Origin of the sequence: Pseudomonas sp. 14P_8.1_Bac3 (assembly GCF_025466085.1) — a bacterium.
Classification (GTDB): Bacteria; Pseudomonadota; Gammaproteobacteria; order Pseudomonadales; family Pseudomonadaceae; genus Aquipseudomonas.
Genome location: NZ_JANLOD010000007.1, coordinates 1 through 97,833, shown reverse-complemented (window position 1 = coordinate 97,833; position 97,833 = coordinate 1). Strand labels below are relative to the sequence as shown.

The following is a 97,833-nucleotide window of genomic DNA, read 5'->3' as shown; positions in this document are numbered from 1 at the left end:
CCCCCCCCCCCCCCCCCCGCTCCCACAGGTTCCGTGTTGGTTGAAGATGAGGTGTTCGACACCCGGCCCCTTTGCGGGGGTTAGCGCCAGTCGGCGACGATGCCGTGTTCCAGCGCAAACGGCTGCGCGGCGATGGTTCGGCGCTGGAAGTCCGGCGCCTGTTCGGCGGTGGCCAGCCACAGCATCACCGCCGCCGGGACATGCGGCGGTGCACTGCCGGCGCGCAAGGCGATCAGGCCTTTATCGCCGATGGTGGCCTTGAGTGCTTCAGTGGTGACAACGCCCGGATTGAGGGTATACGCGCGAACACCGGCCTCGCCCAGTTCTGTCGTCAGCACCCCGGACAGGCGCGACACCGCCGCCTTGCCCGCCCCATAGGCATAACCCCAGCCGCCTTTGCCCGCCGGCAATGGCGGGTCGGTTTCGCCGGCACCGGAGGTGACATTGATCACCACCCCGCTGCCACGCGTCACCATGTGTTGCGCCACTGCCCGGGTCAACAGGAACGGGGTGAGGATGTAACCCTGGAACATCCGCTCCAGGGTCTCGGCCTGCAGGGCCATGAACCCGGCGTTGAGGTCACTGCCCTGGTAGATGGCATTGTTGATCAATACATCAATGCGTCCGTACTCGGCCAGCACGGCTTGGCACGCAGCCAGGGCCGAGTCGCTGTCGAGCAGGTCCATCGGCACCACGAGCACCCGGCAACCGAGCGCGCGCAACGCGTCGGCGCTGCCGTTGAGGCTGCCGGCCAGCGGCGCTCCGGCGGCGTCACGCAGGGCATGTTCATGCTGTTCGCCCTCATTGAGGGTGCGGGCGCTGATGGCCAGGTCGAAGCCGGCGCGGGCGAATGCCAGTGCCGCCTCGCGGCCAATGCCTCGGCTGGCGCCGGTGATGAATGCCACCTTGTTCATGCAGATTCCTTTTAGAAGCGGGAAGCGCGGACCATGGCGTCCATCCCGCCATCGACGAAGATGACGCTGCCATGAATAAACGATGCCTGCGGCGATTGCATGAACGCTACCACCGCGGCGATTTCCGAAGGTTGCCCGGCGCGGCCCAGGGGCGCGACAAAATCGCGGGTCGATTGGCCGAAGCGTGCATCGTCCAACGAAGCCTGGTGCAGCGGGGTTTGTACCGCGCCCGGTGCCACCACGTTCAAGCGCAAGCCCTGTTTGCCCCAGCTCACGGCCAGGCTGCGAGCGTGCTGGCTGATGGCCGATTTGGAAGCGGCATAAGCGACATGCGGCTGGCCGAGCGACTCGGCCAATGCCAGCGCCCGGGCCTCATCGCCTGCGATCATCGCGTCGATCATCGGCAGGCCATCGGGCCCAGAATGAGTCGCCGCCACCGAGCCGATCACCAGCGCCGCCGCTTGCTGCCCCTTGGCCAGCGCCCCTTGCAAGCCGTCGAGCAACTGGCTGACACCAAAGTAGTTGACCGCCAGGATCAGACCGCAGCTCGGCGCGGTGACACCCACCCCGGCGCAGCAGATCAGCCCGTCGAGCACCCCGCCACTGAGTTCAAGAACTTGCGCGATGGCGGCGTCGCGTCCCTGGGGAGTGGACAGATCGGCGATCACTTCGGCGTTGTTGCGATCGATACCGATGACCTGGTGCCCGGCGGCGCGCAGGGCGGTGGAGACGGCGGCGCCGATGCCAGAGGCGCTCCCAGTGATGGCGGTAATAGGCATGGTGGTTCTCCGTGATAAGTCCGCCCAGTATCGACAGGGCGATCACGAGACGGCATCGTCCGTGCGGACTAAAAAAGCGACGGGACAGTGACCGCGGCGCCAGGCAGCCGATCGCGGCCTGGCGATGGTCTTTGAGGCTCAGGCGTGGCGATACATTGGCACGGCCAGTTGCGGTGGCGGCACCTTGATTTTCTCAGCCATTTTCAACGCAAGCCTGGGTTTCCCCAGGGCCACCACGCTGTTGAGCATGATCCGCACCAGTTCGGTCTGACGTCGCACGCCGGTCTTGGAGAAGATCGAGCGCAGGTGCGCCCGCGCGGTGTTGCGCCGGATATTCAGGACCTCGGCCGCTTCTTCCAGGGACAAGCCGTTGGCCAGTTCCATGGCCAGGGCGGTTTCAGCCTTGGTGAGGTTGAACAGCTGCTTGGTTACCACTTCGCTGGCCAGGGATTTGCTCGACGCATCGCGGATGTACACCAGCGCCGCGGGCTGCCCCTTCTCTTCAGCCCAGTCCAGGGAGGGAATCGATTCCACCACCACGCCCAGGTTGACCAGCCCGGAGGGCCGCGTCACGGACATGGCCTCGGCGCTTTTCGGGGTATCAGGTACGAAGGCGGCGCGAATCAAGCGTTGCAGCTCACGGTTATCGCTGGGGTACGTCGCCTCGAGCCGTCCGCCCACCAGTTTCAGGCCGTCGGAACGCGCAAGGATTTCCTGGGCCACCGCGTTGACCCGCAACACGCTGCCGCTCTCATCGAGCACCAGAGTGGCCACCGACAACCGGCTGATGGCCTGGGAATACAACTCACTCAGCGACTCGCTGCGGTCCAGCAGGTTGTGCAATTGCAAGGCCCGACGCAGATGCGGCAGGAACATCGCGCACAGCGCCCGGTCGTTAGCGGAAAAATTCGGAGAGCGTTTCGGCCGGGTGATGCGAAAGCGCAGCTTGCCGCCGTCCGGCGTGGAGATGTCGGCGCCCATCACGTGGTACACGTCATTGGGGCCACAGAATGCCTTGAAGTAGGCGCTATGCTCCCACTCCGTGGACGTCATGATGTCATCGACGGCGAACACCTGATCCAGCGGCTGGTTGACGAACGGCGTGTTGGTCTGCGGATAGGTCATGTAGCTGACATCGCCGGCGCCTTCGATATCACCGGCGATGATCATCACGCCCATGTCGGGTTGGTCCGGCACGCGCAGGATCAGGGTGACGTAGTTGGCGTCGTAAACCTTCAGGAAGCTCTTGAGTGCGTTGGCCATCAGTTTCGGGTCAAGGGCGCCTTCGTAGACTTCGCCCACCAACTGGCTGAAGCGTGTGAGGTCCAGGCCAAGGCCCGCCAGGGCTTCAGGGGTCAAGACAACATCTTGCATAGTCTTCTCCTAGCTCGGGTAAGGACGGCGCCCTTCCCTTGTTATTTTTATAATTTCGGCCAAGGAGAACCGAAGTTCTCCCGCTTGACTGCGACTTGCCTGCGGGGCCCTGCAATGGCACCCGCGTTTTCAGTTTCGCCATCGCCCGCACACTCCACAATAGGCGCGGCAGGTTTATTTTTGGCTACCGTGAATCACGCGCCGCCGGGCTGTTTTTCAGCCGGAACTGACCTTGCGCAGGCACCTGCTGGCGGACCCGCTCGGTGACCAGCGGTCGCCCACGGTTGAACCAGGCAGCCAGTGCCGGTAGGAGGAAAATCGCCCCGAGCACATTGACCAGGAACATGAACGACAGCAACACGCCCATATCGGCCTGGAACTTCAGCGGGGCGAACGCCCAGGTGCAAACGCCGATGGCCATGGTCACGGCCGTGAACACGGCGGCAGTACCGCGTTGGCACATGGCCTGGTAGAACGCTTCGCGCAGATTGGCACCACGGAGCATTTCGTGCTGGATGCGCTCATACAGATAGATACCGTAATCGACCCCCACCCCCACGCCCAACGCCATCACCGGCAGCGTCGCGACCTTCAGGCCGATGCCGAGCAGGGTCATCAGTGCATTGCACAGGATCGCGACAATCGCCAGTGGCACCAGGATGCACAGCACCGCGCGGATCGACTGGAAAGTCAGCCAGCAGAACAGCGCCACCGAACCGAACAGCGCGCCCAGCATGATGATTTCGGCGCGCTTGACCGCCTCGTTGGAGGCCGCCATCACCCCGACGTTGCCACCCGCCAGGAGGAACTCGACCTGGGGCGAGCTGACCTCGGCAATGATCCGCTTGGCTTCAGTGATCGCATGGCTGACGGTGCTGCCCTCGTGGTCGGCCAGGAACACCAGGATTTGCATTTGCTGGCAGCCATCGGTGACCAGTCCATCATCCGGCATATAAGCCCGCGCGCCCTGGCTCAAGCCCCGGGGCGAACCTGGAATCGCTGCCCAGCGCGGGTTGCCTTCGTTATTACCGGCGATCACCCGTTTGCCCATGTCCGCCACGCTCTGGATCGACTGCACGCCCGTCACGGTGCGCATGCGAAAATCGAACGCCTCCACGGCCCGCATCACGGCAGGCGACAGGCAGCCTTCTTCGACCCCCTTGACCTGCACGAACACCGACATCACGTCGAGCCCGATGGAGTAGCTGTTGATGATCTTTTCGTTGTCCTGGTTGTAGCGCGAATCGGCCCGCAGCTCCGGGGCGCCCGCGCCGATATCGCCCACCGCCAGGTCACGGGCCTTGTAGGCCCCGGCCAACAGCAGCAACAGGCTGATAGCAAACACCCCGAGGGCCGGCCCCGGTTCGGCCAGTGCCGACAGCCGCCACCACAGGCGATGCTTGCCCGTCGTCCGGGATTGCGCGCGACGCAGCAGCGCGGGTTCCAGGCGCAGGTAGGAAATGATGATCGGCAGCATCAGTTTGTTGGTGATGATCATCAGCATCACGCCGATGCAGGCCGTCACCCCCAGTTCATGAACGATCGGAATGTCGATCAGCATGATCACCGCGAAGCCCAGGGCGTTCATCAGCAAGGCCAGGGAACCAGGGATGAAAATCTTGCAGAACGCCGAGCGCGCCGCGTCCTTCGAAGTGTTGCCGGCCAGCACGTCCTGTTTCCAGGCGTTGGTCATCTGGACCGCATGGGACACGCCGATGGAGAAGATCAGGAACGGCACCAGGATCGACATTGGATCGATGCCCAGGCCCAGCAACGGCAACAGCCCCAACAGCCAGACCACCGGCAGTAATGCGACCAGCAGCGCCACCACGGTCAGGCGCAGGGAACGGGAATACAGCCACAGGAGCAACCCGGTGATCAGGAAGGCCACGACAAAAAAGCCGATCACGGTGTTCAGCCCTTCAACGACGTCGCCCACCAGCTTGGCGAAGCCGACGATGTTGATCTCGATGTCGGGGCTGTTGTATTTGCCGCGGATTTCTTCAAGGCGCGTCGCGATGTCGACATACGACACCGGCTGACCGGTCTTGGGATCCGTGTCCTGCAAGTCGGCGCGGACCATGGCCGATTTCAGGTCGTTGGCCACCAGCCGCCCGACCTGACCGGAGGCCGCCGTGTTGCTGCGCACCTGCGCCAGGTCCTCGGCGGTGCCGCTGAAGCGCGGCGGCACCACCACATCGCCAAAGAACCCTTCCTCGGTAATTTCGATGTAGCGCACATTGGCGGTGAACAGCGAGGTCACGCTGGGGCGACTGACCCCGGAGATGAAAAATACGTCGTCGGTGACTTTGCGCAGCGTCTCCAGGTACTCGGCGTTGTAAATGTCACCCTCGCCTTTCCAGCGCACGCTGACCAGAAAGCGGTTGGCGCCGGTGAAATATCGGCTGAACTTGAGGAAATTGATCATGTATTCATGACGCACCGGAATCTGTTTATTGAACCCCGGATCCAGTTGCGTGTGGGTGGCGCTGTAGCCCAGGCCCAGCGTTACCAGGACGAACAGCAACAGCAATCCCTTGCGCCAGGCCATCAGGTGGTCAGCACACGTTTCGACGCCGCGCGTCACCCAGTGTTTACCTTGATTCATTGCCCGCCTCTCTTTTACCGGGTGGCCGGTGTGGCCACTAGGGCAGCGACGCTGCCACCTGAACCTTGCAATACCCCGCGCTCACCACCGACCAGCAGGCGTGAGCCGACCACCGTCGCCGAGGTCAACGTGCCGAGTCCGGAAAGGCGCGTCACGCCGACCAGCGCGCCCTGTGCATCAAGCCGTACCACCGAGCTGCCGGCACCGACGATCACCAGGCCCGAGTGATCGGGCAACAGCACATGGCCGTACAGCGGCAGTTGGTTGCCGACATTGATCTGGGTCCAGGTATCGCCGAAGTCGTGGCTGACGAACACATGCCCGCGCATGCCGTAGGTCACCCAGTTGTCCGCGCTCAGGCGCACGATGCCGAACAGCGAGCCGCTGTAGAACGCCGGCAAGGTCTGCCAGTGCTGGCCGGCATCGGCCGTGCGCAGCACCAGGCCCTGCTCGCCGACCAACATACGCCGGCCATCCTTGCCGCCCGCCATGCTGTTGAGGTGTGCGCTGTCGATGTCCAGGGACCGCGGCGTCCAGGTTTGCCCGGCGTCGAGGGATTGATAGAACTTGCCGAAACTGCCGAAGGCCATGACGTTGTCGCCACCACCGCTCCAGATCCCCAGCAGCGGTTCGCCCAGGTCGGCGTCGTAGCGAATTTCCTGCCAATGGCTGCCGGCGTCCTGCGAACGCAGGATCCAGCCGTCATGCCCGACAGACAGCAAGCGCTGGTCATCCAGAGCCACCACCGCCGTCAGCGTGGCATTGCGTTGCGTGTCGACGCTGGCGGGCTGCCAGCTGACACCCTGGTCGTCGCTGAGCAGGATGCTGCCACGCTCGCCCACGGCGACCACGCGCGAGCCCAGATTGAGCAGGCCATTGATCTGCACCCGGTCCGGGCGCGTGGCAAACAATTCTTCTTGTGGGGGCGTTTTTGGTGAAAAGGTGTAGCCGATGGTCAGGGCGACCACCAGGCAGACCGCGTAGCCGATTACAGAGCGCATGACGCACACTCCTGTCTGAGGCACGCGTGCATAGGGCAAGTCATAGGGCCAATCCTCTTGTTCTTGTCAGGCGCCGGAGCATGCGAGGCAATCGAGATGGGCATTGCCTCTGGAGGGATAGTCGGCGCAAGGCCTGGGAGACACATCGTCCAAATGGCTTATGCAATGGCGTAAATGGCACAGAGCCGGAAGAAGCGATGCCATTCACGCCCGGTCGGAGCGAGCATGCTCGCGATGGTCGTCAACGATGACGCGTGCCGCCAGAATGAACGCGGCGCACTCGCGTCCATCGCCAGCAGGCTGGCTCCTACAGAGGAATGCGTGATCCTCGATCTTGAGTACGACCCAAAACCTGTAGGAGCGAGCTTGCTCGCGATGGTCGTCAACGATGACGCGTGCTACCTGAATGAACGCGGCGCCCTCGCGTCCATCGCCAGCAGGCTGGCTCCTACAGAGGAATGCGTGATCCTCGATCTTGAGTACGACCCAAAACCTGTAGGAGCGAGCTTGCTCGCGATGGTCGTCAACGATGACGCGTGTTACCTGAATGAACGCGGCGCCCTCGAGTCATCTCCAGCAAGCCTGGCCCCGACAGAATCAGGCGATGTACAGAATCACCAGGTCGTTGATCACCGACGGTCGGTCCTGGCCGACCACGTGGGTGGTGAGTTCCAGGGTCAACTGGGTGCCACGGGCCGACAGGTCGACTTTTTTCACCCGGGCCCGGGAATGGATGCGCGAACCGGCCGGCACCGGCGCCGGGAACCGCAGGCGGTCCGAGCCGTAGTTGATCTGGGTACTGAAACCACTGATCTCGAAGCCCAGCGCCAGTTTCATCCGCGACTGCAGCACCTGCACCAGCGCACCGTGGGCGATGGTGCCGCCGAACGGACTTTGCAGGCGTGCGCGCTCCGGATCGGTGTGAATCCAGTAATCGTCGCCGGACAACCGGGCAAAGTCATCGATCAGTGCCTGGTCGACCACCACCACATTGCTCCAGCCACTGAATTCCTCGCTGACCAGGGCCTGCAAGGCCGGCCCGTCATTGAGGTCGATTTGCCGAACGTCTGGCTGCGCCGCTGTCGCCGGTGCCGGCTCACTGTCCTGCGCGGGCAGCGATTCAAGGCTCGCGACATCCTTGTCCACCCCGGTGAAACGCAGCAGGCGATTGCCCTTGGCGTCGACTTCGGCGAACACCGGCTGCAACGGCATGCCGATTTCGATTTCATCTTCCTCGAGGCCGACCAGGTTGGTGTTGATGCGCACGCCTTCCGCCAGCTCGACCACCGCCAGTTTCTGCGGCATTTCATCGATGAAGTCGGGCAACGTGGCAATCCGCGTCACCGTGAAGCTGTAAAGCGTCGCGGCGCCATCCACTTCGCGCCATGCCAGGTCATGCTCAAGGCACACCGGACAATGGCGGCGGGGGTAGAAGTTCCAGTGCGCGCAGGCGTTGCATTGCTGGATCAACAGGCGGCGGGCCTTCAGCCCCTCCCAGAACGGCGCGGAGATCTGCGTCGCGACCGGCATCGGTTTGTTGTTGGACATGTGCTTATGCTCCCTGAAGTATCAATGCGCCCTGCTCACTCATCACGCCACCGGTGCCGGAGACGTAGACGCTGTCGCAGCGCCCCAACTGGCGCTCGCCAGCGGTGCCGGCGATCTGCGTCACCGCCTCGATCACCTGGCTCATGCCACCGGCCGAAGCCGACTGGCCGAAACTGAGTTGACCGCCGTGGGTGTTCATCGGGAAATCGCCACGCCAGGTCAGGTCGTGTTCGCGCACGAACGCCATGCCCTCGCCCTTGCCACAGAACCCGGCATCTTCCAGGGTCAGCAACGTGGTGATGGTGTAGCAGTCGTAGATCTGCGCGGCGTCGACGTCCTTGGGCTTGATTCCGGCCATGGCGAAGGCTTTCCGGGAAGCAGGGCCAATCGGCGTGTTGAGCATGTCTTCGGCATAGGACGGCGACTTGAATGCCAGGTGCTCACCAAAGCCGGTGATGAAGGCCGGGCGTTTGCGCGACCGCGCCGCCACTTCCTTGTTGGTGATGATCATTGCCGCGCCACCGGCCACCGGCATGACGATCTCCAGCACGTGCAACGGATCGGCGACCATTTTGCTGGCCAGGACCTGCTCGATGGTCAACGGTTGGCCGTAGAACATCGCTTGCGGGTTGGCCAGGGCGTTGGTGCGCTGGTCGACGGCGATCTTCGCCATGGCCCGCTGGTCGTAGGCGTATTGCGCGGCATAACGCTGGGCGATCATCGCGTAGCCGGTGTTCTGCCCCATGTGTCCGTAAGGCAGATCGAACTCGGCTTCGGGGGCGCCGAATGCCGTGCTGTGTCCACCAAAGCGCATGGACCGGGCCATCCAGCCAGGGTCTTCATCCGGGCCCAACGGCGCCATGCGCGCGGGAATCACGCACAACACGGCCTGGCACAGCCCCAGTTCGATCGCAGCGGCGGCGCGCCAGACCATGCCCACCGATGTGCAGCCGCCCAGGTCCACCACTTCGGCGAAGTTCAGGCGCAAGCCGAGGTACTCGGCAGCCATCGCCGGTACAAAGACCGACGCCTCATGAAAATGCGGGCCGTTGATCACCAGGCCATCGAGGTCCGAGGCTTTGAGTCCGGCGTCGCGCAGTGCCTGGGCCGCCAGGTCGGCGACCTGCTCAAGGTGGAACATCCGCGGCGCGGTCGCGTATTTTTCCGGTTTGTATTGCGCGGTGCCAACAATGGCCGCATGCCCTTTGAGCCCCATAGTGCCTCCATGCCGAAGCGTCGGGCTTCGGCCAGTTCAAGGTTGTGTTCAAGCCCGTAAGTCACGGACACCGAGTGATGGATCAGAAGGTGTATTTCATCGAGAACGTGGCGTAGTCACGGTCCGCGAACGGACGATCGATCGGGTCGGGCTCGCCCAGGTAGGCGATGTATTTCAGGCCGACTTCCAGATTGCTCAGGTATTTGAACGTGGTGCCCATGCTTAGACGTCGGTCGCCTGCGACTCCGGAGATGCTCCCGGCCATGGGCGTGGAGCCGCTGAAGACGTTGGAGAAGCTGAAGGGGACTTCCAGATCCCAGCCTTGGAAAACTCCCGGATAACTGAACGATGCGCCCACGGTGTAGGCGCTGGAAGACTTGGTGCGGTAACCGCCGCTGGTGCTGTAGGTGTAGTCATCGGATGGGGCCACTAGAGTTGCCACGGCGGGCACGAGGTTGAGACCTTGCAGGTTGGGCGCAGCCGACGTGGATTCGACGCTGTCGACCTGCACGCGGATGACTTCGGCGGTCAGCGTGGTCTGGTTGGCCCACGGACGGTCCCCCAGGATACGCATCGCCGACAACTGCATTTGCTGGCCCTTGCCCTTGGCCGGCACGGCGCCAAGTCCGGTATTGACCATCACCGGCGCACCGTCGCGGTACGACCATTCGCCGCCAATCTGGTATTCGCCAATCTTGGTCGAGGCACTGATGCCGGTCAGCTTGATGTCTTCGAAATACTTGATCCGGTAACCATTAGGGCCGGTCATGGCATACAACCCGCCACCCAGCGCCCGCGGGTCGTAGCCGACCAGGGCGCTGGCCGGGTTCTTGTCGTGATAGTTGACGTGGAACAGCGACAGTTCGATGGCCGGCACCGGGCGGTAGCGCACTTGCACGCCCCACTGGCCGCCATCGCGCGGTTCGTCGGTGCCGCGATAGGCGACCTTCTGGCCGTTGGCATAGAGGAACTCACGACCCGGCCCCACCACATCGCTGCTCGACAGGTAGCTGCCCACGGGCGGAAGTTCGGTGCCTTTCCATTCGTATTGCACATAGGCGCCGAAGGTGATGCTGGGGTTGAGCCGGTACGAACCGGAGAACTGCCCTACCGGCAGCAGCACTTCCTTGACTTCAACCCCCGGCTGCGAAGCTTTCACCGCGTCAGACGGGTTCTGGACGCCGTTCACCCCCGGGTAGTACAGGCTCTCGCCCCAGGACTCGATGTGTCGCCCGGCCTTGACGTCGAGCATGGTGTCGTTGTCAAAGCGCCAGCCGCTGAATACGTAGGCATCGAGCAGGCGGGTACGACCGCCGCTGTAATAGCGGGTGTCGCTGGTGAACTCGTCGTTGCTGCCGTTCTTGTTCACGGTGGCCGGCGAATCGTTATCGTTTTTCTGGTGGTAGACGTCGTCGTAGAAGGTACTGCCGCGCACCACGGCACCGTAGTTGTCCTTGCGCAGGATAAGTTCTCCCAGCGCCCCCACGCGGTTGGTCGTCAGGCTGCCGCGATCGAAGTTGCGGTTGGCATCGTCGGCGTTGATCGTCTTCAAGCGATCGCTCTGGCTACCGGTGCGCACACCGATGCCATAACTGGTGGTCACCGACCAGTCCATGGTCGCGCCGTTGTCGAACTCGACCGTGTCACCGGCCCATACCGGTGTCGACGCCAGCGCGATGGCTGCCGCCAGGCCCGTGACCTGAAACGTGCTCGAACCCATGACCGTAGAGTTATTGTTGTTTTTGTTGATCACACTGACTCTCCTGAAGGGCAGCCGGCTGGCTGCCTGGAATGTTCAACACGGCTGCCGTGTCGCCCGCTCAGAACACCCTGAGCGGTGTAACAGCGCACGCTCCCCTTACAGCACTCCGGTAGCGATAGCGCCCCCGGTCCTCTTCCCGCTCGAGCGCACCTTCAGCCACCAGGTAGTTGGCATGGGCCAACGTTTCGCCGAGCGCCATCAGTTCGTCGAAACGACCCGACAACTTGGGAAACAACACGGCCATCAGTTCGAGCGCGGTGCGCGGCTCGTCACAGCTGGCCAGCAGCAGCGCCAGATGCCCGCGGTGATGGGCTTCCAACTGATCCAGGCGCGTGTGCAAATTGAAAAACGGTCGCTCATGGGCCGGCAGCACCAGCACGCTGTCGGGCAAGGCACGCAGATGTTCGATGGAGTCAAGCCAGTCGCGCAGCGGGTCGGCCAACGGTTCGGTAGCGTGCACGCCGACGGTCGAGGTGATGCGCGGCAAGACCTGGTCGCCGGAGATCAGCAGGCCGTCTTCGGCGGCATACAGGCAGGCGTGTTCCGGTGAGTGACCGCGACCGATGACCACCTGCCAGGTACGACCGCCGATGTGCAACTGGCTGCCTTCGCGCAAACGGCGGTAATGGTTCAGTGGCGCGGGGAGGAAGTGAGCGTTGCTCATCACCGCGAACATCTCGGCACTTCGCTCGTCATCGACACCCGCCTTGCGGTAAAAATCGAGCAAGTCCCAGCCCGGTGGACGATCACCGGGAAACCTGAGGTGCAGCGCGTGGAATTCGCTGAAGGTCATGTACACCGGGCAGTGAAAGCGTTCCGAAAGCCACGCGGCCACCCCGGCGTGATCGGAGTGAAAGTGGGTGCAGACCACCGCCAGCAGCGGCAGGCCGTCGCACACCTGGGTCAGTACCTGATCCCAGACTTCGCGGGTCTGCTCGGTGTTCATGCCGGTGTCCACCACGACCCAGCCATCGGTATGGCGCAGCAGATAGAGGTTGATGTGATCCAGGCGGAACGGCAGCGGCATGCGCAGCCACCACACCCCAGGCGCCACCTCGCGCACCTGACCGGCGTCGGGCGCCTGCGGCCAGGGATAACGCAGGCCGCCGCGCAGTTCGTGACCGTTGTCGTCGAGATCAGCCATGGTCAGCCACCGCGAAAGGTGCCAGCCCGGCGCGCGTCAGCGCCTCGACCGAGTAAGGCACATACGTGCGGGCCTGATCGTCGCGAATGAACAGCGGATCGTGGCACAGATCCGGGCAATAACCCTGGCGCTGCAGGTCGACCTTGCGCAGCTTGAAGCTGGCGGTCAGGTCTGCCGACCGGGTGACCCGAATGAACACCGGGGCCGCATAGCGCGGCAGGCGCGCTTCGGTCAGGGCATACAGGGCCTGCGGATCGAATGCGCGATCAGCCTGCATCAGCACCGCGGCCATCCCGGCACGGCCTTCATGCCCCGGCACCTGGACACCGTAAACGTTGATCAGCTCGAGGCCTGACAGATCGCTCAGGGCGTCGGCCACTTCCTGGGTCGACACGTTCTCGCTTTTCCAGCGATAGGTGTCGCCGATGCGGTCGACGAAATAGCAGTAGCCATCGGCGTCCTCGCGCAGCAGGTCACCGGAACTCCAATAGGCATCGCCCTCGCGCAGCACATTGCGGCGGATCTTGCTCTCGGTGGCTTCGCTCGAGGTGTAACCCTCGAAACGGCCGCCGCCGATCTCCGGGTGATCGACGATGAAGCCCATGGCCTCACCGATTTCGCCGACGTTGCACAGCTGGTAGAAACCGTTTTCGTCCCGTGGATGGCAGTCGTTTTCAATGTCGTAACGCACCAGACGCAGGTTGGTCTTGTTCCAGTCCGGCACCCGTCCGCAGGAACCGAAATAGTTATCGACGTTGATCAGCGCGGCATTCGCCTCGGTAGCGCCCCACCCCTCGAACACCTGGATCGGGCCAAAGCGTTCCAGCCAGCGCTGCCAGGAATCCGGCGACAGGCCGGCACCGAGCATGCAGCGCAGGCTGTGCTCGCGTTCGCCCGGTCGCGGTGGCTGGTTGAGCAGGTAGCGGCAGATTTCGCCGATGTACTGAAAAATGCTGATCTGATGGCGCGCGACGTCATTCCAGAATTCACGCACGCTGAACTTGCGCCGCACCACGATGGCCGCACCGGCCCGTAGCGCCGTCGATGTCACCGACGTGGCAGCGGCGCCGTGGTACAGCGGCAGGCAGCAATAGAACACGTCCTCGCACGTGACATTCAACGTGGCCTGCATCACATCCCCCGAAGACATCCAGCGCATGTGGCTGTAGCGCGCCGCCTTGGGCAGGCCGGTGGTGCCGGAGGTGAAGATCAGTAGCGTCGGGGTCTGCGCATCGATGTGCGCGCGGATATCGCGGGGAAACGGTGTGCGCGGGGCCTTCTCCAGGCGCGCATCGAAATGCCCGTCGACGCCTTTAGGCAACACATCCGCCCACGGGTTTTCCGGGTCACGTATCAGCCAGCACGGCAAATCCGGAAACCCTTGCGTCGCCTGCACGTTGGCCAGGCATTCCTCGCCGACCACCAGCGCTTTGGCTTCGGTGGTCTGCAAGGCGTGCAACAGCGGGCGGCCGTTGACCTGGGTGTTGATGAACGCCACTACCACGCCGAGCTTGACCAGGCCGAACCAGGTGCAGAAAAACGCCGGACGGTTTTCCATGGCCAGGGCGCAGACATCGCCTGCGCGCAGGCCGTTGGCATAAAAGGTATGGGCCATCTGGTTGGCCCGCGCATCGACCTCGAAGTAGCTGAGGCGCTGTTCGCCATAGATCAGAAACGTCCGCTCGCCCTGCTCGCGCGCCTGATGCTCCAGGCGGTCGGCCAGGGTGAAGAGGTCGCGGGGCTTGATCAGCCCGGCAGCCGCCGAACGCTGGTCAAGCAGGGCCTGGGTCTGCTCCCGTGGCACCGGGCGGTTCGGCAACAGGCGGGTCACGTCATTCAGGTTCATGGCGTCACCTCCTGGGCAGCTGCTTGATAGGCGGGGTAATCCGAGTAGCCGGTCGAGCCCGGTGTGTAGAGGGTCTTGCGGTCGAAGCGACTCAGCGGCAGGCCGTGCTTCAAGCGCTCGACCAGATCGGGGTTGGCAATAAAATGACGACCGAACGACACAGCAGCACCCTCGCCCGACGCGAGCGCTGCGCTGGCCGAAGAGCCGTCGAAACCATCGTTGAGAATCAACGCGTGAGGGCTGTGTTTGCGTGCCAGAGCAAAGGCATCGAGGTCGAGCAACGGCGAACGCATGATGTGCAGGTAAGCCAGGCGCAGCGGCGCGACGGCTTCGCACAGGGCCGCCGCAGTGGCCGCCGGATCGATGTCTTCAATGTCGTTGTAGGGGTTGCCGGGACACAGGCGAAATCCGACGCGTCCGGCGCCAATCGCATGGACCATGGCCTCGATCACTTCCTTGGCAAAGCGCACGCGGCCGCGCGCATCGCCACCGTAGGCATCGCTGCGCCGATTGCTGCCGCTGGCCATGAACTGCATCGGCAGATAGCCGCTGGTGCAGTGCAGCTCGACGCCGTCGAACCCGGCCTGACGTGCATTGATTGCGGCCTGGCGATAGTCTTCGATGACGTCAGCGATGCCTTGTAGCGTCAGGGCCTGGGGCTCGTCGGTGTCCACCAGCCCCGCGCTGTCACTGAACACCTGGGTGCGTGCACGCAGTGCCGAAGGCGCCACCGTGGCAGCCCCTGCCGGCTTGTTGTGCTGACTGGCGGCGCGACCGACGTGCATCAGCTGCAGGACGATGCGCCCACCCTCGGCATGCACCGCGTCGGTGACCTGCCGCCAACCGTCGATCTGCTCGCGACTGTAGATGGCCGGCGTGCGGCAATAACCCAGGCCGCTGGCGGAAGGCGCCGTGCCCTCGGCTACAATCAGCCCGGCACCGGCGCGCTGGCGGTAGTACTCGACCATGTCGCTGCCGGGTATCGCGTCGACCAGGGCGCGGCTACGCGTCATCGGCGCCATGACAATGCGGTTGGCCAGTTGCAGCTCGCCCAGGGTAACCGGCTCGAACAGGACGCTCATTTCAATTCCTCAGCTTCTTATTGTTTTCGGGTGGCCGCCGGGCCTGCCGCTAACGGGGCAAGTGCCGACTGACCAGCGAAGATGGGCTGAATGATTGATCCTGAGCGCGAGCGAAACATCGTCCGACAAGACTAGGTTTGCCCGGGTGCACGGCGGTTTGTCCGCGGGTGAAAAATGGTCTGAACGGACGATGAGAAAAAACCGCGGCGAGCCGAGCATCGCGATAACCAGAACAAAACCGGGAGCACCCGCAGTGAACCATCCTCCACTCGTGACATGGCGAACGCACTACGCGCTTTTCGTGCTCGCCAGCATCTACGTGTTCAACTACATCGACCGCCAGTTGATGGCGATCCTGATCGAGCCGGTGAAGCTCGAATTCGGCATTTCCGACACCGGGATCGGCCTGCTCTCGGGCGTCACCTTCGCCGTGTTCTACACCGTGTTCGGCTTCCCGCTGGGGCGCCTGTCGGACCGCATCGGGCGCAAGCCGGTCATCGCTTTCAGCTGCATCGCCTGGAGCCTGATGACCATGCTCTGCGGCGTGGCCGGCAACTTCCTGACCCTCGTGCTGGCGCGGGTCGGGGTGGCCGTGGGTGAGGCCGGCGGCACGGCACCGTCGGTGGCCATGGTTTCGGACCTGTACCCGGCTAACCGTCGCTCAACGGCCCTGGCATTCCTGATGCTCGGCTCGAGCCTGGGGGCGATAGTCGGGCTCGGCCTGGGCGGCTGGATCGCCCAGCACCATGGCTGGCGCTACGCCTTTTTGTTGATCGGTGCGCCGGGAATTCTCCTTGGCCTGCTGCTGCTTTTGACCGTGCGCGCGCCCAAGCGGGTAACGCCACTGAGGAACGTCGCGGCACTGCAGGACGGCTGGTTCAAGACCCTCGTCGAGCTGTTTCGCATGCCCTCGTTTCTGTGGCTGGTCCTCACCGGTGGCGCCGCGGCGATTGCCGGCTACGCCATCGGCACCTGGAGCCCGAGCTTCCTGATCCGCTCCCACGGCCTGAACATGCAGGAGGCCGGTTTTCTGGTGGGGGTGGTGGGTGGCACCGGGTCGACCGTCGGGACGCTGGTCTGTGGCGTGCTCACCGACCGCATGGCGCGCCGCGATGTCGGCTGGCAGATCGGCGTGCCGCTGCTGGGCACACTGCTCAGCATCCCCCTCGCGCTGGCGTATTTTCTCTGGCCGCAAGGCACGGCCTTTCACATCGGAAGCATCGCCGTGCCACAAGCCTTCCTGTTCTACAGCGCCTTCGGCTTCTTTGGCGTGTGGTGGGCAACGCCTTGCCTGAGCGCCATCACCCACCTCTTCCCGGCCACGCGACTGGCCCAGGCCACGGCGATTTTCGTCATGTCCATGACCCTGCTGGGCGTGGGCGTCGGGCCGCTGCTGGTCGGGATGCTCAGCGACTTCTTCGTGCCACGCCTGGGCAGTGAATCCCTGCGTTATGCCCTGGCTGCGTCCGTGTCGATGCTGGCGCTGGCCAGCGTGTTCCTGACGTTGGCGCTGCCACGTTACCGCCAACAGATGAACAACCCCGCTCCGCTTGCCGCACCGGTCCAGGCCGTGACGGCCTGAACCCGGTTCTGTCACACGACACAGAACCTGTAGGAGCGAGCATGCTCGTGATGGTCGTCAACGATAATGTGGGCAGCCAGACACCCCGAGGCGCGCTCGGGTTTTTCGCGAGCAAGCTCGCTCCTACAGTGTTTGGTGTGATCCGGATTCCATCACACGACGCAGAACCTGTAGGAGCGAGCATGCTCGCGATGGTCGTTAACGATGACGCGGGCTGCCTGAATGAACGCAGCGCTCTGGTGTTCATCGCCAGCAGGCTGGCTCCTACAGGGTTTGGTGTTGATTCCGCGCGCAAGTCTGGGATCTATAGACCCTGAGCATAGAAATGCGGGTTATCCAAACCAGGCTTGCCGTAACACAGCACATCCCCGTCCAGTGTGCGGATCTGGCCACCGGCCGCGACCAGCACGGCATGGCCCGCGGCGATGTCCCATTCCATGGTGCGCCCCAGGCGCGGATACAGGTCTGCCTCGCCGGCCGCCACCAGGCAAATCTTCAGCGATGAGCCGGCGCTTTTCAGTGATCGCACCGGGCGTCCGTCGAGGAATTTCTCCAGCGCCTGAGCATCGCCATGGGAGCGGCTGGCAACCACGTCCAGGCCCTCTGGCGCCACGGCACGGCAGTGGATGGGCTGGCGTTGCCCAGCCTGTTCGATAAAGGCGCCACCACCAAGGGCACCGGCAAACAGGCGCTCCAGCGCGGGCGCGAGGACCACGCCGAGCACCGGCTCACCGTGATCGATCAGCGCGATGTTGACGGTGAATTCGCCGTTACGATTGATGAATTCCCTGGTGCCATCCAATGGGTCCACCAGCCAGAAGCGTTCGCCCACCTCGGGCACCTGGCCGGCTGCGGCGGCCTCTTCCGAAATCACTGGAATCTGCGGCGTACGCGCGGCCAGGGCCTGCAGAATCAAGGCCTCGGCGCGCTCGTCCGCTTCGGTCACCGGCGAGGCATCGTCTTTGCCACGCACCTCGAAATCCGAGCGATACACCTCCAGCACCACCTCGCCCGCTGCGCGAACGATAGCGATGACATCTTCCAGCAGAACAACCATTGACTCGTTCATGAGACCTCTCCTGTTTTTATTCTTCGTGTAGTCCATACAGCCTATGCGCCGTTTTTCGGATCCGGGAACAGTACAGACATCCACACCTTGGCCAATCAGCGAATGGATGTTTAACAGGAGTTCCTGTGTCCCGCGGCAATCAGCTCTCCGTTCCACAGATCAACCAGCTGCGCCTGCGCGCCGTGAAGTTGCGCATCGCCGGCAGCACGCTCAAAGCCATCAGCCAGGACACCGGCTTGTCGTCGCCGACCATCATCTCCGCCTACAAGGCGTGGCAAGCCGGTGGCTGGAAGGCCGTGCCCGTACGCGAACGCGGGCGCAAACCAGGTGAAGGTCGCAGCCTCTCTGCAGAGCAGGAACAGACTATCTATCGCTTGCTGGTCAGCACGCCGCCGGAACGGCACCAGTTACCGTTCCTGCTCTGGCACCTGGAAGCGATGCAGGCACTGGTCAAGCGCCTGCACGATATCGAGTTGCCGGAACGCACCGCCGCCCATTATCTGCAACGCTGGCAGCTCAATGCCGAGCGCCCGGCAAAGCGCATCGCGAATGCGTCGCTGGCGGTGCAGCGCTGGTACCGCAGCACCTACCGGGACATTCTCGAGCAGGCTCGTCAACAGAACGGCGAAATCCACTGGATCGACGACTACGGGGCGCGCAGCGACCAGGGCAAGCTCAGTCACGGGGTACTGCGCGCGGTCAGCAATCGCGGCAAGGTGCTCTGGCTGCCCTACGAAGACGGGTTACGCGCGCCCCACCTGGAAGCGTTCTTCGAGCGCCTGCATCGCTCCACCGAACGCACCGTGTTCGCCCTGCTCTCGGGGATGCACTGGCAGCGCGCGGCCACCTTTATCACCTGGGCCGGCGAACACGCCGAACGGCTGCATCTGTTCCATCTGCCTGAAGCCAGCGCAATGCTCAGCGGCGCCCGCGAACTGGCGTCGCAGATCAGTCGGCAAGCCGCGCGTGTCAGCCCTGACGATGCACCTGCCAGGGTCGCCAATCCCCTGCCCCGCGACCCTATGCTGCAGATGTTGCACCGTATGTTAAAACATCAAGTCGCGCATAAGTCCGAATCGCAGCGGTTGTACGTTGAAAAACGACAACAACAAAAAGCGAGAGGAAAATCGATGACGCTTACCCACCTGCAACGACTGGAAGCCGAGAGCATCCAGGCCATGCGCGAGGTTGTCGCCGAAGCGGACAACCCGGTCATGCTCTATTCCATCGGCAAGGACAGCGCGGTCATGCTGCACCTGGCGATGAAAGCCTTTTACCCCGCCAAACCGCCCTTTCCGTTACTGCACGTCGACACCACCTGGAAGTTCCAGGAGATGTATCGCTTCCGCGACCAGATGGTGGCCAAGCTGGATGTCGACCTGCTGACCCACACCAACCCCGAAGGCATAGAAATGGGCATCAGCCCGTTCAAGCACGGCTCGCAGATCCACACCGACATCATGAAGACCGAGGGTCTGAAGCAGGCGCTGGATCACTACGGTTTCGATGCGGCGTTTGGTGGCGCTCGTCGCGATGAAGAAAAATCGCGGGCCAAGGAACGGATATTTTCCTTTCGCTCCGATCGGCATCGCTGGGACCCGAAGAACCAGCGACCGGAACTGTGGCACCTGTACAACACGCGCAAACACAAAGGTGAGTCGATCCGCGTGTTCCCCCTGTCCAACTGGACCGAGCTGGACATCTGGCAATACATCTATCTGGAAAACATCCCGATCGTGCCGCTGTATTTCGCTGCACCGCGCCCGGTGGTGGAGCGTGACGGCATGTTGATCATGGTCGACGACGAGCGCATGCCGCTCAATCCGGGCGAAGTGCCGATGATGCGCAACGTGCGTTTCCGCACGCTGGGTTGCTACCCCCTGACCGGTGCCGTCGAATCCGATGCGGACACCCTGCCCAAGATCATTCAGGAAATGCTGTTGACCCGCACCTCCGAGCGTCAGGGGCGAATGATCGACCACGACGCGTCCGCATCGATGGAGAAGAAAAAACAAGAGGGGTATTTCTGATGGCACACGTATCTGACCTGATTGCCGAGGACATCGGCCAATACCTCAAGGCCCACGAGCACAAGAGCCTGCTGCGTTTCATTACCTGCGGCAGTGTCGACGATGGCAAGAGCACCCTGATCGGGCGCCTGCTCTACGATTCGAAAATGCTCTTCGAAGACCAGATGGAAGCGCTGGAGGCCGACTCGAAAAAAGACGGCACACAAGGCGGCGAACTGGACTTTGCCCTGTTGGTGGACGGCCTGGCTGCCGAGCGCGAACAAGGCATCACCATCGATGTGGCCTACCGCTTTTTCTCCACCGACCTGCGCAAGTTCATCGTCGCCGACACCCCCGGTCACGAGCAGTACACCCGCAACATGGTGACCGGTGCGTCCACGGCGGACGTGGCCGTGGTGATGATCGATGCCCGCCGCGGTGTGCTGACCCAGTCCCGGCGCCACAGCTTTCTGGCCTCGCTGCTGGGCATTCGCAAAGTGGTCCTGGCCGTCAACAAGATGGACCTGATGGACTACTCGGAGAAGGTCTTCAACGCCATCGTCGATGACTATCGCCCGTTCGCCCGGCAGATCAATCTGGAGGATTTCACCGCCATTCCGATGTCTGCGCTGCGGGGTGAAAACATCACCGAACAAAGCGAGCACATGCCGTGGTATCGCGGCACCACGTTGATGGGCTACCTGGAAACCGTCGAGATCGACGAAGCACGCCAGCAGAAGCTGTCGTTCCGCATGCCGGTGCAGTGGGTCAACCGCCCCAACCTGGATTTCCGCGGGTTCGCGGGCACCATCGCCAGTGGCGTGATCCGTCCCGGCGACCGCGTGCGGGTGCTGCCGGGCGGACAGGAGAGCCGCATCTCACGCATCGTCACCCTCGACGGTGACTTGCAACAAGCGCTGGCCGGACAGTCCATCACCCTGACCCTGAGCGACGAAGTCGATTGCAGTCGCGGCGATGTCCTGTCGACTGCCGAAGACCCGACCAGCGTGGCCGACCAGTTCCAGGTCAACCTGATCTGGATGCACGAGCAACCCATGCTCGCCGGGCGCCCGTACCTGATGAAGATCGGCGGCAAGACCGTGCCAGTGACCTTGTCGGTGCCCAAGTACAAGATCAACGTCAACACCATGGAGCACCTGGCGGCCAAGGAACTGGCGCTGAACGAGATCGGTGTGTGCAACCTGTTCACCAGCCAGCCGATCGCTTTCGATGCCTACAAGGACAATCGCGAGACCGGCAGCTTCATCCTTATCGACCGCCTGAGCAACGCCACGATCGGCGCAGGCCTGATCGATTTCTCCCTGCGTCGCTCGCAGAACATTCACATGCAGCACGTGGACGTGAACAAGAAAGCCCGCGCCGAACAGATCGGCCAGCAACCGGTGTTGCTCTGGTTCACCGGTTTGTCCGGCGCCGGCAAGTCGGCCATCGCCAACCTGCTGGAAACCCGTCTCTACGCTCGCGGCCGCAGCACTTACCTGCTCGACGGCGACAACGTGCGCCACGGCCTCAACCGCGACCTGGGCTTCACCGATGCCGACCGTGTGGAAAACATCCGCCGGGTGGCCGAGGTGTCGAAGCTGTTCGTGGATGCCGGCCTGATCGTGTTGACCGCGTTCATCTCGCCGTTCCGTTCCGAACGCGAAATGGCGCGCGGCCTGCTGCAGGAGGGTGAATTCATCGAGATCTTCGTCGACACGCCGCTGTCCGTGGCCGAGGAGCGCGATCCGAAGGGTCTGTACAAGAAAGTCCGGCGTGGCGAACTGAAGAACTTCACCGGCATCGACTCGCCGTACGAAGTGCCGGACAAGCCGGACATCCATATCGAAACCAGCAAGCTGACGCCCGAGGGTGCAGTGGATCGCATCATCGCGGTGCTGGTCGAGCGCGGCATCATCGCTAAAGAGATCTAGTCCCGACGCCCGGTTCGCCGGGCGTTCAACTCAAGAGAGTCTAACAATGACAATCAGCTCTATTGACGAACAACGGCTCGTGACTGGCCAGACCTGGGCCACGTTCTGCGATCACCTCAAACGCTGCGGCGAGCAGATCCTGCGCCCCGAAGCACCCGCCGATGCCGCCACCCGCGCCGAAGGTTTTCGCTACCTCACGCGCCTGTTGCGCATTGGCCTGGAGATGCACATCGAGTTTGCCGACCCGGCCTTCCCCAGCTTCTTCAAGACCTCCCACGAGAGCGCGAAGATCGGTGCCGACAACCCGGACAATCTCTACGAATATTCGCGCCTGGACGGCACGCTGCAATACCGCATCAAAGGCCAGCGCGGCAGTGTCGCGTACCTGAGTTTCGGCACCCAGAAAGGCGGCTATGAAACCGACGGCACCTTGACCCAGACCGGTTTTATCGACGCCAGCCAGCTACAGGTCGATGCCCAGGGCAACTTTGAAATCATCCTCAGCGGCGAAGCGCAACCGGGTAACTGGTTGAAGATGGAAGACGCCACCAACGCGCTGATCGTGCGCCAGACGTTTCTTGATCGTGGGACCGAAGTGCCGGCCAAACTCAGCATCGAACGTATCGGCACCGATGCCAAGCCGCCGGCCCTCGACCCGGCCACCTTTCAGCAAGGCCTGGCGCGGGTGTCGAGCTTCGTCGAGAACACCGCCAGATTGTTCGCCGACTGGAGCGAGAGTTACCTGCCCCACAGCAATCAACTGCCACCGGCCAACCAGGCGCTGTGCCAGTCGGTGGGCGGCGACCCGAACATTTTCTACTACCACTCGCACTGGGCGCTGGCCGCCGATGAAGCGCTGGTGATCCACATCGACAAGGTGCCGGAGTGCGACTTCTGGAACCTGCAGATCAACAACTACTGGATGGAGTCGCTGGACTACCGCTACCACCGGATCTGCGTCAACAAACACCAGGCGCGCTACGACGAAAACGGTGGCGTCACCCTGGTCCTCAGTGAGCTGGACCCTGGCGTGAACAACTGGCTGCAAACCGCTGGCGTGCGCCAGGGCACGATGTGCCTGCGCTGGGTCGGCGCCCAGGAGCAGTGCCATCCCACCACCCGGGTCGTCAACGTATCTGCTGTCGCGGAGGCCCTATGAACACGATCACCCTGATGGAAGATTTGACCGTCGAAGGCCTCTTGGCCAGCGCCATCGCGCGCAGCAACGGGCTGAGTTATTTCGGCGACGACAACTATCGCGAGTCTTTGCAGGCCTTGCTCGATGCACTGGCTACCGAGGCGCAGCTGTCGCCGACCGGCCTGCAAGTGCTCGAGGAAAGGCTGGTGGGACAATTGGTCAACCGCCTGGTGATGGAGGACTACCTCAAGCGCTATCCGCAAATCACCGAAACGCCGATCGACGACCCGTTAGTGATCGTCGGACTGCCGCGCACCGGCACGACTATGCTCCAGCGCACCCTGGCGGTTGACCCGCGTTTCTACTCGGCGGCCTGGTGGGAAACCCGCTATCCGTCACCGCTGGCAAACGAAACCCTGGCCGCACCGACCCAGCGCATTGCCCAGGCCAAGGCCGAGGTCGAGCTGATGGCCCAGGTCATCCCGCAGATCCTCGCCATCCACCCACTGGACGCCATGCTCTGCGACGAGGAGTTCATGCTCATGGAGCATTCCTTCATGTGCGCGATGGACGCCTACGTCAACGTCCCCAGCTACACCCGCTGGCTCGATCAGCAAGATCAGCGGCCGGTCTACACCCAGCTGAGAAAAATGCTGCAGTTCCTGCAGTGGCAGAAAACACAACGGGGTGAACCGGCGGGCCAGCGTTGGCTGCTCAAAGCGCCGCAACACCTGCATACCCTGCATTTGCTGCTGGATGTCTTCCCCAAGGCGCAGGTGATTCTGACCCACCGCGAACCCGCCCAGACCATCCCTTCCATGGCCAGCATGGCCCACACCCTGTGGCAGATGTACAGCGACAACCCGGATCCGAAAGCCGTGGGCGAACAGTGGAACAGCCGCATGGCGCGTGGCATTCGTCACACGCTGCAGGTTCGCGAACAACACGCGGCCGAGCGTTTCCTGGACGTCAACTTCGCCGACACGGTGACCCAGCCGATGCTCGTGCTGGAACGGGTCTACGCCTTTGCCAACCTGCCGTTCACCGACCAGGCCCGAGCCGACGCCCAGCGCTGGCTGTCGCAAAACAGCCGGGAAAAACGCGCCAGCCACGACTACAGCCTGGAACGCTTCGGGCTGACAGAAACACAGATGAGCCAGGACTACAGCGAATATCGCGCCCGTCATCTGAGCGTCAATCACTGAGCGAACACGCGAGGTTTCCCATGTTGGATCTGCAAGCAATCGAGCTGATCAAACAGCTCAAGGCACGCTATTTCCGCGCCATCGACACCGGCAATATCGAGATGCTCCAGGGCATGCTCACTGACGATGTCGCCCTGTCGTTCAAGAGCCCGGCCTATGAATTTCGGGTCAACGGCCTGGACGATGCGCTGGAGTTCTACCGCACCTCGTTCACCAAGACCCGCCTGGCCACCCACAACGGCCACACCCCGGAAATCGAGGTCGACGGCGACCACGCCACGGCCCTCTGGTACCTGAGCTACGTGTTCATCAACCTCGAGGACAACACCCATATGCACGGCAGCGCGATCTACCAGGATCGCTACGTCAAGCGCGACGGGCGCTGGATGATCGCCGAGACGGGTTACCAGACCCTGCTCGAGACGGTCGAGCCCTTGAGCGAACACCTGCAGATCACCTCCCGCCCCATCAACTGATCACCCAACAGGAGACCGTCATGGCCAGAGCCGAAAACATCGTGACCTCCCTCACCGTGGAAATTAACGCCCCCGCCCGCGTGGTCTGGGACGTGCTGATTGATCTGGACAACTACCACCAGTGGAACAGCTTCTGTCCCCACATCCAGTGCGGCCTGCAAATCGGTGACGAGGTGCACATGCAGGTACGCAACCCCGCTACCGGCGAAACCGTTCCGGTGTTCGAATACCTCGTGGCCTGCGACCCCGAGCGACTGTTGTCCTGGGAGCAGCGTCCGGTTCCGGAAAACATGGACGCCGCCCGTCGTGACCAATACATCGAGGCCATCGACGCCAACCGCTGCCGCTATTTCACCACGGATATTTTCCTCGGACTGAACCAGGACACGATCATGCGCGAGCACGGTGCGTGGGTAAAAACCGCCTTCGATCAGGTGGCCCTGGACCTCAAGCGCCGTGCTGAAGCGCTGCACGCAAACGGCGCGTGAGCCGCCGATTTCCCCTCATAAAAACAAGAAGGTAATTGCCATGTTGCTGAAGGATAAAGTGGTCATCATTTCCGGGATCGGTCCTGGGCTGGGCATCAAGCTGGCCGTACGGGCGGCGGAGTATCAGGCCAAAGCCGTGGTGTTGGCCACGCGAACCCCCGCCAAGCTCGATCTGGCCGAAAAAGCAGTTCGTGACGCTGGCTACAGCACGCCGATCCTTAAAGTCCCGACCGACATCACCCAGGCCGAACAATGCCGGACGCTCGCCGACCTGACCCTCGAGCACTTCGGCCGCATAGACGCGCTGATCAATTCCGCCTACGCCCATGGTGCCTGGGGCAGCGCTTCCGAGTCGGTGATGGACGACTGGCGCAACGCGATGGACGTCAATCTGTTCGGCACCCTGCACATGACCCAGGCCGTGCTGCCGCAGATGAAAAAGCAGCAGTCGGGCAGCATCGTCATGATCAACACCATGGCCACACGCACCCCCAACCAGCTGGAGTCCGGCTATGCCGTCTCCAAGGGCGCATTGAAAACCGCCGTGCAGTATTTGGCCCAGGATCTGGGCCGGTTCGGCATCCGCGTCAACTCTACGTTCATGGGCTGGATGTGGGGCGCGCCGGTCATCGGTTACTTCAAGAGCGAAGCCCAGCGACTGGGCGTGCCGATGGAGTCGCTGGTCGATCAGGTCGCCCAGCAAATCGCGTTGCGCAAGATCCCCGACGACAGCGACTGCGCGATGGCCGCCCTGTACCTGGCCAGCGATTACGCCAAGGTCATTACCGGCGCGCAACTGGACGTCAATGGTGGTCACTTCCTGCCCTGCTGATTAGCCAGGGGCGACAGCGATGTCGCCTCCTTCAGCCCTCACACAATGGTCATGTGACCATCACCGCTTCCCTGGAGATTACCGACATGTTGGATCTCGTTGCCATCGAGCAGATCAAACAGCTCAAGGCCCGCTATTTTCGTGGTATCGACACCTGCAACCTCGACCTGCTGCGCAACATCCTGGCACCTGATGTGAAGATCAGTTTCGACAGCCCGACCTATCAGTTCGAACTCAACGGGATAGACGAAGCCATCTCGTTCTACCGCGCCAACTTCACCCACCGTCGTTTTGGCATGCACCACGGCCACACCCCGGAAATCGAAGTCAACGGTGACGAGGCGACGGGGCTCTGGTACCTGAACGACGTGTTCATCAACCTCGATGCGCAAACCCTGCTCAACGGCAGCGCGATCTACGAGGATAACTACGTCAAGGTGCAAGGCGAGTGGCGCATCCTGCGTACCGGTTACAAGCGACTGCTGGAGATGATCGGTCCACTGGATCCGCAATGGTCGATAACCTCACAACCAATCAACTGACTGACATTTCCCTGTAGGAGCGAGCTTGCTCGCGATGGTCGTGAACGATAACGCGGTAAACCAGATGCCCCTCGGTGCCCTCAGGTTTTTCGCGAGCGTGCTCGCTCCTACAGGGGGATTTTCGGGTAAAAAAAAGCCCCATCGGATTCGATGGGGCTTTTGTCATTGCAACAGGGCTTAGCGCCCGATGGCTCGCGCCGCGTCCGCGGTGTACTGGTCAGGAGTGAATTTGCCTTCGTTGAGCACCGGGCCTTTCTTCGCTTCGTTGGACATGCCGTAGCCGGTGTACTGGCCAGAGTTCAAGTCGAGGAAGAACTGCGAACCCGCCTGCCAGCCGCTCATGTCGGGATGGTAGTAGTAATTGACCATCGCGTGCTTCCACAGTTGCCCACGGGCATCGTAGTTATCGGCCATGACGGCGTTCCAGGTGTCCTCGTCAATGAATAGCACGCGCTTGCCATAGACATGGCGATAGCCTTCCTTGAGGTCGGCTTCCAGCACCCACACCCGGCGTAATTCATAACGCATGAAATCGGGGTTGGGATGGTTGGGGGTCAGGATGTCGGCGTATTTGACGTTCCCGGCATTGGCCTTGAACGCGTTCGCCGGGCTGTAGATTTCACGTTTACCGATCAGCTTCCAGTTGAAGCGCTCCGGCGAGCCGTTGAACAGGCGGTCCTCGTCGACCGTCATGGTGCCATTGGTACCGATCATCGGTTGATCGTAGCCGTAGCCCGGCAGCTGCCGCACGCGCCGGGTCGACGGGCTGTAGGACCAGGCCTGACGCGACTCAGTGACGAAGTTGTAGGGTTCGTGGGAGATGCTCAACGTGCCGTTGTCGCGGGTCGGTTTCAGGGTCATGTTGTTGCTCATCGCCTGAATCTTGCCATCCGTACTGGGGTCGACCGTCGGCGAGTTGGCCTGCGACAGGTTACGCGCGTAGGCACGCCCCCAGCCGATGCTGCCATTCGGCAGGACCGAGGCCAGGTCGGTGGTTTTTTCCTCGGTATAGGCGCGCGCCGGCAGTTGGTGGTTCCACAGCAATTCCATGCCGTTCTTGGGTATCGGGAATGGCACCTGGCCGAGCCCGGTGAAACCTGCCCCGTCGTTGACCAGTTTGGCGTGCAACGCGTTATCCATTGCCCGACGGCAGACGTAATCGGGGTAGCGGAAATCCCGGTGGCCCGGGTAGATGTTCATCTTGTAGGTGGTCGGGTATTTCTTCAGCAGGGCCTTCTGCCCTTCGGTCAGGTGCGACTCGTACTGACTCATGTTCTGCGCAGTGATCACCAGGATTGGCTTTTCGGCAGCGTAAGGATCAACCGGCTGATCGCCGGAATACTTCACGTGATTCCAGCCCGGCACTTCGCCCAAATACTTGCCGGTGTACGGTGGAATGGTGCCCTCGGCGTTCCCCGCCTGCTCGGCGCCGACACAGGTGAGCTCCTTGCCCAGTTTGGCGGCTTCCTGAGGGGATACTTCGGCGTGCGCAAAACCCATCAGCCCGCTATTGGCTGAGACTGCGACCGCGAGCATGAGACCTGTTCTTGTTATTTTCATGTATTGCCTCCTTCGCTGATAAGGCTGTGTGGATGGACCTATTGTTCGTGTCCTGCCGGCCGAGACATCGTCCAGAAAGACTAAGGAGGCGTCATGCGCCCAACTTTTCCTGCAGTTGTGCCTTGAGCACCTTGCCGGTGGCATTGCGTGGCAGCGGTTCGAGTACCCGATAGACCTGCGCCGGCACTTTGTAGGCGGCCAGACGCTCGGCGATGAATGCGCAAATCTGCGCCTCCTGGGGCAGCCGCGAGGCCTGGCCATGCACCGCCAGCCCCACCGCTTCGCCCAGCAACGGATCGGCGATGGCGAAGGCCGCCGCTTCCAGGACACCGGGCATATCGAGGATGCAGGTCTCGATTTCAGCGGCGGAAATTTTCTCGCCACCGCGGTTGATCAGCTCCTTGACCCGGCCGGTAATAGTCAGAAAACCCTCGTCGTCGAGGTAGCCGACATCACCGGTGTCGAGCCAACCGTCGCGCAGGGTGTGTGCCGTGGCTTCGGGCAGACGCCAGTATTCAATCATGAGCGTTGGCGAGCGCAGCCAGATCAGCCCACGCGTGCCCGCCGGTTGCGGTTGGTGCGGATCGGCGCCGATGCGGATATCGACGATTGGCAAGGCCCACCCCGCCGTCGCCGGTTTGTACACGAACGCGTCGCCACCGATGGCAGCGCCAATGCCATTGCTTTCGGTCAGGCCGTAGCCGGCACCGCCGATGGCATCGGGCTTGAGCTTGAGCATGCCGTCCAGCACGCTCGCGGACGACGCACCGCCGCCAAGACCGAGGCCGAACAAGCTGGCGGTTTCCTCGCTGCCAAAGCGTGGCGATGCGAGCAATTGCTGCATCATGACCGGCGCGCCATTGAACTGGGTGCAACGCTCGTCGCGGATCAAATCCAGCGCCTGCTCCACATCCCATTTGTACATCAGCAGCAAGCGCCGCCCCCCGCGCAGGGCCGAGAGAAACTGCGCATGCAAACCGCTGACATGAAACAGCGGAACAGCGCCCAGCGTGGTGGGCGGGTAACCGCTGTTGATCACCGCGCCAATGCGCTCGGGCGAACTCATGGCACAAAAAGCGCCCTGGAAATCCAGGGCATAGAGCGCCTGGCAGATCGCCCGATGGCTGGACACTGCGCCCTTGGCACGGCTGGTAGTGCCGGAGGTGTAGAGGATCAGCGCCGGCGCATGGGGATCGATGTCCAATGAAGGTACGGGCAATGCCGGAGCGCTGATCAGGTCTTCGTAGCGTCGGCAATAGTCGGGCAATGTCCCGCTATGCGCTCCGACGACTATCGTGGCCCGCTGCTCGCGGGCCAGGTCGTCGTGCAAGGTGGTGAGGCGCACTTCGTCGCACAGCAGCAAGCGCGAACCGCTGTCCTGCAAGGCGTATTGCAACTCGTCGCGCAGGCCCCAGCTGTTAAGCGGCACACACACCGCACCGCAGCGCTGGATCGCGGCAAACGCCACCAGCCATGCCGGTTGGTTGCGCATGGCAATCGCCACACGCTCGCCCGGCCGGAGGCCAAATTGCTCGATCATCTGCCCGGCAAGGCGGTCGACCTGATCAAAATATTGATTGAAGGTCAGGCGTTGCGTCTGCCAGATCAGGAATTCACGGTCGCCATGGACGCGACCGGCGTCGATCACCTGCAACAGATCATGCGCGGCCTGTCGGAAATAACGTGGGCCGCCGTCATCAGGCGTCACCACTTCAAAAGGCGCACCGGGGGCGATCAGTTGTCGCCACGCGGTTTGCCAGCGTTCAATGCTCATTATTGTTTTCTCCAGAACAACCGAAAGACCTGTGGGAGCGGGCTTGAGTCGTGCTCATGGTTTGCGTACACCCCGCGATACCTGTGGGAGCGAGCCTGCTCGCGATGAGGCCGGCATAGCCAACATCGGCGTCGCCTGACACACCGCCTTCGCGAGCAGGCTCGCTCCCACAGGGGGATCGAGTCGTGCTCATGGTTTGCGTACACCCCGCAATACTTGTGGGAGCGAGCCTGCTCGCGATGAGGCCGGCACTGCCAACATCGGCATCGCCTGACACGCCGCCATCGCGAGCAGGCTCGCTCCCACAGGGGGATTGAGTTGTGCTCGGGTATCTACGCGTTAGCCAGGTACCGCTCGCCGTGGAAATCCCGGTCGCCCAGGCAGCTTTGGGCAACGCGCACGCGCTTGAGGTACAGGCCGACGTCCAGCTCGTCGGTGACGCCAATACCGCCGTGCATTTGCACCGCTTCGTTGGCCACCTTGATCGCGGTGTCGCCGGCCTTCCATTTCGCCAGGCTGACCAGCCGTGCCCGCGTGCGGGTATCGGTGCTGACGTCATCCAGGGTCGCCAGAGCCGCCATCAGGGCGCTGCGGCTCAGCGCGAGGTCGATGTACATCTGCGCGGCGCGATGTTGCAGGACCTGGAAGGTGCCGATCGGCGTGTCGAACTGCACGCGGGTCTTGAGGTATTCCAGCGTGGTTTCGAACAGTTGCTCGGCCATCCCCAGCAGCTCCGCCGCGAGGCAGGCCCGGCCCCGATCCAGCGCGATTTCCAGCGCCGTCCAGCCCTCGCCCAATGCACCCAGCAGCGCTTCGCTGCCCAGTTGCACCTGGTCCAGTTGCAGACGTGCGCTGTTGCGCGAATCGATGAGGGGCAAGGCGCTGACGATCACCCCCGGTGTATCGGCCGGCACCAGGAACAGGCTGATGCCTTGCGTGTCGCCCGGTTGCCCGGACGTGCGCGCCACCACCACATAAGCATCGGCGCCCACGCCATCGACCACCCAATACTTGTCGCCATGCAAGCGGTAACCCTGCCCCTCTGCCTTCGCTTCCAGGGCCACGTGGCTCGGGTCATGGCGCGAACGTTCGTCCACGGCCAGGGCCAGGCGCTGCTGACCAGCGATCAGCGCTTGCAGCCCTTGCGACTGCTGAGTTGAACTGCCTGCCAGATGCAGCAGCGAACCGCCCAGCACCACACTGGACAACAGCGGCGTAGCGGACAGGTTGCGGCCGATGGATTCGAAGATCGGTCCCAGACCTTTGCAGCCGAAATCCAGGCCGCCGAACGCTTCAGGAAACGGAATCGCGCTCCAGCCCAGGTCCACCGCTTCGCGCCACAGTTGCGGGTCGAAGCCCAGAGTCACCGCTTCATCGCGCAATCGGCGCTGGGCACTGACGGGGCTGCGAGCCGCAAGAAAATCCCGGGCGCTGTCGGCCAGCAAACGCTGGTCGTCGCTATAACGCAGGCTCATGGCTGTACTCCTGTTTTCACCGCGGGTTTCTTCACTTCCGGCAAACCAAGCACACGCTTGGCGATGACATTGAGCTGGATCTCCGAGGCGCCGCCCGAGATGGTCAACGCGTAACTGTTCAACCAGGCTCGGGTGATCGCCAGTTGTTGCTCGCTGAAAGCCGGACTTTCCCAGCCAAAGGCATGCCCGGCCATGGCATCGAGCAGCACTTCGAACTTGTCGCGCTCCTGTTCGGTGTGCACCAGTTTCATGATCGACATCAGGCCGCCGATGTCATCGCCGGCCCGCGCCTCCTCGCCCATGCGCTGCACGGTCAGGTTGTAGGCATGCTCGTTCATCGCACAGGCGCTGGCCCGAGCCTGCAAGGCATATTCGCTTTGAGTCTTCGGCGCAGGCACGTATTCGCGCATCAGGGCCAGCAGGTCGAAGTGCGACGGCAGGCTGAATTCGCCGAATTTCGACATCGCCTTGCGCTCGTGCTGCAGCAGGTACTTGGCCAGGTTCCAGCCACCGTTCAGCGGGCCGATCAACTGGCTCTTGGGCACTTTCACACCGTCGAAGAACACCTGGCAGAACGCCGACTTGCCGCTGATCAAATCGATCGGCTGCGGCTTGACGCCGGGGCTGCGCATGTCCAGGACAATCAGGCTGATGCCTTCGTGTTTCGGCGCGCTGAAGTCGGTGCGCACCAGGGCGTACATCCAGTCGGATTTGTCGCCATACGAGGTCCAGATCTTGCTGCCGTCCACCACGAAATGATCGCCGGCATCGCGTGCCGCCATTTTCAGGCTGGCCAGGTCGGAACCGGCGTTAGGCTCGGAAAATCCCTGGCACCAGCGCACTTCACCACGGGCGATGGGCGGCAGCAGATCGCGTTTCTGTTGCTCGCTGCCGAACGCCAGCAGCACCGGCCCGAGCATCCAGATGCCGAGGTTGATCTGCGGCGGCCGACATTTGATCCGACGCATCTCGCTTTCCAGTACCGCCAGTTCCTCGTCGCTCAGCCCGGCGCCACCGTACTCCTCGGGCCATTCCGGGCAGAACCAGCGCTTGTCGCGCATGCGCTCGAACCAGAGGCGCGCGTCTTCACAGGGAAATTGCGGATTCTGGCTGCCCCACACCACGTCGCCTTCCGCCATGCCGGTGCGCATTGACGGCGGGCAGTTCGCCTCCAGCCAGGCACGGGTTTCGTGCCGGAATTGCTCGATAGTGCTCATGAAAGTCCCCTTCGACCCGCCCCGAAAAAGGGGCGGACAGATTTTTTTGTTGTGGATGGACGAACGTCAGCGTTGCGCGCGCGGCATCCCCAGACCGAACTGGGCAATCAGTTCGCGCTGGATTTCATTGGTGCCGCCGCCAAAGGTCAGGGTCACCGAGCTGCGCAACTCGTATTCCAGCTCGCCCTGCAACAGGGCGGCCGACGAGCCGCTGCGCATCGAGCCATTGGCGCCGAGGATCGCCGCCAACCGACGCAGGATCTCGATGGCCGATTCCGAACCGAACACCTTGGTGGTCGAACTCAGCGCCACGTCCATGCGCTCGCGTTCCAGGTCGGAGGCGATGCGCATGTTGATCAGGCGCATCGCTTCCAGCCGCGCATAACATTCGGCCAGCGAACTGCGCACCCAAGCCTTGTCCATCGCCCGACGGCCCTGCTCGTCACGAGCCCGCGCCCACAGGTAGACCCGACGGAACAACGCCACAACCTTGTCCGACCAGGTTCCCAGGCCGAGTCGCTCGTGGTTCAGCTGCGAAGTGATCAGCTTCCAGCCGCCATGCAGTTCGCCCACCAGCATCTCGTTGGGCACCCGTACGTTGTCGTAATAGGTGGCGGTGGTCGGAATGCTGGTAGTGGGAATCAGCGTGTGGGAGAAGCCCGGTGTCGTGGTGTCGACGATCAGCAGCGAAATGCCCTTGTGGCGTGCCTGGGTCGGGTCGGTCCGGGCTGCCAGCCAGACGAAATCGGCCGACTCGGCGCCCGAGGTCCACAACTTGTTGCCATTGACCAGGAAGCCGTCGGCGTCCTGGCGGGCACTGGTTTTCAGCACGGCCAGGTCACTGCCGGCGTCCGGTTCCGAGTAACCGATGGCGAACATGATCTCGCCCGCAGCGATGCCCGGCAGGAAACGTTCTTTCTGCAACTCGCTGCCATGCGTCATCAAGGACGGGCCAACGGTGCTGATGGTGACGAACGGCAGGGGCGCGCCGGCGATGTTGGCTTCTTCGAAGAAGATCAACTGCTCGGTCGCGGCGTAGCCCTGGCCACCGTGGGCCTTGGGCCAGCCGACCGCGAGCCAGCCGTCGCGGCCCATCTGGCGGATGGTCTGGCGATACAGCTCGCCGCCTTCCTTGCCGCGCAGCCGGTCGCGCATGTCCGGGGTCATCAGCGCCTGGAAATAATCCCGCACCTTATGGCGCAGGGCGTGTTGCTCGGGAGTGAGGTCGACGAACATCTGCTGCTCCTTAGGCTGCGCCGAGAATCAGGCCGCTGGTGGGTACGCCAGTGCCGGCGGTGACCAGCACGTTCTGCACGTCCGCCACCTGGTTGACCGCCGTGCCACGTACCTGGCGCACGGCCTCGGCGATGCCGTTCATGCCATGGATATAGGCTTCGCCCAGTTGCCCGCCGTGGGTGTTGATCGGCAGTTTGCCGCCACGGGCGTGATGCCCGGCGCGGATGAACTCCTTGGCTTCGCCGCGCTTGGCGAAACCGAACTCCTCCAGCTGCGGCAATACGAACGGCGTGAAGTGGTCGTAGATCACGGCGGTCTGGAACGCCTCCGGACCCAGGCCCGACTGGCGATACAGTTCGCGGGCGACCACGCCCATCTCCGGCAGCCCGGTGATGTCGTCGCGATAGAACGACGTCATGCTCTGTTGACCGTGGCTGATGCCCTGGGCGCCGGCCTTGATGGTCACCGGTTTCTGGCGCAGGTCACGGGCGCGCTCGACCGAGGTGATGACCATCGCCACGGCACCGTCGGATTCCTGGCAGCAATCGAGCAGGTGCAGTGGCTCACAGATCCAGCGCGAGGCCTGGTGCTCTTCCAGCGTGATCGGCTTGCCGTGAAAAAACGCCTGGGGGTTGGTAGCGGCAAAATCCCGCGCGGCCACCGCCACCCGACCGAAGTCTTCGCTGGTGGCGCCATAGGTGTGCATGTAGCGCTGGGCGAACATCCCGACCCAGGCGGCCGGCGTATGAAACCCGTGGGGCATGTACCAGCCGTAGTTGACGTTGTCGAAGGTCGGCGCCGCGGCGAAGCCGTAGTCACCGGTGCCGAAGCGATACCATGAGCGCTCGTTCATCGCTCGATAGACCACCACCACTTTCGCCACCCCGGTGGCCACCGCCATGGCCGCGTGCATCACCGGCCCGCAGGCGGCGCCACCGCCATGGGGCACCTGGGAGAAGAACTTGACGTCCTTGCAGCCGAGCAGGCGGGCGATTTCGTATTCCGGGACCTTGTCCACCGAATAAGAGCTGAAGCCCTCGACTTCGCTCGGGTCGATACCGGCGTCCTTGAGTGCGCTGAGGGTGGCCTCCATGGCGAGGCGCAATTCAGTGCGTCCGGAGTTCTTGGAAAATTCGGTCGCGCCGAGGCCGACGATCGCGGCGCGCCCGGAAATCGATGAATCAGTCATCTGTATTTCTCCGGCTGTCAGGGCAGGACCAGCGCGACCGTCCCGGTCACGTGGTTACCCATGGAATTTTTACCGCTCAAGGTGATTTCCACCGAGCGGGTGTCCGCCTCAACGCGGGTGACGCTGCCGCTGAAGGTCATGCAGTCGCCGGGGTAGTTCGGCGCACCGAGCTTGATTTTCAACGCGGTGAATTGCGCCAGTGGCCCGGACCACTGCTCGATGAATCGCTGCACCAACCCGTTGGTGGTGAGGATGTTCATGAACACGTTGGGCGACCCCAGGCCCCGGGCCGCGTCGGCGTCGTGGTGGCCGGGGAAATAATCACGGGTGGCGATCGCGCCGCCGTTGATCAGCGTCACCGTGATCGGCACGGCAAGCTCCGGCAATACTTCGCCGGGGCGCACGTCTTCAAAGCGCTTGGTGTTCTTCGAGGTCATATTTCCATCCCAGCTTGTCGTTATCGTTGAGCCAGTCGCCCAGGCGTTCCAGGCTTGCCGCCGAGCCACCCAAGGCAAGGCACAGGCCGCGGCTCCAGTAGAGAAAACGGTGGATCGGGTAGCTCAGGTCGACGCCGATACCGCCATGCACGTGTTGGGCGATATGGCCGATGCGGTGCCCCGCTTCGCAGGCCAGCCAGGCGGTGGCCAGGGCTTCGCTGGGCGCAGGCAAACCGGCATCGACGCGGTAGACCAATTGCCACAGCGCCGAGCGCAACGCTTCGACGGCGATATGGGTGTCGGCCATGCTCATTTGCACGGCCTGGAAGCTGCCGATGCTGCGCTCGAACTGGCGACGCTCACTGACATACGCCACGGTGCGGCGGATCTGCTCTTCGCTGACGCCCAATTGCAGGGCAGCCAACGCCGCGACGCTGCGCAGCTCCAGCCAGGCCACCGCTTCGGCCGGCAACAGCGCGTTGGTGTCCACCGTCAGGCCCTGGATGTGCAGGTCGGCGACCGCTTCACCCTGGGTCAACACGGCCGAAACCCGTTGCACCTGCGGTGCCGACAGGTCGATCAAGAGCAAGCGTGGCTGACCCTCGGCCTGTACCAGCACCAGTGCCGCCCCCGCCTGGTCCCCCAGGGACAAGGCCGCGACCCGGCCATCGATCGACCAGCCATCGGCCGTTGCCGTCGCCTGTAGCTCAACACCCAGCGCACTGCTCAAGCCATCGACAGACAAGCTCAGCAGTGCCTCGCCGGAGGCCGCTTTGGCCAGCCATCCGGCGCTGTCGGCGGCGGCGAACCGGGCCAGGGTTGCGGCCGCCAGCTGATGCCGCCACAACGGCACCTGGGCCAAGGCCTTGCCTTGTGCTTGCAGCACCAGCATCAATTCGGTCATGCCCAGGCCGCTGCCGCCATGCTCTTCGGGAATGGCCAGGGCATGCAGGCCGGTCTCGATGCACAAGGCCCACAACGGCGCCATCATCGGCTCGCCGCTAACGTCCCACTGGCGCATGTACTCGTCATGGCAATGATCGACAAACAGGCCGTCGGCCATCTGCGCGATGGCGCGCTGGTCTTCGCTCAATTCGAAATCCATGATTGGCTCCTATGCCTCGACCGGCCGAAACAGTGGCAGGGTCTGGCGGTCGTCGAAGGTCTGGAATTCGACCTGCAACGGCTGGCCGATCTGCAGTTGCCCGCGCTCGATCCCCACCAGGCCAGCGATCAGGCGCACGCCCTCCTCCAGCTCGATGAGGCCGATGGGATTGGGGTAATCAAACGGCGGCACTTCGGGGTAATGCATCACCACGAACGAATACAGACGGGCGCGGCCGCTGGCCTCAACGGTGTCCCAATCGAAGCTGTGGCACTCGATGCACACCGGGGCCGGTGGGTGGCGCAGGGTCTGGCAAGCGCAGCAGCGCTGGATCAGCAACTGACCCTTCTCGCAGCCCTCCCAGAAAAATCGTGTGTCATCGCTGATGCCCGGCAGCGGACGCTTGGGCTTTGCCGGCGCGGACTCGACGGTGACGGGCGTCTGCACGTTGGCCGGGCGGAATTTGAAAACGCGAAACAGCAACTCGCCCACGGGCTCGTCGCCACCCGCCTTTTCGACAAAATGGCTCATGATCAGGGTGACAAAAAAGCCAGTGCCCAGGGCAGTGGTCTTCTCGTCGCCAACCGACTCCAGGCGCGTGGTGTAGTAGAGCTTTTCCCCCAGGCGCACCGGACGGGTGAAGCTCAGCTCGGAATTGACCGCCACGGTCGACGCATAGCCGTGGGCTTCCATTTCCTTGAGCACCTCGTAAGGATTCTCGTCGGTGGAGCCTGGCGGATAGTTGTTGGCGTGCAGGCCTTCCATGGTCCACACCTGCAACATGGCAGGCGGGGCAATCAGGCCTTCATGCCGGGTGCCCAGGGCAAATTCCGCGTCGGTGTACAGCGGGTTGTCCACGCCCATGACCTCGCACCATTGGCGGATCATGGGGGCGTTGACCTCGTCCCAGGCATACACCCGGCCGTACTGGCGTCCCACCAGGGCGCGCACATTGGATAGCAATTGTGGATCAGCCAAAGTCGTCTCCTTCACATTGAAGGCGGCCACCGAACCCGGTCGCCGCAATAGGTCGATCAGGTCGGCAAAACCTGCGCGGCATCGAGAAATGCCGGCCGTTCACCACCGCCATGCAGCAGCAGGTTGCTGCCGCTGGCGTAGCTGGCCAGCGGCGATGCGATGTACAGACAGCCATTGGCGATGTCGTCGACCACCGCCATGCGACCGGCCGGGATGCCGGCAGCGACGGCGGCGATGCCCGCCGCAGAGCCGTAGTGCAGATGCGCCTGCTCGGTCAGCACCAGGCCCGGGCTGACCGTGACGACCCGTACCTTGGGCCCCCACTCCACCGCCAGCGATTGCACGAGCGCCAGCACGCCGGCCTTGGCCGCGCCATAGGCGGCGGTCCCCGGGGAGGATCGCAAGGCGCTGATGCTGCCAATGAAGACGATGCAGCCGCCCTGGACCTGTGCCTGCATCAGCCGGTTGGCGTGCTGGGCGACGTTGAGCGGGGCGATCAGGTTCAGACCGATGATGCTTTCATGAAACCTCGGCGAGGCTGTGGCCGCGTCGGCGGCGGGGCTGCCGCCCGCGTTGTTGATCACCACGTCGAGGCGCCCGAAGTCGCGTTCGATGGTGGCGAACAGTCGTTGCAGGGAATCATGGTCACGCACGTCGGTGGCAATGAACGTCGCGCGCTTGCCGTCATGCGCCGGCACCTGCTCGGGTTCGCGCCGGGCACAGACAATCACCCGTGCGTTCGCGGCCAGAAACCCTTGGGCGATACCCGCGCCGATGCCCTTGGTGCCACCGGTGACCAGCACCACCTTGCCGCTGTAATCAAGACCCGAATGCAGCTCCATTACGTGCTCCTTTTCTACTGACAAGGGTCACTCTAGGGGCGAACTCAGGCTCAAACTACGTCTGAACGGACGATGAAAATCCGCCCTCGCGAACAGGACACTGACGATTACCCACCTGTTGCAAGGTCCTTGAGAATGCCCATGTCCGACTCGTTTGCCGCACCGGTTCTGCTCGAACATCCACTGCCGGGCGTCGCCCTGTTGCGGCTCAACCGCCCGCGAGCGACCAATGCCTTGAGCCTGGAATTGCAGGCGCTGCTGTCGCGGCATTTCACCGAACTGGCGGAGGATCCCGAAGTGCGCTGCATTGTGCTGACGGGCGGCGAAAAGGTGTTCGCCGCCGGGGGCGACATCAACAGCATGGCCGGGGTCGGTGCGATCGATATCTACAAGCGCCACACCGAACGCGTATGGGCGCCGATCCAGCATTGTCCGAAACCGGTGATCGCGGCGGTCTGCGGGTATGCGTACGGCGGCGGCTGCGAACTGGCCATGCATGCGGACCTGATCGTCGCCGGGCGCAGCGCAAAATTCTGCCAACCGGAAATCCGCATCGGCATCATGCCCGGCATCGGCGGCACCCAACGGCTGGTGCGCGCGGTGGGCAAGGTCAAGGCGATGCGCATGGCGCTGACCGGGCAACCGATCAGCGCCGAAGACGCCTGGGTTGCCGGATTGGTCAGCGATCTGGTGGACGACGACCAGGTCCAGGCGCACGCACTGGAGCTGGCACGTGTCATCGCCGCCATGCCGGCACTGGCCGCCGAGCAGATCAAGGAGGTGATCCTCGCCGGCATGGACGCGCCGCTGGAAGCAGGCCTCGCCCTGGAGCGCAAGGCCAATGCCCTGCTATTCGCCTCACGGGACCAGAAGGAAGGCATGCAGGCATTCATCGACAAACGCCCGGCACGGTTCGAAGGGAACTGACCAGATAATCACCTGTGGGAGCTAACCTGCTAGCGATGGCGCCGGCACATTCGACATCATTGCTGGCGGGGCCAATCGCTAGCAGGCTAGCTCCCACAAGGGTTTGTGGCCTCAGATACTCATCACCATCTGTCCACTGTCGATGCGCAACTCGACGCCGTTGATTGCCCGTGACTCATCGCTGGCCAGGAACAGCACGCTGGTTGCGACGTCTTCGGGCAGGCACATGCGGTTCATCGGATCGCTGTCGATCGTCAGACGGTGGGGGTCGACGCCCTCCGGAAAGCCACTGCGCGTCATGTCGGTGAGCACGCCATCCGGGTGCAGAGTGTTACAACGGATACGGTATTTGCGTCGCCTGCAAAACGCCGCCACCGACCGCGACAACGCCGCCACGGCCCCCTTGGAGGCGCTATAGGCCAGGTAATCGTCACGCGCGGCCAAGGCTGCGATGGACGACAGGTTGATGATCGAGCCCCCCCCCTCCTTCATCAACGCGATGCTTTCGCGACAGCCCAGGAACACGCTGTCGGCATTCACCCGCATCAAGGTGTGCCAGTCCGCCAGGCTGGTGGTTTCAATCGAACCGCCGATCAGAATGCCGGCGTTGTTGACCAGAATATCCAGGCGCGCGTAGCGCTCACGGATCAGATCGATCACCTCGCGCCATTGCTCTTCGCTGCTGACATCGTGGCGAATGAACGTCGCAGAGGGCCCGATTTGCGCCGCCAGGGCCTGGCCTGATTCGACGTCCAGGTCGCTGATCAGCACCTGGGCGCCTTCGGCCGCCAGCATTCGCACACTGGCAGCGCCAATGCCTTTGGCGCCGCCGGTGACCAGCGCGACCTTGCCGTGAACACGCCCGTTCGGGTTGTAGTGATGTGGGGTCATCATGTCGTCTCGGGAATGTGCATCGGCAGCGGTTGCAGCTGCTGTGGACGGGCGACGGCAGCACCGGCACGACGACCGGAAAACACGCAGTCGGCCAGGGACAGACCGCTGATATACAAGTGCGAGGGAATGCCCAGGGCGGTGCGTCCGGCAGCGTACAGGCCACTGATGGCCTGGCCCCGTTGGTCCAGCACCGCACCGCTGCGTTCATCTACGCGCAAGCCGCCCAATGTCAGGGCGCCCAGCGGGAACAGCGGATTGGTCACCGAGATATCACAGGCGTAGAACGGTCCCTGTTCCAGCACCTGGCACCCGCCTTCGGACTTGCCGAACGGGTCCGGCGCCTCGCCACGGGCGGCGGCGTTGGCTGCCAGCACCGAAGCACGCAATACGGCGGGGTCCATGGACGTTGCACTGGCCAACTCGCTCAGACTCTTGCCCTTTCGCACCTTGAGCAGCATCAGCGCCAGGGCCGGAAAACTCTGGAACCACCAGTAGCCGCCGAACAGTGCCTCGCTAATGGCTTTTTTGCGTAATGGCGCATCCAGCACCAGCCACGCCTTGCCGCCCTGCTCTTCCATCAACGGTTGGCCCAATGTGGCGCCGTAGACTTCTTCGTTGCAGAAGCGACGCCCTTCGCGATTGACCACGATCCCTTTGTGCCAGCTGTACGGCGGATTGATGAAGCGCCATGCCGACACCCGATCAAGCCCGCAACCCTCACCGCCAACACTGGTACCCAGTCGCAGCCCGCTGCCATCGCAACCGGTTGCGCCCACTTTGAAATTGCGGCGAAATTTAGGCGCGTGCTGCTCGATCATCTGGCGATTGAAGATGAAACCGCCGGTGCTCAGGATCACTCCGTTGCGCGCACGCACCAACCGTGGTCGGGCGAAATCCCGTTCGAGCTGGCTGACTTTCTGGCGAAGTTTTTTGCAGTAGCCGGCCGCGAAGTTCTGCAGGCGTTCGGCGCGGGCGGCCAGGCGGGCATGCCGTCGAGCTTCTTTGCTGCCTTCGCTGAGGCACCACAATTCGACGCCCAGCACGTGGCCCTGAGCATCGACCACCAGGCGTCGTGCCGCTGCCTGCAACAGCGGCCGGGCGCCGGCCTTCAGGCATGCCGCCTTCAGATGGGCATAGAGCACCGCGCCACACTGGCCCTTGCCCACGGTGCGATGACCTCGCGGCGCTGGGGGCAATGGACCACCGTGATCGGGCACCAGTTCGTTACCCGAGTAGTAGAGGAAATAGCCGTCGGGCGGATACGAGGTCTTGCCCCCCGGCGGCATCTGATGCGCGTAAGGAGCACCGTGGCTTTCCAGCCACTCGAGGTTGCTGACGCTGTCGGCACAAAAACGCCGCAGGGTATCGTCGCTGACCACGCCTCGGGTTTCATGCTTGAGGTAGTCGAACATGGCTTCGGGGCTGTCGCAGAAACCCGCCGCTTGTTGATGACGCGTACCGCCGCCGGCATACACCACCCCTCCGCTCTTGGCGCTGGCGCCGCCACCGGTAAACCGATCGGCAATCAGCACATCGGCGCCCTCGGCACGCGCCTCCAGCGCAGCGCACGCACCGGCCGCGCCCCAGCCGACGACCAGCACGTCACAGTGTTCGTCCCAGACCATGCTGGTGCTGTCGAACACTTTCAGCGGCGGCAGCACTTCGGTGCTGGGGATGTTATCGGGCATGGACATGTGACCTCCTATCGCTGACTGGCGAGGTGGTTGGCGGCAACATAGCCGAAGGTCATTGCTGGCCCGAGGGTGCCGCCAGCGCCTGGATAACTGGTGCCCATCACCGACGCCGAGCAGTTGCCGATGGCGTACAGGCCAGCGATGGCAGTGCCGTCGTCACGTACCACCTGGGCGTGCTCGTTGGTCAGCAGCCCGCCCTTGGTGCCGATGTCCCCGGCGTCCAGACGCATGGCGTAGAACGGGCCTTTGCGCAGGGGCGCCAGGCAAGGATTGGGCTTGATGTTGCAGTCGCCGTAATAACGGTCGAAGACATTGCCGCCACGCGCGAAATCGAGGTCGACACCAGTGCGTGCGTAGTCGTTGACCCGGGTCACGGTGGCTTCCAGGCCAGCGCTGTCGACACCGATTTGCCGGGCGAGGTCAGCGAGGGTATCGGCCTTCCAGTACAGGGTGTTGAGCCACTCCTTGCGCAAGCGACTGTCGGGCATGACCTGGCCCGGCATCAGCGGTCCCATGGCGTAGTTGAAACGGAAATGCGCGTCGAAGATGCACCAGGCCGGCACTGATTTGCCGTTGGAGAGCTGGTTGTCGCGATGCATGGCGTCGACAAATTCCAGATAGGGTGCCGCTTCATTGACGAAGCGCTGGCCCTGGCCGTTGACCACGATGGCGCCAGGAAACGCCCGTTCAGCGAAGATCCCACGCGGCTTGTCTTCACCCGGAACCGCGATGGTCGGCGCCCACCAGGCCCAATCCATCAGCGCCGTGGCCGCGCCCTGGGCCATGCCGGCCTCGAGCGCCGCGCCGGTGTTGTTACCCGGCGGTGTCGCGCTCCAGTCCTTGCGGGTGGGCTTGGGCAGGTAACGGTCGCGCAGGGTCTGGTTTTGTTCGAAGCCACCGGAGGCAAGGATCACCCCGTGGCGTGCACGCAGCTGCAACTCGGTGCCGTCCCGTCGCACGGTGATGCCGGTAATCCGGTCGTTGTCGGTGATCAGCCCGGAAAAATCGGTGTTGAGCCACAGGGGCACATTGCGATCCATCAGCGAACGGCGCAAGGACGCGACCAATGAACTGCCCAGGGACGCCCGGCGATCCATTTTGCTTTTGCGCCGCCATTTGAAATCCAGCTTGTAGCGCAGCATCAGTTTCATGATCAGCAGGCGCCAGCCAAAACTGCGGGCCATCGCCTTGTGCGCATCGCGAGCCGTCCAGGCGATACGCCCCATCAGCAGGGTCGAAGGTGACGGCTTGCGCAGGTTGGCCAGCTCTTCGCCCAACAGACTGGTGTCGAACAACTCGGGGTCCAGGGTCCGTCCACCCGCCAGGGCGCCCGGCAGGTGCGGATAATAATCAGGGTATTTGGCCGCCACGGCGTAGCGTACGCGGCTGGTGCGGGTGAGCTGTTCGATCATCTTCGGCGCATTGTCGAGGTAGGCACGCAGACGCACTTCATCGACATGCTCGCCCGCCGCCGCTTGCAGGTAGGTCAGGGCCGTGGCGTAACTGTCCTTGCCGCTCATGCGCGCAAAGTAGTGGTTGTTCGGAATCCAGATACCGCCACCGGAGATCGCCGAGGTGCCCCCGTACTGATCGCTTTTCTCCACCACCAGCACGCTGAATCCCTGGTCGGCGAGGAACACTGCCGAAGTCATCGCACCGGCGCCCGAGCCGACGACGATCACGTCGTAGTGGGTCTGAGACTGAACTTGAGCCGTCATTGTTGTTATGCCATTAGCTGAGGTCAGATAAAAACCGCCGACGACGCAGCGGGTGCGCTGGCGGAGTGCAGCCCATGATCAGGGCTGCGAGGGGATGGGCTCATCGTCAAAGTGGACTAGGGGACGATCTCATCCCCCGCGGCGACGGCGCAGTGGCGTTACAGGGTGGCGCGTCTGGCGGCCCAGGGGTGGGCCTGTTCCAGCTGGCTGGCCAGGCGCAGCAGCACGTCTTCGCCCCCCAGTCGCGCGGTGAACATCATGCCGACTGGCAAACCATCGTCGCTCTGGCCCAGCGGCAGGGAAATGGCCGGCTGGCCGCTGACGTTGGCGACCACGGTGAAGCCGGCGCTGCCCATGGCCTGATGGGCGTAGCTGTCCCATGGCTGGTCGAGGGACAACAGACCCAGTTTCGGCGTCAGGCTGCCTGTGACCGGGGACAGGATCACGTCGTAGCGTTCGAAATACTGCTCCATCGTTGCACCGATGCTCTCGAATGACTGACGCGCGCGGTACAGGTCCTCGCCGCTGATTCCCTTCGAGCGCTCGAGATTGACCAGGGTGATTTTCTCCAGGTCCTGCGCCGTTGCCGCCCGTCCGAGCGCCTGTTCACGATCGTGAATCTGCGCGCGCAGCGAGGTCGCGATCACCGTGCCATGGGCACCGAACAGCTGACGCGGATCGATGCTCAGGGTCAGCTCTTCGAGCTCATGCCCGAGGGCCAGCAGCTGCTTGATGGTCTGTTCCAGAGTGGCGGCAATCGCCGGTTCCAGTGGGGCACCGGTCAGCGACTGGCGCACCACGGCCACGCGCAGCTTGCCCGGCTCGCGCTGTAGTTCCTCTACATAAGGGCGCACCAGTGGCGCACACCAATACGCGCTGCCCGCTTCATGACCTTGCCCGGCATCGAGGAACAGTGCGGTATCACGCACCGTGCGCGACACCACATTGGCTGCGCTGGCACCAAAAAAACCTTCGAAGTGCAGCGGCCCGCTCGGCGTGCGATAGCGGCTGGGCTTGAGCCCAACCACGCCACAGTACGAAGCCGGAATACGGATCGAACCGCCGCCATCGGTGGCATGCGCCACCGGAACGATGCCCGCGGCCACCGCGGCGGCCGAACCACCCGAGGAACCGCCCGCGCTCATGGCCAGGTTCCAGGGGTTACGGGTTTGCCCCCAGGCCAGGGATTCGGTGGTGGTGGTCAAGCCGAATTCGGGGCACGCGGTCTTGCCGAACGGCACCGCGCCAGCCTGCTCGTAGCGGGTGATCAGGGTGCTGGTGCGGGCCGCAGGAGGTGAGTCCTTGAACATCCGGCTGCCATTGCTGGTGACGGTGCCTTGCAGCGACGTGTTGAGGTCCTTGAACAGCATCGGCACCCCCGCCAGGGCACCCTGATCAGCGTTACCGGCGGCGCGACGCTGGGCCAGCAAGGTCCGCGCATAGGCTTCGTGCAGCATGTTCACGGCATTTATCTTCGGGTTGACCGCGTTGTAGCGGACCAGCGCCGCCGCCAGCAGGTCCTCGGCACTCAGCTCGCCGCTGCGGATCCCCTGGCTCATGGCCCAGGCATCCATGGCCCGATAATCGCTGTCCGAAAGCCCCGCCGCGCGAACGTCGGCAAAGCGTCCCAGCAAGCCGACGCCAACGGCCACCGCGCCCGCCTTGAGCACACTGCGGCGTGGCCAGCCGTTGTCGGTGAGGGTAGAAGCGTTGAGTGGGTGTGCCTGGTTATCCATGGATGATCGCGCCCTGATTGATGATTATTGTTTAGAAGTTCTGTACCAACGCTGCGTCAGAGGAAGCGTTTCGCGGTCAAGCCTCGCACCTGCAGGGTTGTGGTGTTCAAGCGACATTGAACCGGGCGGACAACTGGTCCAGCTCCCGCGCCAGCTGTTCCAGATCCCCGGCGGCCACCGCGCTGCGTCCGGCGTTGGCCGACAGCGCCCCGGTACCGGACGCGACACTGTCGACCCGGGTGACCATTTCCCGGGTGACTTGCACCTGCTCGGTAATCACCCTGGCGATGGTATCCACGCTGCGGATCACATCATCGGTGCCCGTGCGGATTTGCGCCACCGAATCGCCGGCCTCATGGGCCAGGTTCACGCCGTCACGCACGCGGCCGACCACCCGGCCCATACCCTCGACAACCGCCAGTGTGCCTTCCTGAATACGTTGCACGGTATGGTCGATTTCACCGATGGAACTGGCCGTGCGCTGCGCCAGCAGGCGCACTTCGTCGGCGACCACGGCAAACCCGCGCCCCGCCTCACCGGCACGCGCGGCTTCGATGGCGGCGTTCAGCGCCAGGAGGTTGGTCTGCTCGGCGATGCTGCGAATCACACTGAGCACGTGGCTGATGTCCGTGGAAAATCCTTCGAGCTCACGGATGTGTATGGCCGTGTCGCTGATCACATCACTGATCCGGTTCATCTCCTGAGCCATATCGCGAATATACCCTTCGCTCTTGCCCGATCGCCCTGCAGAGTGTTGGGTGATAGCGCGTGACACACCGACATGGTTTTCCACTTCGCTGATCGAGCCCGACAGGTTCTCCACCGCCGTGGAAATCCCGCGCACCGCATCGGCCTGCTGGCGGGTGGCCGTGGACGCCAGCTCCGCCGACTCGGCCATGTGCGCCGCTTCGCGACTGACCCGCTGCACCAGCGCGCGCATCTGCGAGATCAGACCATGCAGGCCGTCACGCATCAGCACGATGTCGCGCAGCATCAGGGCGAATTCGTCACGGCCTTTGATCTCGATCGGATGCACCAGATTGCCACCGGCAATGGCTCGCACGCTGGAACCGGCCTGGGCAAAAGCGCGCTTGAGACGGCGCAAGATGGAGAACGCCGTCAGGCTGCCCGCCAGCCCGCCCACCACCGCCAGCGCAAGATAAGCCAGGAGCGTCAAGCGATAGCGCTGTTGCGCGACCTCGTAGGCGCGCGCGGCCTCGGCCTGCTGCAGGGCCTGCAACTTGCCCAGCTCGGCCACGGCGGCATCGCCTTGCGGCTCGGCCATGCGCAGGAAAGACAGGATGCCCGACAAACGAAAATCGCCAGCACGCAACGCCTCCAGCAAAAAGCCCAGCTCCTCCTGCCATGCCTGATAGTGCTGGTCGAACGCCTCGGCGGCCTGCAACTCGTCACCGCTCAACGTTCGCTCGCGATACGTTGCCCAGGCACCTGCCAGGGCCAGGTTGTTGCTCTCGATGGCGGCCAGGGTGGCTTCCACCGGACGGTCGAATGCCGCCACGAGCGGGCCTTCCGGATCGTGCTGGATCGCGAGCAGCACCAGGCGCCGGCTTTCGTCGAGACGGTGTTCGATGTCGCCGAACGTCAACAAGGTCGCCAGGTTGTCTTCGTTGATGGCGCGCAGGCTGTCGCGGGCCTGATGCAACCCGTAAGCGCCGAGCACCACCGCCAGGACGAACAGCAACGTGGCCAATAACGCCCAGAGCCAGAGCCGCTGGGCGATTGTGATTGCGTTGAACATAAATCGATGGCCTGTCTCGTACAGCGCAGGGAGGCACGCAAGGCCCTCCCCGCGCCGAATCAGTCGGAAGTGACCCCGGCCTGCATGGCCGCCAGAAAGTGCTCGCCGTAAGGCGGCAACAGGCCCCATTCGCGGCGCGGGTCATGAGCCGATGCCTTGAACACCGTGCGCAAGTGACTGAACTCGAGAAACCCTTCACGGCCGTGGTAATGCCCCATGCCCGAAGCACCGACACCGCCGAACGGCGCATCGTGCATCGCTGCGTGCATCATCACGTCGTTGATCGTGACGCCGCCGGACAGGGTGTGCTCCAGCACGTGGCGCTGTTCCTGCGCGTCGTCGCCGAAGTAGTACAGGGCCAGCGGACGGGGCTGGGCGTTAATGCCGGCAATCACTTGGTCGAGGTCGTCGTAGCCCAGCACGACGATGGCCGGACCGAATATTTCCTCCTGCATGATCAGGCTTTCCCGGGGCGGATCGACCACCACCCGCAGCGGACGACGCCGGTCGCTGATGTCCGCGTCCTGGAACTCTGGTACGCATTCGATTCGCGCACCGCGCAACCGCGCGTCCTCGACCAGGCCCTCGACCCGCTCAAGGTGACGCTGGTTGACCACCGCCACCACATCCGGGTTGCCGGCCACTGTCGGATTGAGGTCGCGATAAGCACCGCGCAACGCTTCCAGGAATGGCTCAAGCGAGGCCTTGGGCACGTACACCAGATCGGGGTTGATGCAAATCTGCCCGCCATTGCTGGTCTTGCCCGCCGCGATGCTGAACGCGGCCTTGCTGAGGTCGGCACTGCGCGAAACGATCACCGGCGACTTGCCACCGAGCTCCAGGGTGACCGGTACCAGGTTTTTCGCAGCATTGCCCATCACCCGCCGGCCGATCGCCGTGCTGCCGGTAAACACCAGATGGTCGAACGGCTGGCTGCTGAACGCTTCACCCAGCTCCGGCCCGCCATTGACGACAGCCACGACCATTGGATCGAGGTGTTCGGCACACAGGCGCGCCACTCGCTCGGCCGTTCGCGGCACCACTTCAGAAGGTTTGAGAATGGCCCGGTTACCGGCCGCGAGGGCTGAGGCCAACGGACTGAACAAGGTGTACAACGGCGCGTTCCAGGTCCCGAGGATGCCCACCGTGCCCTTCGGCTGAAACATGACCCAGGCTTCGGCACCGAGTTGATCGTAGGGAGCGAACATCTGTCGCGGCTCATCCTGCATCCATACGTGCAGATGGTCACGGGCGTGCTTGAGCGAAGCCAGGGCTCCGAGCACGTCATTCATCAATGAAAAACCGGCAGGCCGCCCGCCAAAATCCTCATCGATGGCAGTGGTCAACACCTCGTGATGCTGGACCAGCAGATCGATCACTTGCTGGAGTCGCTGGCGGCGGGTGTCGGCACTGACGGCGCCGGCACTGGCAAAAGCGCTTTTCTGTCGCGCCAGCAGACTGGAAAGGTGCTCGACGCAAGACGTGGCTGAACTCATTGTTATCCCCTTGCAGGTTGGCTCGATGGCCGTTGAGCGCCCGATGCGCCTGCCGCCACCCTAGCCGCGAGGAACGTCGCGCCGCCTCGTCCGATCGGACGAGGCGATGCATTGGCGTTAGTCCGTTGAGACGATGTTCAGGGCCCGCAATCGTCCAATACTGGCCATACGAAAATCCCCACTCCATGAGGCCAGTCATGGCAACGCAAACTATCAGCTTCGATCCCCAGGCCTTTCGCGCCGCGCTCGGCACGTTCACGACCGGGGTCACAATCATCACCACCCAGACCGAAGACGGCTCGCCGGTGGGTATCACCGCCAACAGTTTCAACTCCGTGTCGCTCAACCCGCCGCTCGTGCTCTGGAGCCTGTCCAAGCAAGCACGCAGCCTGCCGGTATTCAGCAGCGGCAAACACTGGAACGTGCACGTGCTCTCCACGGAGCAGGAGACGCTGTCGGGACGTTTCGCCACCCAGGGCGAAGACAAGTTCGCCGAGATCAAACTGGACAACGGCGTCAGCGAGGCGCCGCTGCTGCAGGATTGCACGGCGCGATTCCAGTGCCGCACGGCGTTCCAGTACGAAGGTGGCGACCATGTGATCTTTGTCGGTGAAGTGCTGGCCTTCGATCACAGCGACCGCGCGCCGCTGGCGTTCCAGAGCGGCCAATATGCCCTCGCCACGCGCAAGCCCCGCAGCGAGCTACGCCTGGCGACCACACCGCCACCGCCCGAGTGCAGCTACACCGAAGACCTGCTCGGCTACTTGCTGGGGCGCGGGCATTACCAGGCGCTCAATGCCCTGCGGCAATTGCTGAACAGTCAACAGCTGGACGAGCAGACGTTTTTTATCCTGTCGATCCTGTGCATCCGGGACAACCTGACCCTTGAGGAAATCAACACGTTCGTGAACTACACCGGCCGCGTCGTCACACTTGCCAGCATGCGGTTTCTTGAACGCCAGAGCCTGGTCGCGTTCGAGGGACCGGCCGAATCGCTGCGTTTTGTCCTCACAGCGCAGGGGCGCGAAGTGTCAGTGCATCAACTGGCACTGGCCAAGGCGGTGGAAGAAGACCTTTCGGCCAAGCTCGGCGCAGCCGATGCACAGGCCTTGAAGGTTCTGCTCAAACGGTTGATCGTCGTGAGTGACCCGGGCTTGCCTGATTTGTGGGCACCGCGGTGACCGCACGCGAGGGTACGTTGCCCGCGGCACGGGTTGGCTGGCGCAGCCACGGCCTGCTGTTACTGTTGGCCCTGGTGTTTGCCGACAACTTTGTCGGACGCCAGATACTCGCGGTCATGGTCGAGCCGATCAAAGCCGAATTCGGCGTCGGCGATACCGCCATCGGGTTGATCTCGGGCCTGGCGTTCGCCGCGGTGTATGCGCTGATGGGCTTGCCCGCGGGACGCCTGGTGGATCGCATGCCGCGCCTGCGCCTGCTGGCCATGTCGTGCCTGCTGTGGTCACTGGCGACAATGGCTTGCGGGCTGGCCGGCGGGTTTATTGCGCTGGCCATCGCGCGGATGCTGGTGGCCGTCAGTGAATCGCCGACGACTTCGGCTTCACTGTCGTTGATCGCCGACCTGTATCCACCGCAACGACGCTCTTTCGCCATCAGTTGTTTTACCGCGGCGCCGACGTTTTCTTCCATCATCGGTTTAAGCATTGGAGCCTGGGTGGTGGAGCACTACGGCTGGCGTAGCGCGTTCGTTGCCCTGGGAGTACCGGCGTTGGTGTTCTGCGCCATCCTCGCGCTCTTCGTCCGTGAACCGGGGCGCGGCCGGTGGGACCTCACGCCACAGACTCACGCGCAACCGGCGTTGCTGGGCATGGGCGCCGAAGCGCGCAAACTCTGGGCACTGCCGGCCTATCGTTGCCTGATCCTGGCGGGCGGCCTGACCACGCTCAGCTCCTATGCCATCGGCATGTGGAATACCAGTTTTCTCGTGCGCTCCCACGGCTTGTCATTGCAGCACGCCGGGTTGCTGGCGGGCGTCATCTGCGGCACCTCGGCCGGTATCGGTGGCCTGTTCAGCGGTTGGCTGAGCGACCGTCTGTGTCGACGCCATCCGCATTGGCAGATTTCCATTCCGGTCATAGGTCACCTGGCAGCGCTGAGTGCACTGGTGCCCTATCTGCTCTGGTCGGATTCGCTGCTGGTGCACTTCGGCGACGTGCCCATCCCCAGCGCCATGCTCTGGTGCGCGCTGTATTCGTTCTTCGCCGTATGGTGGGTGGCCCCTTCCTACAATCTCGTCACCCAACTGGTGCCATCCGGCCGACGCGGCACGGCCATGGCGCTGCAAACCATTGTCAGCACGTTGCTCGGGGTCGGCGTGGGCCCTCTGATCACGGGCTTGTTCAGCGATATGTTGCTGCCCCTGTTCGGCCACGAATCGCTGCGGTACTCGCTGCTTCTGGTGAATCTGCCGGTGATCTGCGCGGTGGTGTTATTGGTGCGCACCGCCCGCCATGCGTCCAGGACGTCCTACCGCCACGTCGAGTAAATCGCTACCAGGGGCAACATGCCAATGTCTGTATCAAGCAAACCGGTCAGCAGCGCCCGCGACCGATTACTGGAGGCTGCGGTTGAACTGTTCGCCGTTCACGGTTTTCAGGCCATCGGCTTGCGCGACCTGGCGAATTATCTGGGTTTGCATGCGGGCTCTCTGTACCACCACATCGAAAATAAACAGTCTCTGTTATTCGAACTGATCGAGTCCGGCTTTTCGGATTTGTTACTGGACACCGTGCACCGAACCAAACGCGCACGGAACCCTCGCGAGCGTCTGCGCCTGTTCATTCAGGCCTTCGTCGCGTTCCGCTTCAACGAAAAACACACGCTGATGCTCATGGCACGTGAAGTCGCGAATCTTGATACAGAACAAAAGGCCCAGGTCATCCAGTTGAAAAACCGCTACGCCTCCCTGTTGAAATCGATCATCGATAATGAAGACCGTGAACCCGGTACACCCGACATCGACAATTGCCCAATGACCGGCGCAGTCATTGCGATCTTGTTTGGGCAGGCTCAGTGGTACAGCGTCGAGACAACAAAAGCCGTGCTCACGGAAACACTCACGACCGTGATTTCGGGGATTATCGGCCACCATAAAAAGATCCTAATACAGGGGATTTCCTGAACGCCCTTGCTGCCCGTCGGCACGTAAAAGTCATTGGCAGCAAAGCTCCAGGTCCCCTTGCAGGAGCCGGCCGGTAAACACAGAAATTCCCCATCAACACGTTGATTCGCTTTATCCTTGAGCCGATTTTCGATGAAACGCCTTAAACCCTGCACCCGGCCGTTGACTGCTTCCCCATGCGTAAACTTCTGTACCTGACCTTCTCCATGGCATTGATTGCCGCCCTGACGACCTACGCGATGTGGGCCGCGGATCGCCCCGCGGGTCATTACCTGTCGGACCTGAGGATCGATCTCGCCATCGATCAGGGCACGCCGGCCGATCGTGGCAACCTGTTGGGGATCCAGCCGGAGCTGTTTCCCACCGACTATCAAAGCGCCGACCGCCTGCACCGCAAGCTCGCGGCCTATCTGCAGAAAGCCCAGGAGCAGGGGCTGCTGAATGACAAAACCATCGTCGTGCTGCCCGAACATGTGGGCACCTGGTTGATGGTCAGCGGCGAAAAAGACGAGCTGTACCAAGCGCCCACCATCAAGGAAGCCATGAACTGGCTGGCGGTGAGCAACCCGGTGAAGTTCGTCCGCGCGCTGATCAGCGCCAAGGGCGACAACCGCCTGGACGATGCGCACCTGCGCATGAAAGCCAAAGGCATGGCCAAGGATTACCAGGCGCTGTTCGGTGGTTTGGCGAAAGAATTTCACGTGACGCTGGTCGCAGGCTCCATCGTGCTGCCCGAGCCGAGCATCATCGACGGCACCCTGAAAATCGGCCAGGGCGCGCTGTACAACAGCAGCGTGGTGTTCGGTCGCGACGGCGTGCCGATCGGCCAGCCCCAGCGCCAGATGCATCCGATCTTCGCTGACCGCGATGTGATCGAGGCCAATGGCGAACAGGCTGTGAGCGTCGTCGACACCCCGGCCGGTCGACTCGGGATATTGATCGGCAGCGACAGTTGGTATCCGGAAAACTACCGCAAACTCGACGACCAAGGCGCGCAGTTGGTAGCCGTCCCGGCCTTCGTCAGCGGCCGCGGCACGTGGGACAAGCCATGGCGCGGCTACAAAGGGTTGTCGACACCAAAGTCGGTCAGCCTCAAGGCCGGTGAACTGAGTGAGGGCCAGGCCTGGCACCGCCTGACGTTGACCGCGCAACCGCCGAGCAGCCAGGCGGTCGCGGGCATGAGTGTATTTCTGCGCGGGCAGTTCTGGGACCAGGGCAGTGCCGGGCAAAGTTTCCTCAGCAGCAACGGGCAGCACTTCGCCGGCGGCGACGTGCGTGGCGCGCGTTTGCTGAACCTTTGGTTGTAAGCCATGAAACCGTTGCCGATGCGTCTGGGGGACCTGTCGGTCGGCTTCGTTCATAGCCTGGCGGATGCCATACGCAGCCACGGCATCGACCCGCAACCGCTGCTCGATCAATATGGCCTCGACCCGGCTCGGCTGAGCGAAGCCTGCGCCCGACTCTCCATCCCGCGCTACATGCGCCTGGGGCACGGCGCGATCCAGCTGACCGCCAACCCGGCGCTGGGCTTGCGCATGGGCCAGCTCAGCCGCCTCAGCCAGGCCGGCCTCGCCGGGGTCACCGCGGCACAGGCGCCGACGGTGCGAGAGACGGCGCGCTGCCTGATTCGCTTTGAAGCCTTGTACGGCTCCAACTATCGCGGCCAGTCAAGTTTCCACGAAGACGCCACGGGCGCCTGGCTGCGGTTCTATTCCATCAGTCCCTACAACGCCTATAACCGCTTCGTGGTGGATTCGATCATTGCCGGCTGGTTGCAGCAGCTGTCCAGCGTCAGCCCGGTGCCCTTGAGCGCCGAACGCATCGACATCGAGTTCGACGAGCCCGATTACCGGGAGGCGTATGCGCTACTGGGCGATTGTCCGATCCAGTTTGGCGCCGAACACAACCAACTGCGCCTGAGCCTGGGTAGCCTCGCTCAGCGTAATCCCGTGCACTGTCCCAGTACCTGGCGGCATCTGCTGCAATTGTGTGAACGGGAGCTGGAACAGCTGACGCGCACCCGTAGCCTGCGTGAACGCATCACTCAGTTACTGGGGCCGTTGCTCAATGGTGGCCGGGAACCCGACCTGGAAGAAGTGGCGGCACGCCTGAAGCTGCCCACCTGGACCTTGCGTCGCAGACTCGCAGAGGAAGGCACGCAATTTCGTGCAATTCTCAACGACACCCGCCGCGACCTGGCCATGACCTACATTCGCGATACCGAACTGGCGTTCGGTGAAATCGCCTACTTGCTGGGCTTTGCCTCAGCCGAAGCGTTTCAACGCGCTTTCAAACGCTGGAGCGGTCAGACCCCCGGCGAATTTCGCCGCAGTCACCGCCAGTCAGCCTGACGCTTACAGCTCGGTAGCGTCTTCGGCCGGTTCCAGCGGGTCCAGTTCAAACGCCTGAAACTCGAGCAGCTCTTCTTGATAATCGTCCATTTTGAATCCCCTTCAGCTCATTGAAAAAAACACTCGAATAACTGACCAGCGCTTTGAGCATAAAGTGCCCGCGTGAAAGAAAAATGACGCGGGCACGACGCTTCGTCGCTACTGAATAAAACGTAGCAGGCACTTGGGAATTTATCCGGGGTATTTTTTTCGAGGCCGACTATCAGGAATCCCCCGATCGTCTGCAGGAGCCGGCTTGCTGGCGATGGCGGTGCGTCAGACGACATTATTGAATGTTGATCAGACACCGCGTCCACCGGCAAACCGGTCCCTCAGCCACAGAGAGGCCGAGGTGTAACCGTCAAGGCATCGATTTGATCGGTTCGCTCGGCGGCGCCATGTCACTCGGGTTCGCCGGAGGCGTTATGGTTTCCGCTGCCGGAGCCGGCTCGCTGTTCTCGGCCGGCGTGATCGGTGCGGCGTCGGCTGGCGGCGCAACGGGTTCCGAGACAGGCATCGGCGCAGGTTCCGCCGGCGGGGCCGGGACAGGTTCCGCCGCAGGTGCCGGTTCGGGTGCCAGCGAAGCCGGAGCGGCCTTGGCTTCCGGCACGCCGAGATCGGTTTTCGGCTTCTCGACGATGTGCGCGGCTTTTTTCGCTTCCGCAGGCAGGAACAGCTCGACCAGGGTGAAGAAACGCTCGTAGAACTTCGCCGAGGAAACTGTCTCGCTGGCGACCTTGACCATCGAGTCGTCAGAGGAGCCGATCGGCATCGACACCGAACCCAGCACGCCTACGCCGAGGCTGGCAGAGTTGTTGGTCTTCTTCAACGCATAGCGATCCTGCAAGGCGTTGGCGAACATGGTCGCGTGGTGCCCTTCGCTGCCGTCATCGGCACACACCACACTGAAGCTGATCTCCATGTGCGTATCGCCGGTCTGCTGGAAGCTTTTATGACCACTGATCAGCTTCGGGTCGCTGCTGGTGATGATGTAGCCCTGGCTGAGCAACGCCCGACGAGCGGCTTCGCAGGTCTGCGTATCGGTCACCGGATAGTTACGCGAAAACGTTCCGGAGTCGTCGAAGTTCTCATGCTCATAGATCGCTGCTTTCTTCGACGAGCAGCCGGCCGCGGCGGCCAGCAGCAACGCCAGCCCGACAACCTGCACGGGAAATGATTTAAACATTGAACATCCTGAGGAAAACGGTCCGGGGCGTATTGTGCAACAGATCGATGCTTAGGTGCGCATCGATTGGTGTCTTAAAACGGTGACAGGTGAATTGACCGTTATATGCGGGAAAAGTCGCGTGGGCTTTTGGACGATCGATGAGCCGAGACACCATCAAAAACCTCGCCCACAAAAAACCCCGGCGTTTCGACCGGGGTTTTTCAATTGCAGAAAACTCAATCAGGCATCAGTAACGCTTGATGTCCGCTTCAGTTTCCAGCTGTTTGCGGTACGCCGCAAAGTCTTGCTGGCCGATGCGCGAGGCGAGGAAGCGACGGTATTGAGCCTTCTCTTCTTCGGTCGGTGCAGCGGCTTCGTTGACGCCGTTCAGGCGCACGATCACCAGGCTACCATCGGCCAGGGTCACGCTACTGAAGGTCGGCTTGTCTTTGGCAGCTGGTTTCGGCATGCGGAACAGCGCCTGCAGCACAGTCGGGTCAATCCCTTCCTGAGCGCGAGTCGCGGCGGTGGTGATTTTCCAGCTCTGACCGTCGATCGCCTTGTCCAGTGGCGTCTTGCCTTCGCGCAGGTTGGTGATCAGGGCGTCAGCCCTGGTCTTGGCGTCAGCACTGGCGTGCTCCTTGGCCAGCTGACTGCGGATGGCGGCAGACACGCTTTCCAGCGGCAATTGCGTCGGCTTCAGGTGTTCCTTGGCGCGCAGCACGATCACGGTTTCCGGATCGAGCTCGATGGCCGTGCTGTTGGCACCCTCATCCAACACTTCAGGACTGAACGCGGCAGTGAGCACGGCACGGTTGGCGGCAACGCCTTCGCCACCTTCGCGGCCGAACGGCTTGGAGGTATGAACGGTCAGCTTCAGGTCCTGAGCCGGCTGGGCCAGATCGGAAGCTTCGAACGACGAGTCTTCCAGCTGCTTGGTCGCCTCGACGAAACGCTGCTCGACCTGCTGGGTTTTCAGCTCGCGGGTCAGCTTGTCTTTCAGGCTGGCGAGGGTCGGAACTTCCGGGGCCTCAACACCCAACAACTTGATCAGGTGGAAACCGAAGTCAGTGCGAACCGGCGCCGAGACTTGATCCTTGTTCAACGCATACAACGCTGTTTCGAACGCTGGATCGTACACGCCAGGACCGGCATAGCCGAGGTCACCGCCGTTGTTCGCCGAACCTGGATCCTGCGAGAACTCCTTGGCCAGGGCCTCGAATTTCTCGCCCTTGGCCAGACGGGCCTGGATTTCTTCGATCTTCGCCTTGGCTTGCGCCTCGGTCACTTTGTCGTTCACTTCGATCAGAATGTGCGCCGCCCGACGTTGCTCGGACAGGTTGGCGATTTCTTTCTGATACGCCGCTTGCAGGTCTTCATCCTTGACGGCGACCTGATCAAAGAAGGAAGACTTCTTCAATTCGAGGTAGTCAATGATCACCTGATCCGGCGTCATGAACTCCTTGGCGTGTTCGTCGTAGTAAGCCTTGACCTCATCGTCGGTCAGCTTCACCGCTGCCGGGTCAGCCTTGACGTTCAGGGAAGCGAAGTCACGGGTCTGCTTTTCCAGACGGGCGAAAGCCAGCACCTGGGCGTCGGTGACAAAACCGCTACCTGCCAGACCCGCACGCAGCTGGCCGATCAGCATTTCCTGAGCCAGCATCTGGCGGAATTGCATGCGGCTGTAGCCGAGTTGACGAATGACCTGATCGAAACGCTCGGGACTGAATTTGCCGTCCACCTGGAATTCTGGTGTTTGCAGAATCACCTGGTCCAACGCCGTTTCGGAGAAAGCAAATTTCGATTTTTCTGCGCCTTGCAGCAGCAGTTTGCGATCGATCAGGCCCTTGAGGGCCGATTCGCGCAACATTTTCTCGTCGAGCAAGGAAGCATCGAAATCCTTGCCCAGCTGTTGCATGAGTTGACGGCGTTGCATATCAACCGCCTGGCTCAGCTCGTTCTGGCTGATTTCTTCGCCGTTGACCTTGGCCGCGTCGTTACTATGGGTAGTGGCCTTGAAAATGGCATCGAAACCGGTCAAAGCCATCAGTGCAACGATGACCCCGATAATGGTCTTGGCAATCCAGCCTTGTGAATTGTCCCTGATATTCTGCAGCATGCGTCCCCCAGAAACGGTTGAACTTCAAAATTAGGCAACCGTGGAGCGTGGGTAGAATCCGGATAGAAGAAAGGCGCATCCGAGGATGCGCCTTCTCGTAACTGGCGGAGCGGACCGAAGGTTCGAACTTGCGACCCTCGGCGTCTCGGACCGGCGACCTGCCGACTGGACTACCGCTCCGCTGCCAGGTCAGGCATGACCCCGACCCGGATAGGCAAAAACCTGAATCAAACTTAGTTGACAGCTTCTTTCAGTGCTTTACCGGCTTTGAAACCTGGTTTTTTGGCTGCTGCGATCTGCAGCGACTTACCGGTCTGTGGGTTACGACCGACGCGAGCCGGACGATCAGTTACGGAGAAAGTGCCGAAACCAACCAGAACAACAGAGTCGCCAGCCTTGAGAGCGCCAGTGACGGATTCGATTACAGCGTCCAGCGCACGGCCAGCAGCAGCTTTCGGGATATCAGCGGATGCAGCGATAGCATCAATCAGTTCCGACTTGTTCACTCTAAGTCCCCTTATATCTATTTGAGTATGATTCTAAGTTTTTTGGTGAAAGCAAAAACGAGTGCTGAATGGCCTACAGACACTTAAGAGCCGCTTTATAACAAGGGCTCTAAAAAGCTGTCAACAAGCCCCTCAGGCAAATCCGTACTAATGCGTGCTAATTCTTTCCTTAGAGTCAGACTCGCGTTTTTCATCCTTTGCAACTATCTCCGGAGCTACATCGGGTAAGGGCTCCGGCGCGTATTGCAGCGCAATTTGCAGGACCTCGTCAATCCATTTAACCGGTTTAATCTGCAGATCCTGCTTGATATTGTCAGGAATTTCCTTCAGATCGCGTACGTTCTCTTCAGGAATGATCACAGTCTTGATCCCGCCACGGTGAGCGGCGAGCAGTTTTTCTTTCAGACCGCCAATCGCCAGTACCTGGCCACGCAAGGTGATTTCGCCCGTCATGGCGACATCCGCGCGCACCGGAATCCCGGTCAATGCCGACACCAGGGCCGTGCACATGCCTACACCGGCGCTAGGGCCATCCTTCGGGGTCGCCCCTTCCGGCATGTGGATGTGCGTGTCGCGCTTCTCGTGGAAGTCCAGGGGAATCCCCAGGCTCTTCGCACGGCTGCGGACAACGGTCAGGGCTGCGGTGATCGACTCGACCATCACGTCACCCAGGGAACCGGTCTTGATCAACTGCCCTTTACCCGGTACGACAGCGGCTTCGATGGTCAGCAATTCGCCGCCCACCTGGGTCCACGCCAGACCGGTCACCTGGCCGATCTGATCCTGGGATTCAGCCAGGCCGTAACGGAATTTACGCACGCCCAGGAAGTGTTCGAGCATCTCGGCAGTGACCTTCACCGAGAAGCGTTTTTCCAGTGCATGCTCTTTGACCGCCTTGCGGCAGACCTTGGCAATCTGGCGCTCCAGCCCCCGCACACCGGCTTCGCGGGTGTAGTAGCGAATGATGTCGCGGATCGCTTCAGCGTCGAATTCCAGCTCGCCTTTCTTCAGGCCATTCGCCGTAATCTGCTTCGGCGAAAGGTATTTGACGGCGATGTTGATCTTCTCGTCTTCGGTGTAGCCCGGCAGACGAATCACTTCCATCCGGTCGAGCAGCGCCGGCGGAATATTCATGGAGTTGGAGGTGCACAGGAACATCACATCGGACAGGTCGTAGTCGACTTCCAGATAGTGATCGTTGAAGTTGTGGTTCTGCTCCGGATCGAGCACTTCCAGCAACGCCGACGCCGGATCGCCACGCATGTCGCTGCCCATTTTGTCGATTTCATCGAGCAGGAACAGCGGGTTGCGGACGCCCACCTTTGTCATCTTTTGAATCAATCTTCCTGGCATCGAACCGATGTAAGTACGGCGATGGCCACGAATTTCCGCTTCATCGCGTACGCCGCCAAGGGCCATGCGCACGAATTTGCGGTTGGTGGCGTGAGCAATCGATTCTGCCAGGGAGGTTTTACCCACACCCGGAGGACCGACCAGGCACAACACCGGACCACGAATTTTCTTCACCCGCTTCTGCACGGCGAGGTATTCGAGGATCCGTTCTTTGACTTCTTCCAGACCGTAGTGGTCGGCATCAAGGATGTCTTCTGCACGAGCCAGGTCGAGACGCACCTTGCTCTGCGCCTTCCACGGCACCTGGACCAGCCAGTCGATGTAGGAGCGCACCACGGTCGCTTCCGCGGACATCGGCGACATTTGCTTGAGTTTGTTCAGTTCACCCTGGGCTTTGGCCATGGCGTCCTTCGGCAGGCCAGCGGCATCGATGCGCTTCTTCAGCTCTTCGATTTCGTTGTGGCCTTCGTCGCTGTCGCCGAGCTCTTTCTGAATGGCCTTCATCTGCTCATTCAGGTAGTACTCGCGCTGGCTGCGCTCCATTTGTTTCTTGACGCGACCGCGAATGCGTTTTTCCACTTGCAGCAGATCGATTTCGGCATCCAGCAGCGCCAGGACGTGCTCGACCCGGGCCGACAAATCGATGATTTCGAGGATTTCCTGCTTCTGCTCGATTTTCAGCGCCATGTGCGCGGCCATGGTGTCGACCAGGCGGCCAGGCTCGTCGATGCTGTTGAGCGACGACAGGACCTCGGCCGGCACTTTCTTGCCCAACTGCACATACTGCTCGAACTGAGCCAGCAGACTGCGCACAAATACTTCCGACTCGCGTTCTGGCGCGTCGACTTCGTCGATCAACGAGACTTCGGCACGGCAGTGGCCGTCCACTTCGCTGAAGCGCTCCACGGCACCACGCTGCTCGCCTTCGACCAAAACCTTGACCGTGCCGTCTGGCAGCTTCAGCAGCTGCAGGACGGTCGCGATGGTGCCTACGCGATAAAGTGCGTCTTCACCGGGATCGTCGTCGGCAGGGTTTCTCTGCGCCAGCAGAAGGATCTGCTTGTCGCCCGTCATCGCTGCCTCGAGGGCTTCGATGGATTTCTCGCGCCCCACGAACAGCGGGATAACCATGTGCGGATAAACCACGACATCACGCAATGGCAGGAGAGGCAATTCGATGGTTGTCTTCATGATTTCGCCTCTACGGCGGCCATAAGGCCGTAAACAGATGGAAGTAAGCTTGAAACCAAGATGGGGGCTGCTTTCAAAAAAAACAAGCATAAAGAGGGTGTTAAAAACGCTTTAAAAGAAAAGGGGCCCGAAGGCCCCTTCTTTATTCCAGCTGCGTGACGCTTATGCGTCTGGCGCGGCCTTCGCAGCCGGCTCACTGTTTTCGTAGATATACAGTGGCTTGGACTTGCCTTCTATCACGCTTTCATCGATCACGACTTTGCTCACCTCGGACTGCGAGGGGATTTCATACATCGTGTCGAGCAACACACCTTCGAGAATCGATCGCAGGCCACGGGCACCGGTCTTGCGTTCCAGGGCGCGTTTTGCGACGGATTTCAGCGCGTCGGCCCGGAATTCCAGGTCCACGCCTTCCATCTCGAACAGCTTGGCGTACTGCTTGGTCAGGGCGTTTTTCGGCTCGGTGAGAATCTGCATCAACGCAGCCTCATCAAGCTCGTCCAGCGTGGCAAGCACCGGCAGACGACCGACGAATTCCGGGATCAGACCGAACTTGACCAGATCGTCAGGCTCGACTTCACGCAGGGATTCACCGACTTTCTTGCCTTCTTCCTTGCTGCGCACTTCTGCGTTGAAACCGATGCCACCTTTGGTGGAACGGTTTTGAATCACTTTCTCCAGGCCAGAGAACGCACCACCGCAGATGAACAGGATGTTACGGGTATCGACCTGCAGGAATTCCTGCTGCGGATGCTTGCGGCCACCTTGAGGCGGAACGGAAGCGACCGTGCCTTCGATCAACTTGAGCAAGGCCTGCTGCACGCCTTCACCGGAAACGTCCCGGGTGATCGACGGGTTGTCAGATTTACGCGAGATCTTGTCGATCTCATCGATGTAGACAATGCCCATCTGGGCTTTTTCTACGTCGTAATCGCACTTCTGCAGCAGCTTCTGAATGATGTTCTCGACATCTTCGCCCACGTAACCCGCCTCTGTGAGGGTGGTTGCGTCAGCGATGGTGAACGGAACGTTCAGCAAGCGGGCCAGTGTTTCGGCAAGCAGGGTTTTACCCGAGCCTGTCGGGCCGATCAGCAAGATATTGCTTTTGCCGAGTTCGACGTCGTCATTCTTTTTGTCACGCTGATTCAGGCGCTTGTAGTGGTTGTACACCGCTACGGCCAGAACCTTTTTTGCACGTTCCTGACCAATCACGTACTGATCAAGGATGCCGCTGATTTCTTTAGGCGAAGGCAATTTATGCGCGCTGCTTTCGGCCTGTGCTTCCTGCACCTCCTCACGGATGATGTCATTGCACAGGTCGACGCACTCGTCGCAGATAAAGACCGAGGGGCCGGCAATCAACTTGCGTACTTCATGCTGGCTTTTGCCACAGAAGGAGCAATAGAGCAGCTTGCCGTTGTCCTCGCCGTTGCGGGTGTCAGTCATTCGTTCGATCCAAATCCGATAGGCTTGCAACACAAGATGAAGGCTATTGCGGGCTTTTTCAAGCCCGCTGGTGATCGGACCCGCCGACCAACCTTATTTTGAGCTGCTTATTTTAAGCGGGGCGCTGGGTGATCACTTCATCGATCAAGCCGTAGTCGCGCGCGGCTTCTGCGCTCATGAAGTTGTCGCGGTTGGTATCGCGCTCGATTTCTTCAAGAGTACGCCCGCTGTGCTGGGCCATCAGCTTGTTCAAGCGCTCGCGAATGAAGAGGATTTCCTTGGCATGGATTTCGATATCCGAGGCCTGGCCCTGGAAACCGCCCAGTGGCTGGTGAATCATCACGCGCGAGTTCGGCAGGCAGAAACGCTTGCCCGGCGCACCGGCGGTCAGCAGGAAAGCGCCCATGCTGCACGCCTGGCCGATACAGGTGGTCGACACGTTGGGCTTGATGAACTGCATGGTGTCGTAAATCGACATGCCTGCTGTCACCGAGCCGCCCGGGGAGTTGATATAGAGATGGATGTCCTTGTCCGGGTTTTCCGCTTCAAGGAACAGCAGTTGCGCACAAATCAGGTTGGCCATGTAGTCCTCTACGGGACCAACCAGAAAGATCACACGCTCCTTGAGAAGGCGCGAGTAAATATCGTAGGCGCGCTCGCCACGAGCGGACTGCTCGACAACCATCGGGACCAGGCCGCCTGCGGCCTGGATATCAGAGTTCTGCTGAATATACGAATTACGGAACATGCTCTGCAGTCACTCCCAAATAGTTATGTCTTGAATACGCATAAGCCAGCACGAAGGCTGGCTTATGGTGTGTGCTTCTTACCGCAAAAACGATCAGTCGGCTTGTGGAGCTTCTACCGGCTTGACTGCTTCTTCGTAAGAGACCGATTTGTCGGTCACGCTAGCTTTCTGCAGAACAGTATCCACAACTTGCTCTTCCAGCACAACCGAACGGACTTCGTTCAGTTGCTGGTCGTTCTTGTAGTACCAGGACACAACCTGCTCAGGCTCTTGGTAGGCCGAAGCCATTTCCTGGATCATTTCACGAACGCGGGCTTCGTCAGGCTTCAGGTCGAACTGCTTGACCACTTCAGCCACGATCAGACCCAGCACAACGCGACGCTTGGCTTGTTCTTCGAACAGCTCGGCCGGCAGTTGGTCAGGCTTGATGTTGCCGCCGAACTGCTGAACAGCCTGCACGCGCAGACGGTCAACTTCATTGGACAGCAGAGCCTTAGGCACTTCGATCGGGTTGGTGGCCAGCAGACCATCCATTACCTGATTCTTCACCTTGGATTTGATCGCCTGGCGCAGCTCGCGCTCCATGTTCTTGCGAACTTCGGCACGGAAGCCTTCCAGACCGGTTTCCTTGATGCCGAATTGAGCGAAGAATTCTTCGTTCAGCTCTGGCAGTTTTGGCTCGGAAACAGTGTTCACGGTGACCGTGAACTCAGCGGTTTTGCCAGCCAGGTCGAGGTTCTGATAGTCCTCTGGGAAGGTCAGGTTCAGAACGCGCTCTTCGCCGGCCTTAGCGCCAACCAGACCGTCTTCGAAACCCGGGATCATGCGGCCGGAACCCAGCACCAGCTGAGTACCTTTGGCGGAACCGCCAGCGAACACTTCACCGTCGACCTTGCCGACGAAATCGATGTTCAGCTGGTCATCGTTCTGGGCAGCACGATCGGCTACTTCGAAACGGGTGTTCTGCTTGCGCAGCACGTCCAGCATCTTGTCCAGATCAGCGTCAGCCACTTCGGCGCTCAGGCGTTCTACGGTGATACCGTCGAAACCGGCAACGGTGAACTCAGGGAACACTTCGAAAATCGCGACGTATTCCAGGTCTTTACCGGCTTCCAGGGATTTCGGCTCGATCGAAGGCGCGCCAGCCGGGTTCAGCTTTTGCTCGACTACGGCTTCGTAGAACGAGGACTGGATCACATCGCCAACGGCTTCCTGGCGGGCATCAGCACCAAAACGGCGCTTGATTTCGCTCATCGGCACTTTGCCTGGACGGAAGCCAGCGATCTTGGCCTTTTGGGCGGTCTGCTGCAGACGCTTGTTGACCTGAGTCTCGATGCGCTCAGCCGGCACGGTGATGCTCATGCGGCGCTCAAGAGCAGAAGTATTTTCAACAGAAACTTGCATGGATATTCCTCGTTGCACAGACGTTAGCCGGCCGTTTCCGACCCCAGAATCAAGGGCATGCATTCTAGTGGGTCGAACTCAAGAAGTCACCCTACTGAAAACGGGTAAAAACGCAGCAGGCAATTTATAGGGGCGAATGCACGAATGCGTCCCGTCCCCGTGGCAATTACAGCCATTTACGCCAGGGCTCTGCGCTACCCCTTCTATTAATAGAAGAGATGGCTAATCATCCCCCCGGCAGCCGATCTTGCGAACAAGACCGACGGGCGGCGCCGCATCGTCGAAACACGTCGATACGACGAAACGCCACCCCTGCGACCTGGACCTGCAGTCGCTGAACTTTCAAACCCCTGAAACAAAAAAGGCGCCAGACTGTTAAATCTGGCGCCTTTCGGAATATGGGGTGGACGATGGGGATCGAACCCACGACAACGGGAGTCACAATCCCGTGCTCTACCAACTGAGCTACGCCCACCATATTGCGTAACAAAGAAGCCATGACAACTTCTCTGTCGAGCCCCACCAAGCCAATCGGCCAGAGTGAAACTTTATTTGGTGCGGATGAAGAGACTCGAACTCTTACGCCTCGCGGCGCTGGAACCTAAATCCAGTGTGTCTACCAATTCCACCACATCCGCGGATTGAAGCTGTTAAAGCAAAGGCGCCAGACTGTTAATCTGGCGCCTTTCGAAATATGGGGTGGACGATGGGGATCGAACCCACGACAACGGGAGTCACAATCCCGTGCTCTACCAACTGAGCTACGCCCACCATATCGCGCTACTTGTGCCAAAGCTGCCTAATGGCGCACCCGGCAGGACTCGAACCTGCGACCATCCGCTTAGAAGGCGGATGCTCTATCCAGCTGAGCTACGGGCGCCTTGTTAATCTGTACTCTTGGAGGACTACAAACTAAGTGCTTGTCAGCCTTGCGAATAGGTAACTCCGCTCGACTTTCTCAACCAGTGCTAGGCTGTGCCCGACAAGTGCGACGAATAGTATAGAGGCCCCTGAGGGGCGTCAAATCCTTTTTATAAAAAATTCATTTAATTAAAGGGGTTAGAGGAATTTGCAGACCAAGCGCCTTTGCCCTCACCGCATGACATGCGAGAATGCGTTCTCTTTTTTTCCCCTCTCGATGGTTAATCACGCGCAATGACTGCACAACTAATCGACGGCAAATCGATCGCCGCCAGCCTGCGCCAGCAGATCGCCAAACGCGTAACCGAGCGTCGCCAGCAAGGCTTGCGCACACCCGGTCTCGCGGTGATCCTGGTCGGCAGCGATCCTGCCTCTCAGGTTTATGTCTCGCACAAGCGTAAAGACTGTGAAGAGGTCGGCTTCATTTCCCAAGCCTACGACCTGCCTTCCGAAACCACTCAGGAAGCACTGGCCGATCTGATCGATCGCCTGAACGACGACCCGGCAATCGACGGCGTTCTGCTTCAGTTGCCGCTACCAGAACACCTGGACGCCTCCAAATTGCTGGAACGCATTCGTCCGGACAAAGACGTCGACGGTTTCCATCCTTACAACGTCGGCCGCCTGGCCCAGCGTATTCCGCTGCTGCGCCCGTGCACACCCAAAGGGATCATGACGCTGCTGGAAAGCACCGGCGCCGATCTGTACGGGATGGACGCCGTGGTCGTCGGCGCCTCCAATATCGTAGGCCGGCCGATGGCGATGGAATTGCTGCTGGCCGGTTGCACCGTGACCGTCACCCACCGTTTCACCAAGGATCTGGCCGGCCACGTTGGTCGTGCCGATCTGGTCGTGGTCGCCGCCGGCAAGCCCGGCCTGGTCAAGGGTGAGTGGATCAAGGAAGGCGCGATCGTGATCGACGTCGGCATCAACCGCCAGGACGACGGCAAACTGGTCGGTGACGTGATCTACGAAACCGCCCTGCCCCGCGCCGGCTGGATCACGCCGGTGCCGGGTGGCGTCGGCCCGATGACGCGCGCCTGCCTTCTGGAAAATACGCTGTACGCGGCGGAAACGCTGCATAGCTGAGTTGGCGCTTCGCGTCCGCCGACGAACAAAAGCACCCCGCCCTTGGCGGGGTTCTTTTTGTCCGGAGAAACAACCCTACCATTCGCCGGAAACCTGCTGTTTTGTAGGGGTTTTCAAGGACTTTCACCTGTTGATTGAACATCTATCGACAGTTCTTCAGCCATACTCCTAAAATGTGTCGGTTTCTAAGAAACAGCCCGTTACAAAACGGCTAATCCACACCTTATGAGTCTGCCAGCGTGAAAATTCGTCTTTCCATCCTGAGTCTATTTTTTGCAGTTACAGGGACGTTCATCACGCTAACGGTCAATGCGGCCGACACCACCGCAGCGCCACGCGACACCACACAACTGAAGATCGCCTCCGGCAGCGCCCTGCTGATGGACCTGCAGACCAACAAAGTCATTTACGCCAGTAATCCGGACGTGGTCGTGCCGATTGCCTCGGTCAGCAAACTGATGACCGCGCTGGTGGTGGTCGAAGCCAAACAGAACATGGACGAGTACATCTCGATCAACATCAGCGACACACCGGAAATGAAAGGTGTGTTCTCCCGAGTCAAACTCAACAGTGAAATGCCGCGCCGGGAGATGCTGCTGATTGCGCTGATGTCTTCGGAAAACCGTGCCGCCGCCAGCCTCGCCCACCACTATCCGGGCGGCTACGTCGCGTTCATTGCCGCGATGAACGCCAAGGCCAAGGCGCTGGGCATGACCAGCACGCACTACGTCGAACCGACCGGGCTGTCGCCGCGTAACGTGTCGACCGCACGGGACCTGAGCAAATTGCTGGTTGCCGCGCACAAGTACCCGATCCTGACCGAGCTGAGCACCACCAAGGAAAAAACCGTTTCGTTCCGCAAGCCCAATTACAGCCTGGGCTTTCGCAACACTGACCACCTGATCGGCAAGCCGAACTGGGACATCAAGCTGACGAAAACCGGCTTCACCAACGAAGCCGGTCACTGCCTGGTGCTGGTGACCAGCATGGGCAATCGCCCGGTGGCGTTGGTGATTCTCGATGCGTTCGGGAAATACACGCACTTCGCCGATGCCAGCCGCATTCGCAGCTGGGTCGAGACCGGCAAGGGCACCAACGTGCCCTCCGTGGCCTTGCAGTACAAGTCGGAGAAGAACCTCAAGCACCGTCAGAGCGGTGTGGTCGAAGCCTCGAAATAATCCTGCAGAAAAACAAAGCCCCGATCATTCGGGGCTTTTTTTATCCGGCCATCAATCATTCGGCAACGGCATTTGATCGTCATCAGGGATGCCATCCCCAGCACTCGGGTCCCTTGCGCCTCGCGGGTGCTCGGTCGGTGTCACCAAAGGCCTGGCCAGCGGGTCCCGCATCGGGCTGTCCGGATCCATCACCGGATCAATCTCTTCTTCGGGAGTGGTAGGAACGCTGTCCGGATGTTTGTCATCAAAACTCGAGTCGGTAGACATAGACACCTCTCACTGAATCTCAGGGTTTCAGATCTGCCAGCGGGTCGTAAGGCTTGGCGGGAGTCTTGTCGCCCTCCCCGGGCTTCACGTCCTTGGGCGCCTTCGCGGGCCCGATCGGGTCGACCTGAGGATCGGAAACGTCCGGCGAATCGGGGTCGAAACCCAAGTCATCGCCTGAGGAATGTTCAGACGAATGCGGGCCATCAGGGTTGTTGGTATGTGCCATCGAGCGCCTCCTTGGTCGGGCCCGGAGAAATCCGGGCGCTTATCACTCTGAGGCCGATGACGCTCGAGCGTGCGATGCAGATGACGAACGGAGCGTTACTGCGCGTTCAGCGCCTGCCTGGCACGGGCGGCCGCTTGCTCCTGACCGGCCTGGGCCAGATCGCTCGCTGCTTTCAACCAGCGTTGCTGATCGACATGGGCAGGAATCTGGTTCGGTTTTTGGATCAGCACCGCCCAGCCGCCAGCCGCTTTGAAAGCCGACTCGAACGAAGCGAAGCTCATCAGTTCCCGACGATTCATCCCGGCGCGCAACAGTACAGTCTGCTTCTGACGGTTGTAGCCGGCGAGAATGGCGTAACGCGGTTCGGCCCAGAACGCCGAGCCTTCGGTGAAACGCACCATCACTGGATAACCCGCAGCCACCTGAGTCAGCAGCGCCGGCAGATTACTGTCGAGGGGGTACACAACCATGCCGTACTCGCGGGCGAGGTTCTGGATGTTCTGCTGCAACTGCGCTTCCGCGCCCGGCACGTGCAAAGGCTTTTCGAGCAGACCCGGCGTTATCACGACGCCCTGCTGTGACAGCATGCTCGCCAGCACCTGCGGCCCGCTTTGATACTCCTGGCCCCGATAGAACGTACCGCTGAGTTCCACCCGTTCCGGCAGACGCTTGACCTCGGGCGCAACACTTCCCGCGCAACCCGCCAGCCCGACAACGCAGCCGGTAATCAGTGCTGCCATTCGAATTCGTGACATTGCCCGCACCCTCATTACTCCCTCGTTCAGACGCCGGTGATCCGTGCTCCCGGCTAGGCCGTCGATCATAGGGCGCCACGCGGCAGTGGTATAGCCTTAAGCGTCAGTTTGGCGGGTTCGATAGAGCGAAGTGGTTGGTGACAGACGACCTTTGGTCAATAGCCTGAAACATGGCAGCGACTAGACTGTCACTTGCAATGAGTGTGTTCGCCCGCGGCAGGGCAAAGAGGAGGCACCGATGAGCCTGACGATGACCGTTGTAATGTTGATTTCCGGCTGGCTGGCCGTTGCCGCCGCCATGTTGTGGGGGGTACTGCGAATCGCGCGCCGCCATCACCACCCTGCCCCGGCGGCTCGGGTGGCAAACCTGGAAAAACCGACGGTGCGCCACGCCACGGCGCACTGACCGACACGCTTAAGGGCGCAAAAAAACGGCCGCCTGTGCTCTCGCGAGCGCAGGCGGCCGTTTCGTTTTCCCTGGATTAAGCTTCAGCGGCCATGCGCTTCTGCTTCGCCCGACGGGACATCATGTTCAAGCCCTCGATCGTTGCCGAGAACGCCATGGCCGCGTAGACGTAGCCTTTCGGTACGTGGGCGCCGAAGCCTTCGGCGATCAGCGTCATGCCGATCATGATCAGGAAGCCCAGCGCCAGCATCACCACCGTCGGGTTGTCGTTGATGAACTTGGCCAACGGATCAGCCGCCAGCAACATCACCAGCACCGAGACCACCACCGCGATGATCATGATCGGCAAATGCTCGGTCATGCCAACCGCAGTAATGATGCTGTCGATGGAAAACACCATGTCCAGCATCAGGATCTGCCCGATCGCAGCGGCAAAACCCAGGGCCACGGTCGAGGTCGCGGTCTTCGGATCTTCCGGTGCCGGGTCCATGCTGTGATGGATCTCGGTGGTCGCCTTCCACAACAGGAACAGGCCGCCGGCGATCAGGATCATGTCTTTCCAGGAGAACGCATGGCCGAGGATCTCGATGACCGGCGCCGTCAACTGGACGATGAACGCGATGGTGCTCAATAGCGCCAGTCGCAGAATCAGCGCCATGCCGATACCGATGCGCCGCGCTTTCTGCCGATGCTGCTCCGGCAATTTGTTGGTCAGGATCGAGATGAAGATCAGGTTGTCGATGCCGAGCACGATTTCCATCACCACCAGCGTGGCCAGGGCGATCCAGGCGGTGGGGCTTGCAGCAAGTTCTAAAAGGTATTCCATGGGTCAGTCCTGACTCGTTTAAGGCGGTTTAGATGTCCTGGGACGAAGATTCGGTTTTTTTCCTGTCTTCGTCCGCGGGTTCTTTCTTGCTGATCAGGCCGCCAGTGGCGTCGCTGAGCGCTTGTTCGGCAGCTTTATGGGTATCGTCGATCGCTTGCTTCGCGCTTTCCGCAGCCTTGCCCATCAGTTGCTGCGCGCTTTTCTCGGCCTGGTCGCAACCGGACAGTATCAGTAAAGACGCGATCAGCAGGGCCGTGGTTTTAAGCTTCATCAATGTCTTCCTCTAGAGATCTTCTGTAGGAGCGAACGTGCTCGCGATTGACTAAAGGCCGCCGCGTTTGGCCGGTAGCCACGCGTTATCGTTAACGACCATCGCGAGCAGGCTCGCTCCTACAGTTTTGTGAATCGAACCGCAGTCCGTGAATAGCGAGGCATTCTAGGGAGGCAAACACTTCAGGAAAATTCGTATTTTTAGCGGCTATACTTCGTTTTTTACGAACTGTTGGTTGCCATGCTCAATTATCGACAACTGCATTACTTCTGGGTGGTGGCCAAGACCGGCAGCATCGTGCGCGCCTGCGAGCAACTGAACCTGACGCCGCAGACCATCAGCGGGCAGATTTCGCTGCTTGAACAAACCTTCGGTATCGAATTGTTTCGCCGGGTCGGTCGACAGCTCGAACTCACTGAAGCCGGGCGTCAGACACTGCCCTACGCCGAGCAAATGTTTCAGCTCGGTGGCGAACTGGAATTGATGCTGCGCGCGCAGCCTGATGAGCAGCAAATCCTGTTCCGGGTCGGCGTCGCCGACGTCGTGCCCAAGTCCATCGTCTACCGCCTGATCGCACCGACCATGGAGTTGAGTGAACCGCTGCGCATCACCTGCCGCGAAGACAAACTCGAGCGGCTGCTCGCCGACCTGGCGATCCAGCGCCTCGACCTGGTGATTTCCGACAGTCCGATGCCGTCGCACCTGGACATCAAGGGCTACAGCCAGAAGCTCGGTGAATGCGGGATCAGTTTCTTCGCCACGGCTGGACTGGCGGCGCAATACGGTCAGGATTTCCCGCGCAGCCTGCACGGCGCGCCACTGCTGATTCCAGGGCCGGAAACCGTGGTGCGCAGTCGCTTGCAGCGCTGGTTCGCCGAGCAGCAGATTCAGCCACGGATCGTCGGCGAGTTCGATGACAGCGCCTTGATGCAGGCGTTCGGGCAATCCGGCAGCGGGATTTTCATCGGCCCGAGCGTGATTGCCGATGAGGTGAAGCGCCAGTACGGCGTGGAATTGATCGGACAGACCGACGCGGTGACCGAGTCGTTCTACGCCATTTCGGTGGAGCGCAAGGTCAAGCACCCCGGCATCGTTGCGATTACCGAAGGCGCCCGACGCGAGCTGTTCACCGCGATGTGACGGCTCAGACGCAGACTTCGCGCGGCTTGAACGTCATCAGCGCCATCGCCAGCAGGATCGACACCAGGATAAAACCGGCTGCGGCAAACCCGAGACCGCCGAGGCCGACACTGTCGATCACCCGGCCGCCGACCATGGCCCCAAGGCCAATGCCGAGGTTGGCGCCGGCAATGTTCAGCGACGCGGCAAACGCCGGCGCCTCAGGTGCAGCTTTCATCAAACGCACATGGCTGACCAGGAACAACGCCGCCTGGGTCACGCCCCAGATGCCCATCGCCGCCGCCAGACCCAGCGGCGAATGGATGTTCGGCACCAATGCCACCATGCCGGCAATCATGAACGCGCAGAACGTCACCGAGGCAATCAGTGGATGACGATCCACCGCACGGCCGCCCAGCGAGTTGCCGATCAAGCCCACCGCGCCGAAGCCCATCAGGCACCAGCCGACCACCGTGCCGTTGAATCCGGCCAGACGTTCGAGAATGTCGGCGAGGTAGGTGTAGGCGGTGAACATACCGCTGAACACGAGGATCGACAGCAGCACATGGCCGATCATCAACGGGCTGCGCAGTATCTTGAACTGCGAACGGAAACTCACCTGATGCTGGTGCAGGCTGGTTTTCGGCAAGTAGATGAACAGCAGCAAGGCCTTGGCGAAGGCGATGACCGCCAGAATGCCGAAGGCGCTGCGCCAGCCGAACGCATCGGAAATCAGTGTACCGACGGGAATGCCGAACACCGTCGCGCAGACAATGCCGAAGCCGATCTTGGCGATCGCCCGTCCGGCATAATCCGGCCCTACGATGTCCACCGCCGTCTCGCTGGCCAGGGCCCAGAACACCGGCAGCCCGAGCGCGGGAATCAACCGCGCGACGGCCATCACCCAGATATTCGGCGCAAACGCCGCGAGGGTGTTGGCCAGACCGAACATGATCAGCACCGAGATAAACAGCTTGCGCCGTTCGAACCGGGCGAAGTACGCAGTCAGGAACGGCCCGAACGCCGCGACGGTGAAGGCGAACAAGGTCACCAGCAACCCGGCCTGGGGGATGGTGACTTCCAGATCCCGGGCGATGGCGGGCAACAGGCCGACGATGACGAATTCCGTGGTCAGCACCGTGAAACCGGCGGCGGACAACAGAAGGATGGGCAACAGCATTTGAAACTCCAGAAAAAACGACGACACCAGCGATAGCCCGAAGGCCCACTGGCAGATGCAAATGAGGATGGGCAATCTTAACAGAGTGTTTCCAAACGCGGTTGCACGAACCTGCCAATCGTGTCTGATCGCTGGCCAGCCGGGCCTCTAACACTTTTACGCACCCCAGAAACCAAAAAACCCGCAAAGGCGCTAACCTTGGCGGGCTTTTTTTGTTATTGCGACGGGTTTAGTAGGCGCCCATGTAATCGCGCTTGCCCACTTCCACACCGTTGTGACGCAGCAGCGCGTAAGCCGTGGTGACGTGGAAGAAGAACTGCGGCAAGCCATAGCTCAGCAGGTAAGCCTGGCCGCTGAAGCGCTTCTCTTTCGGCGTGCCCGGACGGGTGATGATCTCGACGCCTTCCTTTCCATTGATCTGCTCCGGCTTGAACTCGCCGATATAGCCCAGAACCTTGGTCAGCAGCGCCTGCAGGTCGGCGAAGGTGGTTTCGGTGTCGTCATACTTCGGCAATTCGACCTCGGCCAGACGCGAAGAAATGCCTTTGGCGAAATCAACGGCGATCTGCACCTGACGCACCAGCGGGAACATGTCCGGGTACAGGCGGGCCTGGAGGAACGCGTTCGGGTCGATGTTCTTGGCGGTGGCGTGGGCTTCGGCCTTGTTCAGGACGTCGCTGAGGGCGGTGAGCATTTGTTTCAGAACCGGAATGGAAGCGTCGTACAGGGAAATGGTCATGGCAGTCTCGTGTAGTGACAGGAGTGAAACGTGGGGTCGATTATAGCGATGCGCGGTCCCAGGTGAAGCGATAGATATGCGCCGGCGGTCCAGGGTGGCAATTGCCGTTATCGGCGTCGGCCCCCACGATCGACCACTGCGCCCGCGAGGTGTCGCCCAACTCACGGGCGAGCTGCGGATTGAAGCACTGGCCGAGCCTATCATCCGGCACCAGGGCATACGCCTGAGGATGTTCGCGCAACCACCGCGCCGCCTGCTCCACCGTTGACCCGGCCATGCCGAAATGCACGATCGGCTGTCGCGCGAACAACCAATGCCCCTCACGCCAGTCGACCAGCACCAGGTCGGCGCCCTGAGTCATCGCTGCCGCCTGTGCCATCAACCCGTCGTGGGGATTGGCGCCATCCTTGACCGGCTCGATAAAACCGCGAGCGAACCACAGCGCGAACCAGGCCAATGCCACCCCCTGAAAGATCCGCCAACCCAGCACGCGCCGACGGAACCAGCGTTTGAACAGCCACGGCATCAGCGGCGCGGCGACCAGCACCAACCCAGGCAACGCCGGATAAATGTACAACTTGCGCTTGCCACTGCTCAGGCAGAAAAACAGCACGACCAGCGCCACCCATCCCAGCAGTACCAGCACGCGGCCGTCGCGTTTTTGCAACTGCCGGCGCCACGCGGGAATCAGCCAGGGCAGCGCGAGCACCAGCGGCAGCCAATATTGCGGAATGACATTGAGGAAGAAATACCAGAACGGCTCACGATGATCCCATGCCGCCGCATAGCGCCCCGCCGTCTGACGCAGCAGAATTTCCCGCGCATAGGCGATTTCCTCAGCCCCGCCATTGAGCACGATGGACAGCGCCAAGGGCAGCAGCCAGATGCCCACAGCGCCCAGCAACAGGATGAAACCTAGGCACCATCGACGCGCCTCGCCGGGCATCGCCACGACGCCGGGCCAGTCCTTGCGCACCGCGTAGGCATACGGGATCAACATCAACGCCGGCACGAAGCCGACGCCTTTGGTGATCACGCCGATCCCCATCGCCGCGCAGCCGACGTAAAACCAACGCCACGCAGGCCCCAGCAACAGATGCCGCGTCAGGCCATACAGACCCAACGTAGTGAAAAGAATCAGAAAACTGTCGATCTGCCCGGTGCGCAAAATGCTGTAGGTCTGATAGGTCGCCAGGTACAAGAGCGCGGCGGTTCGACCTGCGCGTCGATTCCACAATCGGCGGCCCAGGTCGTAGAGCATCGCCGTGACCGACGCGGCCGACAGCAGCCCTGGTATATAGAGGGCGATGGCGGGTATCCCGGTGAGCCAGGTGAAAAACGCCACGGTCCACATGAAGATCGGCGGTTTATCGCCGTAGATCTCCGCGGCCCGGTGGGGAATCAGCCACGAACCGTTGTGCAACATTTCCAGGGCCACGCCGAGGAAGCGCTCCTCGTCGACATTCTGCGGCTGACGCCAACCCAGCCCCGCGCCGACCAACAATAGAGCAAGCAACATCAATCCCAGGCATTCGACGCCGGGTGACAGGGTTCGGCGCATGGGTCAGTCCTTCACGGTTTTGCTGCGGGCAATCAATTGCAGGTTGCGCAGGTACACGATGGAGCCGAACGCCTGCCCGGCGATGAACACCGGGTCCTGCCGATAGATGGCGTAGGCGAACAACAGCGTGCTGCCGACGATGCTCAAGTACCAGAAGCTCACCGGAATCACGCTGCGTTTCTTGTATTCGCTGTACAGCCACTGCAGGACGAAGCGGCCGGTGAAGGCGATCTGGCCGGTGAACCCGACCACCAGCCACAGGGTTTCGCGGGACAGGTTCATCCTTCGATCTCCTGCGCATGGCTATTCAGGCGCGTGCGCCGGATCAGCCACCAGACGCCGACCAGGTCGAGAATGCCCACCAACGCGCGGTCTAGGTTGCCGTACTTGGAGACCCCGGCCGTGCGCGGTCGATGGTTGACCGGATGGGTGAGCATGCGCCCGTTGTGCCGCTGGATCAGCGCCGGAATGAAGCGGTGCATATGGTCGAAGTACGGCAAACGCAGGAATGCCGCGCGCTGAATCAGCTTCAGCCCGCACCCGGTGTCCGGCGTCTGGTCCCTGAGCAGGCGACTGCGCAAGCCGTTGGCGAACCGCGAGGCCCAGCGTTTGCTCGCGGTGTCGCGGCGGTTGACCCGGTGCCCGGCGACCAATTGCAGGTCGGCTGTGGCCCGCTCGCTGCGTACCAGCGCCAGCATGCCAGGGATGTCCGCCGGGTCGTTCTGGCCATCGCCATCCAGCGTCGCCAGCCACCGGCCACGGGCGGCGAGCGCGGCATGGTACAGCGAGGTGCTCTGCCCCAGCGAACGGTCGTGGCGCAGGATGCGCAAGGTGTCCAGGCCGCCGTGCCGGGTCTGCTGCAAGGCCTGCAACGTGGCGTCTGTGCTGCCGTCATCGACGACGATAACCTCATAGGCTTCGCCCGTCAGTGCGATACGGATTTCTTCCAGCAGCGAGACGAGATTGTTCGCTTCGTTCTTTGCCGGAATCAGCACGGATACAAATATGTCCTGGCTCATAGAGGCCTCTGTTTTCCTGGATTTTTTATGATGGAAGGCCAACGCTTCATCGCTGATAAAAGTGCCGATACCACTTCACGAACTGGCCGACACCGGTCTCGAGCGAGACCTGCGGACGAAAACCCACCCACTGCGCCAAGGCCGACACATCCGCCCAGGTCTTGTGCACATCGCCGGCCTGCATCGGCAGCCAGTTGCGTCGCGCTGGCCGGTCCAGCGCCGACTCCAGGCACTCGACGAAATCCAGCAGCGCGACGGGCTCGCCGCGGCCAATGTTGAACATCCGGTTGACGCCCTCGCCCGCCACTTCTGGAATCGGCGGTCTTGGAACCAGGCGCGCGATGCTTTCGACGATGTCGTCGATGTAGGTGAAATCCCGTGACATCGAGCCCCGGTTGTAGAGGTCGATCGGCCGGTCGTCGAGAATCGCTTCGGTGAACTTGAACAGCGCCATGTCCGGGCGCCCCCAGGGTCCGTAAACCGTAAAAAACCGCAGGCCACTGGCCCTGATGCCGTACAGATGGCAGTAGCTGTGGGCCATCAGTTCGTTGGCCCGTTTGCTCGCGGCATACAGCGAAACCGGGTGATCAACGGCGTCCTCGACGCTGAACGGCATTTTGCTGTTGCTGCCGTAGACCGAGCTGCTCGAGGCGTAAATCAGGTGCTCGGGACGATGGTGTCGGCAGGCTTCCAGCACATTGAGGAAGCCGGTCAGGTTCGATTGCCCATACACGTCCGGGTTATCCAGCGAATAGCGAACGCCCGCCTGGGCCGCCAGATGAATCACCTGGGTAAAGGCGTGGGCCTCGAACAACGCCATCAGGGCAGGCTTGTCGACGATGTCCAGCGTCTGGAAATGAAAGCCGGCACAATCGTTCAATTGCTTGAGCCGAGCGTGTTTGAGTTGCACGCTGTAGTAGTCGTTGAGGTTGTCGATGCCCACCACTTCGAGGCCTTGCTCACACAGGCGCTTGACCGTGTGATATCCAATGAAACCGGCGGCGCCGGTGACCAGTACGGTCATGGCAGGCGCGCGCCGTTCGGCGCATGATTGCGGGTCAAGCCCAGGGTCAGCGTCATGCCTTGCTCCAGGTTGCAGTCAGTAAGGCCAGTGACGTTGTCGATACGCTTTGACGCCGCGCCCTTCAGGGTCGCCGTCATCCCGCGGCCATGCCTACGGTGCTCCGCGGATAAAAAAATAGCGTGATGAATTGATGTCGCTTTTATGACGATTGCGGGGGGAGGCGACAAATTCAGTTGCCATTGGCGCCCGTCAAACTAAAGTGCATGCCAGCAGAAGACTATGAACCGGGGAAGGGACGCATCATGAGCATTGAGCAAGAAACCACGTTCGATGAGCCACGGCTCAACAGCACGGAAATACGCATTCTCGGTTCATTGATCGAGAAGCAGGCCACCAGCCCGGAAACCTATCCGCTGACCCTCAATGCCCTGGTGATTGCCTGTAACCAGAAAACCAGCCGCGAGCCAGTGATGAACCTCACCCAGGGCCAGGTCGGCCAAAGCCTGCGCGCCCTCGAGGGTCGCGGGTTCACCAAACTGGTGATGGGCAGCCGCGCCGACCGCTGGGAGCACAAGGTCGACAAGGCCCTGGAACTGGTGCCGGCGCAGGTGATACTCACAGGGCTGTTGTTTCTGCGCGGTCCGCAGACGGTCAACGAACTGCTGACCCGCAGCGGTCGCATGCATGAATTCGAAGACGCCGAACAGGTGGTGCATCAGCTGGAGCGCTTGATCGCTCGCGGTCTGGCGCTGCTGATCCCGCGCCAGGCCGGGCAGCGTGAAGATCGCTACATGCATGCGCTGGGTGATCCCGCGGACATCGAAGCGATCCTCGCGGCGCGGCAGAACCCCGTGGAGCGTGGCTCGGGTGGCGGCGTGTCCGTGGAGCGGATTGAAGAGCTTGAAGCGCGCATTGCGGCGCTGGAAGAACGACTGGCACGCCTCGAATAAATGTGGGAGCGGGCTTGCTCGCGAAAGCGACCTGCCCGTCACATCAATGCAAGATGTGACAACGCTTTCGCGAGCAAGCCCGCTCCCACAATTGAATCGGTGTTACCCGGTGATCACTCGCCTTCCCAGTAATCCACACCGTCAGCCTGCCGGGCGACGGCGACGAAGCCCGAGGCATTGCCCTCGGCGTCGACCTTGAACTCATCCATCACCGCGTACTTGCCGGAATCCGGGTACTCGCAGATCTCCGGCGATTGCTGGGTGCTGACCGCCAGGTAGCGCAACTCACCCTTGCTGGTGTTGATGATCTGGTGCGCCGCTTCCGGGCCACCCGGCGGGCAGGCGATCACGTCACCCGAACGAATGGGAAAACGCTCGGCGCCGAGACGGACCTGCCCTTCTCCCGCGACCACGTAAAACATTTCCTCGTTGACCCGATGACTGTGAAACGGACTGCCGCGCATGCCCGGTTCCAGCACATACAGGCGATACCCGAGCTTCTGCGCCCCCAGTTGCTGACCGACCCTGGCCATCCGTTGTTGATAACGACCGGCCGTTTCGCCGGTGGGCGCCAGGGCTTCGGGCAGCGGTTCGAGTTCGACCTGATTCAGGTTGAGGATGGGCGGGTGCATGGTGGCCTCGGTCACGGTGTTTTTTGAGGGATAAGTCTTGGCTTGCTGGTTGGAATTATAGGCTGCGACCGACTGAAGACCGCGTCGCGCTCTTCGCGAGCAGGCTCGCTCCCACAGTGGATCGACGTCGTACACAACTTTGCCAATCGACAGAGAACCTTGTGGGAGCGGGCTTGCCCGCGAAGAGGCCAGCCCAGCCAACCGAAATTCCTAGCCGCGAGCAAACTCCACCGCCTTGTGAAACTGCTCCTGCGTCGGTCGCACCCCGGTGTACAACACGAACTGCTCCAGCGCCTGGATCGCGATCACTTCCAGCCCGGTGATCACCCGCTTGCCTTCGGCGCGACCGCGTACGATCAGCGGTGTTTCCGAGGGGATCGCCACCACATCGAAGACGGTCTCTGCCGCCGCGATGACCTCGGCCTCAAACGCCAACTGATCCGCCTCAGGTCCGCCGGTCATACCAATTGGCGTGACGTTGATCAGCATCTGCGGGCGCCGATCACCCAGTACCGCTTGCCAGTCATAACCCAACGAATCCGCCAAGGCCCGTCCGGCCTGCTCGTTACGGGCCACGATCAGGCCGTTTTTATAGCCGCCATCGCGCAAGGCACTGGCCACCGCCTTGGCCATGCCGCCGCTGCCGCGAAGGGCGAAGCTTGATGCCTTGGGCACCTGGTGGGTTTCCAGCAGTTGAGCGATGGCGATGTAATCGGTGTTGTAGGCCTTCAGGTGGCCGTCGGTGTTGACGATGGTGTTGATCGATTGAATGGCCGCGGCGGACGCGTCCAGCTCATCGACCAGCGCAATGCACGCCTCCTTGAAGGGCATCGACACGCCACAGCCGCGAATGCTAAGCGCGCGAATGCCGGCGACGGCGCCGCTCAGGTCCTGGCTACGGAACGCCTTGTAATAGAAATTCAGGCCCAGCTGTTCGTACAGATGATTGTGGAAGCGCAAGCCAAAGTTGCCCGGCCGTCCCGACAGGGACATGCACAGCTGGGTGTCTTTGTTGGGGTTCATCTGCATGAAAAATCTCCTTCGACAGCACTTTCAGATGGACGGGATTAGCCATTCCATCGCGATCTGTTCGATCATATAAGCGTGCCTGCACGTGGCAGCGCACGACGGTAAGGAAGCCGGTACAGACCTTACACAAAATTTACCCAACGGCTGTGCTGATTTTCCGAAATACGCTGTCTTAGATGTATCCCCGCGACAATCCTTGGGTCTATTGCAGACGCAAGCGCCGGGTTGAAGAACCGAGGAATTATCATGATCCGTAAAATCCCCACAGTTGCCTTGCTGATCGGTGCTCTTGCTATCGCAGGGCAGGCAGAAGCGCATGGCGGTGGCGGTTGGCAAGGTCCAGCGGTATTTGGCGCGATCGTTGGCTCCGCCATCGTCGGTTCAGCCATCATCAACAGCAACCGGCCGGTCTACGTCCAGCAACCGGTGTACGCACAGCCGCAGCCGGTGTATGTGCAACAGCCGCCACCGGTTTACTACCAGCCAGCGCCGGTTTATGTGCAACAGCCGGTCTACTACGGCCCGCCGCCGGTTTACTACGGCCCACCCCGTGGCTACTACGGCCCGCCACGTTATTACGGCCCTCCCCACGGTTACGGCCGCTGGTAACAGCGCTGATCGAGCCCCGCTTATAGAGCGGGGCTTTTTTATGCCCGTTCGTCGGCAAGGGTCTAAATACATCGCGCCAAGGTCGCTATCGGGACAGCGCGGACCGTTCAAGCGGGCAAGATTGACTCTGGCGCCCTTTCCCCGGCTCGGGGAAAACGGTCATATTTATGTCATGCCAGGTCCGCAAGCTTGGATCTGTCCGCCCACAACAGGTTGATAACAACAAGGACGAGCACATGCCGACGCAAAATCCGCACCGCGATCTCAGCCTGTGCACCTCCAGCAAGGTGTACAACGCCCTGACCGAACTCAAGCACCTGGAAGGTCATCGCAGCGCCAAGTTTCTTTCGCTGCTGGCAGAAAACCTGGTGCGCAAAGGCCTGCTCAACGAACAGGAAGTGGTTCACATGCTCGACCTGGTGGTCGACTGACCGACAGGCGGTCGCTTGGGTGCGTTCGCGTCAATGACGACTATTGAAAGCGTTGATTGTTCCTTCAGGCGCCAGGTCCGTAAGGTAGCTCCATAGATTGATGGAGGTACTTATGATGTCCCATGTTCAGATCATGTCCGTTATCGGCAGCGCCGTCCCCGCCCCACTCAGAGCACTTGGCTTGCTCGCCTGCTGGTATCTGGTCCAGGACGGCGAACCGATCAGCGGTCCGCTCACTTCGCTGAACGACGCCAAGGCCTTGTCACAACGCCTCGTCACCGACCGATTCAGCGCCTAAGGCAGCTGCACCCGCGGTTTGGTTTCGATGAAGATTGCCCAGCTCGACATGAACAGCGCCGCGATCAACGGCCCGATGACAAAACCGTTGAGCCCGAAAATCGCCAGGCCGCCCAGGGTCGAGATGAGAATCAGGTAATCGGGCATCTTGGTGTCCTTGCCCACCAGGATCGGCCGCAGCACATTGTCCACCAGGCCGATCACGAATACGCCGAACAACCCCAGCACCACCCCCTGCCAGATCGCCCCGCTGAACAGGAAAAACACCGCCACCGGCCCCCAGACGATCCCCGCGCCCACTGCAGGCAACAGCGACAGAAACGCCATCAGCACCGCCCAGAGCAACGCGCTCGGGATATCGAGAAACCAGAAAATCGCACCGCCCAGCGCGCCTTGGGTAATGGCGACCACCAGGTTGCCTTTGACCGTGGCTCGCACCACTCGGTTGAACTTGAGCTGCAATCGACGCTTCTGGTGTTCTTCCAGCGGCACGGCGGCGCGCACTTTGCGCGCCAGGTCGGCACCGTCGCGCAAAAAGAAGAACAGCAGGTACAGCATGATGAAAAAGCCGACGATGAAATCGAACGTGCCCTGCCCGAAACTGAAGGCCTGGGTGGCGATGAACTCATTGCCCGTCACCGCGCTCTTGATGATTTTCTCCCGCAGCCCGTCCAGCTCGCCGAGCCCGGCGCGATCGAGCAAATGCTGGAAGTACGGCGGCAGGCTGTGCTTGAAATGGGTGACATAGCCGGCAATGTCCAGCTCGCCGCTTTCGATGCTCTTGTACAACGTCGCCCCTTCCTGAACCAGCAACACGCTGAGAATGATCACCGGCAGGATCGCGATGATCAGGCAGACGCTCAGGGTCATCAGCGAGGTCAGGTTACGCGGCCAGCCGAATTTCAATTGCAGTCGGCGTTGCAGCGGGGCAAAAAGGATTCCGAGGATCACCGCCCAGAACACCGCGCCGTAAAACGGCAGCAAAATCCAGATGAAAGCAGCGGTGACCAGCCCGAGCAGGATCACCAGCGATTTGTTGTGTACCGTCTTTTCGTTCATGTCCGATCCATGTCAGTCCGCCGGGACGCAATGTTGCGTCCTGATGCTTAGTCCGCCACGGTCCGCGCGAGTGCCATCCGCTTGTTCATCAAGCATAGATGCAGATCAATGAATTCCGCGGACAGGCCGATTAGCTCGCCACGCCCGACCTGCGCGCATCCCCCGGCACCCTGAAAAACAGGCGCGAGTAAGCGCGGCTTGATCTTCTGACACACCACACTCTCCGTGTAGGAGCCAGCTTGCTGGCGATGGACTCAAGTGCACCGCGTTGATTCAGACAGCATGCGTCATCGTTAACGACCATCGCCAGCAAGCTGGCTCCTACAGGGGATTGTGGTGTTTTCAGGCGAACTCTTCGCGCAACATCGCCACAAACGCTTCCCGCGCCGGGTGCACCCCGGCGTTCTCGTGCCAATAAAACAGGTTATCGATCGCGGTCAGCTCAGGGAACTCATACCCCGCGCAACCCGCTCCTTTGGCGTACTGATCGAACACCCCCTTGGGCACCAGCGCCACCCCCGCCCCCGCACTCACGCACCCGACAATCGCGCCGTAACTGGCCAAACTGACGATCGGCAACGCTTGCCCCTGGCGCAACAACCAATGCTCCAGCGCCGCGCGATACGGGCAGCCTTGGGGCCACATGAACACGGTCTTGTCCTGCAAATCGGCAATGTCGCGCACCGGCCCCAGGGACGTCGAGGCAATCAGCAGCAGCTCCTCGCGGTACATCGGCGTGCGTTTGAGGTGTGAGCGCTCGACATCCACAGCGACGATCGCGCCGTCGAGCCGGTGGCTGACCGTGTCATCGAGCAACTGGCCCCAGGTGCCGGTGGTCAGCTCCAGCGCCACCGCCGGGTAGCGTTTGTGGAACTTGGCGAGCAATCGCGGCAAGCGCCCTGTGGCGGACGATTCGATGGCGCCGATGCGCAACGGGCCGGACGGCTCGGCAGCAGGATCGACCGCGCGTTTGGCCTCATCGGTCAGCGCGAGAATCTTCGAGGCATAGGCCAGGAACGTCTGCCCCGACGGACTGATGCGCAACCCGCGACCTTCGCGCAGAAACAACGCGACACCCAGCTCCGCCTCCAGCGCCTTGATCCGTGCGGTGATGTTCGACGGCACGCAATGCAACAGCTCGGCCGCCCGAGCGATGCTGCCAACGTCGGCAACGGTCTTGAACATGCGAATCTGCGCCAGCTCCATACATCACCTAAAGTGAACGGTTTGCGCAGTATAAGTCAGTTGTGGCGAACAGTCCGAATTCCGATACTCGAAGCATCTGCCCTCAGGTGCCCGATCATGCAAACGCTGCCCCATCACCCGACCCTAAAAATCATCCTGGCCATGGCATTCGTCGTGGCCTGCTGGGGTTATTCCCCGTCCGGCATTCACATCGGACTCCAGGCCTATGACCCAGGACATCTGGCGTTGCTGCGATTCCTCGTGGCGTCGCTGTTCATGGCGCTGGTCGCGCTGTTCAAAGGGATTACCCTGCCGCGCCTTCGCGATCTGCCGTTGCTGTTCGGCCTTGGCTTTTTTGCGGTGAGCCTGCATCACGTGGCGCTCAACTTCGGCCAGCAAGGGGTCAGCGCCGGCGCGTCCAGCGTGCTGGCACAAACGACACCGCTGTTCAGCACACTGCTCGCGCGGTTTGTGTTCAAGGACCGGGTGAGCGCCTGGCGCTGGGGTTGTGTATTGCTGGGTCTGGTCGGTGTGGTGATCGTGGTCGCCGGTGATCGCGGCTTGGGCGGCATCGATGCCCACGGCCTGTTGATTCTGTTGGCGGCAGTGTCCTGGAGCTTTTACTTCGCCTTGCAAAAGCATCATTCCGGGCGATACGACGGGCTGACCCTGGTCTGTTACACCGTGTGGTCAGGGACGGCACTGTTGCTGGTATACCTGCCGGGATTGGCAACACAGGTAGTCAGCGCGCCGGCCCATGTGCAGTGGGCGGTGCTGGCGTTGGGGGTGTTTCCGAGTGCACTCGCTTACCTGGCCTGGGCGTTTGTGCTCGCACACGTTGACCTGAGCCGAGCGACGATGACGCTGTATCTGGTGCCACCAACGGCGATGGCGATTGCCTCGTTTGCACTGGGGGAGCGGCCGACGGTGATGATTGTGGTGGGTGGGATGGTGGTGCTGGTCAGTGTGCTGGCATTGAATCTGGAAAGGCGGCCGGTGGTGATTCGGGTGGCTGGGGTTTGATCCCGGCATTTTTAGCGCTGCTGCAGACGTTATCGCTGGCAAGCCAGCGATCCTGTGGGAGCTGGCCTGCCAGCGAAGAACGATAATGCGGTGCAACCTGCCGAACGCAAAAACCCGGCGCACTGGCCGGGTTTTGTTTAGCGCCTGTCATCGGACAGCGGTGTCGGCTCATCCGCCGGAGGCATGTCCTCGTCCGCCGTCGGGTCCTTCCAGTCTTCAGGCCGATCGGCGTCAGCTTCGGCCGGATCCCGCGAAGGGTTCATGCCGGGAGGTGCGTCGTGATCCATGGTCGGCTCGTCGGTGCCAGGCACGGGTCGGGTGGGGTCGGTGTTGGGTGTTCCACCTTGGAACGTTGATTCGTTAGCCATGACGCACCTCATTGATGAGGTCCAGCAAATCTGGGCCGTACAGTTTGGAATCAGGCGTGTGATGGCAGTGCTATCGAGTAGACGAACGGTTGATCGCGACCGTGGGCAAGCGGCTGGACGCGGGCCCAGCCCCCCGCAACCCTGTAGGAGCAAGCTTGCTCGCGATGCGACAGGCCAGTCACTTCAGGGCTGAATGTACTGCCGCTATCGCGAGCAAGCTCGCTCCTACAGGGGGGACTCGGTGTCGGTTAGTGCAGTTGGGCCGCCTGCAACAACCACCCTTTGAACGCCGCCATCGCCGACGTTTCCGCCCGCGACTGCAAGCGGGTCAACCAATAGCTGCCCGTGGTAATGCCAATGGCGAACGGTTGTTCAATCGCACCCGCCGCCAGTTGTCGGGCGAACATCAGCGGCGGCGCCAGCGCCACACCTACCCCCTGCAACGCCGCCTCCATCATCGCCAGCGACGAATCGAAAACGATGCTCCGTGGCGGAGCGACATGGGCCAGCAGGCCGGTGGCCTGAAACCATTCGGGCCATTCGTCCGCGCGATAGGAACGCAGCAGCGTTTGTTGCAGCAAATCGTCCGGCGTCTGCAGTTGCCGGGCAATCCCGGGCACGCACAACACCGACAACGGCGCCTCGATCAAACGCACCGCCTCGATCCCATGCCAGGCCCCGGCGCCAAACCGAATCGCGTAATCCAGCCCTTCCGCCGCCACGTCCACCCGATTGTTGTTGGTCGACAGCCGTAAATCTACGAAGGGATGTTTCGCCTGGAAGTCGGCCAGTCGCGGCAACAACCAGCCCACCGCAAATGTCCCTACCGCGCCTACCGTCAACACTTCGCGAAAATGCCCGCCCTCGAAACGCTCGAGGGTTTCGGCGATGCGGTCGAAGGACTCGCGCAGCACCGGCAGCAAGGTTTCCCCTTCGCTGGTCAGCATCAGCCCGCGGGGCAGGCGTTTGAACAGCGTGACGTTGAGCTGGGCTTCCAGGCTCTTGACCTGATGACTCACCGCGGCCTGGGTGACACACAATTCCACCGCTGCCCGTGTGAAACTCAGGTGACGTGCAGACGCCTCGAAGGCGCGCAAGGCATTGAGCGGTAGTTGCGGCCGAATCATGCCTACTCCCCAATTTTTCTAATGGCTCATGCGAAATAACGTCGTTTGTCGAAGGCCGGCAAAGTGAATAGATTCTGCCTCGCTCAGCGGCGGACCGATTTGAAACCGCGCCCAGTGTAGCGGGTACATCTCTTAAAAACTTCATGGACAGCGGCCCACACATGTACAACTTCAGAGTCAGCAAGGTCTTATCCTACAGTGCTTTCGGACTTTTCCTCGGTGCAGGCCACTGCGTTGCCGCGGATCCCACCGACCAACAGATCGAAGCGGCGGTCAAGGACGCCGTGCTCCCGGTCATGCAGCAACAGCAGATACCGGGCATGGCGGTTGCGGTGACCGTCAACGGAAAGCCGCATTACTTTAACTACGGCGTAGCCTCGAAGGAGACCGGCACGGCGGTCAGTGCAAACACCTTGTTCGAGATCGGCTCGGTGAGCAAAACCTTCACCGCCACCCTCGCCGCCTACGCCCAGGCCAGCGGCAAACTGTCCCTGTCCGACAAGGCCAGCGATGTTTTGCCGGCGTTGAAAGGCAGCGCGTTCGACCGCATCAGCGTGCTGCAACTGGGCACCTACTCTGCCGGCGGCCTGCCATTGCAGTTTCCGAAAGAAGCCGACACCGGGGACAAGATGCTCGGCTATTTCAAAGAATGGAAACCGGTGTACGCCGCCGGCAGCCATCGCCAGTATTCGAACCCGAGCCTGGGGCTGTTCGGCTATCTCGCCGCCCACAGCCTGGGCCAGCCGTTTGACCAGGCGCTGGAAAAAAACTTGCTGCCCAAACTCGGGTTGCAGCACACCTTTCTCAAGGTGCCAACTGCGCAAATGGCGCTGTACGCTCAGGGTTACAACAAGGATGACCAGCCGGTTCGTGTCGGGCCGGGCGCCCTGGATTCGGAAGCCTATGGCGTGAAAACCAGCGCTTCGGACCTGATTCGCTACGTTGAAGCAAACATGAAGCCGTCAGGCCTGGACGCAATAATGCAGAAGGCCATCGCGGCCACGCACACCGGTTATTACAAGGTGGGCAACATGACCCAGGGCCTGGGTTGGGAGTTCTACAGCTACCCGGCCAGCCTCGAAACGTTGCTCGCCGGCAACTCGGCGCAGATGGCCTATGAAGCCAATGCAGTCCAGTGGCTGAAGCCGCCGCAAACTCAACCGGGCAGCGTGTTGTACAACAAGACGGGGTCTACCGTTGGCTTCGGTGCTTACGTGGCGTATATGCCCGCGAAGGACATCGGCATCGTGATCCTGGCCAACAAAAACTACCCCAACCCGGAGCGGATCAAAATCGCTTACTCGATCCTGAGCGCACTGGATAAATAACGGAAAGCCTTGATCGGCGTGAACAAAAATGGGCGACCCCTCAAAGGTCGCCCATTTTGGTTTGCGCGCCGGCATTGACGAGTACAGACATAAATGTCCATTATGGACAAATACATCCAGACAACACTCTGACACCCTTACAAAACAGGAGATCAACAATGAAGAAAACAATGTACCTGGTCATTGCATTGGCATTGTGTGTCACGAGTGCGTTAGCAGAAGACAAGCCCCTGCGGATTGGCATCGAAGCCGCCTATCCGCCGTTCGCCTTCAAGACCGCCGACGGCAGCCTCGGCGGGTTCGACTATGACATCGGCAATGCGTTGTGCGCGAAAATGCAAACGAAGTGTGTCTGGGTCGAACAGGAATTCGACGGCCTGATCCCGTCGCTGAAAGTGCGCAAAATCGATGCGGTGATTTCCTCGATGCTGATCACCGAAGAACGCAAGCGCTCGGTCACGTTCACCGACAAATACTATGCGAGCCCGGCGCGGTTGGTGATGAAGGCTGGCTCGCAAGTCGACGACGATTTCAGCCAGCTCAAGGGCAAGCGCATCGGCGTGCAGCGCGGCACGTCCCAGGATCGCTATGCCACCGACAAGCTGCAACCGTTGGGGGCCGAAATCGTTCGTTACGGCTCGCAGTCGGAAATCTACCTGGACATGCAGTCCGATCGGCTCGACGGCACCATCGCCAACGCCGCGCCGCTGCAGGAGGGATTTCTCAAGACGCCTCAGGGGAAGGGTTTCGCCTTCGTCGGACCGGAACTGCGCAACACCGAATACTTCGGCGAAGGCACCGGCATTGCGGTGAGCAAGGGCAATACCGAACTGGCGCAACGCTTCAATACCGCCATCAAGGCCCTGCGCGCCGACGGCACCTACCAGCAGGTCGAGAAGAAATACTTCGACTACAACATTTACGGCGATTGAGAACCGGTTTGCTGGAGCGACTTGCATGACAGTCATCGACACCCTGATCCGCAATGCCACGCTCATCGACGGCAGCGGCGCCCCACCCTTTGTCGCCGACGTTGCGCTGGTTGAGGGCCGGATACAGGCGATCGGGCATCTGCCGGACCTGGAGGCGAGGCAAGTGATCGACGCCCAGCACAAAATCCTCAGCCCCGGCTTCATCGACGTCCATACCCACGATGATCTGGCGCTGCTCAAACAGCCGGCCATGTTGCCGAAAATCTGCCAGGGCGTGACCACCGTAATCGTCGGCAACTGTGGCATCAGCGCCGCTGGCGTGCGCCTGCGCGGTGAGCCGCCCGACCCGATGAACCTGCTCGGTGAAGCGGCGGACTTCAAATACCCTACCTTCAACGACTACGCAGCCGCGATCGAAGCAGCCTGCCCGGCAGTGAACGTCGCCGCGCTGGTCGGGCACACCGCCCTGCGCGCCAACCATATGCAGCGCTTCGACCGCGCCGCGACGCCCCAGGAACTCGAGGCCATGCGCGATGACCTCAAGGCTGCGCTGCAACAGGGTGCGCTCGGCCTGAGCACCGGTCTGGCATACCGCAATGCCCTGCACGCGCCGACGAGCGAAGTCGATTTTCTCGCCGAAACCTTGCAGGAAGCGGGGGCTATCTACGTCAGTCATATTCGCTCCGAAGACGACGAAATCATCGAGGCCATCGATGAAGCCCTCGACATAGGTCGCGATGCCGGCGTGCCCGTGATCATTTCCCACCTCAAATGCGCCGGCCGCGGCAACTGGGGGCGCAGCGCAGCGATCATCGACAAAATAGAAACCGCACGGCGCCGGCATCCGGTGGGGTGTGATTGCTATCCCTACGCCGCCAGCTCGACCACCATCGACCCGCGCATCGTCGATGAAAGCTTCCGGATCCAGATCACCTGGTCAACGCCGCACCCCGAGATGGCGGGCAAAGACCTCAAGGACATCGCCGGACTGTGGGGCCTGTCACAGGTCGACGCCGCACAACGGCTGGAGCCCGGCGGCGCGATTTATCACGAGATGGATGAAGCCGACGTGTCGCGCATCCTCGCCTACCCGCACACCATGATCGGCTCTGACGGCCTGCCCAACGACCCGCGCCCACACCCAAGGCTGTGGGGCACGTTCGCGCGAGTGTTGGGCCATTACAGCCGCGACCAGGGACTGTTCCCGCTCGAGGAAGCCGTTCGCAAAATGACCGGCCTGCCCGCCGAACGCTTTGGTCTGCACGATCGTGGGCGCCTGACTGTGGGCGCCTGGGCCGACCTCGTGCTGTTCGACGCACAAGGCATTCGCGATTGCGCGACCTTCGAACAGCCGACGCTGCAACCACAAGGCATCGAATCGGTTTGGGTCAATGGCGTGCTGTCATACAGCCAGGGGCACACCACTGAGGCGCGGAACGGGCAATTCATTCGGCGCTGACAGGCGCCATCCAAACTGATGGGGTGGCCTCTTCGCGGGCAAGCCGCGCTTGCACAGGATTTTCAGTGGCCGCAAGACTCAGACACGACCCCAGGCACCATCGACGCTGGATGAGCGAGCTCACTCCTGCAACGGACCGTGCTCAGTCATCAGGCATTTCAGGTGGCTTGGCCGGTTTCGCCGGTTTGCCCGGTTTTGTGCCTTTGGCGCTTTTGGCGCCGTTGGCCGGTGCGGCCTCTGGCGTCGGTGTTGGCGGCGCCGCGGCGGCGGCCTCTTTTTCAGCCATCGGCATCTGGTCGATCGTGCTGAAAATCGCCTTCAGGTCCACCGTGTCCGATTGCTCGAGTTTTTTCTCGCCGTCCTTGCCGACCAGAATGACCTTGGTCTTGGCCCCCGCCCCCAATTTCAGCGAGCGGATCAGTGCCGCGGTGTCTTGTGGTCCCAGGTCCTTGCCGTCGCGCTGGCCCATCAAGTTGAGCACGGTATACAGGACCATGTTGCGGTCGGTGAATTCTTTGCGATTGGCAGGCTCATCGAGGGATTTTTTCAGGCTGACCCACGTTGGATCGACCGTGCTCGGCGCGATGACAATCAACGGCCTCGACCTGCCCTTGTCCATGTCCAGCGGTGAATCGCCATCGGCGGCGAACAAGGGGCCGGCAAGAACCAGCAGGGTTGTCAGGGTCAGTGACCTGATGAGCATGCGCATCTCCTTTTGATATCCACGCTCTAATGATTGCGCATCGCGGCGTTCGTTCCGGGTGACGCACCGCAATTGTGTTTCGCCTTGACCCAAGCTTAGGTCAGGGCGGTCATTGCGCAACAGGCTGGTCCATCTCCTTGCAGAAGCGAGGCTTGCCCGCGAAGAGGCCATTGCATCCGGCATTGATGATGCGCCGGGCTGCGGAATGGAAAAGATAAACGCGCTGATCAGAACGCCAGTTTGTAGCCGATCAGCACCAGCATCGTCGCCAGGCAAGGGCGCAGCACTTCATCGGAGATGCGGCCCGTGAGGTGACTGCCCAGGTAAATCCCCGGCAGCGAACCCATCAGCAGGAAGCCCAGCACATGCCAATCCATGTTGCCCATGCTGGCGTGGCCAAGGCCGGCGACCAGCGTCAGCGGCACGGCGTGGGCGATTTCCGTGCCGACCAGGCGACGGGTCGGCAGCAGCGGATAGAGAATGAACAACGCCACCGTGCCCAGGGCGCCGGCACCGATGGAGGTCAGGGCGACCATCGTGCCCAGGATCAGCCCGGTGATCACCGTCAGCAGATTCAAGCGCTGGCCGCTCGGGTTGTACTGGCCGCCGGCGCGTTTGTGGGCGAAGTCGAGCAAGCGCTTCTTGAAGAAGATTGCGAACGCCGTGGCGAACAGCACGAAGCCCAGTGCCTGTTTGATGATGGCATTCATCGCGTCGGGGGAGGTTTGCAGGCTGCTGAGGAACCACAGCGTCAGCGCCACCGCCGGCACACTGCCGAGGGTCAGCCAGCCGGTGATGGCCCAGTCGATGTTCTTGTTCTTGCGATGGACCAGCACACCACTGGACTTGGTAATCGCCGCATACAGCAGGTCGGTCCCGACCGCGGTGGCTGGATTGACCCCGAACCACAACAGGATCGGCGTCATCAACGAACCACCGCCAACGCCGGTCATCCCGACGATAAAGCCCACCACGAGACCTGCCACGACCAAACCGAAATTAGCGAAATCCATTAACACGCCCACAAAAACGCATGAAAAAACTGGCCCGCAGCATAGCGATTTTTCTTATAACCACTTATATCGATACGGTCTATCGTTATGCCTGAATACGTCCGTTCCTACAGCGAAATTACTGCACGGGCAGAAAATTCAGGAACAGCAGGCTCTGCGCGTAATTCAGGCCAATCCGCCGATAGCGCTCGTCCAGCATCTGCGTCAGCAAATCCAGTCGCGCGACGATCTTGCCAAACTCCGTGGCGAAACTCAGGTTGCTGCCCTCCTCCGAAATCTCGTTGGAGAACAGCAACGGTTCACCGTTCTTGTTCTGCCGCTGGCTGAGGATCCAGGTGGCCTTCTCGATGTTGCGCGCGGCATTGTTGACGAAGGTTGGGTTGATCGCATCGGTCATGTAGAACTCCAGCCGATTGCCGTGCGCGGTGACCAGCATGCTGCCGATGGCATAGATGAAGGCGCCGACCCGGTCCCCTAGAAACTCCGGGCTCATGGCGAAACTCAGCGCCGCCAGGTCCTTCTTGCCTCCGAGCGTCGGCAGGGGCTGTTGCTGTTCGATGGCCATGCGCACTTGCTTTTCGGCGGTGCGGGCGTCAAGAAAGCCGGATTTTTTCAGTTCCTGCGGGTTGCGCAGGTAGAGCTTGCTCATGAGCAAATAGAGGCTGTCGAGGTTATCGCGCATCGCCAGGGTGGCCATGCGGTCGACGCTGGTCTGGAGGAATTCCTGAGGCCTGCCTTCGCGAAACTGGCTGACGATGTCCCGCCCTTGCTGCTGGCTGCAACCGGTCGTGAACAGCATCGACAGGACGGCGAGCAGCAGGCAATGGCGGCGCAGATGCACAACGGTGAAAGGTAAAACTCGAGCCATGGGTGCTTGGACTTGGGCATGGGCCGGCGGTGGGGATCGCCGCAGGCTGGCCAAGGATAGAGCCATGGATTGCGAAAAAGTGCAGTGCCGGCAGTCCATGAATCTGGGCAACCCACAGATTAGTCATACTTTATTAGCGCGAAATAACCAATATCCGCTATAAATCCTCTCTGATCGATTTAATTATCGATTACTAGTATGACTACTTAAACAAAACAACAAAAAGGAAAGTCAACCATGCTTCAATCCCGTTATTGCCTGCTCGGACTGTCCCTGATGATTGCCACCCTTACCGCCCACGCTGCCGGTCTGTCCAGCGAACACACCGCCTTCGGAAAAACCAGCGACGGCACGCCCGTCGAAAAATACACATTGCGCAACAGTCACGGTATGCAGGCCACCGTCATTACCTACGGCGCGACGCTGCAATCGCTTGAAGTGCCCGATAAAAACGGCCACCTCGAAGACGTGGTGCTCGGCTTCGATGACGTGCAGGGTTATCAGAGCGGCAAGGCCTACTTTGGCGCGACCATCGGACGCTTTGGCAATCGCCTGGCCAACGGCGCTTTCGAACTCGATGGCCAGCGCTTTCAAGTGCCGCAAAATGACGGCTCGAATTCGCTGCACGGCGGCACGCAAGGCTTCGACAAACAGGTGTGGAAAGCCGAGCCAGCCAAAGGCAAGGATTCGGTGGGCGTGACCCTGACGTACTTGTCGGCGGATGGCGAAATGGGTTTTCCCGGCAACCTGAAAACCGAGGTCACCTACAGCCTCAACGACAACAATGAACTGCGCATCGACTACAAAGCCTCCACCGACAAGCCCACAGTGTTGAACCTGACCAACCACAGCTACTTCAACCTGGCCGGCGCGGGCCATGGCGACGTGTTGCAACAGCTCGCAACCTTGCACGCCAGCCACTACACACCGGTCAATGGCACCTTGATCCCGACCGGCGAACTGGCACCGGTGGCTGGCACGCCGATGGATTTTACAAAACCCACCGCCATCGGCACGCACATCAAGGCCGATCATCCACAGCTGAAATTTGCCGAACCGAAACAGGGCGGTTTCGACTTCAACTGGGTACTGGACACCCAGGGTGACGTGAAAAAACTGGCGGCCGACGTCAGCGACCCGAAGTCCGGCCGCCGCCTGCAGCTCTACACCACCGAGCCGGGCGTGCAGTTCTATACCAGCAACTTCCTCGATGGCTCGGTCAAGGGCAAGGCCGGCAAGACCTACGCGCATTGGGGTGCGTTCACCCTGGAGACCCAGCATTACCCCGACGCGCCTAACCAGCCGAACTTCCCGTCCACGCGTCTGGATCCGGGCAAAACCTATACCCAGAGCACCGTCCTGAAATTCTCCGCCCAGTAACCGCGCTGCGGTTTTGAGCATCACCCCGATCTCCTGCAGGCCCCGGCTTGCAGGCGAAGGGAACCCCTGAGCTATTCTAATGCCAACCGGATTGGTGACTGAATAACCCAGGAGGTTTGCATGCGGTTTCTTGAAATGGCCGGCGCCAGCGTTCTGGTCATCGGCCAGGGCACCTGGCGCATGGGTGAGGATCGCGCGCGGCACCGCGAAGAAGTCGCCGCGCTGCGCCTGGGCATCGAACTGGGCCTGACCCTGATCGACACCGCGGAAATGTACGCCGAAGGAGGCGCCGAGGCCGTGGTGGGCGAAGCGATTGCCGGCCTGCGCGACCAGGTCTTTCTCGTCAGCAAGGTGTACCCGCACAACGCCGGTCGCAAAGGTATCCCCCAGGCCTGCGAACGCAGCCTGCGCCGGTTGAATACCGATTACATCGATTTATACCTCCTGCACTGGCGCGGCCAGTATCCCCTCGAGGAAACCGTTGAAGCCTTCGAACGGCTGCGTGAAGACGGCAAGATCGGCCGATGGGGCGTGTCGAATTTCGATGTCGATGACCTGCAGGAACTGGCGTCCCCGGCGTGCGCAACCAATCAAGTGCTCTACAACCTGGAGGAGCGCGGCATAGAATTCGATCTACTGCCGTGGTGCCAGCAGCATCGCCAGCCATTAATGGCGTATTGTCCCATCGGCCAGGGTGGACGCTTGCTGGCCCACCCTACGCTCCAACAGGTCGCCGCCCGTCACGCGGCAACACCGGCGCAGGTAGCGCTGGCATGGATTCTGCGACAGGATGGGGTGATCGCGATCCCCAAAGCGGTCCGGCCTGAACACGTGCACCTGAATGCGCGAGCCGCGCAGTTGCAACTTGAGGCCGGAGATCTGGAGGCGCTGGACCAAGCGTTTCGCGCGCCACAACGCAAACAGCGACTGGCCATGGTCTGAGCCATCGCGGTTCTGTCAGAGGGCTTCTCATGAGAAGCACCGATCAGCTCGACGCGTTCAATCTGCAGCGTTTTACGCTGGCGCAGGACGCGGTATTCGAGCGCGTGCAAAACGAACTCGGCGCGGGCCGAAAGCGCAGTCACTGGATGTGGTTCGTCTTTCCGCAATTCGCGGGGCTTGGCGGCAGTGAAATGTCGCGCCGCTTTGCCATTCAATCGAGCGCAGAAGCCGCTGCGTATCTGCAACACACGCTACTGGGCCCACGGTTGCGCACGTGCACCCAACTGGTGCTGAACATCCAGCAACATTCCATCGCCGAGATTTTCGGCCATCCGGACGACCTGAAATTCCACTCGTCGATGACTCTGTTCGCCCAGTTCGCCCCGCCGGAGAGCCTGTTTCATCAAGCGCTGGAGCGTTACTTCCACGGCATCCCGGACGGCTGGACGTTATCGCTGCTGGACTCAAAACAGGCCCAACTGCCCCCCAATCAGGGTTGAGAAGTCGTCGTCGACGAACGGCAGGATCGCGTCAGCCACCGGTTGCAACTGCCGGGTGACGTAATGGTCGTAATCGATCGGCGCACTGCGGATCTCCAGCGGCTCGGGCCCGGCGACGGTGATCACGTAGCTGATCCAGCCGCCGTTCTGGTACTGCCGCGGCCGGCCTTGCTGAACGTTGTACTCATCGGCAGTCCGTGCGGCGCGAACATGGGGCGGCACGTTGCGTTCATAGTCATCCAGGGTACGGCGCAGGCGCTTGCGGTAGATCAGGCGATCGTCGAACTCACCGGACAGGGTCTTGCGCACGTATTCGCGCACGTAATCCTGATAAGGCTGGCGCTGGAAGATTCGTGTGTACAGCTCCTGCTGGAACTGCCGGGCCAGCAGCGACCAGTCGGTGCGCACGGTTTCCAGCCCTTTGTAAACCATCTCGTCGCTGCCATCGGCCCGCGTCACCAGCCCGGCGTAGCGCTTCTTGCTGCCCTCCTCGGCACCGCGGATGGTCGGCATCAGAAAGCGTTTGTAATGAGTCTCGAACTGCAACTCCAGGGCGCTTTCCAGGCCGTATTCCTGTTGCACGTGCTCGCGCCACCACTGGTTGACGTGATCCACCAGCGCATGGCCGATCTGCGCCGCCTCCTGCTGACCGTGCGCGCGCCGCAGCCAGACGAATGTCGAGTCGGTGTCGCCGTAGATCACCGTATGCCCTTGGGCTTCGATCAATTGGCGGGTGCGCAACATGATCTCGTGGCCGCGCAGGGTGATCGACGAGGCCAGGCGCGTATCGAAGAAGCGGCAGCCGCTCGAACCGAGCACGCCGTAGAAAGCGTTCATGATGATCTTCAGGGCCTGGGACAACGGCGCGTTGTGTTCACGCTTGGCGGTTTCACGGCCCTCGGCGACCCGCGCAACGATGGCCGGCAGGCAATGCCGGGTTCGGGAAAAACGCGCACCGCGAAAGCCTGGCACCGACTCGCTGTCGTCTGGGTGCTGCAAACCTTCGATCAGCCCGACCGGGTCGATCAGGAAAGTGCGGATGATCGATGGATAGAGACTTTTGTAGTCGAGCACCAGCACCGATTCGTACAGGCCCGGTTGCGAGTCCATGACAAAGCCCCCGGGGCTGGCCTGGGCCGGTTTGGTGCCGAGGTTCGGCGCGACGAAACCCTGGCGGTGCATCAACGGCATGTACAGGTGGGTGAACGCCGCCACCGAACCGCCGCTGCGATCCGCCGGTAACCCTGTGACGCTGGCCCGTTCCAGCAAGAACTTGAGCAATTCGGTCTTGGCGAAAATCCGCGTGACCAGCTCGCAGTCCTTGAGGTTGTAGGTGGCCAGGGCCGGTTTGTCCTCGGCGAACATGCGGTTGATTTCGTCCATGCGCTGGTACGGCGTGCTGATCGCCTTACCCTCGCCGAGCAAGGTTTGCGCGACGTTTTCCAGGCTGAACGACGGGAAGCTCCAGGTCGCCGAACGCAGGGATTCGATACCGTCGATGATCAAGCGCCCAGCGGCCGCAGCGAAGTAATGGTGGCGGCTGCCGTGTTCGCGCCACTGCATTTCTTCGCCACCACGCCCCAGCTTCAGCGGCACCGCGAGCCGGCGCGCGTGTTCGTGCAGTACCCGCAGATCGAACTGCACGACGTTCCAGCCGATGATCGCGTCGGGGTCGTGACGGGCGAACCAGTCGTTGAGCTTTTTCAGCAACAGGGTGCGGGAGTCGCAATATTCGAGCTGGAAATCCACCGCGCTGTCGTCGCCATTGGGCGGGCCGAGCATGTACACCTGACGCTCGCCACAGCCTTCCAGAGCGATGGAGTACAGATCGCCCTGGGCGGTGGTTTCGATGTCCAGGGACACCAGCCGGAGTGCCGGCCGATAGTCAGGATCGGCTTTCATCTGCGCGTCGAGCAGCAGGCCGTCGGCATCCGGTGTGCCACCGAAGACCACCGGCGCGGTGATGAAACGTTCCATCATGTAGCGTTCCGGCGGCCGCACATCGCCTTCGAACATGTCGACGCCGACCTTGCGCAGCGCAGTTTCCAGGCGCATCAGCTGACCGTGCTGCTGGCAATACAGACCGAGCACCGGGCGATGTTCGAAGTCCTGCAACGCCAGGGGTCTGAGCTCGACGTTTTTTTCGCCGCGCAGTACGTGCTCGGCCTGCTCGCGCTGCTCGGCCGGGATGAACGCCACCGACGGTTGATGCGGCAGGCGGATATGCCGGGGACCGGCGTCGGTCGCCAGCCAGAACTCGACTTCCGTACCGCTCGGGGTATCGCGCCAATGCCGGGTCAGGACGAAGCCCCGCTGTAAATCCACCACTGCAACCTCACATCCGGATCAGGCGGCAATTCTACGCGTCATCGCGGGTGATAGCGCGGCTCCATCACACCCGAAAAAATCCCCGGCGTTTACCGTTCTCCTACGGAGGCTTTCTTGATGGGGCGGGTGGCGAATTTGCTGCGCATCAGGGCCATGTAGTCGGCTTCCGAGGTTTCACGTCGAGCCTTCACCAAGGGTTCGATATCTTGAGTGGCGACATAGCGCAGGCGGTCAGTCCCGTCGCTGGCCGCGTCAAAGATGACCTGCGCCACCTCTTGCGAGGTGGCCAGGCGTTCGCCGCGCAAACCTTCGAACACCTTCAATGCGGCGTCGACAAACTGGCCGTAATCCACTGGAGTCGTCAGCCCGGCGGCCTCTGCCGCGGAGCGCGCGCCGAACCCGGTGCTGACCACCCCGCCCGGCTCGACGATTTTCACTACGATCCCAAGCGCCGCCAGCTCATAGGACAGCGACTCCGAAAAGCCTTCGAGGGCGAATTTGCTGGCGCTATATGCGGAAATCATCGGCAGGCCAAACACCCCGGCACCGGAGCTGACGTTGACGATCACCCCGGCCTGGCGTGCACGAAAGTGCGGCAGGATCGCCCGGGTCACATCCATCACGCCGAACACGTTAACGTCGAACTGCTCACGGATTTTCTCCGGCGAGGTGCCTTCGAACACGCCGAACAGGCCGAACCCGGCGTTGTTGACCAGCACGTCGATCTGGCCGAAGCGCTCGATGCCGGCGGCGATGGCGCTGTCGATGCTGACCGGGTCCTGGACGTCGAGACGGACCACCAGCAGGTTTTCAAGTGCGGCCAGGTCGGCGCCGGCGGAAAGTGTGCGCATGGTCGCAATCACGTTCCAGCCCTGGGCGGCGAACATTTGCGCGGCGGAGCGGCCGAAGCCGGTGGAGGCGCCGGTGATAAGGACGGTCTGGGTCATTTCAATGCTCTCTTCACAAATACAAATCTCCCTGTGGGAGCGGGCTTGCTCGCGAATGCGGTGGGTCAGTGAAAATGCAATTTTAAATG

Annotated in this window: 89 protein-coding genes and 5 tRNA genes; 31 read left to right on the top strand and 63 right to left on the bottom strand. The window is 61.6% G+C overall.

Annotation, left to right across the window (positions count from 1 at the left end; genetic code table 11):
* Nucleotides 1-80 precede the first annotated feature (80 nt).
* The 11 genes from NTD84_RS02860 to NTD84_RS02810 form a co-directional block, all read right to left on the bottom strand.
* A complete protein-coding gene (locus NTD84_RS02860) occupies nucleotides 81-914 on the bottom strand; it encodes an SDR family NAD(P)-dependent oxidoreductase (protein WP_262163423.1) in 834 nt (277 codons plus the stop codon).
* 11 nt (nucleotides 915-925) lie between these two features.
* Nucleotides 926-1,693, bottom strand: a complete 768-nt coding sequence (locus NTD84_RS02855; protein WP_262163422.1) for an SDR family oxidoreductase — start codon at nucleotides 1,691-1,693, stop codon at nucleotides 926-928.
* 138 nt (nucleotides 1,694-1,831) lie between these two features.
* Nucleotides 1,832-3,067 carry a helix-turn-helix transcriptional regulator gene (locus tag NTD84_RS02850; RefSeq protein ID WP_262163421.1) on the bottom strand — a complete coding sequence of 412 codons (1,236 nt, stop codon included), beginning with the start codon at nucleotides 3,065-3,067 and terminating at the stop codon, nucleotides 1,832-1,834.
* Between the two features lie 184 nt (nucleotides 3,068-3,251).
* Complete coding sequence (locus NTD84_RS02845; RefSeq protein WP_262163420.1) at nucleotides 3,252-5,675, bottom strand: efflux RND transporter permease subunit; 2,424 nt, start codon at nucleotides 5,673-5,675, stop codon at nucleotides 3,252-3,254.
* A 14-nt stretch (nucleotides 5,676-5,689) separates the two neighbouring features.
* On the bottom strand, nucleotides 5,690-6,676 hold the full coding sequence (locus NTD84_RS02840) for a WD40/YVTN/BNR-like repeat-containing protein (RefSeq protein WP_262163418.1): 987 nt from the start codon (nucleotides 6,674-6,676) through the stop codon (nucleotides 5,690-5,692).
* 597 nt (nucleotides 6,677-7,273) lie between these two features.
* Nucleotides 7,274-8,224 carry an OB-fold domain-containing protein gene (locus NTD84_RS02835; RefSeq protein ID WP_262163417.1) on the bottom strand — a complete coding sequence of 317 codons (951 nt, stop codon included), beginning with the start codon at nucleotides 8,222-8,224 and terminating at the stop codon, nucleotides 7,274-7,276.
* Nucleotides 8,225-8,228: 4 nt separating this feature from the next.
* Entirely contained in the window at nucleotides 8,229-9,440 is a 1,212-nt protein-coding gene (locus NTD84_RS02830; RefSeq protein ID WP_262163416.1) for a thiolase family protein, read from the bottom strand.
* An 82-nt stretch (nucleotides 9,441-9,522) separates the two neighbouring features.
* A complete protein-coding gene (locus tag NTD84_RS02825) occupies nucleotides 9,523-11,193 on the bottom strand; it encodes a DUF1302 domain-containing protein (protein WP_262163414.1) in 1,671 nt (556 codons plus the stop codon).
* 67 nt (nucleotides 11,194-11,260) lie between these two features.
* A complete protein-coding gene (locus NTD84_RS02820) occupies nucleotides 11,261-12,346 on the bottom strand; it encodes an MBL fold metallo-hydrolase (RefSeq protein WP_262163412.1) in 1,086 nt (361 codons plus the stop codon).
* Nucleotides 12,339-14,192, bottom strand: a complete 1,854-nt coding sequence (locus NTD84_RS02815; RefSeq protein ID WP_262163410.1) for a long-chain-acyl-CoA synthetase — start codon at nucleotides 14,190-14,192, stop codon at nucleotides 12,339-12,341. Before NTD84_RS02815 ends, NTD84_RS02820 begins: the two co-directional genes overlap by 8 nt.
* Nucleotides 14,189-15,274, bottom strand: coding sequence for an alkene reductase (locus tag NTD84_RS02810; protein ID WP_262163408.1), 1,086 nt, complete (start codon nucleotides 15,272-15,274; stop codon nucleotides 14,189-14,191). Before NTD84_RS02810 ends, NTD84_RS02815 begins: the two co-directional genes overlap by 4 nt.
* Nucleotides 15,275-15,527: 253 nt before the next feature.
* Here NTD84_RS02810 and NTD84_RS02805 point away from each other — a divergent pair, with 253 nt between their 5' ends.
* Both NTD84_RS02805 and NTD84_RS02800 read left to right on the top strand, forming a co-directional pair.
* On the top strand, nucleotides 15,528-16,856 hold the full coding sequence (locus NTD84_RS02805) for a spinster family MFS transporter (RefSeq protein WP_262163407.1): 1,329 nt from the start codon (nucleotides 15,528-15,530) through the stop codon (nucleotides 16,854-16,856).
* A 41-nt stretch (nucleotides 16,857-16,897) separates the two neighbouring features.
* A complete protein-coding gene (locus NTD84_RS02800) occupies nucleotides 16,898-17,173 on the top strand; it encodes a hypothetical protein (protein ID WP_262163405.1) in 276 nt (91 codons plus the stop codon).
* Here NTD84_RS02800 and cysQ read toward each other — a convergent pair.
* The gene (cysQ, locus tag NTD84_RS02795; protein ID WP_262163404.1) at nucleotides 17,161-17,925 is read right to left on the bottom strand and encodes a 3'(2'),5'-bisphosphate nucleotidase CysQ; all 765 of its coding nucleotides are present in this window, start codon (nucleotides 17,923-17,925) and stop codon (nucleotides 17,161-17,163) included. The two genes, NTD84_RS02800 and cysQ, sit on opposite strands and share 13 nt — an antisense overlap.
* A gap of 437 nt (nucleotides 17,926-18,362) precedes the next feature.
* On the opposite strand from cysQ, the gene cysD reads away from it, so the two are divergent.
* From cysD to NTD84_RS02755, 8 genes are all read left to right on the top strand, one after another.
* Nucleotides 18,363-19,955, top strand: a complete 1,593-nt coding sequence (cysD, locus tag NTD84_RS29880) for a sulfate adenylyltransferase subunit CysD (RefSeq protein WP_315975559.1) — start codon at nucleotides 18,363-18,365, stop codon at nucleotides 19,953-19,955.
* Complete coding sequence (gene cysN, locus NTD84_RS02785) at nucleotides 19,955-21,868, top strand: sulfate adenylyltransferase subunit CysN (protein ID WP_262163402.1); 1,914 nt, start codon at nucleotides 19,955-19,957, stop codon at nucleotides 21,866-21,868. Before cysD ends, cysN begins: the two co-directional genes overlap by 1 nt.
* 46 nt (nucleotides 21,869-21,914) lie before the next feature.
* Nucleotides 21,915-23,027: a DUF1214 domain-containing protein gene (locus NTD84_RS02780; protein ID WP_262163401.1), complete on the top strand. Its 1,113-nt coding sequence runs from the start codon at nucleotides 21,915-21,917 to the stop codon at nucleotides 23,025-23,027.
* On the top strand, nucleotides 23,024-24,211 hold the full coding sequence (locus NTD84_RS02775) for a sulfotransferase family protein (RefSeq protein WP_262163399.1): 1,188 nt from the start codon (nucleotides 23,024-23,026) through the stop codon (nucleotides 24,209-24,211). The genes NTD84_RS02780 and NTD84_RS02775 overlap by 4 nt, the downstream gene beginning before the upstream one ends.
* Nucleotides 24,212-24,231: 20 nt before the next feature.
* Complete coding sequence (locus NTD84_RS02770; RefSeq protein ID WP_262163397.1) at nucleotides 24,232-24,687, top strand: nuclear transport factor 2 family protein; 456 nt, start codon at nucleotides 24,232-24,234, stop codon at nucleotides 24,685-24,687.
* Between the two features lie 20 nt (nucleotides 24,688-24,707).
* Nucleotides 24,708-25,175, top strand: a complete 468-nt coding sequence (locus tag NTD84_RS02765; protein ID WP_262163394.1) for an SRPBCC domain-containing protein — start codon at nucleotides 24,708-24,710, stop codon at nucleotides 25,173-25,175.
* Between the two features lie 40 nt (nucleotides 25,176-25,215).
* Nucleotides 25,216-26,007: an SDR family oxidoreductase gene (locus tag NTD84_RS02760; protein ID WP_262163393.1), complete on the top strand. Its 792-nt coding sequence runs from the start codon at nucleotides 25,216-25,218 to the stop codon at nucleotides 26,005-26,007.
* 86 nt (nucleotides 26,008-26,093) lie between these two features.
* Complete coding sequence (locus tag NTD84_RS02755; RefSeq protein WP_262163390.1) at nucleotides 26,094-26,549, top strand: nuclear transport factor 2 family protein; 456 nt, start codon at nucleotides 26,094-26,096, stop codon at nucleotides 26,547-26,549.
* A 177-nt stretch (nucleotides 26,550-26,726) separates the two neighbouring features.
* Here the strand turns inward: NTD84_RS02755 and NTD84_RS02750 are convergent, their stop codons facing one another.
* From NTD84_RS02750 to NTD84_RS02705, 10 genes are all read right to left on the bottom strand, one after another.
* Entirely contained in the window at nucleotides 26,727-28,085 is a 1,359-nt protein-coding gene (locus tag NTD84_RS02750) for a DUF1329 domain-containing protein (protein ID WP_262163388.1), read from the bottom strand.
* A gap of 115 nt (nucleotides 28,086-28,200) precedes the next feature.
* Nucleotides 28,201-29,883, bottom strand: a complete 1,683-nt coding sequence (locus NTD84_RS02745; protein WP_262163386.1) for a class I adenylate-forming enzyme family protein — start codon at nucleotides 29,881-29,883, stop codon at nucleotides 28,201-28,203.
* Between the two features lie 332 nt (nucleotides 29,884-30,215).
* The gene (locus NTD84_RS02740) at nucleotides 30,216-31,358 is read right to left on the bottom strand and encodes an acyl-CoA dehydrogenase family protein (protein ID WP_262163385.1); all 1,143 of its coding nucleotides are present in this window, start codon (nucleotides 31,356-31,358) and stop codon (nucleotides 30,216-30,218) included.
* Nucleotides 31,355-32,575, bottom strand: coding sequence for an acyl-CoA dehydrogenase family protein (locus NTD84_RS02735; protein WP_262163383.1), 1,221 nt, complete (start codon nucleotides 32,573-32,575; stop codon nucleotides 31,355-31,357). The genes NTD84_RS02740 and NTD84_RS02735 overlap by 4 nt, the downstream gene beginning before the upstream one ends.
* A 66-nt stretch (nucleotides 32,576-32,641) precedes the next feature.
* Nucleotides 32,642-33,811 carry an acyl-CoA dehydrogenase family protein gene (locus NTD84_RS02730; protein ID WP_262163381.1) on the bottom strand — a complete coding sequence of 390 codons (1,170 nt, stop codon included), beginning with the start codon at nucleotides 33,809-33,811 and terminating at the stop codon, nucleotides 32,642-32,644.
* 10 nt (nucleotides 33,812-33,821) lie between these two features.
* Nucleotides 33,822-35,000 (bottom strand): lipid-transfer protein, encoded by a 1,179-nt coding sequence (locus NTD84_RS02725; protein ID WP_262163378.1) that lies wholly within the window; start codon nucleotides 34,998-35,000, stop codon nucleotides 33,822-33,824.
* A gap of 17 nt (nucleotides 35,001-35,017) precedes the next feature.
* Nucleotides 35,018-35,437, bottom strand: a complete 420-nt coding sequence (locus NTD84_RS02720; protein WP_262163377.1) for a MaoC family dehydratase — start codon at nucleotides 35,435-35,437, stop codon at nucleotides 35,018-35,020.
* Entirely contained in the window at nucleotides 35,409-36,542 is a 1,134-nt protein-coding gene (locus NTD84_RS02715) for an acyl-CoA dehydrogenase family protein (protein WP_262163376.1), read from the bottom strand. Before NTD84_RS02715 ends, NTD84_RS02720 begins: the two co-directional genes overlap by 29 nt.
* A 9-nt stretch (nucleotides 36,543-36,551) precedes the next feature.
* Nucleotides 36,552-37,520, bottom strand: a complete 969-nt coding sequence (locus tag NTD84_RS02710; protein WP_262163375.1) for an OB-fold domain-containing protein — start codon at nucleotides 37,518-37,520, stop codon at nucleotides 36,552-36,554.
* A 56-nt stretch (nucleotides 37,521-37,576) separates the two neighbouring features.
* Nucleotides 37,577-38,362, bottom strand: a complete 786-nt coding sequence (locus NTD84_RS02705) for an SDR family oxidoreductase (RefSeq protein ID WP_262163374.1) — start codon at nucleotides 38,360-38,362, stop codon at nucleotides 37,577-37,579.
* A gap of 141 nt (nucleotides 38,363-38,503) precedes the next feature.
* On the opposite strand from NTD84_RS02705, the gene NTD84_RS02700 reads away from it, so the two are divergent.
* The gene (locus tag NTD84_RS02700) at nucleotides 38,504-39,289 is read left to right on the top strand and encodes an enoyl-CoA hydratase (RefSeq protein ID WP_262163372.1); all 786 of its coding nucleotides are present in this window, start codon (nucleotides 38,504-38,506) and stop codon (nucleotides 39,287-39,289) included.
* Nucleotides 39,290-39,400: 111 nt separating this feature from the next.
* Here NTD84_RS02700 and NTD84_RS02695 read toward each other — a convergent pair whose 3' ends face one another.
* From NTD84_RS02695 to NTD84_RS02670, 6 genes are all read right to left on the bottom strand, one after another.
* On the bottom strand, nucleotides 39,401-40,183 hold the full coding sequence (locus NTD84_RS02695) for an SDR family oxidoreductase (RefSeq protein ID WP_262163370.1): 783 nt from the start codon (nucleotides 40,181-40,183) through the stop codon (nucleotides 39,401-39,403).
* Complete coding sequence (locus NTD84_RS02690) at nucleotides 40,180-41,877, bottom strand: FAD-binding protein (RefSeq protein WP_262163368.1); 1,698 nt, start codon at nucleotides 41,875-41,877, stop codon at nucleotides 40,180-40,182. Before NTD84_RS02690 ends, NTD84_RS02695 begins: the two co-directional genes overlap by 4 nt.
* An 8-nt stretch (nucleotides 41,878-41,885) precedes the next feature.
* Complete coding sequence (locus tag NTD84_RS02685; RefSeq protein WP_262163366.1) at nucleotides 41,886-43,595, bottom strand: FAD-dependent oxidoreductase; 1,710 nt, start codon at nucleotides 43,593-43,595, stop codon at nucleotides 41,886-41,888.
* Between the two features lie 158 nt (nucleotides 43,596-43,753).
* Nucleotides 43,754-45,331 (bottom strand): amidase, encoded by a 1,578-nt coding sequence (locus tag NTD84_RS02680; RefSeq protein WP_262163364.1) that lies wholly within the window; start codon nucleotides 45,329-45,331, stop codon nucleotides 43,754-43,756.
* Between the two features lie 106 nt (nucleotides 45,332-45,437).
* The gene (locus tag NTD84_RS02675; protein WP_262163363.1) at nucleotides 45,438-47,090 is read right to left on the bottom strand and encodes a methyl-accepting chemotaxis protein; all 1,653 of its coding nucleotides are present in this window, start codon (nucleotides 47,088-47,090) and stop codon (nucleotides 45,438-45,440) included.
* 59 nt (nucleotides 47,091-47,149) lie between these two features.
* The gene (locus NTD84_RS02670) at nucleotides 47,150-48,613 is read right to left on the bottom strand and encodes a coniferyl aldehyde dehydrogenase (protein WP_262163427.1); all 1,464 of its coding nucleotides are present in this window, start codon (nucleotides 48,611-48,613) and stop codon (nucleotides 47,150-47,152) included.
* 170 nt (nucleotides 48,614-48,783) lie between these two features.
* Here NTD84_RS02670 and NTD84_RS02665 point away from each other — a divergent pair, with 170 nt between their 5' ends.
* The 5 genes from NTD84_RS02665 (at nucleotide 48,784) to NTD84_RS02645 (ending at nucleotide 54,079) form a co-directional block, all read left to right on the top strand.
* Nucleotides 48,784-49,767 carry a flavin reductase family protein gene (locus NTD84_RS02665; RefSeq protein WP_262163362.1) on the top strand — a complete coding sequence of 328 codons (984 nt, stop codon included), beginning with the start codon at nucleotides 48,784-48,786 and terminating at the stop codon, nucleotides 49,765-49,767.
* Nucleotides 49,764-51,092 (top strand): spinster family MFS transporter, encoded by a 1,329-nt coding sequence (locus NTD84_RS02660; RefSeq protein ID WP_262163361.1) that lies wholly within the window; start codon nucleotides 49,764-49,766, stop codon nucleotides 51,090-51,092. The genes NTD84_RS02665 and NTD84_RS02660 overlap by 4 nt, the downstream gene beginning before the upstream one ends.
* Nucleotides 51,093-51,116: 24 nt before the next feature.
* Nucleotides 51,117-51,728, top strand: a complete 612-nt coding sequence (locus tag NTD84_RS02655; RefSeq protein WP_315975558.1) for a TetR/AcrR family transcriptional regulator — start codon at nucleotides 51,117-51,119, stop codon at nucleotides 51,726-51,728.
* 176 nt (nucleotides 51,729-51,904) lie between these two features.
* Nucleotides 51,905-53,035 carry a carbon-nitrogen hydrolase family protein gene (locus tag NTD84_RS02650; protein WP_262163357.1) on the top strand — a complete coding sequence of 377 codons (1,131 nt, stop codon included), beginning with the start codon at nucleotides 51,905-51,907 and terminating at the stop codon, nucleotides 53,033-53,035.
* A gap of 3 nt (nucleotides 53,036-53,038) precedes the next feature.
* Nucleotides 53,039-54,079, top strand: a complete 1,041-nt coding sequence (locus NTD84_RS02645) for an AraC family transcriptional regulator (protein ID WP_262163356.1) — start codon at nucleotides 53,039-53,041, stop codon at nucleotides 54,077-54,079.
* A 400-nt stretch (nucleotides 54,080-54,479) separates the two neighbouring features.
* Here NTD84_RS02645 and NTD84_RS02640 read toward each other — a convergent pair whose 3' ends face one another.
* The 12 genes from NTD84_RS02640 to NTD84_RS02585 form a co-directional block, all read right to left on the bottom strand.
* Nucleotides 54,480-55,304, bottom strand: coding sequence for a DUF2242 domain-containing protein (locus tag NTD84_RS02640; protein WP_262163354.1), 825 nt, complete (start codon nucleotides 55,302-55,304; stop codon nucleotides 54,480-54,482).
* A gap of 229 nt (nucleotides 55,305-55,533) precedes the next feature.
* Nucleotides 55,534-57,405, bottom strand: a complete 1,872-nt coding sequence (locus NTD84_RS02635) for a SurA N-terminal domain-containing protein (protein ID WP_262163353.1) — start codon at nucleotides 57,403-57,405, stop codon at nucleotides 55,534-55,536.
* Between the two features lie 102 nt (nucleotides 57,406-57,507).
* Nucleotides 57,508-57,585, bottom strand: a tRNA-Leu gene (locus tag NTD84_RS02630).
* A gap of 53 nt (nucleotides 57,586-57,638) precedes the next feature.
* Entirely contained in the window at nucleotides 57,639-57,911 is a 273-nt protein-coding gene (locus tag NTD84_RS02625) for an HU family DNA-binding protein (protein ID WP_262163351.1), read from the bottom strand.
* 147 nt (nucleotides 57,912-58,058) lie between these two features.
* The gene (gene lon, locus NTD84_RS02620; protein WP_262163349.1) at nucleotides 58,059-60,455 is read right to left on the bottom strand and encodes an endopeptidase La; all 2,397 of its coding nucleotides are present in this window, start codon (nucleotides 60,453-60,455) and stop codon (nucleotides 58,059-58,061) included.
* A 162-nt stretch (nucleotides 60,456-60,617) separates the two neighbouring features.
* Complete coding sequence (clpX, locus tag NTD84_RS02615; RefSeq protein ID WP_007946893.1) at nucleotides 60,618-61,901, bottom strand: ATP-dependent Clp protease ATP-binding subunit ClpX; 1,284 nt, start codon at nucleotides 61,899-61,901, stop codon at nucleotides 60,618-60,620.
* Nucleotides 61,902-62,013: 112 nt separating this feature from the next.
* Nucleotides 62,014-62,649, bottom strand: a complete 636-nt coding sequence (clpP, locus tag NTD84_RS02610; protein ID WP_262163347.1) for an ATP-dependent Clp endopeptidase proteolytic subunit ClpP — start codon at nucleotides 62,647-62,649, stop codon at nucleotides 62,014-62,016.
* 93 nt (nucleotides 62,650-62,742) lie between these two features.
* Nucleotides 62,743-64,053, bottom strand: a complete 1,311-nt coding sequence (tig, locus tag NTD84_RS02605) for a trigger factor (RefSeq protein WP_262163345.1) — start codon at nucleotides 64,051-64,053, stop codon at nucleotides 62,743-62,745.
* Between the two features lie 399 nt (nucleotides 64,054-64,452).
* A tRNA-His gene (locus NTD84_RS02600) sits at nucleotides 64,453-64,528 on the bottom strand.
* A 78-nt stretch (nucleotides 64,529-64,606) separates the two neighbouring features.
* A tRNA-Leu gene (locus NTD84_RS02595) sits at nucleotides 64,607-64,691 on the bottom strand.
* A gap of 57 nt (nucleotides 64,692-64,748) precedes the next feature.
* Nucleotides 64,749-64,824 (bottom strand) — tRNA-His (locus NTD84_RS02590).
* A 32-nt stretch (nucleotides 64,825-64,856) separates the two neighbouring features.
* Nucleotides 64,857-64,933: transfer RNA gene (locus NTD84_RS02585), tRNA-Arg, on the bottom strand.
* Nucleotides 64,934-65,208: 275 nt separating this feature from the next.
* On the opposite strand from NTD84_RS02585, the gene folD reads away from it, so the two are divergent.
* Together folD and pbpG are read left to right on the top strand one after the other, a co-directional pair.
* On the top strand, nucleotides 65,209-66,063 hold the full coding sequence (gene folD / locus NTD84_RS02580) for a bifunctional methylenetetrahydrofolate dehydrogenase/methenyltetrahydrofolate cyclohydrolase FolD (protein ID WP_262163344.1): 855 nt from the start codon (nucleotides 65,209-65,211) through the stop codon (nucleotides 66,061-66,063).
* Nucleotides 66,064-66,302: 239 nt separating this feature from the next.
* Nucleotides 66,303-67,241: a D-alanyl-D-alanine endopeptidase gene (gene pbpG, locus NTD84_RS02575; RefSeq protein ID WP_262163342.1), complete on the top strand. Its 939-nt coding sequence runs from the start codon at nucleotides 66,303-66,305 to the stop codon at nucleotides 67,239-67,241.
* A gap of 51 nt (nucleotides 67,242-67,292) precedes the next feature.
* On the opposite strand, the gene NTD84_RS02570 is transcribed toward pbpG, so the two are convergent.
* The 3 genes from NTD84_RS02570 to NTD84_RS02560 form a co-directional block, all read right to left on the bottom strand.
* A complete protein-coding gene (locus NTD84_RS02570; protein ID WP_262163341.1) occupies nucleotides 67,293-67,508 on the bottom strand; it encodes a hypothetical protein in 216 nt (71 codons plus the stop codon).
* Between the two features lie 19 nt (nucleotides 67,509-67,527).
* Nucleotides 67,528-67,734, bottom strand: a complete 207-nt coding sequence (locus NTD84_RS02565) for a DUF6021 family protein (protein ID WP_262163340.1) — start codon at nucleotides 67,732-67,734, stop codon at nucleotides 67,528-67,530.
* 95 nt (nucleotides 67,735-67,829) lie between these two features.
* Complete coding sequence (locus NTD84_RS02560) at nucleotides 67,830-68,558, bottom strand: peptidase C39 family protein (protein WP_262163338.1); 729 nt, start codon at nucleotides 68,556-68,558, stop codon at nucleotides 67,830-67,832.
* 169 nt (nucleotides 68,559-68,727) lie between these two features.
* Here NTD84_RS02560 and NTD84_RS02555 point away from each other — a divergent pair, with 169 nt between their 5' ends.
* Nucleotides 68,728-68,895 carry a hypothetical protein gene (locus tag NTD84_RS02555; RefSeq protein WP_262163337.1) on the top strand — a complete coding sequence of 56 codons (168 nt, stop codon included), beginning with the start codon at nucleotides 68,728-68,730 and terminating at the stop codon, nucleotides 68,893-68,895.
* A gap of 76 nt (nucleotides 68,896-68,971) precedes the next feature.
* On the opposite strand, the gene NTD84_RS02550 is transcribed toward NTD84_RS02555, so the two are convergent.
* The gene (locus NTD84_RS02550) at nucleotides 68,972-69,721 is read right to left on the bottom strand and encodes a TerC family protein (RefSeq protein ID WP_262163336.1); all 750 of its coding nucleotides are present in this window, start codon (nucleotides 69,719-69,721) and stop codon (nucleotides 68,972-68,974) included.
* A gap of 28 nt (nucleotides 69,722-69,749) precedes the next feature.
* Complete coding sequence (locus NTD84_RS02545) at nucleotides 69,750-69,992, bottom strand: hypothetical protein (protein WP_262163334.1); 243 nt, start codon at nucleotides 69,990-69,992, stop codon at nucleotides 69,750-69,752.
* Between the two features lie 240 nt (nucleotides 69,993-70,232).
* Here NTD84_RS02545 and nhaR point away from each other — a divergent pair, with 240 nt between their 5' ends.
* Nucleotides 70,233-71,132 carry a transcriptional activator NhaR gene (gene nhaR, locus NTD84_RS02540; RefSeq protein ID WP_262163333.1) on the top strand — a complete coding sequence of 300 codons (900 nt, stop codon included), beginning with the start codon at nucleotides 70,233-70,235 and terminating at the stop codon, nucleotides 71,130-71,132.
* Nucleotides 71,133-71,136: 4 nt separating this feature from the next.
* Here the strand turns inward: nhaR and NTD84_RS02535 are convergent, their stop codons facing one another.
* The 7 genes from NTD84_RS02535 to NTD84_RS02505 all read right to left on the bottom strand — a co-directional run bounded on the left by NTD84_RS02535 (nucleotide 71,137) and on the right by NTD84_RS02505 (nucleotide 76,771).
* A complete protein-coding gene (locus NTD84_RS02535; RefSeq protein ID WP_262163331.1) occupies nucleotides 71,137-72,291 on the bottom strand; it encodes an MFS transporter in 1,155 nt (384 codons plus the stop codon).
* A gap of 229 nt (nucleotides 72,292-72,520) precedes the next feature.
* Nucleotides 72,521-73,030: a DUF1993 family protein gene (locus tag NTD84_RS02530; RefSeq protein WP_262163329.1), complete on the bottom strand. Its 510-nt coding sequence runs from the start codon at nucleotides 73,028-73,030 to the stop codon at nucleotides 72,521-72,523.
* 40 nt (nucleotides 73,031-73,070) lie between these two features.
* Nucleotides 73,071-74,591, bottom strand: coding sequence for an ArnT family glycosyltransferase (locus tag NTD84_RS02525; RefSeq protein ID WP_262163327.1), 1,521 nt, complete (start codon nucleotides 74,589-74,591; stop codon nucleotides 73,071-73,073).
* Nucleotides 74,592-74,594: 3 nt separating this feature from the next.
* Complete coding sequence (locus NTD84_RS02520) at nucleotides 74,595-74,873, bottom strand: lipid-A-disaccharide synthase N-terminal domain-containing protein (RefSeq protein ID WP_262163325.1); 279 nt, start codon at nucleotides 74,871-74,873, stop codon at nucleotides 74,595-74,597.
* Nucleotides 74,870-75,610, bottom strand: coding sequence for a glycosyltransferase family 2 protein (locus NTD84_RS02515; protein ID WP_262163323.1), 741 nt, complete (start codon nucleotides 75,608-75,610; stop codon nucleotides 74,870-74,872). The genes NTD84_RS02520 and NTD84_RS02515 overlap by 4 nt, the downstream gene beginning before the upstream one ends.
* Nucleotides 75,611-75,656: 46 nt before the next feature.
* Nucleotides 75,657-76,634 (bottom strand): SDR family NAD(P)-dependent oxidoreductase, encoded by a 978-nt coding sequence (locus NTD84_RS02510; protein WP_262163322.1) that lies wholly within the window; start codon nucleotides 76,632-76,634, stop codon nucleotides 75,657-75,659.
* Nucleotides 76,631-76,771, bottom strand: a complete 141-nt coding sequence (locus NTD84_RS02505) for a hypothetical protein (protein WP_262163320.1) — start codon at nucleotides 76,769-76,771, stop codon at nucleotides 76,631-76,633. Before NTD84_RS02505 ends, NTD84_RS02510 begins: the two co-directional genes overlap by 4 nt.
* 165 nt (nucleotides 76,772-76,936) lie before the next feature.
* Here NTD84_RS02505 and NTD84_RS02500 point away from each other — a divergent pair, with 165 nt between their 5' ends.
* Complete coding sequence (locus NTD84_RS02500; protein WP_262163318.1) at nucleotides 76,937-77,584, top strand: YceH family protein; 648 nt, start codon at nucleotides 76,937-76,939, stop codon at nucleotides 77,582-77,584.
* Between the two features lie 113 nt (nucleotides 77,585-77,697).
* Here NTD84_RS02500 and NTD84_RS02495 read toward each other — a convergent pair whose 3' ends face one another.
* Together NTD84_RS02495 and NTD84_RS02490 are read right to left on the bottom strand one after the other, a co-directional pair.
* Nucleotides 77,698-78,216: a cupin domain-containing protein gene (locus NTD84_RS02495; protein WP_262163317.1), complete on the bottom strand. Its 519-nt coding sequence runs from the start codon at nucleotides 78,214-78,216 to the stop codon at nucleotides 77,698-77,700.
* Nucleotides 78,217-78,426: 210 nt separating this feature from the next.
* The gene (locus NTD84_RS02490) at nucleotides 78,427-79,245 is read right to left on the bottom strand and encodes a shikimate 5-dehydrogenase (RefSeq protein ID WP_262163315.1); all 819 of its coding nucleotides are present in this window, start codon (nucleotides 79,243-79,245) and stop codon (nucleotides 78,427-78,429) included.
* Between the two features lie 246 nt (nucleotides 79,246-79,491).
* Here NTD84_RS02490 and NTD84_RS02485 point away from each other — a divergent pair, with 246 nt between their 5' ends.
* From NTD84_RS02485 to NTD84_RS02475, 3 genes are all read left to right on the top strand, one after another.
* Nucleotides 79,492-79,854, top strand: a complete 363-nt coding sequence (locus NTD84_RS02485; RefSeq protein ID WP_262163313.1) for a hypothetical protein — start codon at nucleotides 79,492-79,494, stop codon at nucleotides 79,852-79,854.
* 236 nt (nucleotides 79,855-80,090) lie between these two features.
* Nucleotides 80,091-80,285 carry a hypothetical protein gene (locus tag NTD84_RS02480; RefSeq protein WP_262163311.1) on the top strand — a complete coding sequence of 65 codons (195 nt, stop codon included), beginning with the start codon at nucleotides 80,091-80,093 and terminating at the stop codon, nucleotides 80,283-80,285.
* Nucleotides 80,286-80,400: 115 nt separating this feature from the next.
* Nucleotides 80,401-80,583: a hypothetical protein gene (locus tag NTD84_RS02475; protein ID WP_262163426.1), complete on the top strand. Its 183-nt coding sequence runs from the start codon at nucleotides 80,401-80,403 to the stop codon at nucleotides 80,581-80,583.
* Here the strand turns inward: NTD84_RS02475 and NTD84_RS02470 are convergent.
* Both NTD84_RS02470 and NTD84_RS02465 read right to left on the bottom strand, forming a co-directional pair.
* Nucleotides 80,580-81,641, bottom strand: a complete 1,062-nt coding sequence (locus tag NTD84_RS02470) for an AI-2E family transporter (protein ID WP_262163309.1) — start codon at nucleotides 81,639-81,641, stop codon at nucleotides 80,580-80,582. The genes NTD84_RS02475 and NTD84_RS02470 overlap by 4 nt on opposite strands.
* A gap of 342 nt (nucleotides 81,642-81,983) precedes the next feature.
* Nucleotides 81,984-82,847, bottom strand: coding sequence for a LysR substrate-binding domain-containing protein (locus tag NTD84_RS02465; RefSeq protein WP_262163307.1), 864 nt, complete (start codon nucleotides 82,845-82,847; stop codon nucleotides 81,984-81,986).
* Nucleotides 82,848-82,943: 96 nt separating this feature from the next.
* On the opposite strand from NTD84_RS02465, the gene NTD84_RS02460 reads away from it, so the two are divergent.
* Complete coding sequence (locus NTD84_RS02460) at nucleotides 82,944-83,849, top strand: DMT family transporter (RefSeq protein ID WP_262163306.1); 906 nt, start codon at nucleotides 82,944-82,946, stop codon at nucleotides 83,847-83,849.
* A gap of 137 nt (nucleotides 83,850-83,986) precedes the next feature.
* Here the strand turns inward: NTD84_RS02460 and NTD84_RS02455 are convergent, their stop codons facing one another.
* Both NTD84_RS02455 and NTD84_RS02450 read right to left on the bottom strand, forming a co-directional pair.
* The gene (locus tag NTD84_RS02455) at nucleotides 83,987-84,217 is read right to left on the bottom strand and encodes a hypothetical protein (RefSeq protein WP_262163305.1); all 231 of its coding nucleotides are present in this window, start codon (nucleotides 84,215-84,217) and stop codon (nucleotides 83,987-83,989) included.
* Between the two features lie 248 nt (nucleotides 84,218-84,465).
* A complete protein-coding gene (locus NTD84_RS02450) occupies nucleotides 84,466-85,344 on the bottom strand; it encodes a LysR family transcriptional regulator (RefSeq protein ID WP_262163304.1) in 879 nt (292 codons plus the stop codon).
* A 161-nt stretch (nucleotides 85,345-85,505) separates the two neighbouring features.
* On the opposite strand from NTD84_RS02450, the gene ampC reads away from it, so the two are divergent.
* From ampC to NTD84_RS02435, 3 genes are all read left to right on the top strand, one after another.
* The gene (gene ampC, locus NTD84_RS02445) at nucleotides 85,506-86,672 is read left to right on the top strand and encodes a class C beta-lactamase (RefSeq protein ID WP_262163302.1); all 1,167 of its coding nucleotides are present in this window, start codon (nucleotides 85,506-85,508) and stop codon (nucleotides 86,670-86,672) included.
* A 158-nt stretch (nucleotides 86,673-86,830) separates the two neighbouring features.
* The gene (locus NTD84_RS02440; protein WP_262163300.1) at nucleotides 86,831-87,604 is read left to right on the top strand and encodes an ABC transporter substrate-binding protein; all 774 of its coding nucleotides are present in this window, start codon (nucleotides 86,831-86,833) and stop codon (nucleotides 87,602-87,604) included.
* Nucleotides 87,605-87,629: 25 nt separating this feature from the next.
* Complete coding sequence (locus tag NTD84_RS02435; RefSeq protein ID WP_262163299.1) at nucleotides 87,630-89,063, top strand: N-acyl-D-amino-acid deacylase family protein; 1,434 nt, start codon at nucleotides 87,630-87,632, stop codon at nucleotides 89,061-89,063.
* 142 nt (nucleotides 89,064-89,205) lie between these two features.
* Here the strand turns inward: NTD84_RS02435 and NTD84_RS02430 are convergent, their stop codons facing one another.
* The 3 genes from NTD84_RS02430 to NTD84_RS02420 form a co-directional block, all read right to left on the bottom strand.
* Entirely contained in the window at nucleotides 89,206-89,766 is a 561-nt protein-coding gene (locus tag NTD84_RS02430; RefSeq protein ID WP_262163425.1) for a DUF4174 domain-containing protein, read from the bottom strand.
* Between the two features lie 227 nt (nucleotides 89,767-89,993).
* On the bottom strand, nucleotides 89,994-90,779 hold the full coding sequence (locus NTD84_RS02425; protein ID WP_262163298.1) for a sulfite exporter TauE/SafE family protein: 786 nt from the start codon (nucleotides 90,777-90,779) through the stop codon (nucleotides 89,994-89,996).
* 118 nt (nucleotides 90,780-90,897) lie between these two features.
* A complete protein-coding gene (locus NTD84_RS02420) occupies nucleotides 90,898-91,647 on the bottom strand; it encodes a hypothetical protein (RefSeq protein WP_262163297.1) in 750 nt (249 codons plus the stop codon).
* A 237-nt stretch (nucleotides 91,648-91,884) separates the two neighbouring features.
* On the opposite strand from NTD84_RS02420, the gene NTD84_RS02415 reads away from it, so the two are divergent.
* The 3 genes from NTD84_RS02415 to NTD84_RS02405 all read left to right on the top strand — a co-directional run bounded on the left by NTD84_RS02415 (nucleotide 91,885) and on the right by NTD84_RS02405 (nucleotide 94,469).
* Nucleotides 91,885-93,027, top strand: a complete 1,143-nt coding sequence (locus tag NTD84_RS02415) for an aldose epimerase family protein (protein WP_262163295.1) — start codon at nucleotides 91,885-91,887, stop codon at nucleotides 93,025-93,027.
* A 120-nt stretch (nucleotides 93,028-93,147) separates the two neighbouring features.
* Entirely contained in the window at nucleotides 93,148-93,969 is an 822-nt protein-coding gene (locus tag NTD84_RS02410) for an aldo/keto reductase (protein WP_262163292.1), read from the top strand.
* A 29-nt stretch (nucleotides 93,970-93,998) separates the two neighbouring features.
* Nucleotides 93,999-94,469 (top strand): DUF1810 domain-containing protein, encoded by a 471-nt coding sequence (locus NTD84_RS02405; protein ID WP_262163290.1) that lies wholly within the window; start codon nucleotides 93,999-94,001, stop codon nucleotides 94,467-94,469.
* Here NTD84_RS02405 and NTD84_RS02400 read toward each other — a convergent pair.
* Together NTD84_RS02400 and NTD84_RS02395 are read right to left on the bottom strand one after the other, a co-directional pair.
* On the bottom strand, nucleotides 94,434-96,794 hold the full coding sequence (locus NTD84_RS02400) for a DNA polymerase II (RefSeq protein WP_262163289.1): 2,361 nt from the start codon (nucleotides 96,792-96,794) through the stop codon (nucleotides 94,434-94,436). The two genes, NTD84_RS02405 and NTD84_RS02400, sit on opposite strands and share 36 nt — an antisense overlap.
* 92 nt (nucleotides 96,795-96,886) lie before the next feature.
* Complete coding sequence (locus tag NTD84_RS02395; RefSeq protein WP_262163288.1) at nucleotides 96,887-97,744, bottom strand: SDR family oxidoreductase; 858 nt, start codon at nucleotides 97,742-97,744, stop codon at nucleotides 96,887-96,889.
* Between the last annotated feature and the right edge of the window lie 89 nt (nucleotides 97,745-97,833).

Bases quoted from the DNA above. Each gene is read 5' to 3' on its own strand.
- NTD84_RS02765 (WP_262163394.1), top strand. From the start codon at position 24,708: ATGGCCAGAGCCGAAAACATCGTGACCTCCCTCACCGTGGAAATTAAC.
- nhaR (WP_262163333.1), top strand. From the start codon at position 70,233: ATGCTCAATTATCGACAACTGCATTACTTCTGGGTGGTGGCCAAGACC.
- NTD84_RS02725 (WP_262163378.1), bottom strand. From the start codon at position 35,000: ATGACTGATTCATCGATTTCCGGGCGCGCCGCGATCGTCGGCCTCGGC.
- NTD84_RS02560 (WP_262163338.1), bottom strand. From the start codon at position 68,558: ATGATCGACGGCCTAGCCGGGAGCACGGATCACCGGCGTCTGAACGAG.
- NTD84_RS02395 (WP_262163288.1), bottom strand. From the start codon at position 97,744: ATGACCCAGACCGTCCTTATCACCGGCGCCTCCACCGGCTTCGGCCGC.
- NTD84_RS02770 (WP_262163397.1), top strand. From the start codon at position 24,232: ATGTTGGATCTGCAAGCAATCGAGCTGATCAAACAGCTCAAGGCACGC.
- NTD84_RS02850 (WP_262163421.1), bottom strand. From the start codon at position 3,067: ATGCAAGATGTTGTCTTGACCCCTGAAGCCCTGGCGGGCCTTGGCCTG.
- NTD84_RS02855 (WP_262163422.1), bottom strand. From the start codon at position 1,693: ATGCCTATTACCGCCATCACTGGGAGCGCCTCTGGCATCGGCGCCGCC.
- NTD84_RS02635 (WP_262163353.1), bottom strand. From the start codon at position 57,405: ATGCTGCAGAATATCAGGGACAATTCACAAGGCTGGATTGCCAAGACC.
- NTD84_RS02820 (WP_262163412.1), bottom strand. From the start codon at position 12,346: ATGGCTGATCTCGACGACAACGGTCACGAACTGCGCGGCGGCCTGCGT.
- NTD84_RS02860 (WP_262163423.1), bottom strand. From the start codon at position 914: ATGAACAAGGTGGCATTCATCACCGGCGCCAGCCGAGGCATTGGCCGC.
- NTD84_RS02515 (WP_262163323.1), bottom strand. From the start codon at position 75,610: ATGAGCCAGGACATATTTGTATCCGTGCTGATTCCGGCAAAGAACGAA.
- NTD84_RS02755 (WP_262163390.1), top strand. From the start codon at position 26,094: ATGTTGGATCTCGTTGCCATCGAGCAGATCAAACAGCTCAAGGCCCGC.
- NTD84_RS02750 (WP_262163388.1), bottom strand. From the start codon at position 28,085: ATGCTCGCGGTCGCAGTCTCAGCCAATAGCGGGCTGATGGGTTTTGCG.
- cysN (WP_262163402.1), top strand. From the start codon at position 19,955: ATGGCACACGTATCTGACCTGATTGCCGAGGACATCGGCCAATACCTC.
- NTD84_RS02640 (WP_262163354.1), bottom strand. From the start codon at position 55,304: ATGTTTAAATCATTTCCCGTGCAGGTTGTCGGGCTGGCGTTGCTGCTG.
- NTD84_RS02480 (WP_262163311.1), top strand. From the start codon at position 80,091: ATGCCGACGCAAAATCCGCACCGCGATCTCAGCCTGTGCACCTCCAGC.
- NTD84_RS02775 (WP_262163399.1), top strand. From the start codon at position 23,024: ATGAACACGATCACCCTGATGGAAGATTTGACCGTCGAAGGCCTCTTG.
- clpX (WP_007946893.1), bottom strand. From the start codon at position 61,901: ATGACTGACACCCGCAACGGCGAGGACAACGGCAAGCTGCTCTATTGC.
- NTD84_RS02680 (WP_262163364.1), bottom strand. From the start codon at position 45,331: ATGGATAACCAGGCACACCCACTCAACGCTTCTACCCTCACCGACAAC.
- NTD84_RS02745 (WP_262163386.1), bottom strand. From the start codon at position 29,883: ATGAGCATTGAACGCTGGCAAACCGCGTGGCGACAACTGATCGCCCCC.
- NTD84_RS02735 (WP_262163383.1), bottom strand. From the start codon at position 32,575: ATGAGCACTATCGAGCAATTCCGGCACGAAACCCGTGCCTGGCTGGAG.
- NTD84_RS02655 (WP_315975558.1), top strand. From the start codon at position 51,117: ATGTCTGTATCAAGCAAACCGGTCAGCAGCGCCCGCGACCGATTACTG.
- NTD84_RS02700 (WP_262163372.1), top strand. From the start codon at position 38,504: ATGTCCGACTCGTTTGCCGCACCGGTTCTGCTCGAACATCCACTGCCG.
- NTD84_RS02450 (WP_262163304.1), bottom strand. From the start codon at position 85,344: ATGATTCGGCCGCAACTACCGCTCAATGCCTTGCGCGCCTTCGAGGCG.
- NTD84_RS02830 (WP_262163416.1), bottom strand. From the start codon at position 9,440: ATGGGGCTCAAAGGGCATGCGGCCATTGTTGGCACCGCGCAATACAAA.
- NTD84_RS02780 (WP_262163401.1), top strand. From the start codon at position 21,915: ATGACAATCAGCTCTATTGACGAACAACGGCTCGTGACTGGCCAGACC.
- NTD84_RS02425 (WP_262163298.1), bottom strand. From the start codon at position 90,779: ATGGATTTCGCTAATTTCGGTTTGGTCGTGGCAGGTCTCGTGGTGGGC.
- lon (WP_262163349.1), bottom strand. From the start codon at position 60,455: ATGAAGACAACCATCGAATTGCCTCTCCTGCCATTGCGTGATGTCGTG.
- NTD84_RS02705 (WP_262163374.1), bottom strand. From the start codon at position 38,362: ATGGAGCTGCATTCGGGTCTTGATTACAGCGGCAAGGTGGTGCTGGTC.
- NTD84_RS02800 (WP_262163405.1), top strand. From the start codon at position 16,898: ATGCTCGTGATGGTCGTCAACGATAATGTGGGCAGCCAGACACCCCGA.
- NTD84_RS02665 (WP_262163362.1), top strand. From the start codon at position 48,784: ATGGCAACGCAAACTATCAGCTTCGATCCCCAGGCCTTTCGCGCCGCG.
- NTD84_RS02695 (WP_262163370.1), bottom strand. From the start codon at position 40,183: ATGATGACCCCACATCACTACAACCCGAACGGGCGTGTTCACGGCAAG.
- NTD84_RS02510 (WP_262163322.1), bottom strand. From the start codon at position 76,634: ATGACCGTACTGGTCACCGGCGCCGCCGGTTTCATTGGATATCACACG.
- NTD84_RS02520 (WP_262163325.1), bottom strand. From the start codon at position 74,873: ATGAACCTGTCCCGCGAAACCCTGTGGCTGGTGGTCGGGTTCACCGGC.
- NTD84_RS02530 (WP_262163329.1), bottom strand. From the start codon at position 73,030: ATGACCATTTCCCTGTACGACGCTTCCATTCCGGTTCTGAAACAAATG.
- NTD84_RS02715 (WP_262163376.1), bottom strand. From the start codon at position 36,542: ATGGATTTCGAATTGAGCGAAGACCAGCGCGCCATCGCGCAGATGGCC.
- NTD84_RS02410 (WP_262163292.1), top strand. From the start codon at position 93,148: ATGCGGTTTCTTGAAATGGCCGGCGCCAGCGTTCTGGTCATCGGCCAG.
- NTD84_RS02550 (WP_262163336.1), bottom strand. From the start codon at position 69,721: ATGGAATACCTTTTAGAACTTGCTGCAAGCCCCACCGCCTGGATCGCC.
- NTD84_RS02505 (WP_262163320.1), bottom strand. From the start codon at position 76,771: ATGACGGCGACCCTGAAGGGCGCGGCGTCAAAGCGTATCGACAACGTC.
- NTD84_RS02845 (WP_262163420.1), bottom strand. From the start codon at position 5,675: ATGAATCAAGGTAAACACTGGGTGACGCGCGGCGTCGAAACGTGTGCT.
- NTD84_RS02470 (WP_262163309.1), bottom strand. From the start codon at position 81,641: ATGAACGAAAAGACGGTACACAACAAATCGCTGGTGATCCTGCTCGGG.
- NTD84_RS02460 (WP_262163306.1), top strand. From the start codon at position 82,944: ATGCAAACGCTGCCCCATCACCCGACCCTAAAAATCATCCTGGCCATG.
- NTD84_RS02740 (WP_262163385.1), bottom strand. From the start codon at position 31,358: ATGAGCCTGCGTTATAGCGACGACCAGCGTTTGCTGGCCGACAGCGCC.
- NTD84_RS02535 (WP_262163331.1), bottom strand. From the start codon at position 72,291: ATGCTGTTGCCCATCCTTCTGTTGTCCGCCGCCGGTTTCACGGTGCTG.
- NTD84_RS02495 (WP_262163317.1), bottom strand. From the start codon at position 78,216: ATGCACCCGCCCATCCTCAACCTGAATCAGGTCGAACTCGAACCGCTG.
- NTD84_RS02645 (WP_262163356.1), top strand. From the start codon at position 53,039: ATGAAACCGTTGCCGATGCGTCTGGGGGACCTGTCGGTCGGCTTCGTT.
- NTD84_RS02555 (WP_262163337.1), top strand. From the start codon at position 68,728: ATGAGCCTGACGATGACCGTTGTAATGTTGATTTCCGGCTGGCTGGCC.
- ampC (WP_262163302.1), top strand. From the start codon at position 85,506: ATGTACAACTTCAGAGTCAGCAAGGTCTTATCCTACAGTGCTTTCGGA.
- NTD84_RS02455 (WP_262163305.1), bottom strand. From the start codon at position 84,217: ATGGCTAACGAATCAACGTTCCAAGGTGGAACACCCAACACCGACCCC.
- NTD84_RS02525 (WP_262163327.1), bottom strand. From the start codon at position 74,591: ATGCGCCGAACCCTGTCACCCGGCGTCGAATGCCTGGGATTGATGTTG.
- cysQ (WP_262163404.1), bottom strand. From the start codon at position 17,925: ATGAACGAGTCAATGGTTGTTCTGCTGGAAGATGTCATCGCTATCGTT.
- NTD84_RS02760 (WP_262163393.1), top strand. From the start codon at position 25,216: ATGTTGCTGAAGGATAAAGTGGTCATCATTTCCGGGATCGGTCCTGGG.
- NTD84_RS02440 (WP_262163300.1), top strand. From the start codon at position 86,831: ATGAAGAAAACAATGTACCTGGTCATTGCATTGGCATTGTGTGTCACG.
- NTD84_RS02420 (WP_262163297.1), bottom strand. From the start codon at position 91,647: ATGGCTCGAGTTTTACCTTTCACCGTTGTGCATCTGCGCCGCCATTGC.
- NTD84_RS02690 (WP_262163368.1), bottom strand. From the start codon at position 41,877: ATGTCCATGCCCGATAACATCCCCAGCACCGAAGTGCTGCCGCCGCTG.
- NTD84_RS02545 (WP_262163334.1), bottom strand. From the start codon at position 69,992: ATGAAGCTTAAAACCACGGCCCTGCTGATCGCGTCTTTACTGATACTG.
- NTD84_RS02810 (WP_262163408.1), bottom strand. From the start codon at position 15,274: ATGAGCGTCCTGTTCGAGCCGGTTACCCTGGGCGAGCTGCAACTGGCC.
- NTD84_RS02465 (WP_262163307.1), bottom strand. From the start codon at position 82,847: ATGGAGCTGGCGCAGATTCGCATGTTCAAGACCGTTGCCGACGTTGGC.
- NTD84_RS02415 (WP_262163295.1), top strand. From the start codon at position 91,885: ATGCTTCAATCCCGTTATTGCCTGCTCGGACTGTCCCTGATGATTGCC.
- NTD84_RS02485 (WP_262163313.1), top strand. From the start codon at position 79,492: ATGATCCGTAAAATCCCCACAGTTGCCTTGCTGATCGGTGCTCTTGCT.
- NTD84_RS02565 (WP_262163340.1), bottom strand. From the start codon at position 67,734: ATGGCACATACCAACAACCCTGATGGCCCGCATTCGTCTGAACATTCC.
- NTD84_RS02720 (WP_262163377.1), bottom strand. From the start codon at position 35,437: ATGACCTCGAAGAACACCAAGCGCTTTGAAGACGTGCGCCCCGGCGAA.
- NTD84_RS02405 (WP_262163290.1), top strand. From the start codon at position 93,999: ATGAGAAGCACCGATCAGCTCGACGCGTTCAATCTGCAGCGTTTTACG.
- NTD84_RS02650 (WP_262163357.1), top strand. From the start codon at position 51,905: ATGCGTAAACTTCTGTACCTGACCTTCTCCATGGCATTGATTGCCGCC.
- NTD84_RS02815 (WP_262163410.1), bottom strand. From the start codon at position 14,192: ATGAACCTGAATGACGTGACCCGCCTGTTGCCGAACCGCCCGGTGCCA.
- NTD84_RS02835 (WP_262163417.1), bottom strand. From the start codon at position 8,224: ATGTCCAACAACAAACCGATGCCGGTCGCGACGCAGATCTCCGCGCCG.
- tig (WP_262163345.1), bottom strand. From the start codon at position 64,053: ATGCAAGTTTCTGTTGAAAATACTTCTGCTCTTGAGCGCCGCATGAGC.
- NTD84_RS02435 (WP_262163299.1), top strand. From the start codon at position 87,630: ATGACAGTCATCGACACCCTGATCCGCAATGCCACGCTCATCGACGGC.
- NTD84_RS02490 (WP_262163315.1), bottom strand. From the start codon at position 79,245: ATGCAGATGAACCCCAACAAAGACACCCAGCTGTGCATGTCCCTGTCG.
- NTD84_RS02730 (WP_262163381.1), bottom strand. From the start codon at position 33,811: ATGTTCGTCGACCTCACTCCCGAGCAACACGCCCTGCGCCATAAGGTG.
- cysD (WP_315975559.1), top strand. From the start codon at position 18,363: ATGCAGGCACTGGTCAAGCGCCTGCACGATATCGAGTTGCCGGAACGC.
- NTD84_RS02475 (WP_262163426.1), top strand. From the start codon at position 80,401: ATGTCCCATGTTCAGATCATGTCCGTTATCGGCAGCGCCGTCCCCGCC.
- NTD84_RS02570 (WP_262163341.1), bottom strand. From the start codon at position 67,508: ATGTCTACCGACTCGAGTTTTGATGACAAACATCCGGACAGCGTTCCT.
- NTD84_RS02500 (WP_262163318.1), top strand. From the start codon at position 76,937: ATGAGCATTGAGCAAGAAACCACGTTCGATGAGCCACGGCTCAACAGC.
- NTD84_RS02685 (WP_262163366.1), bottom strand. From the start codon at position 43,595: ATGACGGCTCAAGTTCAGTCTCAGACCCACTACGACGTGATCGTCGTC.
- NTD84_RS02675 (WP_262163363.1), bottom strand. From the start codon at position 47,090: ATGTTCAACGCAATCACAATCGCCCAGCGGCTCTGGCTCTGGGCGTTA.
- folD (WP_262163344.1), top strand. From the start codon at position 65,209: ATGACTGCACAACTAATCGACGGCAAATCGATCGCCGCCAGCCTGCGC.
- NTD84_RS02840 (WP_262163418.1), bottom strand. From the start codon at position 6,676: ATGCGCTCTGTAATCGGCTACGCGGTCTGCCTGGTGGTCGCCCTGACC.
- NTD84_RS02430 (WP_262163425.1), bottom strand. From the start codon at position 89,766: ATGCTCATCAGGTCACTGACCCTGACAACCCTGCTGGTTCTTGCCGGC.
- clpP (WP_262163347.1), bottom strand. From the start codon at position 62,649: ATGTTCCGTAATTCGTATATTCAGCAGAACTCTGATATCCAGGCCGCA.